The following is a 113,240-nucleotide window of genomic DNA, read 5'->3' as shown; positions in this document are numbered from 1 at the left end:
AACTGGTTGACGTAGTTGACCGGCGGCTGGTGCTGCTGGACCACGGTGCCGATGACCGAGGCGATGCAGATCAGGGTGAGCAGCGCGATGGCAAAGCGCATCGACGACAGCAGCTCGACCCCGTCCTGGACCCAGCGGGAGCCGGCGCGGACCTCGACACCGCCGGTGCGGTTCTGGGCGTTGGACATGGCGGAACTTCAGTGACGGACAGGCGGCCGGCGCCCGAGGCACCGGCAAGGACGCGAGCATAAGGGGCGCGAGCCCATGACAAAAGGCCGGTGCGAGACCGGCCTTTTGATATGCATCAATTCTGGGGCGTCAGGCCCCGGGCGCTCAGTGCAGGCCGGCGATGTAGTCGGCCACCGCCTTGATCTCGCGGTCGTTCAGCTTGGCGGCCACGCCGGTCATCACGGCGTTGTTCTTGCGAACGCCGTCGCGGAAGCCCTTGAGCTGCAACTCGGTGTAGTCCGAGTGCTGGCCCGCCAGGCGGGGGTACTGCGCCGGGATGCCGGCGCCGCTCGGGCTGTGGCAGCCGGCGCAGGCCGGGATGGAGCGATCGGCGATGCCACCGCGATAGATCTTCTCGCCCAGCAGCACCAGGTCCTTGGTCTTGGCGGCGCCGGCCGGCGCGGCCTTGCTGGCGAAGAAGGCGGCGACGTTCTTCATGTCCTCGTCGCTCAGCGGCGTGGCCATGCCCTTCATGATCGGGTTGTCACGCTTGCCAGACTTGAACTCGCCCAGCTGCTTGGCGAGGTAGTCGGCGTGCTGGCCCTGCAGGATCGGGTTGGCCGGCGCACCACGGGTGCCGTCCGAGGTGTGGCAGGCGGCACAGACCTGGGTGCCGATGGCCTGGCCCTTGGCGATGTCGGCCTTCGCGGCGGGCTTGGTCTCGGCCGCGGCCACGGAGGACGCCAGGGCGGCGGCTGCAAGCAGGGCAAGGAGCGACGGGGCGAATTTCATGGTGGAACGGCGCGGCACACGCGCAAAGGAGGCTTGAGGCTTGGAAGGCGCTTAACTTGTGGATTTTACAATGCCGGCCATGACATCTCATGCAACGGCGCCGCAAGGTGGCGCGCAAGCGACGCGCACGGCCCTCGCCTGGGCCCACACGGCCCGTTTCCTGACCACCGCGAGCCAGCTCGACCAGCTACCGGGCAACGACCTGCCGGAGATCGCCTTCGTCGGCCGCTCCAATGCCGGCAAGTCCACCGCGATCAACACCCTGGCACAGCAGCGGCAGCTGGCGTTCGCCTCCAAGACACCGGGGCGCACCCAGCACATCAACCTCTTCGAGGTTGGCCCGAAGGACGCCCCCGACGCGATCTGGGCCGACCTGCCCGGCTACGGCTACGCCGCGGTGGAGCGCGCCGCCAAGCTGCGCTGGCAGAAGGTCATGGCCGATTACCTGGCGCTGCGCCGCAACCTGAGCGGCGTGGTGCAGATGATCGACTCGCGCCACGGCTTCACCGCGCTGGACCGCCAGCTGCTCGAATGGGTCGCGCCCCGTGTGGGCAACGGCGAGGTGCGCCTGCTGGTGGTGCTGACCAAGGCCGACAAGCTCAACCGCAAGGAAGCGGCCGCCTCGCTGCGCGGCGCCCAGGAGGTGCTGGCGGAGATCGCCACCGACCACTCCGACGTCGGCATTGCCCTGTTCTCGGCCCTCAAGCGCCAGGGCGTCGAGGACGTCGCCGAGGTGCTGCGCGGCTGGTGCGTCGCACCCCCTGCCCCGGCTGAAGCAGCCAAAGCGGGTACACCCGAGCAGCCGGCCGGCTGATTTCGCGCCGGCACTCAGGGCCGGCCGAGCAGCAGGTACAGGCCGGCGCTGCCCAGCGGCGCCCAGGTGATGCCGAAGTACAGCGGCCCGACGCCGGTGTCCGCACCGAGGAACAGGCTGCCGCCCCAGCGCAGGTCGCTGCCGTGCACGCGGCCGGGGTCGTCCCAGGCGTTGCCGGCCTCCAGCGTCGCCCCGGCGAAGAAGCCGCGCGTCAGCACCGGCTGCTGGTTCAGCCGCAGCGTGTACATCAGCCGGCCGAGCAGCACCTGGTTGCCCGAGAGCTGGTCCGTCTTGTAGCCAGAGAGGTTGTGGAAGCCGCCCAGGCTGTACTGGGCCGGCCCCTGGGTCGATTGCTGGAAGGCCTGGCGCAGGCGCAGGCTGGCGTCCAGCGTGTGGCGATCCTGGCTGGTGACGAGGTGCGCATCGGCCTCGATGCGGTGGAAGCCCTGCGCCGAACCGGCCGCGCGCTCGGTCTCGACGCGGCGCTGGCCCACCAGTCCCTGCAGCCGCAGGCGCCAGCCCCGGCGCGGAAAGCTGGCGTGGTCGAGCTGGTCCACCACCAGCCCGGCGCGCAGGCCACGCTCGCGGCTGTGCATCGTCAGCAGGGCGTCGCCCGGGTCCTCGCTGCCGCCCAGCCCCGCGATGATCTCCGGATCGACGCGCAGCGCCTCGTACACCGCCCCGATGCGCCAGGCGCCCCAGCGGCCCCAGGGCTGGCCGAATTCGGCCGCCAGGGCCGCCTTGCCGCGCACGTAGCGGCCGGTCATCGGCAGGTCGCGCGCGCTCTCGCCGGGCTCCGGGCGGGCGTAGGCCGTCATGCGGCGGCGCTCCAGGTCCCCGGAGAGCGCGAAGAACCAGTCCGAGCGCAGCGAGCGCTGCGGGCCCAGCGGTTGGTACCACTCGCTGAACCAACGCGGCACCGAGCCGATCTGCAACCGGTTGCGCCACTCGCCGCCGCTGTCGTTGAGCCAGTGGCGGTTGTGCGCCAGCTTGATGTTGAACTCGCCCCGGCCGGCAAAGTCGCTCTGCAGGTCCAGCCCCAGGCCGAAGTAGTGCGGCCCCCAGGGCTTTTCCCGCAGCGCGAACACCAGCCCGGTGCCGGCCGGCAGGTCCTCGACGCGGTAGTCGGCGTGCAGGTAGTCGCCGGTGGAGGCCAGGGCGCGGCTGTCGCGCTCCGCGGCACCGATCTCGAAGGGCCGGCCCGGCTGGCTGATCAGGATGCCGGCGAAGTGCTCCGGCTGGCTGATCTCGCTGCCCTCGAAGCGCAGCGAGGTGATCGACCGCGGTGGCATCGGGTCGCGGCGCGCGGCGGCCAGCCGGGCCGTGTGCGTGGCCCAGGCCGGCTCGTCCAGCGCCAGGCGTTGCAGCGCGCGACTCAGGCTGGCGGCGTGGCGCTCGCCCAGGCCGATCAGCTCGCCGGCCCGGCCGAAGTCGCCCGAGCTGAGCCGCCCCAGGTCGGGCGCGATCAGCAGGTCGTGTTCGGGGCGCAGGCTGGCCAGCGAGCGCTGCACGTTCTGCTCGGTCAGGATGTTGATCATCTGGGCGGTGAGCCCGACCACCGTGCCCAGCGTGTCGCGCGCCGCCAGCGGGGTGCCGATGTTGACGGCGATCACCACGTCCGCGCCCATCGCGCGCGCCACGTCCACCGGCAGGTTGTCCACCAACCCACCGTCGCCCAGGATGTGCCCGTTCACCTCGCTGGGCGGGAAGACGCCCGGCACCGACATGCTGGCGCGCAGCGCCTGCGCCAGGTCGCCGTCGCGGAAGACCACCGCCTGGCCCGTTTCCATGTTGGTGGCCACGGCGCGGAAGGGGATCGGCAGCGCGTCGAAGTCCGGCGTGCGCCGCACCGGCAGCGTGTAGCGGCGTAGCAGCAGCTCCAGCCCGCGGCTGGACACCGAGCCCAGCGGCAGCATCGGCTCGCCGGTCTCGCGGCGCAGGCCCACTTCCACCGCGGGGGCGATCTCGAAATCCTCCTCCTTGCGGCGCTGGCTCAGGCTCTCGCGGCGGATGCGGCTGGCGAACAGTGCGTCCCAGTCCAGCCCGAGCAGCTCGCGCTCCAGGTCGGCAGCGCTCATCCCGCTGGCATAGAGGCCGCCGATGATGGCGCCCATCGACGTGCCGGCAATCACGTCCACCGGGATGCGCTCGCGCTCCAGCACCTTCAGCACGCCCACGTGCGCCAGCCCGCGCGCACCGCCGCCCGACAGCACCAGGCCGATGCGCGGGCGCCGGGCAGCAGGCAGGGGCCCCCCGGCGGTCGCCAGGGCGACTTCCGTCGCGACGTTGCTGGAAACCGGCATCGCCGGGGATGACAATGGTGCCGTCGCCGCGACCAGCATCGCCACGCAGGACACCCAGAAACACAACGGCCCTCTCATGAGGGCCGATTGTCGGGGTGCGCGTACGTCAGGCCAGCGCGGCGTGGCCGCGCCGTTGGGCGCTCACATCAGCGCATGCGGCACGCCCCCGCGGCGGCTCTCCTGGCTGCTCTCGCAGGCCACGCAGCGCAGCGCCTGGGGCTGCACCTTCAGCCGCGCCAGCGGAATTTCGCTGCCGCAGTCCGCACACATGCCGTAATCGTCGTCGTCCAGGCGCTTGAGGGCCGCGCCGATCTCGGCCAGCTCGTGGCGCTCGTGGTCGGTGAAGGCCAGGTCCACCTCGCGATCGGCGTCGCGCTGCGGGCCGTCGTCGCCGTCCTGCAGCAACAGGTCGCGGGCGTGCTGCACGCGCGAGGCGCCGTCCTGATGCAGGGCGAGCGTGCCCAGCAGGGCTTCACGGCGCTTCAGCAACTCGCTGCGCAGTGCGTCGCGCTGGGTGGTGTCCAGGGGCGCATTCATCCGGATCTCCTGTGGCGGTTGGGACGGGGGACTTGCTTGACCGCATCGTGACACCGTCGGACTCCCCCTGGATTGACAGGTGTCAACGCCCGGTCGCTGGCAGTGTGCTCCCTAGAATGCTCCGAGCCGCACCCTGCGGCGCCTTTTTTGCGGTGCCCCTGCCCATCCCATGAGTGCCACTCCGCCCCCCTCGACCACAGCACCGCTGGCCGACCCGACCGCCCCGGCGACCCCGGTGGCCCTGCCTGCGCGTTGTGAGGTGCTGGTGGTCGGCTCCGGCCCGGCCGGCAGCGCCTGTGCCACGGTGCTGGCCGAGGCCGGCGTGGACGTGTGGCTGATCGACCAGCAGGACTTCCCGCGCGAGAAGGTCTGTGGCGATGGCCTGATCCCGGACGCCCACCACGCCCTGGCCCGCCTGGGCCTGCTCGACCAGGTGATGGCGCAGGCCTGCCACGTCAGCCACGTGCGCTGCGTCGGCCCCAGCGGCGGGCAGGTGGACGTGCCCGGCCGCCTGGCGGTGCTGCCGCGCCGGCAGCTCGACTGGCTGCTGCAGCGCCACGCCATCGCCCGCGGCGCGCACTGCCTGACGCCGGTGAAGTTCGAGGGCCTGATCGAGGACGAGGCGCCTGCGACCCACGGGGGCGGCGCCCGGGTGGTCGGTGCGCGCCTGCGCCATGCCGGCGCGCTGCACGAGCTGCGTGCCGACTGGGTGGTGCTGGCCACCGGCGCGGCGATGCCGCCGATGCTCGCGGCCGGGCTGTGCACCCGGCGCACGCCCAGCGGCATCGCTCTGCGTGGCTACGTGCGCAACCCGGCCGTGGTGGCGAACCAGCGCACGATGGACGTGGTCTGGCACCGCGACCTGCGCCCGGGCTACGGCTGGATCTTCCCGGTAGGTGACGCCACGTTCAACATCGGCGTGGGCGCCTTCTTCGACACCCGGGGCGACGGCCGCAGCGTCGCGGCGGACGCCAACCTGCGCGAGGTCTTCGACGCCTTCACCCGTGTCTACGCCCCTGCGAAAGCCTTGATGGACGGCGGCGAGTTCGTCGGCGAACTCAAGGGCGCACCGCTGCGCTGCACGCTGGGCGGTGCCGAAACCGGGCGACCCGGCCTGCTGGCCACCGGCGAGGCCATCGGTTCGACCTACGACTTCACCGGCGAGGGCATCGGCAAGGCGCTGGAAACCGGCCTGCTGGCGGCTGATGCCCTGCTGCGCGGCCGCCGGGCCGGCGCGAACGACGCCGCGGTCTGTGCCGACTACGGGGCCGGCGTGCGTCGCCTGCAGCCGCGCTTTGCGCTCTACGAGCGCGCCAACGGCGTCAATCGCCACCCCTGGCTGGCTGATCTGGTGATCTGGCGCGCCCGGCGCAGCCCGCGCCTGCTGCGACGCATGAGCGGCGTGCTCGACGAGACCAGCAACCCCGGCCACCTGCTCTCGCTGCGCGGCCTTTTCAAGCTGTTCGCCGAATAGCCGCTGTCGGTTGCGGTTCAGTCCAGGCTGCTGATCGACTCGCCGATCACGAAGATCTCGGTGCGCCGGTTGGTGGCCCGGCCTTCCGGCGTGCCGTTGTCGGCAATGGGCTTGCTCATGCCCAGCCCGCGTGCGGACATGCGGCTGGCGGCGATGTTGCGGTCGATCAGCGCCTGGCGCACCGCCAGCGCACGGCGCTCGGACAGGCTGTCATTGAGCTGCGCCGAGCCGACGTTGTCGGTGTGCCCCTCGACCAGCACGTTCGCCTGCGGCTTGTCGCGCAGCGCCCGCGCCAGCTTGTCCAGGAACAGCAGGCCGCCGGGCTTGATGGTGGCCTTGCCGGTGTCGAACAGCAGGCTCTCGTCGCCGGTGATCTGCGTGCCGTTGTTGATCTGCTTGATGCGGATGCCGTTCTGGCTTTTCGGCTCTGGCACTGGTTCCGCGTTGGCCGCACGCCGCTTGCTGCCACAGCCGGGCAGGACCAGGGCGCCCACGCCACCCGCGCCGAGCCAGGTCAGCCACGCACGGCGGGTTGAGGGGGTGTTGGGCCGGGCTTGATTCGCGTGCATTCCAGAGTCCTCTCTCTCCAAGGGGTAAGGCAGCCAGTCTAGGCCCTCAAAGTGGAAAAAATGTGATGCACTGCACGCTGGAAAGTGATGCGGCATGGCCACTGGCGGGCCGGCGTGGAGCGTTACATTGCTCGTCTCACTGCCACCCGGTGTTGCCATGTCCACCTGCACCCGCCTGTCCACCCTGTCCGCTTGCGCCGGCCCAGGCGCGCTGGGGCTGCTGCTCGCCGCCGTGCTGCCCGGCGCGGCGCTGGCGCAGGAAAAGCTCAACATGCTGTGCACCGCCAACCAGGAGTGGTGCCAGGTGATCGCGGCGGACTTCCAGCGCAAGACGGGCGTGCAGATCGCCTTCACGCGCAAGGGCACCGGCGAGGCCTACGCCCAGCTCAAGGCCGAGGCCGACAACCCCAAGGTCGACCTCTGGTGGGGCGGCACCGGCGACCCGCACCTGCAGGCGGCCGAGGAAAAGCTGACGATGAAGATCGACAGCCCCATGCTGGCGCAGCTGCAGCCCTGGGCGGTGGAGCAGTACAAGCGCGCCGGCGGGCGCACGGTGGGCATCTACCTGGGCGTGATCGGGCTGGTCTACAACCAGGAGGTGCTGGCCAAGAAGGGCCTGAAGCCGCCGGCCTGCTGGGCCGACCTGCTCAAGCCCGAATACAAAGGCGAGATCCAGATGGCCAACCCGAACTCCTCGGGCACGGCCTACACGAGCCTGGCGACCTGGGTGCAGCTCTGGGGCGAGGACCGTGCCTTCGAGTTCATGAAGAAGCTGCACCCCAGCATCAACCAGTACACCAAGCAGGGCCCGGCGCCGGGCATGGCGGCGGCGCGGGGCGAGACGGGCATCGCGATCACCTTTCTGCACGACGGGGTGATGAACGCGCAGCGCGGCTTCCCGGTGGTGAACGTGGCGCCCTGCGAGGGCACGGGCTACGAGATCGGGTAGATGTCCATCGTCGACGGCGCGCGCAACCTGGCCGCGGCCAAGCGCTTCTACGACTTCGCGCTGTCGGTCGAAGGCCAGGCCACGGCGCTCAAGGGCGAGAGCTACCAGCTGCCGTCGAACAAGGGCGGCGCGATCCACCCGAAGTCGCCGGACGTGAAGAAGATCAAGCTGATCGCCTACGACTTCGGCAAGTACGGCGCCGCCGCCGAGCGCAAGCGCCTGCTGACGAAGTGGGACGCGGAGGTCTTCCGCGCCGGGGCGAAGTGAGCGGATCGCCAGAGCGCTCCGGCTCCCTCCCCTGGCAGGGGAGGGTTGGGGTGGAGTCGAGCCTGAGGGCACCGTTGCGGTCGGGGGCTCGACTCCCTCCCCGACCCTCCCCCTGCCAGGGGGAGGGAGGAACACCGCGGCGTTCTGTCCACCCATGACCCGCACCCCCTCGCCAATCGGCCCGGCGCCGGCCCTGTGTCTGGCCGCCGGCCTGCTGCTGCCCTGGCACGTCACCGAGGCGGGCTGGTGGCGCGCCGCGACCTGGGCCGCCTGGCCGGGTGAGGGCGCACAGCCGCTGCTGCTGGCGCTGTCGGGCGCGATGCCCTGGCTGCTGCCGGTGGCGCTGCTGCTGGTGATGACGGCGGGCTGGGCGGCGGCGACCGGCCGCCTGGCCGCGCGGGCTGCGGGCGGAGCGGGCTCCCGCTGGGCCGGCGCGGCGCTGATCGGGCTGATCGGGTTGACGCTGGCGCTGCTGGGGGCGCTGCTGGCGCAGGGCCTGGTGATCGGCCCGCGCGGCCTGCTGCCGGGCGCGCGCGCGCTGCTGGGCGGCTGGTTCGGGCCCGAGGTGGTGCAGGGCTGGCAGGACGCGATCCGCGAGGCCGGCTGGCGCCAGCACGGCCTGGGCGCCGGGGCGCTGGCCACGGTGCTGGGCGCGCTGCTGCTGCTGGCGCAGGCGCTGGCGGCGCGCGGGGCCTTCCGCGGGGACCGCTTTGCCGCCGCGCTGGCGCTGGTCGGCGGGGTGGCGGTGGCCACCTTCATCGCCTGGCCGGTGGGCGGCATGCTGGCCTCCGCCCTGCGCGAGGGCCAGGGCGCCGACGCGCACTGGGCGCCCGCCGCGCTGCTGCAGCGCCTGGCGAGTCCGGAGCTCTGGCACGGGCCGGGCGCCTCGCTGGGCGTGGTGGCCAACACGCTGCTGCTGGCACTGGCGGCGGCGGCCGCCTCGACGCTGCTGGGCTTTGGCCTGGCGCTGGCGGCCGAGCGCACCCGGCTGGGCCGCTGGAAGGCGGTGGGCCTGCTGGCGGTGCTGCCGGTGGTGACGCCGCCCTTCGTCGTCGGCCTGTCGATCATCCTGCTGTTCGGCCGGCACGGCGCCGTCACCCAGTTCCTGGACTGGGCCTTCGCGATTCCCGCGTCGCGCTGGGTCTATGGCTGGCCGGGGCTGCTGCTGGCGCAGACGATGGCTTTCACGCCGGTGGCCTTCCTGATGCTGCGCGGCACGCTGCAGGGCATCGCGCCGTCGATCGAGCAGGCCGCGGGCACGCTGCGCGCGCCGCCGGCGATGGTGTTCCGCCGCGTCACGCTGCCGCTGTGCGCGCCGGGGCTGGCCAACGCCTTCCTGCTGGCGATGGTGGAGAGCATGGCCGACTTCGGCAACCCGGCGCTGCTGGGCGGGCAGATCGAGGTGCTGTCCACGCAGATCTACTTCGCGCTGGTGGGCGCACAGCAGGACGCTGGCCGCGCCGCCGCACTCGGCCTGCTGCTGCTGGCGATGACGGCGACGGTCTTCATCCTCCAGACGGTGGGGCTGGCGCGGGCGCAGTACACGACGATCGCCGGCAAGGCCGATGGCGCGCTGACCACCGCGCTGCCCGCCGGGCTGGCGCGCGGCGTCACCGGGCTGACGCTGGGCTGGCTGGCGCTGACGGTGGCGGTCTACGGCACGGTGCTGGCCGCCGGCTTCGTCAAGCAGGTGGGGCTGGACCACACGCCCACGCTGCAGCACCTGCGCGAGGCCTTCGGCCTGGAGCGCGGCGAGCTGGGGCTGGTCTGGTCCGGCGCGGCCTGGAAGCCGCTGTTCACCACGCTCTGGGCGGCGGGGCTGGCGGCGCCCTTCACCGCACTCGGCGGGCTGGCGCTGGCCTGGCTGATCGAGCGGCGGCGCTTCGCCGGCCGGCGGCTGCTGGAGTTCACCGTGCTGCTGACCTTCGCGATCCCCGGCACGGTGGTGGGCCTGGCCTACATCGGCGCCTTCAACCTGCCGCCCATTGAGCTGACCGGCACGCTGGGCGTGCTGATCGCCTGCTTCATTTTCCGCGACCTGCCGGTGGCGATGCGCGCCGGCAGCGCCGCGCTGGCGCAGGTGGACGCCTCGCTGGAGGAGGCGGCCGCCACGCTGCGCCACGCGCCCTGGCCGGCGCTCAGGCGCGCGCTGCTGCCGCTGCTCAAGCCGGCGCTGGTGGTGGCACTGGTGGTGTCGCTGGTGCGTGCGGCCACCTCGCTGTCGCCGGTGGTCTTCCTGGCGACGCCGGAGTTCACGCCGGTGACGGTGTGGGTCATCGAGCGCGCCGAGAGCGCCCAGTACGGCCTGGCCATCATCGCCAGTGCGGCGCTGGTGGCGGCGATGGGGCTGTCCATCGCGCTGATCCAGCGCCTGGTCGGCGAGCGCCAGATCCGCCGCAGCGCGCAGGCCCTGTCCTCGTGACCTCCTGAGCCTCACCTCGAACCCCCCGCCATGCCCGCCCAGGACCTGACCCTCGACAACCTCACGCTGCGCTTCGGCACCTTCACCGCGGTGGACGGCTTCAGCCTGCAGGTGCCGGCCGGGCGCATGGTGACGCTGCTGGGCCCCTCGGGCTGCGGCAAGACCACCACGCTGCGCATGCTGGCCGGGCTGGAGCGGCCGACCAGCGGTCGCATCGTCGTCGGCGGGCGCGACATCACCGCCGCGCCGACGCACGAGCGCGACATCGGCATGGTGTTCCAGAGCTACGCGCTCTTCCCGCACCTGAGCGTGGCGGACAACGTCGCCTTCGGCCTGGTGGCCGAGCAGGTGCCGGCGCCCGAGCGCGCCAGCCGGGTGCAGGAGGCGCTGGGCCTGGTCGGCCTGGGTGAACTCGGCAGCCGCCGGCCGGCGGAACTCTCCGGCGGCCAGCAGCAGCGCGTGGCGCTGGCGCGGGCGCTGGTGCTCAAGCCGGCGCTGCTGCTGCTGGACGAGCCGCTGTCCAACCTGGACGCGGCGCTGCGCCACCGCATGCGCGCCGAGATCCGCGCGCTGCAGCAGCGCCTGGGGCTGACGGCGCTGTACGTGACGCACGATCAGGAAGAAGCGCTGGCGGTGTCCGACGAGATCGTGCTGATGCGCGCCGGGCGCATCGAGCAGCGCGGCAGCCCGCAGCAGATCGTGCGCGAGCCGGCCAATGCCTTCGTCGCCGGCTTCATCGGTCAATCGATGCTGCTGCCGGCGCAGGTGGCGGCGCTGCCGGGGGGCGAGGTGGCCGTCAGCTGTGGTCCGCTGCACCTGGCGCTGCCGGCGCCCGCTGCGCTGGTCTCAGGGGATGCGTCCGAATCCGCGGACGCTGCCTGGCAACTCGCGGTGCGCCCCTGGGCGCTGCGACTGGAGCTTGGCGACCTGGCCGAGGTGCTGGCGGTGCGCTACCTGGGCCACCAGCACGAGGTGGACCTGCGCCTGCCAGACCTTGGCGACTGCACCGCCGTGGTCCCCGAGCCGGCCGGCTTCGTGCCGGCCGCCGGTGCGCGCTGCGGGGTGGCATTGCACCCTCGCGGGTGTGCACTGGTGCGGGCCTGATCCTCGGTGGTCAGCTCGCCTCCGGCGCCGCCGACGGGCCCCGTGTCTTCCACAGCGATACCAGCACGCCGCCGGCGATCAGGCTGAACGTCACGCTCAGTGAGATCACCGCCGGGATCTTGCCGACGAGGCCGACCAGGAAGATCTTGCTGCCGATGAAGACCAGTACGAGGGCCAGCGCGTACTTCAGGTACTTGAAGCGGTGGATCATCGCCGCCAGCGCGAAGTACAGCGCGCGCAGGCCCAGGATGGCGAAGATGTTGCTCGTGTAGACGATGAAGGGGTCGGTGGTGATCGCGAAGATCGCCGGCACCGAGTCGACCGCGAAGACCAGGTCGACGAACTCCACCAGCACCAGGGCCAGCAGCAGCGGGGTCGCAAAGCGTTCCGGTTTGCCGGTGGCGGGGTCGTGCTCGCGCAGCCAGAAGGCATTGCCGCGCAGACCGTCGGTCACGCGCAGGTGCCGCTTCAAGAACCGCAGCAGCGGGTTGTTGGCGATGTCGGGCACGTGGTCGGCCATGACCCACATCTTGATGCCCGTGGCGATGAGGAAGGCGCCGAACAGGTAAAGCACCCAGCTGAACTGGCTGACCAGCGTGGCACCCAGGCCGATCATGATCGCGCGCAGCACGATGACGCCCAGGATGCCCCAGAACAGCACCCGGTGCTGGTACTGCCGCGGGATGGCGAAGAAGCTGAAGATCAGCGCGATCACGAAGACGTTGTCCATCGACAGCGACTTCTCGATCATGAAGCCGGTGTAGTAGTCCATGCCGCTCTGCGCGCCCAGGAACCACCAGACCCAGGCGCCGAAGAGCAGCGCCACGCTGATGTAGCCCGCCGACAGCAGCAGGCTTTCGCGCACGCCGATCTCGTGGTCGTCCCGGTGCAGCACGCCCAGGTCGAAGGCCAGCAGCGCGGCGACGATGCCGACGAAGACCAGCCAGATCCAGGCCGGCTTGCCCATGAAGTCGGCCGTGAAGAAGGGAAGCAGGTGTTCCATGGTGCAGGCTCAGACGATGTGGGTGGCGGCATGTGCCCATGCCGGTCAGGCCGGGGGATGCGGATCGGCCCGCTCAGCCAGCCGCCAGCACGCGGCTGCCGGGCTGCCCGGGGTCGCTGCGGCGTCGCCACAGGGCGATGAGCAGATGCAGGCCGCCACCGAGCAGGACGAGCAGCAGGCTGCCAAGGCCCCAGAGCACCCAGGTCGCCACGGTCAGGCCACCGGCCAGGGCGGGGGTGGCCTGGAGCAGGCCTTCGACGACAGGGCCCAGAGTCGACAGCAGCGCGGTCACTGAAGAAGCGAGCTCCGGCGGCACCCACGGTGCCAACCATGGCGGCAGGGCAAGCACGCCCACACCCGATGCGGTACCGGACAGCGCGCCTGCGGTGGAAACCGTCCAGACCGCGAGGGCGTGCAGTGCCCAGGCCGTCAGCGACCAGAGCGCCAGAAGCGCGACGATGACCAACCAGCTGATGGCGTAGAACATGGCATGAACTCCGATGACGATGAACCGCTGGACAGTGTGGGGATGTTCAGGCGCCGGAAAAATCAGGTTGAATCGCAGCTGGCGTTCGTACTTTCCGAACTGGAGGCTGCATGCTGAACTACCGCCATCTGCACTACTTCTGGGTGGTCACCAAGGAGGGCGGCTTTGCCCGTGCCGCCGAGCGGTTGGACATGGCGGTGCAGACCATCAGTGCCCAGGTGCGCGAATTGGAGAAGTCGCTCGGGCATCAGCTGCTCAAGCCGGCGGGACGCGGCGTGGCCCTCACCGAAGCCGGCCAAGCCGCCTTCGCGCGCGCCGAGGAGATCTTCCAGCTGGGCCAGTGCATCGCCGACGAAGTGCGCGAGGCGGCGAGCGGCAAGGTCGCGAAGCTGGCGGTGGGTTTGTCTGACGGTATTTCCAAGCTCGCCGCCCACGCGCTGCTGGCGCCGGTTCTGGCCACCCCCAACCTGCGGCTGGTCTGCCATGAAGGTGAGTTTGAGCAACTGCTTGCCGAGCTGGCGTTGCATCACCTTGACGTGGTGCTGGCCGGCCAGGCCGCGCCACGCAACCCGAACCTGCGCCTGAGCAGCGAGCGGCTCGTCGAGTCGCCGGTGGAGTGGTATGGCCCGGCCGGAATGGTCGGCAGGAGCGAGCGGGACGGTTTTCCGCACACCCTCAACGAGCTGCCGGTGCTGTTGCCCACGGGGCACTCGGCCCTGCGCTCGACGCTGGACCACTGGTTCGAGTCGATGGGTTTGCGCCCGCGTATCGTCGGCGAGTTCGAGGACAGCGCGCTGTTGGCGGTGTTTGCGGCGCGTGGGCTGGGCGTGTTCCCGGTCAGCCGCCTCGGGGCGGACGACGTGGGCCTGATGCAGGGCCTGCAACTGCTCGGCCGCAGCGACGGCGTGAAGGAAGAGATCCACGCCATCCGCTCACGGCGGGGACAGCACCACCCGCTGGTGCTGCAGATCATTGCCTCTGCAGGCAACTCTGCAGGCACCTGAGCGCCGGCGGTCGGGCCGGCGGTGGCGTTGCCGTCACCGCGTCATTGGGCGCCTGCCTGTGCGTGGCCGATGTGCCAGTGCCTGCGCGCCGCTGCCATCACCAGCTCCTCAGCCTCGGCCAGGTGCAGGTCTGCCGCGGCCGCGGCGCCGGCCAGACGCAGCACCGTGCGCTGCAGCGCGGGGGCGTCCACCTCGGCCATCAGCGACGCGAGCGTCGCCTCGGGGACGCTGCACATCACGCCGCCACTGCCATAGGCGCCCAGGAGCAGGTCCTCGCACAGGGTGTGCATCACCTGCGCAAAGCGGCCGGGCGCCAAGCCCAGTTCAGCTCCGATCTGGAGTTGGTGCAGGGTTTCGATCTCCGAGCGGCAGACATGGCCGTCGGAGATCAGGACCAGCGCAACGATGCGCGCGGCGGCTTCTGGGCTGTTTCGGGGGTAGCTGCGCACGAGGGAATCTCCGTTGGGCGTGAATGGCGGGGACAAAAGACAGGCTTCAATGTGCGCCCGTTGATACTTCGGTGAAAGCAGAAAGTCACTGAATAGAACGTAGAAAAATACGAACCATTGAGACGCAGTTTCCCGCTCGGCCGGGCGCCCGACCCGTCGCAACGGCCATCGGCGCATCAGGTTTCTTCGAAGCCGCTACCAGGAATTGCCTGCTGGGGTACCGGAAATCCGGCCCGACCTTGACGAGATCGCTCAACCCAGGAGAACCGCGATGCAAGTGCTCTTCAAGTCCCGTGATCCTCAGGCTGCCCAGATGAGGGGTGGCGTCGAGCGCCGCGTGCAGGTCGTCTTGCGGCGCATCAGCTGGCGGGTGCCACGCGCCGTGGTGCAGTTCTCGGACGTGAACGGTCCGCGTGGCGGCGTCGACAAGTGCTGCCGGATCGAGCTGCGCACCGATGGCGCCGGCTCCGTCGTCGTTTCGGCACTGGCAAAGGACTGGCGGACCGCGCTCGACGACGCACTGGCCCGGGCCAGTCGATTCGTTCGGCGCCTATGGCAGCGCATCGGCGCCGAACGTCGGCTGCGCCGCCGACCGATCGACTCGCAACGCATGAACCAGGCCCAGTGAGGATCAGCCGGTCGCGCTCCACTCCTGCCCCAACACCCCATACAGGCAGGTGTCGTACGTGTTCCCCTTCGCCGTCCAGCGCTGCCGCAGCCGCCCTTCCAGCTGAAAGCCGAGCCCCTCCAGCAGCCGGCAGGAAGCCACGTTGTCGGGGTTCACCTCGGCCTCGATGCGGCGCAGGCCGAGCGCCGTGAAGGCGTGGCTGCAGGCCGCGGCGACGGCCTCGCGCATCAGGCCCTGGTGCCAGTGGGCGCGGCCGAGCACGTAGCCGATTTCGGCGCGGCGGCTGGCGGCCTCGTAACGGTGGAAGAGCAGCGCGCCGATGACGCCACCGTGGTCGCGGTGCTGCAGCACCAGCTGCCGGGTGCTGCCGGCGGCGACCAGCGCCTCGACGCGCGCCAGCCAGGCGCGGGCGTCGTCCAGGGTCTGCCAGGTGGCGTAGGGCAGCCAGCGGGTGACGGTGTCGTCGCCGTTGACCACCAGCAGGTCGGCCAGGTGCCCGGCGCTGGCGGGCACGAGGGTCAGCCGCGGGCTGTCGATGCGGTCGATGGGTGGCAGGTCGGTCGGTACGGGCAGTGAGGCGGGCCCGGCCGGCAGGGCGCCTTGGTGGACCGTGACTGTCAGCGGGGAAGGCGACATGGCTGGGAGGGGTGGTCAACGGGCAACGGACCGCCGGGGCTGCGCAGGAGGTGGGCCGACGAAGCATAGCCCGCAACCAGGGGGCCGCCGCTTCAGTGCACCCTCAGGTGTGCCGCATAGGCTGGCTCAGGTTCCTTCACCCGGTGCCCTGCCGGGGCTGCTGCCGATGCCCTTTCCAAACCCACAACCGCTGCGCTACCGCGACTGGCCCCAGGTGGCGGCGCTGGCGCTGCGCAGCCTGCCGGACCTGCAGGCGCGCACGCTGCGCTACTACCTCTGCCACCACTCCAACGGCTTCCATGTGCTGCGTGAAGGGCGCCGCGTGCTGGGGTTGTCGTTCGTGCAGCGTGAACCCGGGTCAGGTGAGCTGTGGCTGACGATGATCGCGGTGGATGGCGACCAGCGGCGCCGCGGCCTGGGCTCGCTGCTCCTGCAGCAGGTGGAGGCGCGGGCCGCGGGAATGGGGCTGGCCCGAGTGGGGCTGCGTTGCCGGCAGGACAACGCGCAGGCACTGGCGATGTACCGGCGCTTCGGCTATGCCGTGACCGGGGAGAGCCGGCACCCGCGCACGGGCGATCCGGTGTTCGTGCTGCACAAGCGGCTGCCCACCGGTGCCCAGGGGACGCCACAGCTGCCCCTGTTGCGGCGGGAGGTGCCCCGGCTGCGTTGCTGGCTCAACCGGGCGGTCCACATCGGGCTGTTCGGCCTGCGGGTGTGAGGCAGGGGCCGGTCAGAGGGGCGCGTCAGCCGGCGGTTGCTGCTGCACTCACCACCCGGTGCACGAAGTGCAGCTTGCGCACCGCGGCGGCGCTGGGCGTGAAGGGGTAGAAGTCGCTCTGGCCCATGCTGCGCGAGAGTTCGTTGAGCAGCGCGGTGAGTTCGGCCCAGGCGTTCACGGCGGCGAGGAAGGCCGGGTCGGGGGCGGTGAGGGCGTCCTCGCCGTAGGGCTGGATTTCCATCTCGATGTCCTCGGCATCGAGGTCGAAGCGGCGCGCGGTTTCCAGCGTGTCGTGCAGATGCAGGTAGTGGGCCCAGGTTTCGGCCCAGTCCTCCCAGGGGTGGCTGGCGGCGTAGGCGCTGACGTGCCACTGCGCCCAATCGGGCCGGGGGCCCTCGGCATAGTGCTGCTGCAGGGCGCTGCGGTAGTCGGCGCGCTCATCGCCGAAGAGCTGCCGGAAGGGCTCCTGCCAGGCGCTGCCGGCCACCAGCCGGTCCCAGTAGTAGTGGCCGACCTCGTGGCGCAGGTGGCCGAGCAGGGTGCGGTAGGGCTCGTGCAGCTGGGCGCGCAGGCGTTCACGGGCAGCGTCGTCGGCCTCCTCCAGGTCGAGGGTGATGAGGCCGTTGGCGTGGCCGGTGAGCACCTCGGCGCCGCCCGGTGATTCAGCGAGGAAGTCGAAGGCGAGGCCGCGCTGGGGGTCTTCGCCGCCCGCGCCCGGCAGCCGGGAGGCCACGGGCAGCCCCAGTGCGAGCAGCTGGGCGATCAGGCGGCGCTTGGCGGCCTCGATGCGGGCCCAGGCGTCGGCCTGGCCGGCGCGGCCCAGGTCCGGGATGGTGCGGTTGAGCCGGCAGGCGCGGCAGTACAGCGGGCGCTGCCCGGCGTCATTGCGCTCGCTGGTGGGCACGAGCCAGTTGCAGGCCGCCGGGCTGGTGGCGTTGGCGCAGCGCAGGTAGGTGGCCGCGGCATGGTCGGGCCGGGCGTCGTGCCAGGTCGGGGCGGGCTCGCCGGGCAGCGGCTCGGCCGGCGCCAGGGCGAGCATGGCGCCGGCCAGCGGGTCGAAGCCCAGCGCCCGCCCGCAGGCCAGACAGCGGTCATTGCGGAAGTAGATCCGCCGCCCGCAGACGCAGCGCCAGGCCGGGAGGCTGGCTGGCACGGTGGCACGGGTGGCTCGGGTGGGGTGCACCGGGGTCTGCCAGGCCCGGGCGAGGTGTTCGCCGAGGCGGGTGAGGAGGGCCGTGGTGTCCATCGGGGGCAGGGGCGGGCAGGTGGTGTCGCGCTGGGCGCGCGGGCTGGCAGGCATGCAGGCAGGCCGCATTGTGGGCGAGGGCCCGACGGGCGGATGCGGCACACTCACGCCATGTGCCAGCTGCTCGGCCTCAATGCCAACACCCCCACCGACCTGGTGTTCAGCTTCACCGGCTTCGCCCACCGCGCCGAGGAGCACCGCGATGGCTTCGGCATCGCCTTCTTCGAAGGGCCGGGGGTGCGGTTGTTCGTGGATCACCAGAGCGCCACCACCTCGCCGGTGGCGGAGATGATCCGGCGCTACCCGATCCACAGCCGCCACATCATTGCCCACATCCGCAAGGCCACGCAGGGACGGGTGGCGCTGGAGAACACGCACCCCTTCATGCGCGAGCTGTGGGGGCGCTACTGGGTGTTCGCGCACAACGGCAACCTGGTGGACTTCCAGCCCAAGCTGCATGCGGCCTTCCGCCCAGTCGGCGACACCGACAGCGAACGCGCCTTCTGCTGGCTGATGCAGGAGATCTCGAAGTGCCATGCCGGCGTGCCCAGCGTGGCGCACCTGACGCAGACGCTGGCCGAACTGGTGCCGCCGGTGGCCAGGCACGGCACCTTCAACTTCCTGCTCAGCAACGGCGAGGCGCTGTGGGTGCACTGCAGCACCAAGCTGCATTACATCGAGCGAGCCCACCCCTTTGACACCGCGCAGCTGCAGGACGAGGACCTGACGGTGGACTTTGCCGCCCACACCACGCCGGACGATCGCGTGGCGGTGGTGGTGACTGAACCGCTGACCTGCAACGAGGCCTGGACGGCGATGGCGCCCGGCGAGCTGCTGGTCTTCGAGAACGGCCGGCGCTGCCCGTTGGCTGGAGCGGGACGCGCCGGCTGACTGGTGGGTTGGCCGGGCGGGGGGGCCGTTCCCCTGGATGGCGTGACAGGGTTCACGGTCGGGTGGGCGTGGCTGCCTGTACCCGTGACCCGGGCTGCCGATGTTCCTGCGGACGGCATGTGTCGCTCCGCCAGAGGCGGGGTGGCGAGGGCCGGCGTATCGGTACCTCCCATGAGCAGTAGCCAGCCCTCTTCACCGCCAATCGCTACCGTTGCGCCTCGACCCCTGGTCAGCGAGAGGCAGGCCATGATGGATGCCTACTACGGTGCGTCCACCGTCACCCTGCTGGCGGGCGCCTTTGGCGCTGCGCTGGTGGTGTTTGCACTGCTGCCGCACCTGCCGCCGTTGTACGTGAAGGTGTGGCTGCCGGCGGTCGAGCTGCTCTTTGCCCTTCGGCTGGCCGCGGTATGGGTGTATCGGCACGGCGCGCGGCAGCGCTTCGGTCTGCTGGCCTGGCAGCACCTGGCCTGGGGCGCCACGGCGGTCCAGGGCGCCGCCTGGGGCAGCTTCAGCGCGCTGGTCGGTGTGCTGCCCGAACCGATCCACCAGATGGCCGTGCTGGTCACGGCCTTGGTGATGGTGGCGGGCAGCGCGTCCCTGGTCGGTGCGTTGCCGGTGGTGGTCCCGGTGTTCGGCATCCTGACGTTGGCGCCGGCGATCGTCGGGCTGCTCAGCTGGGGGGATGGCCTGCATGCCTTCCTGGCGTTCTGCTGCCTGATGTTCATCGTGACGGTGAATTTCTCGCTGCCGCGCACGGTGCAGGGGCTGATCCGCAGCCTGCACAGCACGGCCCAGGAGCGCGAGCAGGTGCTGGCCCACCTGCAGGACGCCGAGCGGATGGCCCTGGTCGGGCACTTCGTGTGGGACGTGCAGGGCGGGCATGTCACGGTGTCGGCCCAGGCCTGTCGCATGCTGGGCGTGCCGGCGGGGAAAGTGGTTTCGCCGCGCGACATCACGCAGGCGCTGGCGGCGGAGGACCGCGAGCGGGTCACCGAGCTGATCCGCGACTCGCTCACGCAGCAGCAGGCCGAGCTGCGCTACGACGCCCGGGTGGTGTCGGTCCGTGGCGAGTTCCATGTGCAGGCGGTGCAGCGCGCCGAGTACAGCGATGACGGCCGCGCCGTGCGCGTGATGACGACGGTGCAGGACGTGACGAGGCAGGTGGCGGTGCAGCACGAGCTGCGCGATCTGGCCTACGGCGACCCGCTGACCGGGCTGGCCAACCGGGCGGCCTTCCAGGCGTCGCTGGCTTCGGCGGTGGCCACCTGCCAGGGCAGGCTGGCGCTGCTCGTGCTGGACCTGGACCATTTCAAGTCGGTCAACGACACGCTGGGCCACGACGCCGGCGACCGCCTGCTGGTGGAGGCCGCCACGCGGCTGAAGGCCGGCCTGCGCCAGGGCGACGGGCTGGCGCGCCTGGGCGGCGACGAGTTCGCCATCGTGCTGCCGGTGTTGGAGAGCAGTGCGATGGCCGCGACCGTCGCCGAGCGGCTGATCGCCGCGCTGGGCCGGCCCTTCCGGCTGGGCGAGCTGGAGCTGTACGTGTCCTGCAGCGTCGGCATCGCGATGTACCCGGGCGATGCCACCGATGCGGACTCGCTGATGCGCTGTGCCGATGTGGCCATGTTCGATGCCAAGTCGCGCGGGCGCTCGGGCTACCAGTTCCACAACGCCGAGCAGAGTGCCCGGGCGCGTGAGCGGGTGCGGCTGGACGGTGACCTGCGCCGCGCGATCGAGCGCAACGAGCTGGAACTGCACTACCAGCCCAAGGTGCGCGTGAGCGACGGCGGGGTGGTGGGCGCCGAAGCGCTGCTGCGCTGGCGGCGTGGCGGCGGTGCGCTGGTGCCGCCGGACCGTTTCATCCCGGTGGCCGAGGACACCGGCCTGATCGTGCCGATCGGCGAGTGGGTGCTGCGCACCGCCTGCGAGACCGCGGTGGCCTGGAACGCGCACCAGCCACCGGGTGCGGCTGCCCTGAAGATCGCGGTGAACCTGTCGCCGCGGCAGTTCTGGTCGCCGCACTTCGTCGGCATGGTGCGCGCCGTGCTGCACGACAGCGGCTGCCGGCCGGAGTGGATCGAGCTGGAGATGACCGAGAGCCTGCTGATCGACTCGCGCGGCCAGGTGGCGGCGATCCTGGCCGAGCTGCGCCAGCTGGGCTTCACGCTGGCGATCGATGACTTCGGTACCGGCTATTCGGCGCTGGGCTACCTGACCCGCTTCCCGATCACCACGCTGAAGATCGACCGCTCCTTCGTCAACGAGGTGGCGACGCAGCCCGCCCGTGCCGGCATCGTCCGTGCGGTGGTGGGCATGGGCCACAGCCTGGGCCTGGAGCTGGTGGCCGAGGGGGTGGAGGATGCCGACCAGGCCGCGGCGCTGCGCCAGATGGGCTGCCACCTGGCGCAGGGTTGGCTGTACGGCCGGCCCGTGCCGCGCGCGGAGTTCGAGCGCCTGCAGGCGGCCGTGCTGGGCCCATCGGTGCGGGGCGGTAACGTGGCCGGCGAAGCCCGCGAAGCCACCGCGCTGCCCGCCTGAGCCGGCTCCCCGGGCCGGCCAGGATGGCGCGGCCGGGCGGCCTCGCTAGACTCCCGGTCCATGCTCGCCTATTTGATCCGCCGCCTCTGGCAGATGGTGCCGACCCTGCTCGGGGTGGTGCTGCTGGTCTTCTTCCTCTTCAAGGCCTTCGGCGGGGACCCGGCCGAGATCCTCGGCGGCCTGAACGCCACCAGCCAGCAGATCGAGCAGATCCGTGAGCAGCTCGGCCTGAACCGGCCGGTCTGGGAGCAGCTGGGCATCTTCCTCAAGCAGATCGTCAGCTTCGACTGGGGCCGGTCCTGGGCCACGCAGGAGGCGGTGTCCAGCCTGTTCGGCAGCCGCCTGCCGGCCACGCTGACGGTGATGGTGCCCATCCTGATCCTGGATGCGCTGCTGGCCATCCCCTTTGCGCTGGCGGTGGCGGCGGTGCGCGGCTCGCTGACCGACCGGGCGATCATGGTGGTCACCACCGTGGCGCTGTCGATCAGCTTCCTGGTCTACGTCATCGTCGGCCAGTGGCTGTTCGCCTTCCAGCTCGGCTGGTTCCCGGTGCAGGGCTGGACGGCCAGCTTCTGGACCAACCTGACCACCTACGCGCCGCTGCCGATCCTGCTGGCGGTGATGGTGGGCGTGTCGCCGCAGACGCGCCTGTACCGCAGCTTCTTCCTGGACGAGATCGGCCAGGACTATGTGCGCACCGCCCGCGCCAAGGGGCTGACCGAGCGCGCCATCCTGCTCAAGCACGTGCTGCGCAATGCGCTGATCCCCATCCTCACCAACATCGGCGTGCAGCTGCCGGGCATCTTCGTGGGCAGCTTCCTGATCGAGGTGTTCTTCTCCATCCCCGGCATCGGCCGCGAGGTGCTGCTGGCGGTCAACCGCAGCGACTACCCGGTCATCCAGGCGGTGACCATCTACCTGGCGATGATCACGATGCTCGTCAATCTGCTCACCGACCTGCTCTACAAGCTGGTCGATCCGCGGGTGGTCCTCAAATGAGCGCCGCCATGACTGCTTCGAGCCCGGCTACGGGAATGTCCGCCCGCAGCCAGGGCGTCTGGCGGGCGGCCTGGGCGCGCTACCGGCGCGACCGCGTGGGCATGACCTGCCTGGCCATCGTGGCGCTGTACCTGGGGCTGATCCTGGCGGTGGCGGCCGGCGGCGTGGCGGCCGACTGGCAGGCCGAGAAGGGCCTGTCCTACGCGCCGCCGCACTTCGTCGGCGCGGCCGCGAAAACCGCCGGCCCCAGCGCGGCGGCCAGCACGGCGCAGGCGCCGATGGTCGACCTGAGCGATGTCGACCCGCTCGCCCCCCGCTACGCCGAGTGGGCTGCGCGCGCCGCCCAGCTGCAGACCACCGAGGCGCCACGCCTGGCCACGCTGCCCTTCGGCGCCGACCGGCTGGGCCGCGACGTGCTGGACAAGGCCATCCAGGGCTCGCAGGTGTCGATCCAGGTCGGCGTGCTGGGCGCCCTCTTCGCCACGCTGATCGGCACGGTGCTGGGCGCCTTCTCGGGCTTCTTCGGCGGCAAGGTGGGCGACGCGCTGGAGTGGCTCTACAACGTCTTCACCTCGATCCCGAGCATCCTGCTGATCTTCGCCTTCGCGGCGGTGACCGGCCGCGGCGTGGGCAGCGTGGTGCTGATCCTCGGGCTGACCGGCTGGACCGGGATCTACCGCCTGGTGCGCGCCGAGTTCATGAAGCACGCGGTGCGCGAGTACGTGCGCTCGGCCGAGGCGATCGGCGCCAGCGTGTGGTCGCGCATGTTCCGCCACATCCTGCCCAACGCCAGCCACGTGGTGCTGGTGCAGCTGTCCATCCACGTGGTCAGCTTCATCAAGTACGAGGTGATCCTGTCCTACCTGGGGCTGGGCGTGAGCGTCGACCAGGTCAGCTGGGGCACGATGCTGGCCGAGGCCCAGAGCGAACTCATCCTGGGGCATTGGTGGCAGCTGGTGGCGGCCACCGGCTTCATGGCGGTTTTCGTGACCGCCTTCTCGTTGATGACCGATGCGCTGCGCGATGCGCTCGACCCGAAGCTGAGGGGCCTGGAATGAGCGCCAACGTGCAAGCCCCGCTGCTGAGCGTCGAGAACCTGCAGGTGGCCTTCCGCATGGGCCGTGAGGCCGGCGTGCTGCAGCGCAGCCTGGCGGTGGGGCGAGATGGCACGGGCGTGAGCTTCGACGTGCCGGAGAACACCACCGTCGCGCTGGTGGGCGAATCCGGCTCGGGCAAGACCGTCACCGCGATGAGCATCCCGCGCCTGCTGCCAGACAACGCCGAGCCGAGCGGGCGCGTCGTCTTCCAGGGCCGCGACCTGCTGCAGGCGAGCGCGGCCGAGCTGCGTGCCCTGCGTGGGCGCGAGATCACCTGCGTGTTCCAGGACCCGATGGGCTCGCTCAACCCGGTGTTCCCGATCGGGGCACAGATCGCCGAGCCGCTGGTGCTGCACATGGGCCTGTCGCGCCGGGCGGCGCGTGCACGCACCGAGGCGTTGCTGGAGGAAGTCGGCCTGCCCGAGCCGCGCCGCCGGCTGGACGCCTACCCGCACGAGCTCTCCGGCGGCCAGCAGCAGCGCGTGATGATCGCAATGGCGCTGGCCTGCGAGCCCAAGCTGCTGATCGCCGACGAGCCCACGACGGCGCTGGACGTGACGATCCAGCGCCAGATCCTGGAGCTGCTGGCCGACCTGAAGCACCGGCGGCGCATGAGCATGCTCTTCATCAGCCACGACCTGGGCGTGGTGGGGGAGATCGCCGACCAGGTGGTGGTGATGCGCCACGGCCAGGTGCGCGAGCAGGGCCCGGTGGCGCAGATCTTCGCCGCGCCACAGGACGCCTACACCCGCGCGCTGCTGGCCTGCCGCCCGCGGCTGGACCACCACCCGCGTCGCCTGACGGTGATCGACGACCACATCGCCGCCGAGGCGGCTGCGGCTGCAGGCGAAGCGGCCGCCGACGCCACAGCGCCGGATGCGCGCGATGCCACCGCCCCGGTGGTGCTGGAGGTGCGGGGGCTGGCCAAGTCCTTCTTCCTGCGCCAGGGGCTGTTCGGCCGGCGCGAGTTCAAGGCGGTGCAGGACGTCAGCTTCCAGCTGCGGCGCGGCCACACGCTGGGCGTGGTGGGCGAATCGGGCTCGGGCAAGACGACCATGGGCCTGACGCTGCTGCGCCTGCAGGAGCCCACCGGCGGAGAGGTGATCTTCGACGGCCGCGACCTGCTGGCGCTGCAGGGCGCCGAACGCCAGGCGCTGCGCCGGCGCATCCAGATCGTCTTCCAGAACCCCTATGCCTCGTTGAACCCGCGCTTCACCATCGGCCAGACGCTGCTGGAGCCGATGCGCATCCACGCGGTGGGCGCCGACGACGCCGAGCGCGAGGCGCGTGCGCTGGCGCTGCTGCAGCGCGTCGGGCTGGACGCCACGGCCTTCGGCAAGTACCCGCACGAGTTTTCCGGCGGCCAGCGTCAGCGCATCGCCATCGCACGGGCGCTGACGCTGTCGCCGCAGGTGCTGATCCTGGACGAGGCGGTGTCGGCGCTGGACGTGTCGGTGCAGGCGCAGGTGCTCAACCTGCTGCGCGACCTGCAGGACGAGCTGGGCCTGGCCTACGTCTTCATCAGCCACGACCTGGCCGTGGTGCGCTTCATCTCCGACGAGGTGCTGGTGATGAAGGACGGCCGGGTGGTCGAGCGCGCAGGTGCGGCTGACCTGCTGGCCGCGCCGCGTGAGGAGTACACGCGCCGGCTGCTGGGCGCCGTGCCGCGCGGCTGGCAGGCCGCGGCCTGACGAGCCGGCCTCGACGGGTTTTGCCGGTTCTGGCAGGCCATGTCAGTTCGGGGGTGACCAATCCTGTCATCGCGTCTGACGGATCCTGTCAGCGTTGCAATGAGACTTTGCAGCGGTGGGCTGGGCTTGTGACGGCGTACACAGTTGCTTCATGGCACGGACGATGCCGCTGTCTCCGTCAGGAAGCCGCTGCAGCGCGTGTCACCGACCGCCCGGCCGGCCCAGGGGCAGAAGATGAAATTCCGTTGGTCCGACTGGTTGGCCGCCGTGGCGGTCGTGATGGCCCTCAGCGCCTTTGCCGCGGCTGAGGCGGTCGAGGATCTGCCTACCCAGGCCCTGGTACGGTGATGCCGCTTTGATGGTGCGTTGACCACGCAAGCATGAACCCAGGGGCCGTTCGCGCCCCCGGGATGGCATGGAAGATGCCATCCCGTGCACTGACCTTCTGCTGCTTGCCCTCATCCCCGCGATCCGGTCCCGGATCGAACGGCGCGGCGAAGGTGGCTGATCTTCTCGTGTGACTCCTCCTCAGAGAAGCCTTCGGGACTGGGTCAAGTCCCGAGGGGAGCGGGCGTTCCGGGTTTGAGAGAGCGAGCACCCGGTTTCTGCGTCCCGCTCCCCTTCCTTTTTTTTCAAGTTTCCTTGACGGTTGCTTACACTTCGCCGTGCGTTTTTTAACGCGCGCGCCAGGTGGTCGCGTGCAGCCAAGGAAACCCATGAATTCACTGTTCCCGCGTTGGCAGGAGAAGACCGAGGGCGTGATCGCGCCCGATGAGCGCCTGCCGTGGCCCCAGACCTTCGCGATGGGCGTCCAGCACGTCATCGCGATGTTTGGTGCGACGGTGCTGGCGCCGCTGCTGATGGGCTTTGACCCCAACGTCGCGATCCTGATGAGCGGCGTGGGCACGCTGATCTTCTTCTTCATCGTCGGCGGGCGGGTGCCGAGCTACCTGGGGTCGAGCTTCGCCTTCATCGGCGTGGTGATCGCGGCCACCGGCTACGCGGGCCAGGGCGCCAACGGCAACCTCGGCGTGGCGCTGGGCGGCATCATCGCCTGCGGTGCGGTGTACACGCTGATCGGCCTCATCGTGGCGGGCACCGGCGCGGGCTGGATCGAGCGCTTCATGCCGCCGGTGGTGACCGGCGCGGTGGTGGCGGTGATCGGCCTGAACCTGGCTGGCATCCCGATCAAGAACATGGCGCCCACCGCCTTCGACGCCTGGATGCAGGGGCTGACCTTCCTCTGCGTCGGCTTCGTCGCGGTGTACACGCGCGGCATGACGCAACGCCTGCTGATCCTGGTCGGGTTGATCCTGGCGTCGATCCTTTACGCCCTGCTCACCAACGGCCTGGGCCTGGGCAAGCCGATCGACTTCAGCCGTGTCGCCTCGGCCGCCTGGTTCGGCGCGCCCAACTTCGCCGCGCCGGTGTTCGATGCCAAGGCCATGCTGCTGATCGCACCGGTGGCGGTGATCCTGGTGGCCGAGAACCTGGGCCACCTCAAGGCCGTGAGCGCCATGACCGGCCGCAACATGGACGCCTACCTGGGTCGCGCCTTCATCGGCGACGGCGTGGCCACGATGGTGTCGGGCGCCGCGGGCGGCACCGGCGTGACCACCTACGCCGAGAACATCGGCGTGATGGCCGCCACCAAGATCTACTCGACCGCGATGTTCGTGGTCGCCGCACTGATCGCGGTGCTGCTGGGCTTCTCGCCCAAGTTCGGCGCGCTGATCCAGGCCATCCCGCTGGCGGTGATGGGCGGGGTGTCGATCGTCGTCTTCGGCCTGATCGCGGTGGCCGGCGCCAAGATCTGGGTCGACAACCGGGTGGACTTCTCCGACAACACCAACCTCATCGTCGCCGCCGTCACGCTGGTGCTGGGCACGGGCGACTACACGCTGAAGTTCGGCGCCTTCACGCTGGGTGGCATCGGAACCGCGACTTTCGGCGCAATCGCCCTGCACGCGCTGCTGCGGCGGCGCTGAGTCGGCCCGGGGGCAGGGCAGGGCGGCCGCACAATCGCGGCCAGTCCATCTTGGGCCTGGGCGGTGCGTCGCCGCCGGGCCCTTGCCGTTCCCTGTTTCCTGGAGCCCTCCCCATGTCCGCCCTCATCTGCGGTTCGCTCGCGTTCGACACGATCGCCACCTTCCCCGGCCGCTTCGCGCAGCAGATCCTGCCCGAGCAGATCCACATCCTGAACGTCTCCTTCCTGGTGCCCACGCTGCGCCGCGAATTCGGCGGCTGCGCCGGCAACATCGCCTACACGCTCAAGGCCCTGGGTGGCGAGCCGGTGGTGATGGCGGCCCTGGGCAGCGATGGCGCGGGCTACCTGGAGCGCATGAACGACCTGGGCATCGACACCCGCCATGTGCTGACGGTGGCCGAGAGCTACACCGCGCAGGCCAACATCATCACCGACGAGGACAACAACCAGATCACGGCCTTCCACCCCGGTGCGATGCAGTTTGCCGACCGCATCGAGATGCCGGTGCGCGACGACCTGAGGCTGGCGCTGATCGGGCCCGACGGGCGCGATGCCATGCTCAAGCGCGCGCGCGACTTCGCCGCCGCCGGCCTGCCCTTCATCTTCGATCCGGGCCAGGGCCTGCCGATGTTCAACGGCGAGGAGCTGCACGGCTTCGTCGCCCAGGCCACCTGGGTGACGGTGAACGACTACGAGGCCCGCATGTTGTGCGAGCGCATGGACACCGACCTGGCCACGCTGTCCCGCTCGCACCTGCGCGGCGTGGTGGTGACGCTGGGCCACGAGGGCTGCGACGTCTGGGTGCAGGGTGAAGTCACCCGCGTGCCGGGCGTGGTCGCCGAGGCGGTGCTGGATCCCACCGGCTGTGGCGACGCCTTCCGCGGCGCCCTGCTCTACGGCCTGGAGCGCGGCTGGGACCTGGTGCGCTGCGTCGAGCTGGGCAACCGCGTCGGCGCGATCAAGATCGCCTGCCACGGCCCGCAGAACCACACGCTGGACCGCGCCGCCCTCGGCGTGGCCTGATCGCAGCGGCTCGGGTGGTTCTCACTCCTGCTGCAGGGCCGCCAGCGCCACGCTCATGCGCGCCAGCCAGTCCTGCAACACCCGCCGCTCGGCCAGCAGCTTGACGCGCTTGCGTCGCCCGCTGGCGCCACGCAGCAGTTGCACCTGGGACTTCGGGACGCCCACCTCGTCGGCCAGCCAGCGCTGCAGCGCCTCGTTGGCCGCCCCGTCCACCGGCGGCGCCGCCAGGCGCACGCGCAGCGCCCCATCGTGCAGGCCGGCCAGCTGGCTGCGCTTGGCATTCGGGATGACGGCCAGGTCGAGCAGCGCGCCATCGTCCTGCCAGATCAGGTAGGACGGGGCCTCGGGCGCACTCGCGGGGGCTGGATGGCGCGGGGTCGCTTTCATGGTCGAGGTCTTCGTCGGGAGGGCTGGAAACAAAACGCCCGGCGCAGGGCCGGGCGTGGAGCGCTCATTCAGCCGGCACGCCGAGGCGGCCGGCCTGCGTCACTCAGGGCTTTTCGCCGGTCGGAAAGGGCCAGGCGGCCTGCGGGCTGAGCGTCGTCTTGGCCGACGCTGCGGCTGCGGCTGCGGCGGGTGCCGGCGCAGCGGCCTTCTTCGCCGCGGCCTTCTTGGCCGGTGCCGCGCTCTTCACGCTCGGCTTGGGGGCGGCCTTCTTGGCCGGCGCGGGTGCCTCGACCGGGGCGGGCGCCGGTGCAGCCGCTGCTGCCTGCTTGGCCGGGGCCTTCTTGGCTGCGGCCTTCTTGGCTGCGGGGGCCGATGCCGGGGCCGGCGGTACTGGCGCAGGAGCCGCCGCCGCCTTTTTGGCAGGTGCCGCGCGCTTCAGGCCCGGCTTGGGGGTGGCCTTCTTGGCGGGTGCGGGCGCCTCGACCGGAGCGGGAGCGGGCGCCGGTGCGGCGGCTGCAGCCTTCTTGGCCGGGGCTTTCTTGGCAGCGGCCTTCTTGGCGGGTGCCGGTGCTGCAGCAACCGGCGCTGGAACCGGTGCAGCCGGCGCGGCCACCACCTTCTTCGCGCCCGCCTTCTTGGCCGGTGCCTTCTTCACAGCGGCCTTGTCGGCTGCAGCAGGTGCTGCCACCGGTGCCACCGTGGCTTCAACCGCGACAGCGGTCTTCTTGGCGGCGGCCTTCTTGGCTGCCGGGGCCTTCTTGGCGGGCGCTGCCGCTTTCTTTGCAGTTGCCATCTCGTTCTCCTTGATCACGTGGACAAAAAACACACCAGGTTGCTCGCGCCCGCCCGGTGATTCGTGGTGCCGGACTGCCCAGGAGCGGCGCCGACTGCCGTGAATGTCTTGGTGCCGTGGCTTGTGGTCCGGGCCGGGACCGTCGGGCGGCACCTCAGGAAAAGGGGATGTTGCCGATGTGACGCAGGGTGGCCGCACCGCCCGTGGCGATGGCCGTCCTCGCCGCCCGCGGCGGGCGTGCACGGGTGGCTCGTCGGGATCCGACGTGCGGCGTGCAGGGGGGATGGCATCGGGGCCGAGACATCGCGCGGGACGTTCGGCAGGGCGGGATTCGCGGGGGCGTGCGACGGATGGGGCAAGTCTTCCCAGACCAGCATGTCTGACTTCCTATCAGAGCCGGATTATCTGAACGTCGCGTCGAATCACCAAGCGTTTCTTGACATCGCCCGGTCATGTCGAGCTGCTTGGTCCCCGGTGCGGGGTGCAGCTGCACTGCAGAGTCTGAAACTGCCTACATATTTGTGAATGCTGATGTAGTCAATCACGAAACTTGTCCAGATCCAGCCCTGTGTCCTTGGGCGCCCGTTCGCGGTGACCCTCAGCCGCCAGCGAGGGCGCGCAGTGCGGATGCGGTGGCGTGCGCCGGGGTTGGCTGCAGCGGTATGCCGCTCAGCCGCCTTGCCAGCCGCGGCCAGTGCCAGCCTGGACCAGGATCGCGTTTGCGCCCGGGGGCGATGTGCTCGTGCCCCACCACCTCGGTGACCGGCCAGGCGTCGCACAGGCGGCGCAGCAGCCAGGCGGCGCGGCGGTATTGGGCTGCGGTGAAGCGCCGCCCCTCCAGGCCTTCCAGCTCGATGCCCACCGAGTCGTCGTTGCGGTTGGCCACGCCGCGCCAACGCGAGAGGCCCGCATGCCAGGCCCGGTTGGCCACGCTGACGAACTGCAGCACCTGTCCGTCGCGCCGGATCAGGAAGTGGGCTGAGACCCGCAGCGCCGCGACCTCGGCAAACGAGGGGTGGCCGGCGGGATCAAGCCGATTGGTGAAGAGTTGCTCGACCGCCGGCCCACCGTAGTGGCCAGGTGGCAGGCTGATCGAGTGCAGCACCGCGAGGCAGACTTCGGCCCCGGCCGGGCGCGGGCCGTGGTTGGGGCTGGGCACCACCCGTGCCGTCGACAGCCAGCCCTGCCGCCAGCAAGCCACCTCAGGGGAATCGCGACGCGGGTGACGGCGGCGGCGCTGGCGGCATTTCATTCGCTGCCGCCTGAATCGCCAGCCTCGCTCGGCTCGCCGTCGTCGAGTGTCACCCCGTCTCCCGCCACGTGCACGCCCAGCCGGGCCATGCGGTAGCGCATCTGCCGCAGCGTCAGGCCCATCGCAGCGCCCGCGGCGGTGCGGTTGTAGCGGTGGCGTTCCAGCGCCCGCGCCAGCACCTCGCGCTCGACCTCGTCGAGGTAGGCCACCAGATCGGTTGGCAGCGGCGCGGCCGGCGCGGTCGATGGCGACGCGGCAGGGGCGGACGGATGGGGGCGTGGGGGCTCCCCTGCCCCTGCCCCTGCGCCCGCCGCAGTTCCGGCGTCCACGGGCGTGCCGGGCTCGGGAGAGCAGGCCGACAAGGTGGCCGGGGCCGCGTCGGGGGCGGTGCGTGCGCCGGGCAGGCCCAGATCCTCGACGTCGATCGTGGGCCCGCCCGACAGGGCCACCGCGCGGTGCAGCAGGTTCTCCAGCTCGCGCACGTTGCCCGGGAAGCGGTAGCGCCCCAGGTGCGCCAGTGCGGCGGGCGTGAGGCGGGGCGTGTTGGCCATGCCGGCGTCGCCCGCGATGCGCTCCAGCACGCGCGCGCAGAGCTCCGGCAGGTCGTCGCAGCGCTCGCGCAGGGCCGGCACGCGGATCTCGATGACGTTCAGCCGGTAGTACAGGTCCTGGCGGAAGCGCCCGCGCGGCACCTCTTCGGCTAGGTCCTTGTGGGTGGCGCTGATGACGCGCACGTCCAGCGGCACCTCGACCACGGCGCCGACCGGCCGCACGGCGCGCTCCTGGATCGCGCGCAGCAGCTTGCTCTGCATCGACAGCGGCAGGTCGCCAATCTCGTCGAGGAAGAGGGTACCGCCGCGTGCGGCCTGGAAGAAGCCGTCACGGTCCTCCGCCGCGCCGGTGAAGGCGCCCTTGCGGTAGCCGAAGAACTCGGCTTCGAGCAGCTGCTCGGGGATGGCGCCGCAGTTCACCGCGATGAAGGGCTGGGCACTGCGGGCGCTGACCTGGTGGATCGAGCGCGCCACCAGCTCCTTGCCGGTGCCGGATTCGCCCTGGATCAGCACCGGCGCCATGCTGCGCGCCACCTTCTCGACCAGCTGGCGCACCTGCTCCATCGCCGCGGAGTGGCCCGCCATGCGGCGCAGCGCGTTGTCCGGGCCGTCGACCGCGCGGCGCGGCGCCCGGCCCAGCGGGGCCGGTGCGCTGGTGGGGGTACCGGCCGGCTCGCCGGCGGCCGCCGCGCGGGGCGACATCGTGCGCCCGAGGGCCGCGGCCACGACGGCGCGGAACTGCTTCAGGTCGACCGGCTTGGTGAGGTAGTCGTAGGCGCCCGCCTTGAGGGCCTGCACGGCGTTCTCGGGCGAGCCATAGGCGGTGATGACGATGCTGCGCTCGCTGCGGCCGGCCTGCTCCAGGCGGCGCAGCAGGTCCAGCCCGGTGCCGTCGGGCAGCCGCATGTCGGTGATCACCGCCTGGTAGCGCCGGTCCTTGAGCAGGGCCCAGGCCTCCTCCACCGCCCCCGCAGTCTCGACGTCATAGCCCTCGCGCAGCAGGGAGAGTTCGTAGAGGGTGCGCAGGTCGGGCTCGTCGTCGACGACCAGGATGCTGGGGGGCGCGCTGACGTTCATGCGGGGCTACGCCGGAGGGCTGGAGCAGGTAGAGGCGGCATCAGCATTCGGCGTCAGATCAGGCGGGCGCGCGCGCTGGTGTCGGTGGTGGGCAGGCGGGGCAGCGTGACGATGAAGGCGTTGCGGTGGCGGGCCCCCGCGCCGCGCGGCTGGTATTCGATCGTGGCGCCATAGCGCTCGCACAGTTCGCGGCAAATATACAGGCCGAGACCGCTGCCACGGCTGCGCGTTGAGAAGAAGGGTTCGAACAGGTAGGGCTCGACGTCCGGGGCGATCGGCCGCCCGTCGCTGGACACCGACAGCGCCGCCTGCATCGGGCCGAGCGCCACTGTGCGCACCCACACCGCCTGGGGCTGGCCGCTGCCATGGCGCAGGGCGTTGTCGAGCAGGTTGATGAGCACACGGCGCAGGTGCTCGGGGTCGAAGCGCACGCTGATCGGCTCTTCGCCACAGTCCACGTACAGCGGGCTGGCGTCGCTGGTCGGCAGCCCGGCGGTGCGGGCCCACTCGGCGCACAGGGCTTCGACCTGCAGGCCGAGGTCGATCACCGGCGCCTCGCGTGGCGCGCCTGGGGCCACCTCCAGCATGTCGTCGACGATGCGCTGCAGGCGCTCCACGTTGTCGGCCACCATGCGCGCCAACCGGGCTTGGCTGGGCTGGGTCAGGTCCTCGGCCAGCAGGGCGTTGGCCTGGGCGATGGCGGCCAGCGGATTGCGGATCTCGTGCGCGATGCCGGCGGAGACCCGCCCCATCGCCGCGAGCTTTTCCTGCTGGGCGCGCGCGCGCAGGGTGCGCATGTCCTCCACGAAGAGCACGCCCAACTCCTCCTCACCGCTGGCGTGCTGGCGGCGGGTGAAGCGCATGCGCAGGCGCAGCTGGCGCTCCTCGGCCGGGGCGCCGGGGCTGGGCTCCAGGCGCAGGGCCAGTTCCTGGCCGCCCTGGGGCCAGGTGCCGGTGGCAAAGCCCTCCTGCAGCGCCGCGATCAGGGGCTGCCAGGGCGCCCGGCCAGCCAGGTCGAAGGGCAGGAAGCGGCGGGTGCGGGCCGCGCCGATCAGCGCCACCGCGGCGGGGTTGGCGGCGCGCACGCGGCCGTGGCGGTCCACCACCATGACGCCGTCGGGCATCTCCTCGATCATCAGCCGGTTCAGGCGGGCCTGCTGGCGTGCCAGCTCCAGGGTGTTGCGGGCGGCCAGCTCCTGGCGGGCCAGGCGCTGCGCGAGCTCGCTGGTCAGCGCGGCGATCGCCAGCATGCCGGCGCCGGTCAGCCCAGCCTGGGTGACTTGCGACGCGAACTCGCCGCCCGTCAAGCCGTTCCAGGCGGCATGGCCCAGCTGCACCAGCACCACCCCGGCGGCGACGGCCATGGCGGGCCGGCGCGCCATCAGCGTGGCGGCCATCAGCACGGGCAGCACGAACAGCGCTGCGACGTTCATGCCCGCACCGGCCAGGAACAACAGCAGGCTGAAGACGACCAGATCGACGCCGACGGTGCCGAGCCAGCCGCGCTGGCCGAGCTTGCCGGCGCGGCTCACCGGGGCGCTGCTGCGGGCGGTCCAGATCAGGGTGCCCACGCCCACGGCGGCATAGCCGCCGCACAGCAGCAGGGGCAGCAGGTTCGGCGCGCTGCTGGCCACCAGGGCCAGCAGGCCCTGGATCAGCAGCAGCAGCAGGCCCAGCAGCGCCCTTGCCACCGCGAAGGCGCGGAAGATCCGCGCGAAGGCCGGGGGCACCCCGACGATCGGGCTTGCCGCGGCCGTTGCGGCTTCTGCGGCTCCCTCGGGGCTGGGGGGGCCGGACGGTGCCGTGCCCGGCGCAGGCGGCCCGCCTGGAGCCGGGCGCGAGGAGGCGGGCGGTGTCGGGCTTGTCAGGGGGGCGGGCGCACGCAACGGGCGGGTTGGTGTGTCGGCGTGCGAGTCAGGCCGGGGCGCCGCCCCGGTGGGGAGCGCTGGCGCGGATGGGCGGGGCGTTGCCGGCGCAGTCGTCACCACCTGCGCCGCGGTGGCCGCCGGGCCGCTCAGGGGGGGAGCTGCGGCCGGGTCCAGGTCGGACGGCTGCGTCAGGCCGGTGCCGTCCCCCAGGTGATGAAACCAGCTGTCGCCGCGGGGCGGTACCGCGGACAGGTCCGGTTCGGCGCGCGACACGGGCGCTCAGCCCCCCGGCCGCGGGCCCGGGCCGGCGAGACGATGCGGCTCGCTGCAGTAGTGGCGCCCGTCGGGTGCCTGCAGCGCATCGGCTTCGGCCAGGTGCACGCCGCAGTGGGCACAGCGCACCATGGTCTGTGGCTGCACGGCCTTGCCGTGCGGTGCACGGTTGTGGGTGGGCGTTGGCGGCGTGTTGCGCCGGCGCAGGCCCCGCACCAGGGCGATCACGGCCAGCACCACCACCAGCAGCCAAACGAAGCGGGCCATCGAGTCGGTCTCCTCGCCGCCGCCTCAGCCGCCCGGGGGGCTGCGGTGCAGCAGCACCTCGAACACGAAGCGCGAGCCCACGTAGGCCAGCAACAGCAGCCCGGTGCCGATGTACAGCCAGCGCGTGGCACGCCGGCCGCGCCAGCCGAAGGCACGCCGGCCGGCCAGCAGCGCGGCGAAGACAACCCACCCCAGCAGTGAGAAGACCGTCTTGTGGTCCCAGTGCCAGGTGGCGGTGAAGCCCATGCCGAACACCAGCGCCAGCGTCAGCACGACGAAGCCGGCACCGACGAAGCGGAAGGTGAGCTTCTCCAGCGTCAGCAGCGGCAGCCCGCCGACGCTGGGGGGGCCCTGGCGCTGGCGCATGGCGCGTTCGCTGCGGTCCAGCAACGTGGCGTGCAGCACCGCGGCACCGAACAGGCCGTAGGAGGCCAGCCCGGCCAACCAGTGCAGCGGTGCCCAGGGTGAGCTGGGATGCAGCGTGCCCTCGCCAGGGAACAGCAGCGCCAGCAGCAGGCTGAGGCCACCCAGGGCCGCGAGCCAGCGGCGCACCCCGTCCAGCGGCACGAAGCGGCTTTCCACGGCGTGCACGCTCAGCACCAGCCAGGCCGTGGCCGACAGCGCCGGTGCGAAGCCGAAGCGCGCGCCGGTGCCCGGCAGCCCGATGCCGAACAGGTGCGCCAGCAGGGCCACGCCGTGCGCCGCCCAGGCCACCGGCAGGGCCCAGCGCTCGGCCCAGCGCAGCCCGCGTGGCGCGGCCAACGCATAGGCAACCAGCGCCAGCAGCGCCGGGGCCACGAACCAGGGCGACAGGGCCGCGACGGCGGTGGAGGGGGGGGTCGATAGAATCACGTGCACAGTGTACTTTCGGGCCGCCCGCGGCTCGCCTTTTGCGGGGCCGCCATGGCATCAGCGCTTTCAGAACGCCTGTCAAAGCTCGTCAAGACGATGCGCGGCCAGGCGCGCATCACCGAATCCAACGTCCAGGACATGCTGCGCGAGGTGCGCATGGCCCTGCTCGAAGCCGACGTGGCCCTGCCCGTCGTGCGCGACTTCGTCGCCCGCGTCAAGGAGAAGGCGCTCGGCCAGGAGGTCGCCGGTTCGCTCAACCCCGGTCAGGCCCTGGTGGGCATCGTCCACAAGGAGCTGGCCGCGACGATGGGCGAGGGCATCGCCGACATCAACCTGGCGGTGCAGCCGCCGGCTGTCATCCTGATGGCCGGTCTGCAGGGCGCGGGCAAGACCACCACGACGGCCAAGCTGGCCAAGCACCTGATCGAGCGGCGCAAGAAGAAGGTGCTGACCGTCTCGGCCGACGTGTACCGCCCGGCCGCCATCGAGCAGCTCAAGACGGTGACGAAGCAGGCCGGCGCCGAGTGGTTCCCGAGTGCGCCGGACCAGCGGCCGCGCGACATCGCGCTGGCTGCGCTGGACTACGCGAAGAAGCACTACTGCGACGTGCTGCTGGTCGACACCGCCGGCCGGCTCGCCATCGACGAAGCGCTGATGGCCGAGATCAAGGACCTGCACGCCACGCTGCACCCGGTCGAGACGCTCTTCGTCGTCGACGCGATGCAGGGCCAGGACGCAGTCAACACCGCGCGTGCGTTCAAGGAAGCGCTGCCGCTGACCGGCATCGTGCTGACCAAGCTCGACGGCGACTCGCGTGGCGGCGCGGCGCTGTCGGTGCGCTCGATCACCGGTGCGCCAATCAAGTTCGCCGGTGTGTCCGAGAAGATCGACGGCCTGGAGGTCTTCGACGCCGACCGCCATGCCGGGCGTGTGCTCGGCATGGGCGACATCGTCGCCCTGGTCGAGGAGGTGCAGAAGGGCGTGGACATCGAGGCCGCGCAGAAGCTGGCCGAGAAGGTCAAGAGCGGTGTCGGCTTCGACCTCAACGATTTCCTGTCCCAGATCAGCCAGATGAAGAAGATGGGCGGCCTGTCGGGCCTGCTGGACAAGCTGCCCACCGAACTGGCCGCCAAGGCCGGCCAGGCCGACATGGGCAAGGCCGAGAAGGACGTGCGCCGCATGGAGGGCATCATCCATTCGATGACGCCCGTTGAACGCGCCAAGCCCGAGCTCATCAAGGCCAGCCGCAAGCGCCGCATCGCCGCCGGGGCGGGGGTGCAGGTGCAGGACGTCAACCGCATGCTCAATCAGTTCGAGCAGATGCGCGACGTGATGAAGAAGATGAAGGGCGGCGGCCTGATGAAGATGATGAAGCGCATGGGCGGGCTCAAGAAGGGCGGCTTCCCGGGCATGGGGATGTGATTGAATGTGAAAGAATGTGAAGACCGGTTGCGGCCTTCACGCCCTGGGCGTTGCATCCAGGGACAGTGAGCAAGAGCCCACTGTTACATCTCAGACCGTTCAGCGGGATTGACGGGTTGACCAGACCCGTTTAATTTCGTGTGATGGATTTCTCATTTTTGGGGTCAGGTAACCTGCGCCTGCTGCTGGCCGGTGGCGTGATCGCGGCTGCGCTGCTATGGGTGTGGCGGCGCTGGACGCTGTCGCGTCCCGGAGGCACCTCGGCGGGGCGGCCGAGGGCGCTTGATGCGGTCGACACCCTGGTCGGCTGGCCGCCCGAGGCCACCCGCGTCCTGACAGTCAAGCACCAGCGTGCGCTGGACCTGCTGAGGCAGGCCCTGCCTCAGCACAATGTGCTGGCCCAGGTGCCGATTTCGCATTTCATCAAGGTGCCCACACGCTACTCCTATGTCGAGTGGCAGCGGCGCATCGGCCATGTCTGCGTGGACCTGATGGTCTGTGACAGCGCCTCCAACGTGGTGGCGGTGATCGAGCTGCGTCAGGCGGAGCGGGCCCTGTCCGAGCGGGCTCGCAAGCGCCATGCTCGTCTGGAGCGGGTGATGCGTGCCGCCGGTATCCCGGTGCACATCTGGAATGAGGCCATGCTTCCCGACCCGGTGGCGGTGCGCAAGGCCTTCGTGCCCGAACCCGTGTCGGCCGCACCGGACCTGGGGCCGGACACCAGTCCGCTGGTCCCGGCGCACTATGGACCAGGTCGCACGCGCGCTGCTGCGCCGGGCGAGGCGGCTGCGGCGTTGCACGGGTTCAGGGATCCTCCTCGCACCACCTGGTTCGATGAACTGAATGCCACCCGGCCGACGCAACTCGACAGTGTCGAGGTCATCACCCACGACGGCGGCCACCCCGCACTTCAAGCCGCAGGCCAGGCGCAGATCGCGCGGACGGAGCGCTGACCCGCCATGGGCCGTCGGGCGTCGCAGCCCAGTGGGGCTGGCCGTGCGCCCCAAGCCTCAGGTCCGTGAGATCGCCTGGGTTGGGCGTTGGGTCATTGGATGGCCGAGTCTTCTGTGCACGGCGGTGTGGGGTTCACCTGCGCCAGAGATTGGCATGGCGGTGAAGCCGGGATCCATGATGTTGCCATCGGCACATGACGGCGCGGCAAAAAAAAGAGCCCCAGCCATGCTGGCTGGGGCTGCAAAGCCTTAACGCTGTCAACACGGTAAGGCACCTGCTCAGGGAGGAAAAGCAGGGAATGACCGCCTTGCGACGTATCATTCACCCACAAGTTTAGCAGCAGTTTTGAACCTGTGGTGTTCGGGGTTGCTCCCTACGCTGCCGGCGCCCGGTGGAAGTTGTGATTCCGCGGCGACGGTGGGTGCGTTGTGGGGCGATCCGCATGATCATTGCGGGTCCGCGATGTCATGTCCTGCCTGCGGCTGACTCTCCCTGCACCCCCAACCATTGCCTGGACGCCTGTCGATGTTTCCTCCCGCCAGCCACCCCATGAGCCGTCCCCGTCGGCTGCGCCGCGATGCCTTCACCCGGGAGCTGGTGCGTGAGCACCGTCTGGCACCGGCCGACCTGATCTACCCGGTGTTCGTGCTCGAAGGCCAGGGGCTGGTGCAGGACGTGGCCTCGATGCCCGGCGTGCAGCGCCGCAGCCTGGACCAGTTGCTGCCGGTGGCCGAGCAGTGCGTGGCGCTGGGCATCCCGGTGATGGCGCTGTTCCCGGTGCTGGGCAGCGCCGGCAAGACGCCCGATGGCCGAGAAGCGGCCAACCCGGAGGGCCTCGTGCCGCAGGTGGTGCGCGAGCTGAAGAAGCGCTTCCCGGAACTGGGCGTGATGACCGACGTCGCACTCGACCCCTACACCTCGCACGGCCAGGATGGCCTGCTCGACGACACCGGCTACGTGCTCAACGACGAGACCATCGAGGTGCTGGTGCAACAGGCGCTGGTGCAGGCACAGGCCGGCGTGGACATCGTCGCGCCGAGCGACATGATGGATGGCCGCATCGGCGCGATCCGCCGTGCGCTGGAAGCGCAGCGCTTCATCCACACCCGCATCATGGCCTACAGCGCCAAGTACGCCAGCGCCTTCTACGGCCCGTTCCGCGACGCGGTGGGCTCGGCCGGCAACCTCGGCAAGAGCAACAAGAAGGTCTACCAGATGGACCCCGGCAACAGCGACGAGGCGCTGCGCGAGGTGGCGCTGGACATCGCCGAGGGCGCCGACATGGTCATGGTCAAGCCCGGCATGCCCTACCTGGACATCGTGCGCCGCGTGAAGGACGAGTTCCGCATGCCCACCTTCGCCTATCAGGTCAGCGGCGAGTACGCGATGCTCAAGGCGGCCGCCCAGAACGGCTGGCTGGACCACGACGCGGTGATGATGGAGTCGCTGCTGGCCTTCAAGCGCGCCGGGGCGGACGGCATCCTGACCTACTTCGCGCTGGATGCGGCGCGGCTGCTGCGCCAGGGCTGATCGGCGCGGCTGGGCGGGATGCGCATCTTTCTGATCGACGAGGGCTGCACCGAGCTGGCGGCGCTGCCGCAGGACCTGCCGCCGCAGGGCTATCTGTGGGTGGCGCCGTCGCGGCCGGAATTCGAGGACGAGGTCGCTCGGCTGCAGGTCGCGCTGCAGCGCTGGACGGGCGGCCAGTTGGTCGACCTGCACCTGTCCGACCTGCGTAACCAGCAACTGCCCTCGCGCTTCGACTACACCTCCTGGTACGACCTGCTGGTGTTTCGCCGCCTGGCCGCGGCGGCGGGCAGCGGGGATCTGTCGCTGGATGAGTTGACCGCTCCGGACGCGGCCGCTCGTGCGATGCCGGCGCTGCGCTCGATCGACACCAGTCCGGTCGGCTTCGCGGTCTTTGACCGCGTGCTGCTGACGGTGCATCCGAGCGATTGCCAGGCGCGCGATTTCTTTGCCCAGCGCCTGCTGCAGACCTCGGCCAACGGCCGGATGCCCGCCAGCCCGGCCGACCTGATGCTGCGCATCGTCAACCACCTGGTGGACGGCTACCTGGAGCTGCGCCGGCTGCTCACCCGACAGCTCGGCACGCTGCAGCAGGATCTGCTCGGTCCGCGCAGCCGCCGGGTCGACTGGCAGGCGCTGCTGGAGTCGCGCAACCTGCTGCACCAGTTGGAAGACGTCTGCGAGGACCAGCACAGCGCGGTGCAGGAGTGGATGGATGCACTCGATGAGTGGCCGGCAGAGACCGAGCCACAGGCCGTGCGCGAGCGCGAGCTGCTGCGCCTGCGCTCACGCGACGTGCAGGAGCACATCGAGCGAGTCCTTACGCACGTGCGACGCCTGCAGGCCTCGGCCGAATCGGCGGTGCAGATGCACTTCTCGGCGTTGGGGCAGCGCACCAACGACATCATGCGCACGCTGACGGTGCTGACGGCGATCTTCCTGCCGCTGAACCTGATCACCGGCTTCTTCGGCATGAACTTCGACAGCCTGCCGCTCATCCACACCACCACCGGCGTGTGGTTCGCCATCGGCACGATGGCGGTGCTGGGCATCGGGCTGTCGGTGTTCTTCTGGCGCAAGCGCTACCTGGGGACGCGCCACGCCTGAGGTGGCTGTCGCTGGCCGGTGTCAGGCCTGCGGGGGCGTGTCGCGTTCGGCGTTGACGCGTGCCAGCACCTCGGCGGCCAGGCAGAGGTCTTCCCAGCTGCGGGCCTTGTCGAGCGGGTTGCGCAGCAGGTAGGCCGGGTGGTAGGTCACCACCACCGGCACGCCGTGGTAGCGGTGCACCTTGCCGCGCAGCCGGCCGATCGGCTCCTGGCTGGCCAGCAGTGACTGCACCGCGAAGCGTCCCATCGCCAGGATCAGGCGCGGCGCGACCAGCTCCACCTGGCGCTTCAGGAAGGGCTCGCACTGCGCCACCTCGGGTGGCTCCGGGTTGCGGTTGGCCGGCGGGCGGCACTTGAGCACGTTGGCGATGTAGACCTGCCGGGCTGGCTCGGCCTCCTGGCGGGTCAGTCCGACGGCGCGCAGCATGTTGTCCAGCAGCTGCCCGGCCTTGCCGACGAAGGGCTCGCCCTGGCGGTCTTCCTGCTCGCCGGGCGCCTCGCCGATCAGCATCCAGTGCGCCTGCTCGTTGCCGACGCCGAACACCGTCTGGCGCCGGCTTTCACACAGGACACAGGCGCGGCAACCGGCCACGGCCTCGCGCAGGGCCGGCCAGTCCATCGATGCGACGCCGCCGGGCCGCAGCGCGCGGGTGGGGGGCGTGGCGGGCACGGCGGCCGTGACGGTCGGTTCTGCCCGGCGGCTCGCAGCAGGGGCGGGTGAGGGGAGCGGTGCGGGAACTGGCGCAGGAACTGGCGCAGGAATTGGCTTAGGAACCGGCGCAGGAAGCGGTGCGGAGGGCGCTGCCGACACCGTCGTCTGAGCGGCCCCCGAGGGGTGTGGCTCGTCCGTGGTGGTGTTGTTGGTGTCGGCCTCTGAGGCTGTCCCTGTTTCTGCGGGGGGCTCGGGCGGCAGCCACAGGTGCACGTCCATGGCCTCCAGCATGGACAGGCGGCGTTCCGGCCAGCGGGTACTCATCGCGAGCGCCCCCAGGCGGGGGTGGGCGGCTCGACGGCACGGCGCAGCACCAGCGCATCCTCGCGCCGCCCGCCAGCATCGGGGTAGTAGCCCTTGCGCAGCCCGACCTGCTCGAAGCCGAAGCGTTCGTACAGCGCACGGGCGCGCCCATTGCTCGGCCGCACCTCCAGCCAGAGCCAGTGGGCGTCTTCGCGGCGGGCGTGTTCCTCCAGCGCACGCAGCAGCAGCAGGGCGTGGCCCTGGCCCTGGTGATCGGGCGCGACGGTGAGGTTGAGCAGGTGCAGCTCGTCCAGCCCGGCCATCACGATCTGGTAGCCCAGCAGTTCGCCGCTGGCGCTGATCAGGCTGCAGCACCAGTAGCCGGAGGCGATCGAATCGATGAAGTTGCCGCGGCTCCAGGGGAAGGGGTAGGCCTGTACCTCGATGGCCATCACCGCGTCGAGGTGGCTGACCTCCATGGGCTGCAGCCGTGGGGTCGGTGCTGGCAGCGGCGCGCGGGCGTTCATGGCGCCGTCGTGCTGGGTTGAGCGGCCGGCCGTGCGGCCAGGCGTTCGGCGGTCGTCTGGGCCACCTTGTCGCGCACGTACAGCGGCAGTGCCAGCGCCGGGTCCAGCGTTTCGCCGCGTTGCCAGGCCGCTTGGGCCAAGGCGGCCAGGGCGGCGCCGTCGGGCGCGGCATCGGCGATCTGGACGAGTGCGGCATCGACCGACCCCAGCGCCTCCTGCAGGGCGGGCAGGGCCAGCGCATTGCCCGCCACGGCGACAGGATGCCGGGCCACTGCGGCCGCCAGGCTGGCAGGGCTGTAGAGCGCGGCCGATTGCCGCAGTTGCCAGTGGCCGGGGCCGAGTCGCTGCCAGCAGGCGGCGTAGACCTCGCCCATGCGGGCATCGGTGGCCGCCCAGACCTGGTCGACGCCGCAGCGCTGGTGGGCGCTTTCGGCCACCGCGGCCAGGGTGTCGAGCGCCAGCAGCGGCCGGCCACTGCCCAGCGCCAGCCCCTGCGCGACGGCGCAGGCGGTGCGCAGGCCGGTGAAGGCGCCGGGGCCGCGGCCGAAGCCGATGGCATCGAGCTGCGCCAGGGTGCAGCCGGCCTCGGCGAGCAGGCCTTGCACGGCCGGCAACAGCGTGGCGGAGGCCTGGGCGCCGGCGGGCAGGGCGCGCACACGCAGCGCGCCGCCGCACAGCAGCGCGAGGTGCACCGTCTCGGTGGCGGCGTCGATGGCAAGCAGGCGCGGATCGGTCATGGGCAGGCGCGGGATCAGCCCGGCAGTGTAGCGGTGGCGGCCGTGGCCACGGGCTGTGGCACATCGCACGCGCCGTCTCCCGCACGCTTGGCGCCCTCCCCTGCGCAGAGGGCCGGCCTGCACACAGGGCAGGCCGGGCTGCGTATCATGCTGCAGTGCAGCGAAAATGGCGTCCAGGCTTGGCCTGCGTCCCGGCCATCCCCTCTGAGCTGCGCCTCCCCCTGCCTTGTCGTCGTTGTCGATCCTGATGTCCTGTGCCTCCAAGCTGCTGTTGCGGGCCATTCCGTTCGGCCTGGGCCGGTGGCTGCTTGCCCTGAGCCTGCTGGCCGGTTGGGCGGCTGCGCATGCCGTGGTGCCCGAGCCGGTGCGTGCCGCACTGGCCCGCGCGCAGATCGATGCCGACAGCCTGTCCCTGTGGGTCGCCCCGGTGGGTACCGACACGCCGCGCCTGGCCCACCAGGCCGAACGGCTGGCCCACCCCGCCTCGGTGATGAAGCTGGTCACCTCGGCCGTGGCGCTGCAGCGGCTTGGGCCGTCGTGGCAGTGGAACACGGGGGTCTACTTCGACGGCCCGGTGCAGCGCGGCGTGCTGGAGGGCTCGCTGATCCTGCAGGGGCGCGGCGACCCGCGCCTGGTGACCGAGCGGCTGTGGCTGCTGCTGCAGCGCGTGCGGCAACTGGGCGTGCAGGAGATCCGTGGCGACATCCTGCTGGACCGCAGCCACTTCGCCCTGCCGCCGGGCGACCCCGGCGCCTTCGATGGCGAGCCCTACCGGCCCTACAACGTGCTGCCCGACGCGCTGATGCTCAACCAGAAGAGCTTCACGCTGTCGTTTCGGCCGGATGCGGCGCGCGGCCTGGCCTGGGTGAGCGCCGAGCCGGTGCTCACAGGGGTCGAGCTGCCGGCCAGCGTACCGCTGGACCGCCACCCCTGCGGCGAGTGGCGCGCCGCTCTGGCGGCGGACTTCAGCCAGGCCCGGCGCCTGAAGCTGGGCGGCAGTTACCCCGCCGCCTGTGGCGAAAAGACTTGGCCGATCGCCTACCAGGACCCGGGCAGCTACGACGCGCGCCTGATCGATGCGGCCTGGCGCGGCGTCGGCGGCCGCCTGCGTGGCGCGGTGCGCGAGGGCCGGGTGCCCGCCGGGCTGGCGCCGGCCTTCGAGTTCGCCTCCCCGTCGCTGGCCGAGGCGCTGCGCGACATGAACAAGTTCAGCAACAACATGGTGGCCCAGCACACCCTGCTGGCGCTGAGCCCGGTGCTGCCGGCGCGCTTCGAGCCGGCCCGGGCCGCGGCGCTGGAGACCCTGCTGCAGGGCCCCGGTTGCGCACCTGGCGAGATCGTGCTGGACAACGGCTCCGGCCGCTCGCGCGAGGAGCGCATCACCGCGCATTGCCTGGCGCGGGTGATGCAATGGTCCTGGGCCCAGCCCTGGATGCCCGAGCTGCTGGCCTCGCTGCCGGTGGCCGGCGTGGACGGCACCGCACGCCGCGCCGTGGCCGCCAGCGGGCGGGCCCATTTCAAGACCGGCTCGCTCGCCAACGTGGCGGCGCTGGCCGGCTGGATCCACCTGCCCAGCGGGCGCCGCGTCGTCGTGGTCGCCTTCATCAACCATCCCCTGGCGGCGCAGCGCGAGGCGCGCGCCGCCCTCGATGCCGTCGTGCAATGGGTGCTCGACGACAAGGAACTCAACGCCCCATGAACGAGATCACTTCCACCGTGGCCCTTTCTGGCCTGGCCGACCCGCAGACCCTGTCCGCGCTGCGTGACGCGATCGGCATCATCGCTGCCTGCCTGACCACGCTGTCCTTCGTGCCGCAGGCCTGGCACACGCTGCGCACCCGCGACGTCAGCGGCATTTCGCTGACGATGTATAGCGTCTTCACCCTCGGCGTGGCGCTGTGGCTGGTCTACGGTGTGATCCTGGGCGCCTGGCCGGTGATCATCGCCAACCTGGTCACGCTGGCGCTGGCCGCCACGATCCTGACGATGAAGCTGAGGTTCGGGCAGGCGCCGGTGGCCATCCGCGGCTGAGCGCAGGCTACCGGCAGCGGGAGCCGACGCTGCGGGTCAGAACGGGTTGGTGCGTGCCCGCGAGATGGCCGACGAGCCCAGCTGGGCCTGCCAGGCCGCACCGGGGCGGCGGCCATCGGCCCAGAGGTAGGTCGTGTTGCTGGCGGCGGCGCCGCTGGCCAGGGTCAGGTTGCTGCAGCCGATGACGCGGCGCTCGTCGCTCTCGTTGGGGTAGATGGTGTTGAACGGCGCGCTGTAGATGCCCGCCAGGTCGCTGTCCGCGCTGCCGTCGAACTGGACCTTGGTGGTGACGCAGGCCGCGCTGGTCCAGTCGGTGAAGCCGTAGGTGCCCGGGTTCTTGGCCATGAACTGCAGCAACTCGTCCGCCGTGACCAGGCCGACGTAGCGCCCGTCATTGATGACGGTCAGGCGCAGGCGTTCGTTGAAGCGCGCACTCAGGTCGGTGAGCAGCTGCTGGCGGTCGATGTCGGTGTGGGCCGCCTTTTCCGCGATGGCGTAGGGCGACAGGCCCAGGTCCGGCATCGTGGCGTAGACGATCCGCCCACCTGCGCCATTGTTGGCCATGCGGTTGACCAGGTTGCCCAGCGTCGTCCCCGCATCGCTCGCCTGGGCGAGCGCCTGGTCGCGGCTGAGGCTGCCGAGGTCGTAGGCGCTGTACGCATCCAGCACATCGTGCATGCCTGCCATCACCGTGACCAGCGTGGTCGGGTTGAGCACATCGGTGGCGTTGAACGCGGCAAACTGCGCTGCCACTTGGCTGACCCGGGCGCCATAGGCCGCCTTCATCACCGCGTTGGCACTCCCGGCTGTTCCACCGCACTCGGCGAAGGTCAGGCCGAAGCTGGCGGCCACGGACTGCACCCACAGCGGGGAGCTGCCGCACACCAGGGCGCCGGTGGTGGTGTCGACGGCGTTGTGGCCGTACTTGCTGCCCAGGGGCTCGCTGGCCAAGCCAGCGCCGAGTGCGCTCAGCTCGTCACCGAAGACGACCATGCGGGTCGGCGCGAAGTTCTCGACGCGCGAGGTGCTGCCCCCGCAGGCGGCCAGGCCCAGGGTCGCGGCCACGGCCAGCGTGGCTCCCAGGGTGCGGGCGGCGCGGGTCAGGGCGGTGGTCTTCAGCTTCATCGGCAATCCAGTCTGCGGCCGGTCCGGTGATGGCCGGGCCGTTCGGGGGAGGGGCGGGAGCGGCACAGGGCCGGTGACAAGGGATGACAGGGCAGGATCGGGGCGCCAGCCTCAGGCGGCGGCTGCGGCCCGCTGCAGGCGGTCGCGCACACCGTCCCAGGCCGGGTCGGCCGGCGGTGCTTCCACCCAGATCAGCGGGGCGCCGCCGTCATCGAATTCGCGCAGCGCCGCAAACAGTTCTTGCGCGGCGGCCGCAGCATCGGTGGGCATGCGGCGCAGCCTCACGCATCCCCGCAGCGCGGGCGAGGCGAGTGAGCGCTGCAGGTCGTCTGGTAACTCATCGTGACAATATACCGCCAGCGCTGGCCCGGCCGAGGCGGCCGACGCGCTGCCCTGCAGGCCGGGCAGCAGCACCTGCAGGCCGGCGCGCAGGGCCTGCCGGTCCATCAGGCGCAGCTTGGCGCGTGGCGCGTAATGCGCTTCGAGCGTCCCGGAGGCGCGCGGCGCGTCGTCACCGCGCTCGCCCAGCGGTTCGCCCGCAGCGGCGGCGATGGCGGCGGCCGTCAGCCCACCCGGGCGCAGCAGCACCGGGCGGCCGCGGCTGCAGTCCACGATGGCGGATTCGATGCCCACCGCGCAGGGGCCGCCGTCCAGCACGAGCAGGTCGGGCAACGCAGGAAACTCGCTCATGACGTGCTCAGCCCGCGTCGGGCTGACCTGGCCGAAGCGGTTGGCGCTCGGCGCTGCCACACCGGGCACGCCGGCTGCGGCCGCAGCCCGCAGCAGGGCCTGGGCCACCGGGTGGTCCGGGCAGCGCAGGCCAACCGACGCCTGGCCGCCAGCCGCCGCTGCCGCCACGTCAGGCCGACGCGGCACGATCACCGTCAACGGCCCGGGCCAGAAGGCCGCCATCAGGCGACTCGCCACGGGCGGCAGCTCGGCCGCGAAGGCCTCGGCGCCCGCGGCATCGGCCACGTGCACGATCAGCGGGTGGTCGCTGGGCCGGCCCTTGGCGGTGAAGATGCCAGCCACCGCAGCCGCATCGTCGGCACGGGCGCCCAGGCCGTAGACCGTCTCGGTCGGGAAGGCGACCAGCCGTCCGGCGGCAAGCGCCTGCACGGCGGCAGGCAGGGCGGCCAGCAGGTCGGGCTCGGTGCGGGCGCTCAGCAGTTGCGGCATGGGTTCACCCAGGTGGCGCGTCAGAACGCCGAGATGCCCAGCTGCGCGGCGGCCTGCAGCGCGGTGGCACGGGCGGCTTCGGCGCTTGCAGCGGTGATCGTCAGGTGGCCCATCTTGCGGCCGCGCCGCGCCTCGGCCTTGCCGTACAGGTGCAGGTGGGCGCCAGGCAGGGCCAGCACGCCGGCCCAGTCGGGCGTGCGCTCGCGGCCGACCGCATCGAACCACAGGTCGCCGAGCAGGTTGAGCATCACGCAGGGCGAGTGCAGCCGCGGCGCGACCAGCGGCAGGCCGGCCATCGCTCGCACCTGCAGCTCGAACTGCGAAGCGTCGCAGGCGTCAATGCTGTAGTGGCCGGAGTTGTGCGGGCGCGGCGCCATCTCGTTGGCCACCAGGGCGCCATCGGCCAGCACGAAGAACTCGACGCAGAGCACCCCGACATAGCCCAGGCTGGCGGCGATGCGCCCGGCACAGGCGGTGGCCTCGGCGGCCTGCGCCGGCGAAACGTCGGGCGCGGGCACCGTGGTGACGGCCAGGATGCCGTCGCGGTGCAGGTTGCCCTGTGGCGGGAAGTGCACCACCGTGCCGTCAGCCCCCCGCGCGACGATCACACTGACCTCGGCAGCCAGCGCCAGGCGCTGCTCCAGCACGCAGGGCACACGGCCGAGTTCGGCCCAGGCAGCGGCCAGCGCGGCGCGGTCGGCCACGCGCACCTGGCCCTTGCCGTCGTAGCCGAGGCGGGCGGTCTTGAGGATGCCGGGCAGCAGCGCGTCAGGCACGGCAGCAAGCTGGGCTTCGGTCTCGATCAGCGCATAGGGCGCGCAGGGCACGCCGCTGGCGGTGAAGTGCGCCTTTTCGGCGGCACGGTCCTGGCAGACCGCCACGGCGTCACCACCCGGGGCGACCGGGCGGCGCTCGGCCAGCCGGCGCAGGGCCTCGGCCGGCACGTTCTCGAACTCGGTGGTGATGGCATCGACGGCGTCGGCCAGCCGGGCCAGGCCGTCGGCGTCGAGGTAGGCGGTGTGCACGTGCGCGTGGGACACCAGGCCGGCCGGGCTGGTGGCGTCCGGGTCGAGCACCGCGGTGCGGTAGCCCAGTGCCTGCGCGGCGTGCACGAACATGCGGCCGAGCTGGCCCCCGCCCATCACGCCCAGCGTGACGGCGCGGCTCGGGTCGGTGGCGGAGCGCTCGCCCGGCAGCAGGGGCGTGGCGTGACGGATCTGGATGCGGTCGGCCATCGCGTCAGCTGTCCAGCGTCATGGCACGGGCGGCCTCGGTCTGGCGGGCGCGGAAGGCGTCGAGCCTGGCGGCCAGGTCGGCGTCGTGGTTGGCCAGCAGGGCCACCGCGAACAGCGCCGCGTTGGCCGCACCGGCCACGCCGATCGCGAAGGTGGCCACCGGCACGCCCTTGGGCATCTGCACGATGGAGTGCAGCGAGTCGACGCCCTGCAGGTGCCGGCTCGCCACCGGCACGCCCAGCACGGGCACGGGCGTCTTGGCCGCCAGCATGCCCGGCAGGTGGGCCGCGCCGCCGGCGCCGGCGATGATGGCCTGCAGGCCGCGCGGGCGGGCCGCTTCGGCGTAGGCGAACATGTCGTCGGGCATGCGGTGTGCCGAGACGACGCGCGCCTCGAAGGGCACCCCGAAGTCGGCGAGAATCTCGGCGGCGTTCTTCATGGTGTCCCAATCGCTGCTGGATCCCATGACGAGACCGACGAGGGGCTTGGCGCTGTTCAAGGCAGGCTCCGGTGCGGAAAAGACCGCGATTTTAGGTGGCCCGCGTCAAGGGGGCATGGAGGGCTTGTTTCACGGCCTTTCGCCCCGACGTCGGGTGGCTGATAGGTGCCCCGATGATCGATATCACCCTGCAGAATTTTGAATCCGAGCTGATCCAGGCGTCGCTGCAGCAGCCCGTGCTGCTCGACATCTGGGCGCCCTGGTGCGGCCCCTGCCGCCAGCTGGGCCCGGCGCTGGAAAAGCTGGAGACCGAGTACGCCGGGCGCTTCGTGCTCGCCAAGCTCAACAGCGACGAGGTGCCCGAGATCGCCGGCCAGCTCAGCCAGATGTTTGGCGTGCGCTCGATCCCGTTCTGCGTGATGTTCGCGCAGGGGCAGCCGGTGGACGGCTTCGTCGGCGCGATCCCGGAGGCCCAGATCCGCGAGTTCCTCGACAAGCACGTGCCCAGCGAGGCGGCCATGGAGGCCGCGGCCGATGCCGACGAGGCCCAGGCGCTGGTGCAGGAGGGCGATGCCGACGCCGCGCTGGCCAAGCTGGCCGAGGCGGTGGCGATCGACCCGGCCAACAACGCCGCGCGGGCCGACTACCTCAAGCTGCTGCTGCAAAGCGGCCACCTTGCCGAGGCACGCCGGGCCTACGACCCGGTGGCCGCCCAGGTGCTGCCGGACGCGCGCCTGAGCGCCCTGGGCACCTGGCTGACCGCCTGCGAGCGGGCGGCGGTGGCCCCGCCGCTGGCGCAGCTGGATGCCGCGATCGCGGCCAACCGGCGCGACTTCGCGGCGCGCTACGAACGGGCGCTGCTGCTGATGGCGCGGCAGGACTTCACCGCGGCGATGGACGAGCTGCTGGAGATCCTGATGCGCGACAAGGCCTGGGCCGACGAGAGCGCACGCAAGACCTACGTCGCCATCCTGGAGCTGATGACCAAGCCGGTCCCCAAGGCCGAGGCGGCGCAGGCCAAGGGCGCCCTGGAGCTGACGGGCAAGGCAGCGGTGCAGCCGGCCGACCCGGTGATCGACCAGTACCGCCGCAAGCTCAGCATGGTGCTGTTCTGATCCTGCTGCGCTGATCCTGCACCCGGGCGCGGGCCGCACCGGCCTGCTGAATGGGCGGGTCAGCGCGGCGCCGCGGACTGGCGCGCCTGGGTCGGTGCCGACGCCGGGCCGGTGGCGCCGCGCGCCAGGGCCCCCGGGATGGTTTCCAGCTGCGCGGCGGCGCACAGCGCCAGCAGCCGGGCCCAGCGCTCGCGCAGCTGCCGGTAGGTGGCGGTGGCATCCTGCTCGTGCCGGTTGCCCTGTTCGGCCAGGCCCAGGCGGCTGTAGACCTGGGCCAGCACGCCGTGGGCAACGGTCTGCTCTTCCAGTTCGGTGGCGCCGATGAAGGCGGAGTCGGCGGTGCGCGCCGCGGCCAGGGCCTCGTCGCTGCGGCCCAGCTCCAGCAGGCACCAGGCGCGATCGGCCTCGAACAGGCATTGCGAGCTGCCCAGGCCCTGCACCATCGCATCGGCCAGGTGCTTGTCGTAGAGCGCCAGGGCGGCGGCGAATTCGTGGTGCACCACCAAGATCTGCGCCTGCTGCATGGGCGAGTGGTGGTTGAGCGCCCGGTTGCGCACGCTCTGGTCCAGGAACATCGAGGACTCGGTGCCCAGCCGGGCCCGGCGCGCCGCCAGGTTGTCGTGCTCGCCGAACAGCGCCGTCAGCCGCACCGCGATGACCCGCAGGGCCGCCATGTTGTAGGCGATCGAGGTGAGCGAGGCGCTGTCGCCCTCCTTGGTGGCATGGATGCGCACCTGGTTGTACCAGGGCAGGGCGAGGTCCTCGCGCCCGGCGAACTGGTAGATGCCTGCCAGCAGGATGCAGGCCCGCGAGCGGGCGCTGTGGTGATCCGGGCTGGCGAGCAGCAGCGCCAGCCGGGCATGTTCGACCGCGGAGGCGTCATCCTGGGCGCGAAAGTCCAGGTGCGCCAGCCAGGCCGCCGCCAGCGCCTGGATGCGCGGGGCCCGGACCGAGCGCGCCAGCGCCAGCGAGCGGTGGACGCGATCGCGCGCCCGGGCGCCAAAGTTCTCGTGGAAGTCGATCAGCCCCTCGGCCAGCCACAGCCAGGCATGCAGCACGCCGTTGCCGTCGGCCTGGGGGATCGCGCGCAGCGCGGCAACCTCCTTGCGGGCCAGGTCCAGTTCACCCAGGCGGGCGAGCACCACCGAGCGCTCGGCGCGCAGGAAGGGGAGCTCGCGGGGGATGCGCCCCTGATGGATCGCCACGTCCAGCGTGCGCAGCAGTCGGTCGTTGGGGCTGGCGGCGGACGCCTCGGCGGGCGTGTTCATCTCGGCAGGTCTTCCATCGCGGGCCTCCCTCCAGGCCGGGCCGTTGCTGCGAGTCCCGCAGCAGCGGCTTCAGGTCTTCAGGCGGGTGAGCGCCTCGCGGTACTTCGCGGCGGTCTGGGCGATCACCTCGGCCGGCAGGGCCGGTGCCGGTGCGGTCTTGCCCCAGGGCTGGCCGTCGATGCGCACGGCCTCCAGCCAGTCGCGCACGAACTGCTTGTCGTAGCTGGGCGGGTTTTCGCCGCGTGTGCGCGCCGGCTCGTAGCCCTCGACCGGCCAGTAGCGCGAGGAGTCGGGCGTCAGCACCTCGTCCATCAGCGTCAGCGCGCCGTTCTCGTCCAGGCCGAACTCGAACTTGGTGTCGGCGATGATGATGCCCTTGGTCAGCGCGAAATTCGCGGCCGTCTGGTAAAGGCGGATCGACACGTCGCGGATCTTGGCGGCCAGCGGTGCACCGATGATCTCGGCCATGCGGTCGAAGGGGATGTTCTCGTCGTGCTCGCCCATCTCGGCCTTGGTGGCCGGGGTGAAGATGGGCTGCGGCAGCCGGTCGGCATTGCCCAGGCCGGCGGGCAACGCCTCGCCACAGACCGACTGCGACTGCTGGTACTCCTTCCAGCCGCTGCCGGCCAGGTAGCCGCGCACCACGGCCTCGACCGGAATGGGCTTCAGGCGCTTGACCAGCATCGAGCGGCCACGCACCTGGGCCACCTCGTCAGGGGCGACGACCGACTCGGGTGCCTCGCCGGTGAGGTGGTTCGGCACGATGTGGCTGAGCTGGTCGAACCAGAACAGCGCCACCTCGGTCAGGATCTCGCCCTTGCCCGGGATGGGCTCGCCCATGATCACGTCGAAGGCCGACAGCCGATCGCTGGCGATCATCAGCAGGCGGTCCTCGCCGACGGCGTAGTTGTCGCGGACCTTGCCGCGCGCGAGCAGGGGAAGGCTGTGGAGAGAGGATTCGAGCAGGGCAGAAGTCACGGCGCGTTCGACCATCGGTAACGAATGGCGCGATTGTAGGTGGCGCACCATGAAAAAAGCCCGCCAGGGGCGGGCCTTGCCAGGGCAGCTTGCGCCGCGTCAGAGCACCTTTTGCGCCAGGTCGCCAGCGACGTACTTCTCGGCCATCACCGACAGGCTGATCGGCTTGATCTTGCCGGCCTGGCCTTCGCAGCCGAACTCCAGGTAGCGCTGCTTGCACACCAGCATGGCGGCCTCGCGCGCGGGCTTGAGCCACTCGCGGGCGTCGAACTTGTCCGGGTTCTCGGCGTGGAACTTGCGCACCGCGCCGGTCATCGCCAGGCGGATGTCGGTGTCGATGTTGATCTTGCGCACGCCGTGCTTGATGGCTTCCTGGATCTCGCTGATCGGCACGCCGTAGGTTTCCTTCATCTTGCCGCCGTACTGGTTGATGATGGCCAGCAGCTCCTGCGGCACCGACGAGGAGCCGTGCATCACCAGGTGGGTGTTGGGGATGCGGGCGTGGATTTCCTTCACGCGCGAGATCGCCAGCACGTCGCCGGTGGGCGGGCGGGTGAACTTGTAGGCGCCATGGCTGGTGCCGATGGCGATCGCCAGCGCGTCCAGCTGGGTGGCCTTGACGAACTGGGCGGCCTCTTCCGGGTCGGTCAGCATCTGGCTGTGATCCAGCTTGCCGACGGCGCCGACGCCGTCTTCCTCACCGGCCTCGCCGGTTTCCAGCGAGCCCAGGCAGCCCAGCTCGCCCTCGACGGTGGCGCCGATCTTGTGGGCCATCGCAACGACCTGCTGCGTCACATCGACGTTGTAGGCGAAGTCGGCCGGGGTCTTGCCGTCCTCGCGCAGCGAGCCGTCCATCATCACCGAGCCGAAGCCGAGATCGAGTGCGCCGGCGCAGATCTTCGGGCTGGTGCCGTGGTCCTGGTGCATCACCAGCGGGATGTGCGGATAGGCCTCGGCGGCGGCCAGGATCAGGTGCTTGATGAAGGCTTCGCCGGCGTACTTGCGTGCACCCGCGGAGGCCTGCAGGATGACCGGAGCCCCCACGGCGTCGGCTGCGGCCATCACGGCCTGGACCTGTTCGAGGTTGTTGACGTTGAAAGCCGGGATGCCGTAGCCGTTTTCGGCGGCGTGGTCCAGCAGCTGGCGCATGGAAACGAGTGCCATGGGGTGATCCTCAGGGAGTGACGAAGAATCCGCAGCCGGCTCCACCCCCCTCCCGGATCGGTGAAACCGTGCTGTAACCCGCAGATTCTAGGCGCCCGGGTCTGCACAGGGGCTGGCCAGGATCAAGCCCGGGCCCCTGTGCGTGACAAGCTGGGCGCGCCGGAGGCACCGGCTGCCGCGCGCTGGATTCAGCCGACGCGGCAGACCTTGAGCATGTTCGTGCCGCCGGGGTAGCCCATCGGCTCGCCGCAGGTGATCGCGTAGGTGTCGCCGGGCTTGAGCACGCCGCGCGCCACCAGCAGGGCTTCGGCTTCCTTCAGCGCCACATCGCGGTCGTCGTGCTTGGGCATCAGGATGGAGCGCACGTTGCGGTACAGCGCCATCTTGCGCTGCGACAGCGGCTGGCTGGTCAGGCCGTAAATCGGCACGTCGATGCGGTAGCGGCTCATCCACAGCGTGGTGGAGCCCGACTCGGTCAGTGCCAGGATCGCCTTGCAGCCCAGGTGGTGGGCAGTGAACAGCGCACCCATCGCGATGGCCTGGTCGATGCGCGCCACCTGCTTGAGGGTGAAGTCGGTGTCCGGGTGGGTCTCCTCAGCGCGCTCGGCGGCAATGGCGATGGCCGCCATCTGCTCGATCGTCTCGACCGGGTACTTGCCGGCGGCGGTTTCGGCGCTGAGCATCACCGCATCGGTGCCGTCGAGCACCGCATTGGCGACGTCCGAGACCTCGGCGCGGGTGGGCACCGGGTTCTGGATCATCGACTCCATCATCTGCGTGGCGGTGATGGCCACCTTGTCCATCTCGCGGGCCATGCGGATCATCTTCTTCTGCAGCGCCGGCACCGCGGCGTTGCCGACCTCGACGGCCAGGTCGCCGCGCGCCACCATGATGCCGTCGCTGGCCTTCAGGATGGCTTCGAGCTGCGGAATCGCCTCGGTGCGCTCGATCTTGGCGATCATGCCCGGCTTGTGGCGCCAGGGCTCGCCGGCCACGTTGGCCAGCTGGCGCGCCATCTCCATGTCGGTGGCGCTCTTGGGGAAGCTGACGGCCACGTACTCGCACTGGAAGCTCATCGCGGTGCGGATGTCCTCCATGTCCTTGGCGGTCAGCGCCGGGGCGGTCAGGCCGCCGCCCTGCTTGTTGATACCCTTGTTGTTGGACAGTTCGCCGCCCACCTTCACGGTGGTGTGCACCGCGTCGCCGCGCACGGCGTCCACCGTCATCACGATCAGGCCGTCGTTGAGCAGCAGGGTGTCGCCGGGCTTCACATCGCGCGGCAGTTCCTTGTAGTCCAGGCCGACGCCGTGGAGGTCGCCCAGCTCGGTGCGCCCGCCGTCGAGCACGAAGGGCTGGCCGTTCTCCAGCATCACCCGGCCCTCGGCGAACTTGCCGACGCGGATCTTCGGGCCCTGCAGGTCGGCCATGATGGCCACCGGCTTGCCCACGCGCTCGGCCACCTCGCGCACCAGCGCGGCGCGGTCGATGTGGTCCTGCGCCTTGCCGTGGCTGAAGTTCAGCCGCACGACGTCGACCCCGGCGCGGATCATGCGCTCCAGCACCGCCGGGTCGGACGAGGCGGGGCCCAGGGTGGCAACGATCTTGGTGTGGCGGGTCATCTCAGCGTCTCCGAAGTCAGGATGCGCCGCCGATGCTGCTGGGCCGTCGGTGGCGGGGCGCGATTATCGAGCCCGCCGAGCGACAAGCGGGTTACAACGTGCGGCGCTGGCCGGCCGCAGCGGCGTCCGCCACCACCAGCGCGGTCATGTTGACCACCCGCCGCATCGAGGCCGAGGGCGACAGGATGTGCACCGGCTTGGCCGCGCCCAGCAGCATCGGGCCGACCGTGACGCCCTTGCCCGAGGTCATCTTCAGCACGTTGAAGAGGATGTTGGCCGCGTCGATGTTGGGCATCACCAGCAGGTTGGCTTCGCCGGTCAGGCGACTGTCGGGCAGGATGTTGCGCCGGATGTCCTCCGACAGGGCAGCGTCGCCGTGCATTTCGCCGTCGCATTCGATCTCGGGCGCGCGCGCCACGAACAGGTCGCGCGCAGCGCGCACCCGCTTGGCCGACGGCCGGCGCGAGGTGCCGAACATCGAGTGCGACAGGAAGGCCACCTTGGGCGGCAGGCCGAAGCGGCGGATCTCCTCGGCCGCCATCAGCGCGATCTCCGCCAGCTCCTCGGCGGAGGGCTGCTCGTTGATGAAGGTGTCGGTGATGAAGAGGTTGCGGTCCTCCAGCATCAGGGCGTTCATCGTCGCGTAGACCTTGGCGCCCGGGCGCTGGCCGATCACGGTGGAGACGTGGTCGAAGTGCGTGTCGTAGCGGCCATGCAGGCCGCAGAGCATCGCGTCGGCCTCGCCCAGCTGCAGCAGCAGTGCCGAGATCAGCGTGGTGGAGCGCCGCACCGCCGCCTTGGCGGCTTCGGGCGACACGCCGTCACGCCCCATCAGGCGGTGGTAGTGCTCCCAGCAGGCGCGAAAGCGGTGGTCGTCGTCCTGGTTGATGACCTCGAAGTCCACGCCCGGCTTGAGTTTCAGGCCGGCGCGCTCGATGCGCATCTCGATCACCGAGGGTCGGCCCACCAGCAGCGGCTTGACCATGCCCTCGGCCAGCGTGGCCTGCACCGCGCGCAGCACGCGCTCGTCCTCGCCCTCGGCGTAGACCACCCGCGCCGGGTGGCGCTTGGCCGCGGCAAAGACCGGGCGCATGAACATGCCGGTCTGGTAGACGTAGCGGGTCAGCGACTCGCGGTAGGCGCCCAGGTCGGCGATCGGCCGCTCGGCCACGCCGGATTCCTCGGCCGCCTTGGCCACCGCCGGGGCAATGCGCAGGATCAATCGCGCATCGAAGGGCTTGGGGATCAGGTACTCGGGGCCGAACTGCAGCTCCTGGCCGGCGTAGGCGGCGGCCACCTCGTCACTGGTCTCCTCCTTGGCCAGCGCGGCGATCTCGCGCACGCAGGCCAGCTTCATCGCCTCGGTGATCTTGGTGGCGCCGCAGTCCAGCGCGCCGCGGAAGATGTAGGGAAAGCACAGGACGTTGTTGACCTGGTTCGGGTAGTCCGAGCGGCCGGTGGCGATGATGCAGTCCGGCCGGGCCTCCTTGGCAAGCTCCGGGCGGATCTCCGGCTCCGGGTTGGCCAGCGCCAGGATGATGGGCTGGCTGGCCATCGTGCGCACCATGTCGGCGCTCAGCACGCCGGCGGCCGAGCAGCCCAGGAACACGTCGGCCCCCTGGACCGCATCGGCCAGCGTGCGGGCCGCCGTCTTCTGGCAGTAGCGCTGCTTGGACTCGTCGAGCTTGCCGGCCACGGCGTCGGCGCGCTCGCTCTGGATCACGCCCTTGGAGTCGCAGACGTAGATGTTCTCGATCTTCACGCCCAGCCCGACCATCAGGTCCAGGCAGGCGATGGCCGCTGCGCCCGCGCCAGACACCGCCAGCTTGACCTCGCCGATCGGCTTGCCCACCAGCTCCAGGCCACTGAGCAGCGCGGCGCCGGAGATGATCGCGGTGCCATGCTGGTCGTCGTGGAAGACGGGGATCTTCATGCGCTCGCGCAGCTTCTTCTCGATGTAGAAGCACTCGGGCGCCTTGATGTCCTCCAGGTTCACGCCGCCGAGCGTGGGCTCCAGCGCGGCGATGATCTCAACCAGCTTGTCCGGATCGCGTTCGGCCAGCTCGATGTCGAACACGTCGATGCCGGCGAACTTCTTGAACAGGCAGCCCTTGCCCTCCATCACCGGCTTGCCCGCCAGCGGACCGATGTCGCCCAGCCCCAGCACCGCCGTGCCGTTGGTCACCACGCCGACCAGGTTGCCGCGCGAGGTGTACTCGGCCGCCTTGCTCGGGTCGTCCACGATGTCCAGGCAGGCATAGGCCACGCCCGGCGAGTAGGCCAGCGACAGGTCGCGCTGGTTCATCAGCGGCTTGAGCGGGGTGACGGCGATCTTGCCGCGCACCGGGGCGCGGTGGTATTCCAGCGCCGCTTCGCGCAGGGCCTGTTCGGCGGGAGTCAGGTGGGTGCTCATGGGAGAGGCTCCGGAAGGGGGCGCAAAAGAAACGCGGGGCGGCGAGATTAACGCCGCCCCGCGGTTTTGCACCTTCGGGTTCATGCCCGTGCCGGCTGCCGCCATGCGCGCCGCGCATGAAGCGGGCCGGCTGGGCCGACCCGCTCGCCCCGATCAGGCTTGCGCGCGCTTGCTGAGGATCTCGAAGGCCGGCAGGGTCTTGCCTTCCAGCACTTCCAGGAAGGCGCCGCCGCCGGTGGAGATGTAGCCGACGTCCTTCTCGATGCCGTACTTGGCAATCGCGGCCAGGGTGTCGCCACCACCGGCGATGGAGAAGGCCTCGGATTCGGCGATGGCGCGCGCCAGCGTCTCGGTGCCCTTGGCGAAGGCGTCGAACTCGAACACGCCGACCGGGCCGTTCCAGACGATGGTGCCGGCGGCCTTGAGCTGGGCGGCCAGGATCTCGGCGGTTTTGGGGCCGATGTCCAGGATCAGGTCGTCGTCGGCCACGTCGGTGGCGGCCTTGACGGTGGCCGGGGCGTCGGCGGCGAAGGTCTTGGCGCAGACCACGTCCACCGGGATGGGCACGGCGGCGGCGCGCGCGCTCATCGCCTCGATCACGGCCTTGGCCTCACCGACCAGGTCCGGCTCGGCCAGCGACTTGCCGATCTTCAGGCCGGCGGCCAGCATGAAGGTGTTGGCGATGCCGCCGCCGACGATCAGGCCGTCCACGTTGGCCGACAGCGCCTTCAGGATGGTCAGCTTGGTCGAGACCTTCGAGCCGGCGACGATGGCCACCAGCGGGCGCTTCGGGTTGGCCAGGGCCTTGGAGATGGCGTCTATCTCGGCGGCCAGCAGCGGGCCGGCGCAGGCGATCTTGGCGAACTGGGCGATGCCGTAGGTGGACGCTTCGGCCCGGTGCGCGGTGCCGAAGGCGTCGTGCACGAAGATGTCGCAGAGCGCGGCCATCTTCTGTGCCAGCGCTTCGTTGTTCTTCTTCTCGCCCTTGTTGAGGCGGCAGTTCTCCAGCATCACGACCTGGCCGGGGGCTACGTCCACACCGTCCACCCAGTTCGACACCAGCTTCACCTCGCGGCCCAGCAGCTCGCTCATGCGCGCGGCGACCGGCGCCAGGCTGTCCTCGGGCTTGAACTCGCCCTCGGTCGGGCGGCCCAGGTGGCTGGTGACCATCACGGCGGCGCCGGCGTCCAGCGCCATCTTCACGCAGGGCACCGAGGCGCGGATGCGGGTGTCCTCGGTGATGGCGCCGTTGTCGTCCTGTGGCACGTTCAGATCGGCGCGGATGAACACGCGCTGGCCGGCAACCTGGCCGGCGGCGATGAGGTCGGAGAGGCGGAGGATCTTCATGGTCGATTCCCAGGGGGTGGTTGAAGGCAGTCAGCGGCGTAGAGGCAAGAAAGGGCAATCTGTTCGGGGCGGGCCGGGGCGCACTCACCAGCCCAGGCCCAGGCGCAGCGGCAGGAACACCAGCATGCCCACCGCGATGGTGCCGAGGATGCCGCGCCGCCAGGCGAACCAGCCGGCGGCGGCCAGGGCGGCGATCAGGCGGGCGTCGGCCCAGGTGGGGATCAGTGCGCCGCGGGTCATCACCACCTCCGGCACGATGATCGCCACCAGCGCGGCCAGCGGGGCGTACTTGAGCGCGCGCCGCACGATCGGTGGCAGGGGCAGCTCACGCTGTGGCAGCAGGAAAAAGGAGCGGGCGAGCAGCGTGATCACGCCGAGGCCCAGGATGGTGACGATGGCTTCGGTGCTGTCCATGACCAGGGCAGGGGCGAAATCAGCGGGAGACGCGCTGGACGCGCGCCGCGCTGCGCAGCGGGCGACCCAGGTGGCTGCCGGGGCCCTCCATCAGCAGGCCGGCCGCGACGGCCGCCGCCACCGCGACGACGATGTGCAGCTTGTAGGGCAACGCAAAGGCAGCCACTGCGGCGGCGGCGGCCACCCCGGCGCTGACCCAGGTGGCGCGGTCGCCGAGCAGGGAGCCGCTGAGGCCGATCAGCGCCAGCGTGCCGGCAAAGCCCAGGCCCCAGTGCACCGGGACGACGTCGGCAAGCAGGATGCCCAGTACGGAGGCGGCCTGCCAGCCGGTCCACATCACCACGATGCCGCCCGCCAGCCAGGGCATCTGGCCCGGCTCGGGCTTCATGTCCGGCCAGTGCCTGCTGAACATGGCGTAGTTGACGTCACCGGTCACGTAGCCGATGAGGGAGCGCTGCAGGCGGGGCAGGTGGCCGAAGATGAAGCGCCACTGGGCGCTGTAGATGACAAACCGCAGGTTCACCACGAAGGCCGTGAGCCACACCACCCACATCGGTGCGCCAGCGGCGATCAGCGGCAGCGCCGCGAGCTGGGCCGAGCCGGCGTAGACCACGAAGGTCATCAGCAGCGCGGTGCCGACGCCCAGGCCACTCTTGACCATCGCCACGCCGGTAACCAGGCCCCAGGCAGCCATGCCCGGCAGCACCGGCAGCAACTCGCGCACACCGCGGCGGAACTGCGGGTGGCGGCTGAGCTCCCGCAGGGCGGCGATGCTCTCGGCGAGGGGGCGCGTGACCATGGCGGGATTGTCCCACCGCGCCGGCCGGTTCGAGCCCGGGCGGCGGTGGAAACCGCCCGGTCACCACGTCAATGCGTGGTGGCGGCCCGCTTCGCGCGGGAGGAGCGCTCGGCGGCGCCCGGCGGTGTGTCGTGGGCGTTCGTACCCGAGCCTGGCTTGTCGCCGTGGCCGGCGCCCTCGTCGGCGGCAGAAGCGGAAGAGGCGGAGGCGCCGTCGGCGGGATCGGGGGCCGAGGCCGGCTTGGCCGGCTTGCGCGGAATCACCGGGACGATGCCCTCGCTCTTGGTCTCACGCAGGTACTCGTCCATCTCGCGCCAGCCGGCGTAGACGGCGGACTTCTGCGCTTTCGGGTTGAGTGTGTAGCAGTCCTCGATGGCGCGCAGCCCGTGGCGGCAGGCACCGCCGATGGCCTTGCCTTCGGCCTCCTTCTTGGCCGCGATGACCGGGCCGGTCTCGATGCCCAGCATGTCGCAGCCGGCCAGCAGGCTGGCCAGGGGGAGCAGGAGGAGGGCGGTTCGGCGGAGCATGGCGGGTGCGTTGGCGGCGGGCTGATGGGTTATCGGCGCCGCTGTCGCCCCACTTGAGAATGGAAAAACGCCCCGCTTCGAGGTCAGTTCAGAGCGCGTTGCCGCCGAGCCGCTCGCCGACCGGCACCGGCCAGGCAGCGATCAGCTCTCGCACCGCCACCCGCTTGCCGCCGGGGCGCTGCAGCTGGGTCAGGCGCAGGGCGCCTTCGCCGCAGGCCACCGTGAGCCCCTCAGGACCGGCGGCCAGCACCTCGCCGGGCGCCCCCCGGCCCTCGGTCACGGCCGCCTGCCAGACCTTGACCGTCTCGCTGCCGCGCACGAAGTTGGCGCCCGGGAAGGGGTCGAAGGCGCGCACGCGGCGCTCGATCGTCGCGGCGGGCAGTGTCCAGTCGACGGCCGCCTCGGCCTTCTCGATCTTGTGGGCGTAGGTCACGCCCTCGGCCGGCTGCCGGGTGGCTTGGAGCGTGCCGGCGGCGGCCTGGTCGAGCGCCTCGACGATCAGACGGCCACCCAGCGCAGCGAGCCGGTCGTGCAGGACGGCGGTGCTGTCGGCGCCGGTGATCGGGGTGCGCTCGACGAGCAGCATGTCGCCGGTGTCCAGCCCCTCGTCCATCTGCATGAGGGTGATGCCGGTCTCGGGGTCGCCGGCCTCGATGGCGCGGTGGATTGGCGCGGCGCCGCGCCAGCGCGGCAGCAGCGAGGCGTGGATGTTCAGGCAGCCCAGGCGGGGCAGTTCCAGAACCCACTTTGGCAGGATCAGGCCATAGGCGGCCACCACCAGCAGGTCCGGCGCAGCCGCTTGCAGGGCCTCACGTGCGGCGGCGGCCTCGGCAGGGTACTTACCGTCCAGCCGCAGGCTGGTGGGCTGGGCCACGGGCATCCCCTGGGCCAGCGCGAACTGCTTGACCGGCGAGGGCTGCAGCTTCATGCCACGCCCGGCGGGGCGGTCCGGCTGGGTCAGCACCAGCGGCACGGTGAAACCCGCCGCGTGGATTGCGTCCAGCGCGACGCGGGCGAACTCCGGCGTGCCCGCAAAGGCCACGCGCAGCGATCGGGCCGGCGCGCCGGTGGCAATGGGGTGGGTCGTGGGGCGGCTCACAGTGCCGGCCCGTGCGGGCTGCGGTCGTCGTCGCGCTGCTTCTTCAGCAGCTTGCTGCGGATGCGGTTGCGCTTGAGCGCGGACAGGAGGTCCACGAAGACGCGCCCGCGCAGGTGATCCATCTCGTGCTGCACGCACACGGCCAGGATCTCGTCCGCCTCCAGCTCCCGGCTCTGGCCCCTGCGGTCGAGCGCACGTACCCGCACGCGGGCGTGGCGCTGCACCTTGTCATAGATCGCGGGGACCGACAGGCAGCCCTCCTCGCCGGTGAGCAGCTCCTCGCTGGTCCAGGTCAGCACGGGGTTGATCAGCACCAGCGGCTCGTTGCGGTCCTCGGACACGTCGATCACGATCACCTGCTCGTGCACGTCCACCTGCGTCGCTGCCAGGCCGATGCCACGGGCGTCGTACATCGTCTCGAACATGTCGTCGACAAGGCGGCGGATGCGCTCGTCCACGCTGGCGACCGGTTTTGCAACCGTTTGCAAGCGAGGGTCGGGGTAGCGGAGGATCGGCAGCAAGCTCATGGGGTCGGCGTTTTCGGGTGTTCTGGGCGGTTTGGGGTGGGGCGGGCCGTGTCGTCCTGGGGGCCGGGGCCTGTAGACCGGGTACAACGGGGCCGGTCGCCGACGCATCGCGCCGACGTGGCTGCCGCGGCAGATTTCATTGCGGCATCAAGGGTTTAGGGGCAGAATTTATGAAAATGATTGAAGATTTTCGCGCAGTCCGCGCCGGCCTGTCCGGTACCTGTGCATCAACCCCAGGCTCCGTGCACGTTGGCAAGAACGTCCGGCCGGTGCCTCTGGAGACCTGCTCCATGATCCTGCGCCACCGCCGAGCCGCCCTGGCCCTGGGGGCCGCTGCCCTGACCGTGCTGGGCGGCTGGGCCAGTACCGCCGCGGCATTTCCGAATTATCCGATCACCGAAGGTCAGCGGCGCACCGCCAATGAGGTGGCCCAGGCGGGCGTGCCATTGTCGGAGCTGGCGCCGGATGCCCCCGACGCCTACGTCGTCAAGCGCGGCGACACGCTCTGGGACATCTCCAAGCTCTTCCTGCGCCGTCCGTGGCGCTGGCCGGAGCTCTGGGGCATGAACATGGCGCAGATCCGCAACCCGCACCTGATCTACCCGGGCCAGCGCCTGGTGCTGGTGCGCAAGGACGGCCGCGCCTACCTGCAGTTCGACGACCAGCCGGGCGTGGTCAAGCTCTCGCCGCGGGCGCGTGCCAGCGACGTGGACGGTGGCGCGATCGCCGCGATCCCGCTGCACCTGATCCAGCCCTTCCTGAACGATGCGGTGGTGCTGGACGGCAACGAGTTCGAAACGGCACCGCGCATCGTCGCCGGCCGTGAGGGCCGGGTGCTGCTGGGCCGGGGTGACAGCGCCTACGTGCGCGGAGAGCTGACGCCGCGGCGCGACTGGCGGGTGTTCCGCAACGCCAAGCCGCTGAAGGATCCGGTGACCGCCGAGGTGCTGGGCTACGAGGCCGCCTACGTGGGCAGCGCGGAGTACGTGCGGGCCGGGTCGACGGTCACTGCGGCGGATGGCCAGACCGAGATCGTGCCGGCCACCTTCACGCTGACCACGCTGCGCCAGGAGGCGGGGGCGGGCGACCGGCTTGCGCCAACCGGCCCGCGCGACGAACCGAACTTCGTGCCGCATGCCCCGGCCCAGCCGGTGCAGGGAGCGGTGGTGTCGATCTACGGCGACGGCCTGTCGGCCGGGCAGAACCAGATCGTCGCGATCAACCGCGGCCGGCGCGACGGTATGGAGGCCGGCCATGTGCTGGCGGTGCTGCGCACCGGCGAGCGGGTGACGGACCGCGAGGATCCTGCGCGCGCCCAGCTCAAGCTGCCCGACGAGGCGCATGGCCAGCTGTTCGTGTTCCGCGTGTTCGAGCGCGTGTCCTACGCGCTCATCCTCACCGCGCAGACCGCGGTGCGCGTCGGCGACCGCTGCACCCAGCCCTGACACCGCGCGCCCATGGACCGCGGGAGCGCTGACCCGGTCGCCACTCCACCCGTGTCGGCGCTCGGCCCTGACGAGTTGCACGACTGGCTGCGCCTGCTCGAAACCCCGGGCGTGGGTCGCACCTCGGCGCGGCGGCTGCTGGCGGCTTTTGGCAGCCCGGCCGGGGTGTTCGATGCATCGCCCGCGTCCTGGCGCGAGGTGGCCGGTGCCGCGGCAGCCCAGGCACTGGCCAAGGTGCCGGCCTCGCTGGGCGAGTTGAACGCGCGAACCCAGGCCTGGCTGCAGGTTGCGCCGAACCGGCAGGTGCTCACGCTGGGCGATGCCGACTACCCGGCCAGCCTGCTGGAACTGGCCGATCCGCCACTGCTGCTCTACGCCGAGGGCCGTCTCGACCGCTTGGCCGAGCCGGCGCTGGCCATCGTCGGCAGCCGCAACCCGAGCGCCCAGGGGCTGGCGAATGCGCGTGCCTTCGCGTCATCGCTCAGCGCCGCCGGGGTGGTCGTGGTGTCCGGGCTGGCGCTGGGCATCGACGGGGCGGCGCACGAGGGCGCGCTGGAGGCAGTCGGGGCGGGTGGGGCTGGCACCATCGCGGTGCTCGGCACCGGACTGGATGCGGTCTACCCGCGCCGCCACGTTGCGCTGGCCCAGCGTGTGGCGGGGCAGGGCCTGTTGCTGAGTGAGTACAGCCTCGGCACGCCGCCGATCGCCGCGCACTTCCCGCTGCGCAACCGGCTGATCGCCGGCCTGAGCCTGGGCACCCTGGTGGTGGAGGCCGCGCTGCAGTCCGGCTCGCTGATCACGGCCCGGTTGGCGGTGGAGGCCGGGCGGGAGGTCTTTGCGATTCCCGGCTCGATCCACAGCCCGCAGGTCAAGGGCTGCCATGCACTCATCAAGCAGGGTGCCAAGCTGGTCGAGCAGACGCAGGACATCCTGGACGAACTGCAGCAGCTGCGCAGCGGCCGGGCCGGTCTGGCCGCTGCCCGCTATCTGAAAGTGAATGGGAACGGGAATGGGCGGGCGACAGAGCCCCGTGAGGGCGAGGCGCCGGCCGGTGCGCCGGGTCCGTCCTCTCAGGCTTTGCAGGCGCCGCAGGGCATGCTTGACCTCCGGCCGGCGGCGGGCGCCGGGGTGGATGGCGAGGATCCGGTGCTGGCTGCACTGGGCTGGAGCCCCGCCACGCTGGAGGTGCTGCAGGTGCGCTGCGGCCTGTCGGCCACCGAACTGAGCGTGCGCCTGCTGGAGCTCGAACTGCTCGGCGAGGTGGCCCGCCTGCCCGGGCAACTGTTCCAGCGCCAGGCCCAAAGCTGACACTGCCCGGGCGCCGGGCGTGATCCCATACACGGGTGGGATGCCCCGCTTATCCCGGCGATGCCGGCCGGTGGGGCTCGGTTATAGTGGGTTCATGTTCGACGTTCTCGTATTTCTCTACGAAAACTACTGGCGCCCGGATGCGTGCCCGGACCACGACCAGCTGTCGAAAAAGCTCACGGCCGTCGGGTTCGAGAGCGAGGAGATCGAGGACGCGCTGAGCTGGCTCGACGGCTTGGCCGACGTGGCCGAGTCCCATACCGGGGCGCAGAGCGAGCGCGCGATGCGCGTGTACTCGCCCGCTGAACAGGACCACCTGGGGGTGGGGTCGATCGCCTTCATCAGCTTCCTCGAATCCGCTGGCGTGCTGCCGCCTGCGATGCGCGAGATCGTGGTCGACCGCGCGATGGCCACGCCCGGCGCACCGCTGCCGCTCGAAGACCTGAAGATCATCGTGCTGATGGTGTTCTGGAGCCTGGGCGAGGAACCCGATGCGCTCATCCTCGATGAGCTCTTCGTGGACGCCGAGGACCGGCTGATCCACTGACTCGGTTCGCGACGCTGGCGAGGCCGCATCGCCGCTGCCCGGCTTGGCGGGCTGGCACGCGCTCAGTGCAGCAGGCGATCCGGGTCCGCGTCCAGCTTGGCCAGCGCGTCGCGCGTGGCGCGCACCGTCAGCGATTCCTCTTCCACCGGCACCAGCAACCCGGCCTGCAGGAACGAGGCCAGGCGGTGGCGCTGGAACATGATGCCGCGGCCCTGCGGCGTCACGAACAGGCACATCTGCTTGCGCAGTCCCTGCCAGGCCAGCTGCACCGGGTCGATCCGGTTGCGCCAGTCCAGCTTGAACCAGGCGCCCACCTGCATCTCGCCGGCCCAGGCCAGCATCGCCGGGGTGGGCATCGAGCCGCCTTCGGACACCACCTCCAGCTCCTGGCTGTCGTGGCCGGACAGGTCGCGGATCATCGACTCGTCGATTTCCACCGTGCCGATGTCGGGCAGCATGTCTTCCAGCGTCTCCAGCTGCATCATCAACTCGTCGAGCCGCTCGGTCGGGATCGTCGCGGTGCGGGCCGAGAAGGCAGCCTGAAGGGAGTTATTGAGCGCCTGGATGTACTCGTCCTGCTTGCTGTTGGGCACGCCGGCCACGCCCATGCCCTCGCGCAACTTCTTCAGCAGCGGCGGCAGGCGGCGGATGGCCTCCGAGCGCTCCTCGCGCGACACCTTGGCGCTGGCCAGCCAGATCAGATCGGCTGCGGCGCGTTGCATCTGCTTGGTGGACTCGCTGGACTGGCCCGCCTTGACGGCAGTGGTGGCCAGCACATCGGCCCAGATGTGAAAGAGGAATTCGCGCACGCCTTCGTGCACCGGCACTTCGTTGAGCATCTTGCGCAGCTCAATGGTGTACTGGATTGCCAGCGTCTCGCGCTGCTCGATCTGCTGCGCCAGGCTGACGCCCTTGGTCGCCGCGGCGTGGGTGGTCTTGAAGTAGTTTTCCAGGAAGCGCTCGAACTCGGTCAGCACGGTCTGGAAGACGCGCCGGCCGGTGTCCGGATAGGCCTCGACCACCTGCACGATGCGCTTGATTTCCTTTTCCAGCGGTTCGCTGACACCGGCGTTGCCGGCCTCGAAGCCCATCACGCAGGCGCCCATGCGGTCGATCAGCTTGCGGGCCGGGTGGTCGATCGAGCCGAAGAAGTCCGGCTCGGCGATCGCCACCCGCAGCACCGGCATCTGCAGTCGGGCAAACCAGACCCGCACCGTGGCCGGGATGCGTTCCTCGGTCAGCAGGCTCTGGAACATCAGCGCGACGATCTCGATCGTGGCGCGCTCGACCGGAGTGGTGGCTGCCTGCTTGAGGGCCTGCTTGCGGGCCTGCAGCTCCTGCAGCAGGGTGGGCGTCGAGGCCGCCGCACCTGCAGCAGCCCCACCAGCAGCGCCGGACTGGCTGGGCGTACCCCCGGCGGCCGCGCCGGCTCCGGAGACGTCGAAGCGTCGCCGCACCGCCTGTTCGGCTTCGTGGATGGCCGCACGCAGGCCCGGTGAAGCGGAGTGCGGCAGGGCGATCGTCGAGCCGCTGAACTCGGGTACCTGGCGCGACACCAGGCGGTTGAGCCGCCCCAGCACCGCCTCGGCCTGCTCGATGCTGCGCAGCAACCCCGGCGAGCGCGTCATCAGGCGCGTTTCCTCGTGCACGTCACCGCGCAGGCTGCGTGGGGATGAGCCGCTGTCCCCGAAAGCCGCTGCCGCCCCGCGCGGGAAGGCGCCCGGCGGCAGGCCGGCCACCTGGGTAGGGGCGAACTGGTGTGCCGTCTCGGGCGTCGGGCCGATGCGGTCCCGGTTCAGCCCGCTCGGCGTCGGGTAGCGTGGTGCCGGCTCGGCCATGCCCGGCGCAGATCCCGATCCCTGGGCCGAGGCCGCTCCCCGCGAGCCCGCCGTGCCGCCACTGCGGCTGGTCGCACCGCCCGCGCCGGACCCGCTGCCAGTACCCCCGCTGCCGCCACCTTGGGCCGCAGAGGCGCCCACGCCGGTGTCCCGGCTGCGGCGGATGAAGGGCCGCAGGTTGACCTCAGGGCACACGCCCTGGCCGATCAGCCAGCGGTTGGTCTCGTGGTAGCCCTCCTGGATCAGGCCGGCGAATTCCTCGTGCAGCAGGGCCTGGGCCGTGCGCCAGTGGTCGATGCTCAGGCCGGCGCTGCGCCAGCCGTCCACTGCGGCACGCGCCAGTACCAGCGGGCGCAGCAGGTCCTGGGGCTCCATCTCCTCGCGGCGCTCCAGCGAGGACATGCGGTAGCGCAGGTCGGAGAACTCCCAGGACGCCTTGTCCATCATGCCCAGCGCAAGGCACGAGGCGATGATCTCCAGTTCGATCGTGTCGTCGTCAACGAGCGACAGTTCGGACGCCCGGGTGGGCTGGCGTGCCGGGGCGTGGCTGCGCGCACCATGGGATCCGGGGGTCGCCGCAAGGCCGAGGGCGCCGCCCATGGCCTGCTGCCAGCGTGGCGCCTGCCGCGGCAGGTCCATCACCAGATCCCGCCGCCTGGCCACCTGGTCGGGGTTGCTGACCTGCGTCATCAGCTCGCGGGCCCCGTTGACCACCGCCTTGACGCAGCGCGGCAGCTCGCGCATCAGCACGTCGTAATAGAAACGCCGGGCCTGGGCAGCAAGAACGGGTGACGGGGGGACAGGGGCCATCGGCGACGGGGTGGCAGGCGATCGGGCAAAGAACTGCAAATACTCTACACCACGGCCGTCACACCACCGCCCCTGCATTCGGGTCATTCGGGTCGTGGTCCTTGCGTCCGGTGCCGGAGACGAGGTCCTCGCGCTTGACGCCCAGCCACATCGCGATGGCCGCGGCCACGAACACCGATGAGTAGATGCCGAACAAGATGCCGATCGTCAGTGCCAGCGCGAACTCGTGCAGCGTCGGGCCGCCGAACAGCAGCATCGACAGCACCATCATCTGCGTCGAACCGTGGGTGATGATGGTGCGGCTCATCGTGCTGGTGATCGCGTGGTCGATCACTTCGCGCGTGGTCATCTTGCGGTACTTGCGGAAGGCCTCGCGGATCCGGTCGAAGATCACCACCGACTCGTTGACCGAGTAGCCCAGCACCGCCAGCACCGCCGCCAGCACGGAGAGCGAGAACTCCCACTGGAAGAAGGCGAAGAAGCCCAGGATGATGATCACGTCGTGCAGGTTGGCGATGATGGCCGCCACGGCGAACTTCCATTCGAAACGGAAGGCCAGGTAGACCACGATGCCGACGACGACGAAGGCCAGTGCCTTCAGGCCGTCCTCGGCCAATTCCTTGCCCACCTGCGGGCCGACGAACTCGCTGCGCGAGAGCTTCACCGGCTCGGCGCCCGCGGCCTCGCAGACCTGGCGGGTGGTGACCTCGCCCTTGTCGCTGGTGGTCTGGCGCTGCGACACCGTGCCCTTCTCGGTGCTGCACAGCTGCGCGAAGACGCGGCTCACCACCTCGGTCTGCTTGACGTCGGCGCGCAGCGGCAGGCGGATCAGCACGTCGCGCGAGGTGCCGAACTTCTGCACCTGCACCTCGCCGAGCTTGAGCGCCTGCACCGTCTCGCGCACCCGGCCCATGTCAGCGGCCTGGGCGTACTCGACCTCCATCACCGTGCCACCGGTGAACTCCACCGACAGGTGCAGGCCACGGGTGAACAGGAAGAACACCGCGGCGAGGAAGGTGAGGAACGAGATGACGTTGAACACCAGCGCATGCCGCATGAACGGGATGTCGCGCCGGATCCGGAAAAATTCCATGGCTGTGCTTTCTGGGCGCTGGGGATCAGGACTTCGGGGTGGCCACGGCCGAGCCCGGTTCCGGGGCGGGTCGCCAGACCTGGCCGATCGAGACCTTCTGCAGGCGTTTCTGGCGGCCGTACCAGAGGTTGACCAGGCCGCGCGAGAAGAACACCGCCGAGAACATCGAGGTCAGGATGCCCAGGCAGTGCACCACCGCGAAGCCGCGCACCGGGCCGGAGCCGAAGGCCAGCAGCGCCACACCGGCGATCAGCGTGGTGACGTTGGAGTCCAGGATGGTGGCCCAGGCGCGCTCGTAGCCCAGGTGGATGGCCATCTGCGGCGAGGTGCCGTTGCGCAGCTCCTCGCGCACGCGCTCGTTGATCAGCACGTTCGAGTCGATCGCCATGCCCAGCACCAGCGCGATGGCCGCCATGCCCGGCAGGCTCAGCGTGGCCTGCAGCATCGACAGCACCGCCACCAGCAGCAGCAGGTTGACCGCCAACGCCAGGGTCGAGAACACGCCGAACAGCAGGTAGTAGGCGCACATGAAGGCACCCACCGCCAGGAAGCCGTACAGCACGCTGTCAAAGCCCTTGGCGATGTTCTCGGCGCCCAGGCTCGGGCCGACCAGCTTCTCCTCGATGATCTCCATTGGCGCGGCCAGCGAGCCCGCGCGCAGCAGCAGCGCGGTGTCGGCGGCCTCCACCGGCGTCATCGCGCCGGAGATCTGCACCCGTCCGCCACCGATCTCGGTGCGGATCACCGGGGCCGTGACGACCTCGCCCTTGCCCTTCTCGAACAGCAGGATGGCCATGCGCTTGCCGACGTTCTCGCGCGTCACGTCGCGGAAGATGCGCGCGCCGCGGGCGTCCAGCGTCAGGTGCACGGCCGGCTGGTGGTTGTCGTCGAAGCCCGGCTGGGCGTCGGTGAGGTTCTCGCCGGTCAGCAGCACCTGGCGCTTGACGATGATCTGCCGCTCGCCGCGCTCGGCGTACTTCTCGGTGCCGAAGGGCACCGGGCCGGAGCCGGACAGCGCCGCCTGTGCCTCGGTGCTGTCATCGACCAGGCGCACTTCCAATGTGGCGGTGCGGCCGATGATGTCCTTGGCCTTGGCCACGTCCTGCACGCCGGGCAGCTGCACCACGACCCGGTCCAGGCCCTGCTGCTGGATCACCGGCTCGGCCACGCCCAGCTCGTTGATCCGGTTGTGCAGGGTGTTGATGTTCTGTGTGAGCGCCTGCTCCTGCACCCTGCGCTCGGCGGCGGGCTTGAGCGCGCCCACCAGCTTCTGGTCGCTGCCTTCGGTGGTCGGGGTCCACTGCAGGTCGGGCAGCTGGTCGTTGAGCAGTTCGAGGATCTTCGGCTGGCTCTCGGCGTCGCGCAGGCGCACCTCGACGGTGTTGCCGACGCGGGCGATGCCGGCGTGGCGCAGGTTCTTGTCGCGCAGCAGGGTGCGGATGTCGCCGGTGAGCGACTCGGCCTTCTTGGTCAGCGCCGACTTCATTTCGACCTGCATCAGGAAGTGCACGCCCCCGCGCAGGTCCAGGCCGAGGTACATCGGCAGCGCGCGCATCGAAGTCAGCCACTGCGGTGAGCGCGACACCAGGTTCAGCGCGACGATGTAGCTCGGGTTGCCCGCATCGGGATTGAGCGCCTTGGCCAGCGCGTCGCGGGCCTTGAGCTGGGCGTCGGTGTCGGTGAAGCGGGCGCGCACCGAGGTGCCTTCCTGCTGCACGAAGTCCGGTTTCAGGCCGGCCGTCGCCAGGGTCTGGCGCACCTGCTCGGTCACCGCGGCATCGACCTTCACGGTGGCCTTGCCGCTGGAGACCTGCACGGCCGGTGCCTCGCCGAAGAAGTTCGGCAGCGTGTAGAGCAGGCCCACCGCCACCGCGATGGCCAGGATCAGGTACTTCCACCAGGGAAAGCGGTTCATCGTCTCGTCCTCGGGGAAGCAGCCCCGCGATATCAGACCGGCCGCAGGGTGCGGCCGGTGCACTCAAGTCACTTCAGCGTGCCCTTGGGCAGCACCTGCACCACCGAGCTGCGCTGGCACTGCACTTCCACGCCGGCGGCGATTTCCAGGCCGATCTGGTTCTCGGCCACCTTGGTGACCTTGCCCATCAGGCCGCCACCGGTGACCACCTCGTCGCCCTTGCCGATCGCCTCGATCATGGCCTTGTGCTCCTTCTGGCGCTTCATCTGCGGGCGGATCATGATGAAGTACAGCACCACGAACATCAGCACCAGCGGCAGCAGGCTGGTCAGGGACGAACCGCCTGCGGCGGCAGCGGGGGCCGCTTGTGCGTACGCGTTGGAAATGAACACCTGGAGACTCCTGGATAGGTGGGCAAAAGCCGCTGATTGTAGGCTGGCCGGTCCGATCGCACGGGGGGACGCCCCGCTGCGGCGCCCCCTGGCCAGGCTGTGACCGGCCGGCCAGCCGCCGGCCTGCCCCGCCGGTGGGGCACCGTCTGTCCTTTGCCGTTGCCACTGGTGACCGCGAAGCGGCGTTTGGTCGCCGCCCACTGGGCAGCCGGGCGGGGCGGGCCGTACAGTGCCGGCCATGTCCAGCCCGATCCCTCCGTCCCCCCCTATCCCGGCGACTCCGGCGACCCCGGGGGCCCCGACCTCCCCGCCGCCTGCCGGGCGCTGGCAGCGCTTTTCGGCAGGATTCCTGCGCGCCTTCCATGCCTATGCCGGCTGGCTGGTGTCGATCAGCTGGAAGCGCTTCGCCGTGCTGGCGGTGCTTCTGCTGGTCGTGACGGCGCTCCTCGAAGACCTGCCGCCGTTCAGCTGGACCATCACCGAGACCATCGAGCACGAGGGCCCGTCGGTGAAGACCCCGGTGCCGCCCGCTTCCCCCGTTGCGTCGGGCGCCCAGCGGCGCGAGCCGGTGATCAGGATCGAGAAGGCACGCCCGGCCAGCGACAGCGACGAGGGGGTCTCGATCGTCATCGGTGGCCAGGGCATCCGGATCGTGCCGCATCCGAAGGCGGCGCCCAGCGCTTCTGCACCTTCCGAACCTTCCGCACCTGGTTCGGGCGCGGCCGCCGCGGAGCCGGCCGTCAGCATCCAGGTGCCGCAGGGTGCGGACAGCGAGCAGGTGCGCGAGGCCGTTCAGGAGGCCCGCGAAGCCATCGTCGAGGCGATCCGCGAAGCCCGGGAGGCCGAGGCGTCCGGTGCCGACGCGCGAGCGCAGGCGCGCGCGTCAGCGCCGGACACCGCCGGCCACGCAGCGCCGTCCACCCGCAAGCGCACGGTCAAGCTCGGCAGCCGGCTGCCCGACATGGCACTGCTGTGGATCTTCGCTTCCATCATCATCAAGATCACCTACAAGGGCCAGTTGCGCGCCGAGGCCAAGGCCGCCGTGGCCTCCGAGACGGCCGAGGCCGAGCAGCTCAAGCGCCAGCTCGCCGAGGCGCGCATGGCAGCGATGCAGGCGCAGGTGGAGCCGCACTTCCTGTTCAACACGCTGGCGTCGATCGACCACCTGATCGAGACCGATCCGCCCCGCGCCAGCCAGATGCAGAAGAACCTGATCGCCCTGCTGCGCGCCAGCATGCCCACGCTGCGTGAATCCAACCCCAGTGGCGTGCGCGAGTTGGGGCAGGAAATGGCAGTGATCCGGCCCTACCTGGAGATCCTGAAGGTGCGCATGGAGGACCGCCTGCAAACCGAGCTGGACGTGCCCGAGGGCCTGCTCAGCGCCGAGTTCCCGCCGATGATGCTGCAGTCGCTGGTCGAGAACGCCATCAAGCACGGCCTGGAGCCCAAGGCCGAAGGCGGTACGCTGCGCGTGCACGCCGAGATCCGCCATGGCAAGCTCGTGGTCAGCGTGGCCGACACGGGGCTGGGTTGGGGGCGGGCGGCCACCGCCGGCACCGGTACCGGGCTGGGCAACATCCGCGAGCGTTTGCAGCTGCTCTATGGCGCCCGGGCCGCCCTGCAGACGGTCGAGAACCAGCCCAGCGGCAGCATCGTCAGCATCACCGTGCCCTACCGAGCCGCCCATGTGGATGAGCCCGCGGCGGCATGATCGGCCCCGCCCCGCCCCGCCCCGCCCCGCCCCGCCCCGCCCCGCCCCGCCCCGCCCCGCCCCGCCCCGCCCCGCCCCGCCCCGCCCCTCCCGTCTTCCGGAGCCTGATCGGATGAACCCGCCCCCTGCCCCCGTGCGAGCCCTCATCGCCGACGACGAGCGGCTGATGCGCGACCAGCTGCGCAGCCGCCTGGCGCAGGTCTGGCCCGAGCTGCAGATCGTCGCCGAGGCGCGCAACGGCGACGAGGCAGTGGCCCAGGTGGCCGAACTGCGGCCCGATCTGGTCTTCCTCGACATCCGCATGCCGGGGCGTAGCGGCATCGAGGCCGCCCGCGAGATCGCCCGCATGGACCCGACCGACACCTGGCCGGGCTGCGAGGTGGTGTTCATCACCGCCTACGACCAGTACGCGGTCGAGGCCTTCGAGCAGGGCGTGGTCGACTACGTGCTCAAGCCGGCCGAGCCCGAGCGCCTGCGCCTGACCGTGGAGCGGCTGCGGCAGCGCCTGGCCCGGCGTGCCGAGCAGGGCGCGGCCGGCACCGCCGATGCCCTGCAGAGCCAGATGCAGCGCCTGCTTGCCCAGCTGGCGGGGCAGCTGCCGGCCGCGAGCCAGGGCGGCGCGGTGCCGCCGCAGCGCCTGCAGTGGATCCAGGCCAGCGTGGGCAGCCAGATCCAGCTCATCGCGGTGGAGGACGTGTTGTTCTTCATCTCCGACGAGAAGTACACCCGTGTGCAGACCGCGCAGACCGAGGCGCTGATCCGCAAGCCGATCAAGGAACTGGTCGAGGAGGTGGATCCGGCGCTGTTCTGGCAGATCCACCGCTCCACGCTGGTCAACGCGCGGGCGATTGCCGGTGTGCTCCGCGACGAGCGCGGCCGCCAGCTGGTGCAGGTGCGCGGCTGCGCCGAGCGGCTGGAGGTCAGCCGCAGCTACACGCAGCTCTTCAAGGGCATGTGAGCTGAGCGCCTCTCCGGCACCCCGGCACGCCCAAAGAAAAGGCCGCCCGAAGGCGGCTCGCTTGCGAGGAGGCGGGGGCGTCGCTTACTGAGACAGGCCCAGCGTGTACTTGCCGGCGGTCGTGCCACTCACGCCGCTGTAGTACTTCACCTGCACGTAGACCGTGGAGGCGGTGGTCGTGCTGAGGTTGGTCACGGTGACGCTGTCCACCAGGCCGGTGAGCTTGCGGCTGCTGGCGACCTGCGTGCCGGCAGCGTTGTACGCGTACAGGTCGTAGTCACCGGTGGCCGGCGGCGTCAGGGTGGCGGTGAGGGTCTTGCCGGCCGCCAGCGTCACCTTGAAGTAGTCGGTGTCGGTCTTGCTGGAGATCGAGCCGTTGACCAGCGCGGGATTCGGCGTGATTGCCTGGGCCGCGGTGCGCGAGTTGTTGTTCGCCGTCGTCTCGGCCACCGTGGTGGTGGTCGGCGGCGGGGGCGTCACCACGGTGCCCATCGCCGCATCGACCGCCGCGCGGGCGTTGACGATGCCGGCACCGCACTGCGAGCAGGTGGCCGGGAAGGCCCGGGCGGTGGACTTCAGCATCGTGTCCACCTGGTCGGGCGTCAGTGCCGAGTTCTTCGCCAGCATCAGCGCCACCACGCCGGCCACGTGCGGCGTGGCCATCGAGGTGCCCTGGTAGTAGGCGTAACTGTCGGCGCCCGGCGCCGAGGTGCCGGTGTTCAGCGTGGACAGCACGCCGTTCGTGCTGCCGGTGCTCATGTCGCCACCGGGGGCGGCCACCTCGACGCTGGCGCCGTAGTTGGAGTAATACGCCCGACCGCCCGTGCGCCCGACCGCGGCGACGGTGATGACGCCCGAGCAACTGGCCGGCGAGTAGTTGGCCGCATCGGCGTTGGAGTTGCCCGCCGCCACGACCACCACGGTGCCGCGGCTGCGTGCGCCGTTGATGGCCGTCTGGGTGGTGGTGTCGCAGGCGCCGCTGCCGCCCAGGGACAGGTTGAGCACCCGCGCCGGGGTGGCCGTGGCGGTCACGCCGCTGACGGCGCCGCCCGACGCCCAGGTGATGGCATCGGCGATGTCGGAGGTGTAGCCGCCGCACTTGCCCAGCACGCGCACCGGCATCACCTTGGCGCCGTAGGCGACACCGGCGACGCCCACGGCGTTGTTGGTCACCGCGGCAATCGTGCCGGCCACGTGGGTGCCGTGCCAGCTCGAACTTTGCGCCGCGTGGGTGCCACCGCATTCGTTGGCGGCCACGGCGTCGCCGGGATCGAGGGCATCGGCGTCACGGCCGTTGCCATCGTTGGAGACGAAGGTGTCGCCGATGAAGTCATAGCCCGGCACGATGTTGGCAACCAGGTCCGCATGCGGGCGGTAGCCGGTGTCGATGACCGCGACGGTGATGCCTGCACCGGTGGACTTGTCCCAGGCCGTCGGGGCGGTCAGGCCGCCCGCGGTTTCGTAGTAGTGCCACTGCGAGGCGTAGCTCGGGTCGTTCGGCACGAGCTGGATGCGCATGATGCGGTCGGGCTCGGCGTACTCGACGTTGCTGTCGCCGGACTGGATCGCCTGCGCCAGCGTGCGGGCCTGGTCGACCGTCAGGCGCTTGTCCATGCGCAGCACATGGTTGCCGTCACCGCGGGCGCGCTGGTGGCTGAGCCGCACGCCGGAGCGGTTGCCTGCCATCTGCGCCTTGGCCAGCGTAGCGGGATCCACCTGGCTGGCATTGGCGGCATTGCGGTACTTGACGATCACCCGGTCGGTCAGCTCGGGCATCTCCGATGCCGCGGCCGTGGCCGCGTTGCCCGCGGCGGGGGGCGGCTGAACGGCCCAGGCCGCGCTGCCCAGGCCCAGGCTCATGGCAAGGGTCAGCAGGCGCAGGGTGGGGCGGGCGAGCGACGGGTACGGTTGTGCGGTCATGGGTTCCTCTCGTGAATGGCGTTCGTTCCAGCAGGGATTGTCGGATCACAATCCCTTGATCAGGGGGTCCATTCTTCGGGAGAACCATTTCTGCTGCGCAACAGGGCGTGGCTGGTTGCTTGCAACTCAGGTGGACGCAAGGGCAAAAACACACAAACTTCACGTTTTGTTGGCGTTGCCTGAGCGAGGTCAGTCGCCCTGTTCCGGATCGACCCGCCGGAGGTCGTCTCAGCGTGCCGGCTTGGCCTGCGCCGCCTTGGCCGCAAATTCCGCACGCAATGCCTTGAGCCGCTCGCGCGGATCCTCCTTGGCGGTGCGCTCGTCCAGCTTCATCTCGGCGATGAAGCGGCTGGGAATCGCCTTGCGCACCTCGCGCCCGCGCTTCTGGCGCAGCAGGGTGCTGACCAGCAGGGTGCGGCGGGCGCGGGTGATGCCCACGTACATCAGCCGGCGCTCTTCTTCCAGGCGGTCGGCGGTCATCTCTTCTTCTTCGCGCCGGAAGGGCAGGGTGCCCTCGTTGACGCCGACCAGCACCACGTGCGGCCACTCCAGGCCCTTGCTGGCGTGCAGGGTGGACAGGGTCACCATGTCCTGGTCCTCACTGCGCTCGGCCAGGCTGAGGATCACGCTGATGGTCTGGGCCACGTCGAGCACGCTCTTCTTCTCGGTCTCGCCCTGAGTCCCTTGCGCATCGGCGCCGTCGTTGTCAATCTCGCCGCCGCAGCGCCTGGCGATCCAGTCGATGAAGTCGATCACGTTGCCCCAGCGGGCGGTGGCCAGCTTCTCGCTCTCTTCGCCCTCGTGCAGGTGCTTCTCGTAGCCGATGTCGGTCAGCCATTCCAGCAGCATCGGCCGGGCCGCCTCGGCGCCCACCGTGTGGCGGGCCCGGTATTCGAGGTCGTTGACGTAGCGGCCGAACTCGTGCAGCGAGCCGATCGCCTTCTTGCTCATCACCGTGCCCAGCGAGGCCTGGAACAGCGCTTCGAACAGGCTGACCTTCCACTTGCCCGAGAACTCGCCCAGCGCCGCCAGCGTGGTGTGACCGATGCCGCGCTTGGGCGTGGTGATGGCGCGCAGAAAGGCCGGGTCGTCGTCCTGGTTGACCAGCAAGCGCAGCCAGGCGCACAGGTCCTTGATCTCGGCGCGGTCGAAGAAGCTCTGCCCGCCCGACACCTTGTAGGGGATCTGCGCCTTTCGCAGCGCCTCCTCCAGCTTGCGGCTCTGGTGGTTGGCGCGGTAGAGGATGGCGAAGTCCTTCCAGTCCGTCGCCCCGGCATGTGCGCCCGTGGCATTGGCGCGGATGCCCTGGATGCGCGCCACGGCCCGCTCGGCCTCGTGCTCCTCGTTGTCGCACTCCACCACCCGCACCGGCTCGCCCTCGCCGAACTCGCTCCACAGTTTCTTCTGGAAGATCTTCGGGTTCAACGCGATGACGTTATTGGCGGCCGCCAGGATGGCGCCGGTGGAGCGGTAGTTCTGCTCCAGCGGAATCACCTTCAGATTCGGGTAGTCCAGCGGCAGGCGCTTGAGGTTGTCGATGGTCGCGCCGCGCCAGCCGTAGATGCTCTGGTCGTCGTCGCCCACCGCGGTGAACACGCCGTCCGCCCCCACCAGCGCCTTGAGCAGTTCGTACTGGGTCGCGTTGGTGTCCTGGTACTCGTCCACCAGCACGTGGCGCAGCTGCTTCTGCCACTTCAGGCGGGTTTCCTCGTCGCGCTGCAGCAGGGTCAGCGGCAGGCTGATCAGGTCGTCAAAGTCCACCGCCTGGTAGGCCGTCAGCCGCTCCTGGTACAGCCGCATCACCCGTGCGGCCACCACCTCGTCGGGCGTCTTGGCGGCAGCCTCGGCCTGCTCGGGCGTCAGGCCGTTGTTCTTCCACAGGCTGATGGTCCACTGCCAGCCGCGCGCGATCTTGGGGTCGGTCGTGCCGCCGGCCTCGCGCATCACGCCGAGCACGTCGTCGCTGTCGAGGATGGAAAACTTGGGCTTCAGGCCCAGGCGCTCACCGTCCTCGCGCAGCAGCCTCACCCCCAGCGAGTGGAAGGTGGAGATCACCAGGTGCTTGGACGCCTTGGCCCCCACCAGCGCCTTGGCCCGCTCGCGCATCTCCTGCGCCGCCTTGTTGGTGAAGGTGATGGCGCCGATGTGGGCCGGATGCAGCCCCGCCTGTAGCAGCCGCGCGATCTTCTGCGTGATCACCCGCGTTTTGCCCGACCCTGCGCCTGCCAGCACCAGGCAGGGCGACGACAGGTGGTTCACCGCCTCCATCTGGGCGGGGTTGAGGGTGGAGGGGGCTTCGGCCATGGGGGCGGGCTGGGGTTGGGCGGGAGATGGGTGCGAGATGGGTGGAAGATGGGAGGGAGGAGGCTGGGGGGCGGATCATAAAGAACCGGCTGCGGGCCTGCCGAGGTGGCGTGCCCGGTCGCCGTTGCGTCTCCGGTGGTTGCCGATACGATCCGACTTTCGCACCTGCCGCCGAGAACGGAGCCACCCCGCCATGGGCCTGCCTGCCAAAGCCGTCGCCTACATCGAGATGGAGGACTACCTTGTGCTGGAAAACGCCAGCCGCCACAAGCACGAGTACCTGGACGGGGTGATCTACGCCATCCAGGGCGAGCCGGTGCGCGGCATGGCGGGTGGGAGCGCGATCCACGCGGACCTGATCCGCAATGTCGGCTTTGCGCTGCACCAGAAGCTGCGTGGCAGCGCCTGCAGCGTCAAGATGACCGAGATGCGCTTGCGCATCGACGCGGCCAGTGCGGTGTTCTACCCCGACGTGCTGGTGCACTGCAGCCAGCCAGGCAGCCCGGCCACCACCTACGAGCTGACCGAGGCGCGGCTGGTGATCGAGGTGCTGTCGCCCACTACGCAGCACTTCGACCGCGGTGACAAGCTGGCCGCGTACCGCCAGCTGCCGGGGCTGCAGCACATCGTGCTGATTTCCAGCCTGGAGCCTGCTGCCTGGCACTGCCAGCGGGTGCCGGCCGAGGGCGAGTGGACCGAGCTGGCGCCCTGGCCGTGCGGCAGCCGGCTGGCAGTGCCAGGGCTGGGCGTGGCGCTGGACTGGGACGAGGTCTACGCTGGCGTGGGCCTGGGGTGAGACGAGCCAGCGCCCGCCCGGCTGAGCAGGCTGGCCGCCCATGACCCCGCCCCACGGCAAGCCGCTGGCCCGCCAGGTCGACCTGAACCTGCTGGAGCTGTTCGACACCGTCTACCGCACCCGCAACCTGACCGAGGCGGGGCAGCGGCTGGGGCTGTCGCAGTCGGCGGTGAGCCACAACCTGGGGCGGCTGCGGCGGTCCTATGGCGACGAGTTGTTCGTGCGCATGCCGCGCGGGGTGCAGCCCACGCCCTTTGCCGATGGGCTGGCCGAGCCGGTGCGCGCGGCGCTGGACATCGTGCGCGACACACTAGGGCGCGCCGCCTTCGTGCCCGAGCGCAGCGAGCGGCTGTTCCACATCGCCATGTCGGACATCGGCGAGCGCCTGTTCCTGCCGCGGCTGCTGGAGCAGCTGGCGCAGGTGGCGCCGGGGGTGGCGATCCGCACCTCGTCGCCGGATCTGGCGCTGCTGGCCGATGGGTTGGCCGGCGGCGCGATCGACCTGGCGGTGGGCTACCTGCCGGGGCTGGGCAAGCGCTTCCGGCAGCAGCGGCTGTTTTCCGAGCGGTTCGTCTACGTGGCCGATGCGAACCACCCGCACATGGCCGAGCCGCCCACGCTGGCGCGCATGCGCAGCCTGCGGCATGTGGTGGCCGCCCCGCCCGGCACGCACCACGCGGCGGCGGTGGAGGAGGTGCTGACCAGCGAGCGGGTGCGCGCGCCGATCGCCCTGCGGGTGGGCAGCTTCCTGAGCGTGGCGCCGATCCTGGAGGGCTCGGAGCTGGTGGCGCTGCTGCCGTCGAACCTGGCGCGGGTGGTCGGGCCGCGCCTGGGGCTGCGGGCGCAGGAGCCGCGCGTGGCGTTTCCGGGCTTCGAGGTGTCGATGTACTGGCACCCGCGCTATCACCGCGAGCCGGGCAACGCCTGGCTGCGCGAGCTGCTGCACGGGCAGTTCTTCGAGCGGGCGCTGTAGCGCACCGCCATCCCATCGAGCGAGGTGATGGCTGGGTGCCGTCATCGATGGCATCGATGACTTGCAGCGCCGAATGTCATGACGTGATTCGCGAGGCCGGGCCTACAGTGGCGGCAGCGCGCAGTCACCCCGGAGGACGACGAGGATGGAGACAGCAACCGGCCCGGACGAGGCCACCCAACGCCGCGTGCGGCAGATGGCCCGAGCGCTGGGCCGCGGCGGCCTCTCCGGCCCGTTCGGCCATTGCAGCGTCCGGCTCGATGGGCGCTGCTGCCTAGTCTGCGCGCCCAAGCCGATGCTGGCGGTCGGGCCGGGCGACGCGGGCAGCGTGGTGCCCTTTGAGGGGCCGCTGCCTGCCGGTGTACTGGGCGAGGTGCGCATCCACCAGCAGATCTACCAGCGCCGCCCGGAGGCGGGGGCGATCTGCCGCTTCATCTCGCCGCAGGTCACGGCGCTGGCCGCGCTGGGGCGCACGCCGCGGGCGCGGCATGGATTTGGCAGCTACTTTGCGCCCGCGGTGCCGTTCTGGCCGCAGGCGGCGCTGGTGCGCGACGATGTGGCCGCGGCCGGCGTGGCCGAGCTCATCGGTGCCGGCCCGGCCATCGTGCTGAATGTGAACGGTGCCGTCACCGTGGGGCGCAGCGCCGAGCAGGCATTGGCACTGGCCTGGTTCCTGGAGGACGCCGCCCGGGTCGAACTCGCCGCGCTGGCCGCGGGGCTGGCCGAGCAGGCGCCGCTGCTGCAAGGCGAGGTGGCCGCGCAGCGCGCCACCTGGGAAGGGCGCATCGCCGAGCGGATCTGGGATTTCCTGACGCTGAACGACCCTGAATGAGCGCTGCGCCGCGCAACGATGTTCCTGCCGCCTGCGGGCCGGGCTTTGACGACCACGACACAACGGAGACAACACCCATGCAAACCGCAACCCTGAAGCGGCTGGCGCTGCTGGCCGCTTCGCTCGCACTCGGCGCCGGCGGCACGGCCGCCCAGGCCCAGGAAACGATCCTGAAGGTCCACCACTTCCTGGCGCCCACCTCCAACATCCACGAGAACCTGATCCAGCCCTGGTGCGCCAAGGTGCAGAAGGAGTCGGCCGGCAAGCTCAAGTGCCAGCTCTACCCGGCCATGCAACTGGGTGGCACGCCGCCGCAACTCTTCGACCAGGCGCGTGACGGGACGGTGGACATCGTCTGGACGGTGCCGACCTACCAGGCCGGGCGCTTCATGAAGACAGAGGTCTTCGAGATGCCCTTCATCACCGAGCACGCCGAAAAGGCCAGCCCGGCGCTGTGGGAGTACGTGCAGAAGAACGCACTGGACGAGTACCGCGGCGTCAAGCCGCTGCTGCTGCACGTCAACGACGGCAACCTGCTGCACATGGGCAAGGTGGCGGTGCGCCGGCTGGAGGACCTCAAGGGCCTGAAGGTGCGCGCGCCCACCCGGCTGGGCACGCGCATCCTCACCGCGCTGGGCGCCACGCCGATCCAGATGCCGGTGCCGGCGGTGCCCGAGGCCATCGCCAAGGGCGTGGTCGACGGCGCGATGCTGCCCTGGGAGGTGGCCACCTCGCTGAAGATGCAGGAGATCGCCAAGGTGCACGTCGAGACGCCCGCCGGCCACCCGAAGGTCTCCACCATCGTCTTCGGCCTGCTGATGAATCAGGCGAAGTACGACAGCCTGCCGCCCGATCTGAAGAAGGTGATCGACGCCAACAGCGGCCTGGAGGCCTCGCGCTGGGCCGGCAAGGTGGCCGACGCCGCCCTGCCGCCGGCCCGCAAGATCGCCCAGGACCGTGGCAACACCTTCGTCACCCTGAGCGCGGAGGAAACGAAGCGCTGGGTCGATGCCACCGCGCAGGTGGACGACGAGTGGGTCAAGGAAGTGGGCGCCAAGGGCTTGAACGGCCGGGCGCTGCTTGACGAGGCCCGCGCGGCGATCCGCCGTTACCAGTGACCGCAACCGCCACGAGGAGACCGACATGGCAGACATCCTGGGGCTGGGGCTGTCCCACTACCCGCCACTGAGCGGCTTCGACGAGAACATGGCCGGCATCCTGCGCGGCCGGCTGGCCGACCCGGATATCCCGGCCCACGCCAAGGATCCGGCGAACTGGCCGGCGGCGATGCGCGCCGAGTGGGGCGACGATCAGGGCCGCGCGGCCGCAGCCCGCCACCGCGAGGCCATGCTGGTGGGCTGCCGCAAGGTGCGCCAGGCGCTGGACGAGTTCAATCCGGACTTCGTGCTGATCTGGGGCGACGACCAGTACGAGAACTTCAAGGAAGACATCATCCCGGCCTTCTGCGTGCAGGCCTATGACGACATGACGGTTCACCCCTGGCGCCATGCCAGCGCCTCGGCGATGTTCGACGCCAAGACGAAAGACGCCTACGGCGGCGGCAAGCCCAACGTCTGGCAGGAGACGGCCGACACCTCGATGCTGCTGCGCGGCCACCCGCAGGCCGCGCGCCACCTGGCCGAGGAGCTGCTGCTCAACGAGTTCGACATCGCCTACTCCTACAAGCCGCTGCACCACCCGGGGCTGGCGCACGCCTTCCTGAACGCGGTGCTGTACCTGGACTACGACCGCCGTGGTTTCCCCTACCCGGTAGTGCCCGTGCAGGTCAACTGCTACGGCCGCGCGGTGGTGAGCTACAAGGGCTTCGCCAGCCCCTGGGCCGACCGGGGCCGCCCGCTCGACCCGCCGTCGCCCACGCCGCGGCGCTGCATGCGCTTCGGCGCGGAGATCGCCCGCATCCTGCGCGCCAGCCCGTGGCGGGTGGCGGTGGTGGCGTCGTCGAGCTGGTCGCACGCCTTCCTGGTCGACAAGACCTTCCGCATCCAGCCCGACGTGGCGGCCGACCGGCGGCTCTACGAAGCCCTGGTAGCCGGCGACTACGCCTTCTGGGAGAACTACACCCTGCCGCAGCTGGAAGATTCGGCGCAGCAGGAGGTGCTCAACTGGTTCGCCCTGGTGGGTGCCATGAAGGCGCTGGGGCTGAAGCTGGAGTGGTCCGATTTCGTCGAGACCTGGGTGTTCAACTCCAGCAAGGTGGCGGCGATCGCGCGCTGAGCCGGCGTGAACGGGGGAGGGCGACTCTCCAGGGTCTACCCGCCGCTCAGTGCCTGCACGATGTGCAGTTCTTCCCCCGCCGCCAGCACGCGCCTCAGGTCGTGCACCGCCCGCCCGGCCACGAAGCAGCGCATGTGCGGCCTGAGCTGGCCGCGCTCATCGACCATGCGAAAGCGCATGCCGGGGAAGCGCGTCTCCAGCGCGTCGAGCACCGTGCCGACGCTGGGCGGCGGCGCGGCGGGCAGGTCGAGCTCGACCCACATCGCGCCGGTGTAGGAGCGCAGCGCGCTCGGGATCAGCACGCGCATGGCGCCGCTCCGTCAATCCGCCGCCGGAGCGGCCGCCTCGATGGCATAGATCTCCGGCAGGTGGCGGGCGATGTTGCGCCAGCGCTGGGTGGCGTCCTGGCTGGCGTCATCGCGCAGCATCCAGATCTCACCACCCGTGTTGCCGACGTACAGCCCCACCGCCTCGCGCTGGTCGGCGCACATCGCCTGGCGCTTGACGGTCCACCAGGCCTGCTCGGTGGGCAGGCCGGCGTCCAGGCGCTGCCAGCTGCGCCCGGCGTTGCGGGTGACGTAGGCGGCGGGGCGGCCGTCCGGGCTGGTGCGCGGCCACACGCCCGAGCCGTCCATCGGGAACACCCAGGCGGTGTCGGCGTCGCGCGGGTGCACCACCATCGGGAAGCCGATGTCGCCCACCTTCTTGGGCATCTTGCGGCCGATGCGCTGCCAGATGTCGGATGGCCGGTCCAGCCGGTAGATGCCGCAGTGGTTCTGCATGTACAGCCGCGTCGGCTGGCTCGGGCAGGCGCGGATGCAATGCGGGTCGTGGAAGGTGGGCTGGCTGGCGTCGAAGCCCTCCACCACCTCCAGCCCGCCAATCAGCGTGTGCCAGGTGGCGCCGCGGTCGAAGGACTCATGCACGCCGCCGCCGGACATGCCGAACAGCAGGTGCGCCGGGTCGGCCGGGTCGATGACGATGGAGTGCAGCTTGGGGCCATCGGGCGTGCCGTCCTGCACCGTGCCCATCCACTCGCGCATCACCAGGTTGTCGTTCACGCCGGGCAGCGGCATCCAGGTGTCGCCGCCGTCGTCGCTGCGAAACAGCCCCTGCGGCGAGGTGCCGGCGTACCAGCTGCCGGGCTCGTTGGCGTGGCAGGGGGTGAGCCAGAAGGTGTGGTCGACGCTGCGGGCGGGGCTGCCGTCCTTCGGCTGCGCGAAGGCGGGCGGCCGGGAGGCTTCCTTCCAGGTGCGGCCGAGGTCGGTGGAGCGGAAGATCGTCGGGCCGAGGTGGCCGGTTTTCGCCGCGGCGAGCAGGGTGCGGCCGTCGCGCGGGTCCAGCACCAGGTGGCTGATGCTGTGACCATGGAAGTGCGGGCCGTCCAGGCGCCAGCTGCGCCGCGTGGCGTCGCCGTGCAGCAGCCAGGCGCCCTTTCGGGTGGCGATGAGCAGGACGATGGCGCCCCGGGTGGGCGCGGTGCGGGGGCCGGAACGGGGCATGGCGTTCTCCTGTGCCTTGATGGATGTCATGGCCGGCAGCCAGTGTGCAGCGCCCGGGAGGCCCTGCACATCGGAGCGACCCTGACGCGCGCCCGCGCTGGCCGGCCGCTCAGCGCCGCCGTTCCGCGTCCCAGGCCGGTAGCTGCCAGTCCCACCACATGCCGGCCACGCGCAGCACGATCGCCACCAGCGCCCCGGCGGCCAGTGCCGCGCTGGCGCCCCACTCGGCGCGCTGCACCGCCACCAGCACCCAGCCGCCGGCAAAGGCGCACAGCGCGTAGGGGCGGTGGTCGCTGAAGGCGGTGGGAATCTGGTTGCAGACGATGTCGCGCAGCACGCCGCCGAACACCGAGGTGATCACCCCCATCAGCACCGCGACCAGCGCCGGCATGCCGGCGGTCAGCGCGATCTGCGTGCCGCTGGCGGCGAACAGCCCCAGGCCGAGTGCATCGGGCCACTGCATCGCGCGCTCGGTGGGGTGGAAGTGACGTGCGCGCATCGTCAGCATCGCCGCAGCGCACAGGCCGAACACCACCCAGATGTACCAGGCGTGCTCGACCCAGAAGAAGGGTCGGCGGTCCAACAGCACGTCGCGCAGCGTGCCGCCGCCGAAAGCGGTGAGGCAGGCCACCACCGCGACGCCCACCGCGTCGAGCCGCTTGCGCGCACCCTCGATCGCGCCCGACAGCGCGAAGGCCGCGATGGCGGCGATCTCGATGCCGGTCTGCGTGTGGGTGAGCGTGACGCTCAGCGTGCGGCTGAGCGTCTGGCCAAGGGCTTGGGGCGCAATGGAAAGGTCCATGCGCTCAGCGTACACGGCCTGTGCGGTCAGCCCCAGGATGGGGCGTCTTTCTGAGGCCCGGCGGGCCGTCACTCCGGCCGCAGGAGTGGAATCACTTTGCGGCCATGCCGGCGGTAGATGTGGAAGTCGGAGTCCAGCGTGAACACCCTGCAGGGCTCGTACAGCTCGCTCATGCGCACCAGGCAGGCATCGGCCAGGGACGCCGGCACGTTGTCGTAGCGCTCGAAAAGGGCCTGCACCGAGGTGGCCTCGTCCCCCAGCGCCATCCCGACCTTGACCACGCCGCGGCCGAGCAAGTTCAGCGCCTTGGCTGGATCGTGGCCATTGCGGGCGAGCAGGAAGCAGGTTTCGGCCACCACCGCCTCACAGGTCAGCAACGGGCCAGTGATCCGGGCGAACTGATCGCATACCCATCCGTGGAAGTGGTCGTCGCGACAGTGCAGCGCCACCCAGGGCCCGGTGTCGAGCAGGATCGTGGCCGCACCGGTCACGGTCGACCGAAATCGTCGAGGTGGCGCGGATTCGAAGACAAGTCGGCCGGCCCGCCGCCGAAGCAGCCGACGAGGTCGCCCGCGAGTTCCAGTGCGCTGGGCTGGTCACTGCGTGCCTTCGCCCCGGCCAGATAGGCCGAGATGGCACGCCGCACCAGCTCCGACTTCGTCACCTGCGCGGCGGCGCTGGCGTCGGCCAAGGCAGCGTCGAGCGGCGGCGGGATCTTGATCGTGAGCGTGTTCATGGCCGGTGGGTAGGACCTGATGGCGGTCGATATTACCGGTGCCGGGCAGGACTCTGCAATCGAAGTTCGTCATCCCGACGGCCTGCCGTGTGACAGCACCGCTATGTTGAGTCGATCGACGCTAGCCAGGGAATCTGATAAGACAGGCTTGGCGGCAGAGTGCCAACACCGTCGCGCGCCCGTACCGCAGCGAGCGGCATTGAGCGGCATCGCCGCTCAATGGGGTGAAGCAGGGCGACGGATCCTCAGCCCTCGCGGCGCAGCGCCGGGAACAGCACCACGTCGCGGATGCTGGGGCTGTCGGTGATCAGCATGATCAGGCGGTCGATGCCGATGCCGCAGCCGCCCGTCGGGGGCAGGCCGTATTCCAGCGCGCGGATGAAGTCGGCGTCGTAGTACATCGCCTCCTCGTCGCCGGCGTCCTTGTTCTTGGCCTGGGCCAGGAAGCGGGCGGCCTGGTCCTCGGCGTCGTTCAGCTCGGAGAAGCCGTTGGCGTACTCGCGCCCGGTGATGAAGAGCTCGAAGCGCTCGGTGATCGCCGGATTCGTGTCGGAGGCGCGGGCCAGCGGGCTGACCTCCACCGGGTAGTCGATGATGAAGGTCGGCTGCCAGAGCTTCTCTTCCACCGCGGCCTCGAACAAGCCGAACTGCAGCTCGGGCAGCGTCCAGTGCGCCGGGGGCTCTTCGCCAAGGTGCTTCAGGCGCTCGTGCAGGAAGGCGGCATCGCCGGCCTGCTCGTGGGTCAGCCCGGCGTGCACCACCAGCGACTCGCGCACCGACAGGCGGGCGAAGGGCTCGTCCAGGTGGACCTCCTTGCCGGCGTAGGTCACGCGTGCCGAGCCGGTGGCGGCCGTGGCGGCGTGGCGGAACACCTGCTCGGTGAAGTCCATCAGGTCGTGGTGGTTCCAGTAGGCCGCGTAGAACTCCATCATCGTGAATTCGGGGTTGTGCCGAACCGAGATGCCTTCGTTGCGGAAGTTGCGGTTGATCTCGAACACGCGCTCGAAGCCGCCCACCACCAGCCGCTTGAGGTACAGCTCCGGCGCGATGCGCAGGAACATCTCCTGGTCCAGCGCGTTGTGGTGGGTGATGAAGGGCTTGGCGTTGGCGCCGCCCGGGATCGGGTGCAGCATCGGCGTCTCGACTTCCAGGAAGTCGTGGCCGATCATGAACTCGCGGATGCTGGAGACGGCCTTGCTGCGGGCGCGGAAGCGCTCGCGTGCGGCGTCGTCGGTGATCAGATCGACGTAGCGCTGGCGGTACTTCTGCTCCTGGTCGGTCATGCCGTGGAACTTGTCCGGCAGCGGGCGCAGGCTCTTGGTCAGCAGGCGGATCGAGGTGACCTTGATCGACAGCTCACCCGTCTTGGTGCGGAACAGCGTGCCCTCGGCACCCAGGATGTCGCCCAGGTCCCAGCGCTTGAAGGCGGCCAGCGTCTCGGCGCCCACCGCGTCCTGCGTGATGTAGAGCTGGATGCGCGGGTTGCCGGCGGCCGAGCCGTCCTGCAGCGTGGCGAAGCAGGCCTTGCCCATCACGCGCTTGAGCATCATCCGCCCGCCCACGCTGGCGGCGACCGGGGTGGCTTCCAGTTCTTCGCCGGTCCGGCTCTCGTAGGTACGGTGCAGGTCGGCGGCGTGGTCGCGCGGCTTGAAGTCGTTCGGGAAGGCGGCCGTGCCCTGCGCGCGGGCCTGTTCGCGGATGGCGGCGAGCTTCTCGCGGCGTTCGGCGATGAGCTGGTTGTCGTCGACCACGACGGTCACGGTCGTGGCGGGCGTGGGCGCGTTCTGGGCTTGGCTCATGGGGCTGGATTTCAACTCGTTGAATTTGCTGCAATTTTAGGCTGCCCTCAGGGTCGACCCCTAAAATCCTCGGTTTGCCCGGCCGTTGACCCCGTGTCCTCCTGGGCATCGTCCCGCCCGTTGTGGGGGACTGCTGCGCTGCAGCAATCCAAGAAGGACCCGAGATGACCGCCGCCGCCCCGCTGCCCGCACCCCTCCCTGCATACCCGATCACCGACCGCAAGATCAAGTTCGCCCTGGTCGGCTGCGGGCGCATCGCCAAGAACCACTTCGGCTCGCTGGAGAAGCATGCCGACCGCGCCGAGCTGGTGGCGGTCTGTGACGTGGTCCCCGAGCGTGCCGAGGCCGCTGCGGCGCAGACCGGTGCCCAGGCCTTCCACTCGCTGGATGCACTGCTGGCAGGATCGGACGCTGACATCGTCGTGCTCACCACCCCCAGCGGCCTGCACCCGCAGCAGGCCATCCGCGTCGCGAAGGCCGGCCGCCACGTGCTGAGCGAAAAGCCGATGGCCACCAAGTGGGAGGAGGGCGTGGCGATGGTGCAGGCCTGCCGTGATGCGGGCGTCAAGCTCTTCGTCGTCAAGCAGAACCGCCTGAACGCGACGATGCAGCTGCTGAAGAGGGCAATCGACCAGAAGCGCTTCGGCCGCATCCACATGGTGACGGTCAACGTCTTCTGGACGCGCCCGCAGAGCTACTACGACGAGGCCCCCTGGCGCGGCCGCTGGGACATGGACGGCGGTGCCTTCATGAACCAGGCCAGCCACTACGTCGACATGGTCGACTGGCTGGTCGGCCCGGTCGACAACGTGCACGCCTACACCGCCACCCAGGCGCGCGACATCGAGGCCGAGGACAGCGGCGTGATGAGCCTGCGCCTGCGCGCCGGCGGCCTGGCCAGCATCAGCGTGACGATGCTGACCTACCCGAAGAACCTGGAAGGCTCCATCACCGTGCTCGGCGAGCGCGGCACGGTGCGCGTCGGCGGCGTGGCGGTCAACGAAGTGCAGCACTGGGAATTCGACGAAAAGCGGCCCGAGGACGACGAGATCCGCGCCGCCAGCTACGCAACCACCTCGGTCTACGGCTTCGGCCACCCGCTGTACTACGACAACGTCATCCAGACCCTGCGCGGCGAGGCCCACGCCGAGGTGGACGGCTACTCCGGCCTGCGCTCGCTCGAAGTGCTGATCGCCGGCTACCGCAGCGCCCGCGACGGCGTGCGGGTGGGGTTGCCGCTGGTGTTCTGATTCCGAGCTTGATGGGTCGATCGGAATTGGTGATCAGCGTAGGATTGTGTTTCGTTGATCGGAGTGGCTCCATGCAAGTCGTTGTCAGTGACAAAGGTCAGATCACGCTGCCGCAGGCGCTGCGGCGGCAGCTGGGCATCGAGCCGGGCAGCCGGCTGGAAATCGACCTCATGAGCGACGGCAGTCTGCGGGTACGGGCACTGACCCGCGGTGCCGAGGGTCTGGCTGGCCTGCTGCACCGGCCTGGAGCGCCCGCGATGTCCCTGGAGGCCATGGACGAGGGTATCGCAGCCGCGGTGGCCGAGCGAGATGCGCGCTCCCGTCAGGTGGCGGGCGAATGATCGCGGTCGACACCAATGTGCTTGTGCGCCTGCTGGTGCGCGACGATGAGGCGCAATTCGCCAAGGTGCTGCAACTCTTCGACGACCATGCGGACGAGCCGGAGTCGCTGTGGGTGAGCGATGTGGTGCTGTCCGAGGTGACCTGGGTGTTGAGCCGGACCTATGGATTCGACCGGGCGTCCGTGGCCCTGGCGCTGCGGGCGATGACGGTCAACGCCACTCTGGCGTTGGAATCCGCGGACGAGGTGCGCCAGGCGCTCGTGCTGTACGAGCAGGGTCCGGCTGATTTCCCGGACTGCCTGTTGGCCGTGCAGGCTGCGGCGCGTGGCGCGGGCAGTGTCGCTACCTTCGATCGCCGCATGCGCAACCTGCCGGGCGTCCAATTGCTGTGAATGACATCCTGGAGAAAACGACTGTGACCACCGCTGCCTGGTACCACGACACCGCCATCATCGACGAGGGCGCGCGCATTGGCGCCGGTACCAAGGTCTGGCACTTCAGCCACGTCTGCGGCGGTGCGCAGATCGGTGACGGCTGCTCGCTGGGCCAGAACGTCTTCGTCGGCAACGACGTCGTGATCGGCCACCGCGCCAAGATCCAGAACAACGTGTCGATCTACGACGCGGTGCGGCTGGAGGATGACGTGTTCTGCGGCCCGAGCATGGTCTTCACCAACGTCTACAACCCGCGTGCCGCGGTGGCGCGCAAGACCGAGTACAAGCCGACGGTCATCCGCCAGGGCGCCACGCTGGGAGCCAACTGCACCATCGTCTGCGGCAGCACGGTGGGCCGCTACGCCTTCATCGGCGCGGGCTCGGTGGTCAACCGCGACGTGCCGGACTACGCGCTGATGGTCGGCGTCCCGGCCCGGCGCATCGGCTGGATGAGCGAGCACGGCGAGCGCCTGGAGCTGCCTGCCCGCGGCGAAGGGGTCGCCGCCTGCCCCGTGACCGGGCAGAAGTACCGGCTGCACGGGCAGATCGTGCAGCGCATCGATTGAACTGAACCGGGCCCACCGGGACCACGACCGCCATGCAATTCATCGACCTCAAGGCCCAGTACACGGCCCTCAAGCCGCAGATCGACGCGGGCATCCAGCGCGTGCTCGACCACGGCCAGTACATCATGGGCCCGGAGGTGCGGCAGCTCGAAGAGCGGCTGGCCGCGCGCACCGGCGTGGCGCACTGCGTCACCGTTTCCAGCGGCACCGAGGCGCTGCTGATCTCGCTGATGGCGCTGGGCGTCGGGCCGGGCGACGAGGTGATCACCTCGCCCTTCACCTTCGCGGCCACCGCCGAGGTGATCGTGCTGGTCGGCGCGCGCCCGGTGTTCGTGGACATCGAGCCGGACAGCTGCAACCTCGATGCGCGCCTGATCGAGGCGGCCATCACCCCGCGGACCAAGGCCATCATGCCGGTGAGCCTGTACGGCCAGGTGGCGGACATGGCCGAGATCAACGCCGTGGCCGCGAAGCACGGCCTGCCGGTGATCGAGGACGCGGCGCAGAGCTTCGGCTCCCGCTACCAAGGCCGGGAAAGCTGCGGCCTGTCCACCTTCGGCTGCACCAGCTTCTTCCCCAGCAAGCCGCTGGGCTGCTACGGCGACGGCGGCGCGCTGTTCACCGACGACGCGGCGCTGGCGCAGGCGGCGCGCGAGATCCGCGTGCACGGCCAGAGCGCGCGCTATACCCACACCCGCGTGGGCGTGGGCGGGCGCATGGACACGCTGCAGTGCGCGGTGGTGCTGGCCAAGCTGGAGCGCTTCGACTGGGAGCTGCAGCGCCGCCGCGAGATCGGCGACCGCTACGGCCGCCTGCTCGCGCCGCTGCAGGCCCAGGGCCTCGGCCTGCTGGCCGTGCGGCCGGACCGCGACTGCGTCTGGGCCCAGTACACCGTCTTCGTGCCGCAGCGCGCGCGCGTGCAGGCGGCGCTTCAGGCCGCCGGCGTGCCCACCGCGATCCACTACCCGAAGCCGGCGCACCACCAGGGCGCCTACGCGGCCTACGCCCCGGTCGACGCCTGCCCGGCGAGCATCGCCGCGGCGCAGCGGGTGATGAGCCTGCCGATGAGCGCCGACCTGAGCGAGGCCGACCAGGACCGCGTCGTCGCGGCGCTGGCCGACGCGCTGGCGGCGCTCTGACGACGGGTTCAAAGACAAGACCTGACCCCAAACATGAGTGCCGGTACCCGTGGCCTGTGGAAGGCCACGCTGACGTTGCTGGCCGGTGGCGCCTTCGCGCAGGCGCTGCCGCTGCTGCTCGGCCCGCTGCTGACGCGGCTGTACTCGCCGGAGGAGTTCGGCGCTTACCACCTGTTCGCCGCGGTGGCGATCAACCTCGCGGTGGTGGCCTGCGCGCGCTACGAGTTTGCGCTGCCGCTGGCGCTGGACGATGGCGAGGCGCGCGCGCTGTGGCGGCTGTGCCGGCGCATCCTGGCAGTGGTCGGCGCGCTGGCGCTGCTGGGCGGTGCCGGCTGGGCGCTGGTCGCGGGGCACGGCTGGGCGCTCTGGCTGGGGCCGGCGGTGGCGGTGGGCGGGGTGCTGTCGCTCGCCAGCATGGCGGCCACGCGGGCGCAGCGCTTTCGGGCGTTGGCCGTGGCGCGGGTGATCCAGTACAGCGGCGCGAGCGTTGCCCAGTTCGCGGCGGGCTGGCTGCACGCCGGGGTGCAGGGGCTGATCCTGGCGCCGGTGCTGGCGCAGGCGGGCGCCGCCTGGCTGCTCGGGCGCGGCGCGACGCCGAAGCTGGCCCCTGGCGCCGCGCAGCCCGGCCTGGGCGAGACGGCCCGCCGGCACCGCGATTTCCCCTTGTTGAACACGCCGCACGCCTTCCTGGGCGCGCTGCAGGACAGCCTCTCGCTGGCGCTGATCGCGGCCGCTCTCGGCCCGGCGGCCGCGGGGTTCTGGGGGCTGGCGCTGCGCTACCTGAAGGCGCCGGCCTCGCTGGTGGGCTCGGCGGTATCGCAGGCGCTGTATCCCAAGCTGGTGGTGGCTGGCGGTTCTGCCGGGGTGCCCACGGCGGCAGGCCGGACTGCGGTGCGGCAGGTGATGGGCCTGCTCGCGCTGCTGGCGCTGCCGCTGGTGGGCGGGCTGTGGTGGCTGGGGCCCTGGGCTTTCGAGCTGGCCTTTGGCGCGGGCTGGCGGGATGCCGGGCTGCTGGCGCGGGCGCTGGCGCTCTACGTGGGCGCGCACTTCGTCGCCGCGCCGCTGGCGGTGGTGACGATGGCCTGGGGCGCGCAGGCCTGGGCGCTGCGTCTGGCGCTGTGGGGGCAGGCGGCGTTCGTCGGCGCGCTGGCGCTGGGGCTGCACCTGGGGGGGCTGGCGGGTGCCGGGTGGGCGGTGTCGCTGGCGATGCTCGGCTACTTCGGCTGGTACTTCTGGCGCCTGGCGACTTGGCCGCTGCCCGAACCCGTCGCCGCTGCGGCCCCGCCTGCTGGTGCATGATCGTCGGTTGCAACTGCCCCACCGAGAGCCTGAAACCTTGTCACCGACTCGATCGACCGCCTTGCGCGCCATGCTGAACCGCTGGCGTCGCCGCTGGCTGCGTGCGCTGAAGTTCCGGCCGCTGTTCGGCGAGCGCTCGCAGGGGCGGCTGCTGCCGCACACGCGCATCTCGCCGTCGACCTGCATCGAGCACGAGGATCAACTCACGTTGGCCGACCATGTCTTCATTGGCCACTTCAACTTCATCGAGGCCAGCGGCGGGGTGACGATCGACGAGGGCGTGCAGGTCACCAGCCACGTCGCCATCGTCACGCACAGCTCGCACCGCGCGCAGCGACTGCTCGGCCGGGCCTATGCCGACTGGCCGGCCGCGCTGCCGGACTGGTCGCCCGAGGGCGCCGAGCCGCCGCAGCCGGACTGGATCTCCGGCAAGCCGCTGCCGAAGAAGGCGCACGTCACGCCGCCGCGCCCGGGCTGGATCGCCGGGCCGGTGCACATCGGCGCCTATTCCTTCATCGGCCCGCACAGCCTGATCGAGGCCAACACCCGGCTCGGGCGTGGCTGCATCGTCTGCGCCGGCGCGCAGGTGCGGGGCGAGTTCACCGACTTTTCGGTCATCGAGGGCGTGCCCGGGCGGGTGGTGGGTGACAGCCGCCGCGGCGACGAGGCCTGGCTGGTACGCCACCCTGAGCTGCTGCCCTTTTACGAGGCCTGGGCCGGCGAGGCGCCCAGCGCGGGCCGGCGCCGGCCGCGGGGGCGCTGAGCGATGGCGCGGCGCAACCTGCCTCCCCCCCGGCCGCGGCCTGTGGCGGCCCCGTCGCCCTTCCAGTCGGCGCCCACCGTCGGGGCCTCCCGCGACAAGCGCTGGCGCCATGTGCTGATCGGTGATGCCGAGAGCCCGCACCTGCTGAAATGGGCGCGGGCGCTGGCGCCCGAGGTGGAGCTGTGGGTGGCGTCGAGCCGCGGCTTCGCGCCCGGCTTCGACGGCCTGGTGCCAAGCTGGCGCCGCCTGGCGCTGGGCGCCGAGGTGGCGCATGGCGGCGGCAATGTGGGCGTGCTGCGCCACCTGCCCGAGCTGGCACGCTGGCTGCGGCAGGTGGATGCCGACTGGATCCACCCGCACTACCTGACCTCGCACGGCGCGCTGGCCTGGGCCGCGAAGCTGGGCTGGCGGCTGCGCGGCCGGCTGGTCGGCTCGGCCTGGGGCAGCGACATCCTGGTCACACCACGGCGCAGTGCCGCGCTGCGCTGGCTGACGCGGCGCATCCTGCGCGCCTGCACGCTGACCACCAGCGACTCCGAGCACATGGCCGCCGAGATGCGTGCGCTGGGCGCCCGCGAGGTGCGCGTCTTCCCCTTCGGCCTGGAGCGCATGCCGCCGCCCTCGGCGGGCAAGGAGCCCTGGCGCTGCTTTGCCAACCGCGGGCTGGAGCCGATCTACCGGCCCGAGCGGGTGCTGGAGGCCTTTGCCGCGATCGCCACCGTGCAGCCCGAGGCGCACCTGGTGGTGGCCAACGACGGCTCGCTGCGCGCGGCGCTGGTGTCGCGTGCCCAGCGCCCGGACCTGGCGGGCAAGGTCGAGTTCGTCGGCCGGCTCGACGCCGCCGCGCAGGATCGCCAGTACGCCCGCGCCACCTGGTACCTCAGCCTGCCGGAAAGTGATTCGGTGGCCGTCTCCGTGCTGGAGGCGATGGGGCACGGCTGCATCCCGATCCTCTCCGACCTGCCGGCCAACCACGAGCTGGTGCGCCCCGGCGAGAACGGCCTGATCCTGGCCGATGGCCAGTGGCCAACCAGCGGCCGGCTGCAGCCGCTGGCTGAGCGGGCCGGCGAGATCGCCCGCGCCAACCGCGGCTGGGTGCAGGCGCACGGCCTGTTCGCGCCGGCCGTGGCCGGGCTGCTCGACCGCCTTGGGCAGCTGATGCCCGCGTCCCGTTCATGAACATCCTCTACCTGAACCACTACGCCGGCTCGCCCGCCCTGGGCATGGAGTACCGGCCCTACTACCTGGCGCGCGAGTGGGTGCGTGCCGGCCATGCGGTGACGATGGTCGCCGCCGGCTTTTCGCACGTGCGCGCGCGCCAGCCGCAGGTGAACGGCGCGCCGCTCGCGGCGCCACACCGCGAGGTGGTCGACGGCATCACCTACCGCTGGTTTCCCGCGCCGGCCTACCAGGGCAACGGCCTGGGGCGGATCCGGAACATCTGGGCCTTCCTGCGCCAGGTCTGGGCCGCCACCGCTGCGCTGATCGCCGAGGTCCGGCCGGACGTGGTGATCGCCTCGTCCACCTACCCGATGGACATCTGGGTGGCGCGGCGCCTCGCCCGCCGTGCGGGCGCCAAGCTGGTCTTCGAGGTGCACGACCTCTGGCCGCTGTCGCCGATCGAGCTGTCGGGCATGTCGCGCCGGCACCCCTTCATCATGATGGTGCAAAAGGCCGAGGACGACGCCTACCGGGATGCCGACGTCGTCATCTCGATGCTGCCCAAGGTGCACGACTACATGGCCAGCCGCGGGCTGGACCTGAAGAAGCTCACCATCGTGCCCAACGGCATCACGCTCGACGAGTGGAGCGGCAGCGCGCCGCCGCTGCGCGACGACGTGGCCCAGGCGATCGCCGCGGCGCGCGCGGCCGGTTCCACGGTGGTGGGCTACGCCGGCTCGATGGGCCGGCCGAATGCGCTCGACACGCTGCTCGACGCCGCAAAGCGCCTGCAGGGCGAGCCGCTGCAGATCGTGATGGTGGGTGACGGCCACGAGCGCGAGCAGCTGGCCGCCCGCGTGGCCGCCGAGGGACTGGCCAACGTGACGATGTGTCCGCCGATCCCGAAGGCGCAGATCCCGAGCTTCCTGGCCGCCATCGACATCGCCTACATCGGCTGGCAGCGCGTGCCGATCTACCGCTTCGGCATCGCCCCCAACAAGTTGATGGACTACCTGATGGCCGGCTGCGTGGTGCTGCACAGCGTGGACGCCGGCAACGACCCGGTGGCCGAGGCGGGCTGCGGCCTGACCGTGCCGCCGGACGATGCGGCGGCGGTGGCCGACGGCCTGCGCCGCCTGGCTGCCCTGCCGGCCGATGAGCGCCGGGCGATGGGCGAGCGCGGCCGGGCCTTCGTGCTGGCCAATCACACCTACCCGGTGCTGGCCCGGCGCTTCCTGAGCGCCTGCGGCACTGTCGCTGGCGCGTGACAGCCAACGCTGCGCCGCGCCGGTCGTCGCCAGGATCGCGGGATCTTCCCGCTGCGCAGGTCACGCTGCGCAGGTAGTCTGCCGCCATGAGCAGCCTGCCCCGTGACGAAACCGATGCCGTTGCCGAGCGCTACGCCCGCCGCGAGGTGGTCGCCCAGGCGCTGGCCGCGGCGGCGGGAGGCGTCGGGGTGGGGCCGGACCGCTACAGCCTCCTCCAGCCCGACGTCTGGCAGACCGTGCAGGAGCGCCAGCGCGCGATGCTGCGGCTGTTCGCCGCGCAGGGCTGGTTCGACCTGGCGCCGCGCCGGTTGATCGAGGTGGGCTGTGGCGCGGGCGGCAACCTGCTCGAATTCCTCCGCTTCGGCTTTCGCCCCGAGCACCTGGCCGGCCTGGAGCTGCTGCCCGAGCGCTATGCCCAGGCGCGTGCGATGCTGCCCGAGCGCACCGCCCTCTACCTGGGCGACGCCACCACGGCACCCATCGCGCCGGCCAGCTGCGACTTGGTGTTCCAGGCTACGGTGTTCTCCTCCCTGCTCGACGATGCCTTCCAGCAGCACCTGGCCGAGGCCATGTGGCGCTGGGTGAAGCCGGGGGGCGCGGTGCTCTGGTACGACTTCGCCGTCGACAACCCGCGCAACCCGGATGTGCGCGGCGTGCCGCTGGCGCGGGTGCGCACGCTCTTCCCGCAGGCGACGATGCGCGCGCAGCGCGTGACGCTGGCCCCGCCCATCGCCCGGCGCGTGTGCGCCCTGCACCCGGCGCTCTATTCGCTATGCAATGCGCTGCCGCTGCTGCGCACCCACCGCCTGGTCTGGCTGAGCAAGCCGGCCTGATCCGCCTCGCGGTGCAAGCCGCTGTTGCTGGCAGGGTCGGGCCAGAGGGCGCATGCTCGCTCCTGCCCTTGTGGAGAACGACATGAGCGCCCTGCCCGAAGTCCTTCCGCCCGCTTTGCCCTCCCGTGTGCAGCGAATGTCGTGCCCGCTGGTGTTGCTGGGCGCCGCTGTGCTGGCCGGCTGCGTGGCCTACGCGCCGGGCGAGCTGGCTCTCGGCAGCCCGGTCGATGCCCTGCGCCAGCGCATGGGCGAGCCCACCGCCCGCCACGCGCTGCCGGACGGCACGACACGGCTGGAGTACGCCCGCGGCCCGGCCGGGCTGCACACCTTCATGGTGGACGTGGACGCTGCCGGCCGGGTGCAGAGCTGGACCCAGGTGCTTGAAGGACCGAGTTTTGCGCGCGTGCAGCCGGGCTGGTCGCTGGCGCAGGTGCGGCGCGAGTTCGGTACGCCCACGCAGGACCACGCCTACGCGCGCCTGGCGCAGCGCGTCTGGAGCTACCGATGGAACAGCTGGGACTGCACCTGGTTCCAGGTCACCTTCAGCTTGCCGCAGGAGGAGGTCAGCGCCACCGGCTCGGGGCCTGATCCGCGCTGCGAGGTGGACAACGATCGCACCGACTGACGGGCGGGTCGTCCCATCGGGCAGGCGCCTGGATGGGGTGGGCCGCGCCGGCCCTCCGGGTCTACCCGAGGGCGACTGGTTTAGTATGTGCGGTTCGCCGCCGTCCAAACTGTTGCGCGCCCGCATCACTGCCATGTCCGCCACCGAACCTTCCGACCCGAACAAGCTGCCCTTCCTGCCCTTCGCGCTGCCGGAGATCGGCGAGGCCGAGATCGCCGAGGTGGTCGACACCCTGCGCTCCGGCTGGGTCACCACCGGGCCGAAGGCACGGCGCTTCGAGCAGGACTTCGTCGCCTTCCTGGGCGACCCGTCGCTGGAGGCGATCGCGGTCAACTCCGCCACCGCCGGCCTGCACCTGGCGCTGGAGGCGCTGGGCATTGGCCCGGGCGACGAGGTGATCACCACCACCCACACCTTCACCGCCACCGCCGAGGTGGTGCGCTACCTCGGTGCGGACGTGAAGCTGGTTGACGTGGACCCCGCCACGCTGTGCATCGACGTGGACGCCTTCGAGGCCGCGATCACGCCGCGCACCAAGGCCGTGATGCCGGTGCACTACGCCGGCCGCGCGGCCGACATGGGCCGCATCGCGGCCATCGCCCGGCGCCATGGCCTGAAGGTGGTCGAGGACGCCGCGCACGCGCTGCCCACCACCTGCGACGGCCAGCTCATCGGCACGCTCGACAGCGACGTGACGGTGTTCAGCTTCTACGCCAACAAGACCATCACCACCGGCGAGGGCGGCATGCTGGTCACGCGCGATGCGGCCATCGCCGCGCGCGCCAAGGTGATGCGCCTGCATGGCATCAACCGCGACGCCTTCGACCGCTTCACCGCCAAGGTGCCGAGCTGGTACTACGAGATCGTCGCGCCCGGCTTCAAGTACAACCTGACCGACATCGCCGCCGCGCTGGGCATCCACCAGCTGCAGCGCGCGCACGCCTTCCAGCAGCGCCGCGCCGCGCTGGCGGCACGCTACGACGCCCTGCTGGCCGACCTGCCGCTGATCCTGCCGCCCCAGCCGGCGGCGGGCGACACGCACGCCTGGCACCTCTATGTGATCCGGCTGGCCGAGGACGCACCGATCGGCCGCGATGCGCTGATCGAGGCGCTCTATGCCGCCGGCATTGGCTGCAGCGTGCACTACATCCCGCTGCACCTGCACCCCTACTGGCGCGAGCGCTACGACCTGCAGGCCGAAGACTTCCCGAAGAGCCAGCACGCCTACGAGCGCATGCTCAGCATCCCGCTGTACTCGCGCATGACCGAGGCGGACGTGGACCGCGTTGCCACCGCGCTGCGCCAGGCGCTGCGGGGTTGAGCGCGCCGGTGCGACGGGAAGGTTGACCGGGCCGATGGCCAAGCGACTGCTGGACCTGCTCGGCGCGGGCCTGGGCCTGCTGCTGCTGGCGCCGCTGCTGGCGCTGGTCGCGCTGGCGATCCGGCTCGATTCGCCCGGGCCGGTGTTCTACCGCCAGGTGCGCGTGGGCCGGGGCGGGCGTGAGTTCCGCATCCACAAGTTCCGCACGATGACGCACAACCCGGGCGACCGCGGGCCGCAGATCACCGTCGGTGGTGATGCGCGCATCACCCGCGTGGGCGCCTGGCTGCGCCGCAGCAAGCTCGACGAACTGGCGCAGCTCTTCGATGTGCTGCTGGGCGACATGAGCCTGGTCGGCCCGCGCCCCGAGGTGCCGCGCTACGTGGCGCTCTACCCGGCGGCGCTGCGCGAGAAGATCCTTTCGGTGCGCCCGGGCATCACCGATTTCGCCTCGATCGAGTTCCGCGACGAGAACGATCTGCTGGCCGGCAGCGCCGACCCGGACCGCGCCTACCGCGAGGAGGTGCTGCCGCGCAAGCTGGCGCTGCAGGCACGTTACGTCGATGCAGCGGGCGTGGCCACCGACCTGACCCTGATCGCGCGTACGCTGGCGGCGCTGCTCAAGCGTTGAAGAGACCCATGAACTGGCAACACCTCGACAGCCTGCTCACCCGCGTGCGGCCGCACCGGGAGGGCTTCGCGCTGCTGATCGACGCGGGGGTGATCGCCGCCTGCTGGCACATCACCTATCTGTTCCGGCTCGGTTTCGAGCGCTGGCACTCGGCCCGCCCGCCCTATGACCACTGGGTCATGCTGGGTCTGGTGATGCTCTACCTGGTGGTGTTCGTGGCGCTGCACGTGCCCAAGGGCATGTGGCGTTTCTCGGGCTTTGGCGAGGTGCAGCGCCTCACGCTGGCCTGCGCGATCGCCGGGCTGGTCGGCGCGGTGGGCGTGCTGATGGCGCAGCTGGCGCAGGTGCCGCGCGCGGTGCTGGCGCTGCACCCGGTGGTCAGCCTGATGGGGCTGGCGATGGTGCGCATCAGCTACCGCATGCTCTACGAGCACATGCGCGGGCGCATCTCCGGCAGCTCGGTCGAGACCCGCCGGGCGCTGGTGATGGGCGCGGGCGACGCCGCCAAGCTGCTGATTGCCGGCATCCAGCACCACGGCTGGGTGGTGGTCGGCCTGCTGGACGACAACCGGCGCAAGCACGGCCAGCGCATCGGCAACGTGCCGGTGCTCGGCCCTCTGGACAGTGCGCCGCGCTGGGCCTCGCTGCATGGCATCAGCCACATCATCGTTGCGCTACCGTCGGCCACGCCGACCGAGCGCCGCCGCGCGCTGGACCTGGCCGCAGCCACCCACCTGCCGGTGGTGACGGTGCCCACCGCGGCCGAGCTGAGCGAGGGCCAGCCGCTGGCCCGGGTGCGCGACATCGAGCCCGAGGACCTGCTGGGCCGCGAGCCGGTGCAGCTCGACGAGGGCGGCATCAGCGAGTGCCTGTCCGGCAAGGTGGTGCTCATCACCGGCGCGGGCGGCTCGATCGGCTCCGAGCTGTGCCGCCAGGTGGCGCGCTACGGCCCGTTGAGGCTGGTGCTCTACGAGCTGAGCGAGTTCGCGCTGTACCGCATCGAGCAGGAGCTGAGCGAGCAGTTTCCGCACATCCCGCTGCTGCGGCTGGTGGGCGACGTGCGGGACTTTGCGCTGCTGCAGGCCACCTTTGGCCAGGTGCGCCCGCAGGTGGTCTTCCACGCCGCGGCCTACAAGCACGTGCCGCTGATGGAGGAGGAGAACGCCTTCGCGGCGCTGCGCAACAACACCGTGGGCACCTGGAACGCCGCCCGGGCCGCGGCCGGGGCGGGTGCCGAGCGCTTCGTGCTGATCTCCACCGACAAGGCGGTCAACCCGACCAACGTGATGGGGGCGACCAAGCGCGCCGCCGAGATGGTGATCTCGCGTCTGGCGGCCCAGGCGGCCAGCCAGGGCTGGCGCACGCGCTTCATGGCGGTGCGCTTTGGCAACGTGCTGGGCTCGTCGGGCAGCGTGATCCCGAAGTTCAAGGAGCAGATCGCCCGCGGCGGCCCGGTGACGGTGACGCACCCGGAGATCACGCGCTACTTCATGACCATTCCCGAGGCGGCGCGGCTGGTGGTGCAGGCTGGCGCCATCGGCGAGAGCGGCCAGGTCTTCGTGCTCGACATGGGCGAGCCGGTGAAGATCGTCGACCTCGCGCGCGACCTGATCCGCATGAGTGGCCACACGCCCGAGGAGATCCCGATCACCTTCAGCGGCCTGCGCCCGGGCGAGAAGCTCTACGAGGAGCTGCTCGCCGACGCCGATGCGACGCTGCCCACGCGCTTCGCCCGCCTGCGCATCGCCCGGCTGGCGCCCAGCGAGGACGCCGTGGATGTGCAGACCCTGCTCGACTGGGTGGGCGCACGCCACGCCGTGGCCGACGCCGAGGTGCGCAGCCGGCTCGCCGAGGTGGTGCCCGAATACCGGCCGGCGCGGCACTGAACCGCGCCGCGCACGCGCCCTTTCATTCCTTTTCCCTTTCCGAGTCGATCCGCCATGCAACGCCGTTCCCTGCTCCTGGCTGCCCTGCCGACCTTGCTCACCGCCTGCGTTTCCGCTCCGACGGCCCCTGGGCCGATGCCGCGCATCGGCCTCGCGCTGGGCGGCGGCGCGGCCAAGGGCTTTGCCCACGTCGGCGTCATCAAGGTGCTGGAGGCCTCGGGCCTGACGCCCGCGGTGGTGGCCGGCACCAGCGCGGGCAGCGTGGTGGGCGCGCTCTACGCCTCCGGGCTGAGCGGCTTCGCGCTGCAGGAGCAGTCCTTTGCGCTGGACGAGGGCCGCATCCGCGACCTGACGCTGTTCGGCGTCGGCGGCTTGGTCAAGGGCGAGAAGCTGCAGGAGTACGTCAACGAGCTGGTCAAGAAGCGCACGCTGGAGCAGATGGCCAAGCCCTTCGCGGCGGTGGCCACCGACCTGGACAGCGGCGCGCGGGTGATCTTCAACCGTGGCAACACCGGCCAGGCGGTGCGCGCCTCCTGCAGCATCCCAGGGGTGTTCCAGCCGGCGGTGATCGCCGGCAAGCGCTATGTCGATGGCGGCCTGGTCAGCCCCGTGCCGGTGGATGCGGCGCGCCAGCTGGGCGCGGACATCGTCATTGCAGTCGATATCTCCTCCAAGGCCAAGGACGGCAAGGCCGAAGGCATCCTCAGCAACCTGAACCAGACCATCACGATCATGGGCCAGAAGCTGGGCGAGCAGGAGATGACACGCGCCGACGTGATCATCCGCCCGCGCGTCGGCCAGATCGGTGCGGCCGATCTGGACCAGAAGCACGTCGCAGTGCTGGAAGGTGAGAAGGCCGCCCAGGAGGCGCTGCCCGCGATCCGCGCGGCGATCGAGCGCTGGCAACAGGCGCAGGCCAAGCGCTGAGTCACCCTCCCGGCGGAGCCCGCCCCCGGCCCTTGCAGGCGCCGTTGCTTGTTGGCGACGATGCTGCACTGGAGTGCCACACGAGGTGCCCCACGTTGGTGCAAGCCCGGAGGCTCTGGCCGGGCCGCGTGCGGCAATGCCGGCTTGGCCCCTGCATGGCGGGCTTTGATGGTGCTGGGAGGCTTACCATGCCACTCCCCGAGGCGGTGCCAACAGGTCGCCCGGGCAGCTCTACCGATCACAGCCGGCAGCAATCCAAGACCGGTTCCAGGGATGCTCCACCAGTGCCGCGCCGGGCCAGACCGCCCGCGGGCACGATCGATGTCGGGATCCATGGCGAAGTACGAGCACAGCATCGAGCGCAGCACCGAGTACCTGCGGATGGCGTTGCCCTTGATGTCGAAACAGGCCGCGGCCCTGCATCCTGTCAGCTACTCGGTCTGGTACGAGTACGTGGCGGGCGAGAACACCCGTCTGCGTGCTGCGGTGGACCGCCAGCTCGCACAGGAAGGTCAGCTCGACGAGGCCAGCATCCACACCCTGTACCGCCGCCATGTGGCCGATGTCGATCCGCAAACGGCGCAGCGCGTGGCCGATGGCTTCCAGCGCGTGCTCACCGGCATGGCCGAATCGGCCGCGCTGGCGGGAGATCAGACGGCGCGCTTTGGCTCGTCGCTTTCGCGCCTGACAGCCGAGTTGGGCGAGACCGAGGCCACGCCCGCGCTGCAGGAGGTGATGAGCAGCACGCGCGACATGCAGCAGGCCGTGGCGCGGCTGCAGCAGCGCCTGGACGAGAGCCGCCAGGAGATCTCGATGCTGCGCGACGAGGTGCGGCGGGCGCGCCATGACTCGCTCATCGACGGCCTCACGGGCCTGGCGAACCGGCGCGCCTTCGACCAGCGCCTGGCGGTGTGCCTGGCCACGTCGGATGCGGCCGGGGCGCACGAGCAGCGCCAGCCCTGCCTGCTGCTGACCGATATCGATCACTTCAAGCGCATCAACGACAGCTATGGGCACGTGTTTGGCGATCAGGTGATCCGCGCCGTGGCCCAGGTGCTCCAGCGCCATGTGCCGCAAGCCGGGCTGGCGGCGCGCATCGGCGGCGAGGAGTTTGCGCTGCTGCTGCCGCCCACCTCGCTCGAAGAGGCGCAGGCGCTGGCCGAAAAGGTGCGCGCGACGATCGCGGCCAGCCGCATCCGCCGCCAGGGCGCCAACGAGGCGCTGGAGCGCGTCACCGTCTCGCTCGGCGTGGCCCCCTACTGCCGAGGCGAGAGTGCCCGCGAGTTCCTCGACCGGGCCGACCAGGCGCTGTATGCGTCCAAGTCGGCCGGCCGGGATCGGGTGACGGTGCTGGCCGCCTGAGCCTGGCGCCGCCCGCGGCCCCCCAGCCGCACACCGGCGTCAGCGCGCCAGCAGCGGCTTCAGGAAGCGCCCGGTGTGGCTGCCCGCGCAGGCGGCCACCTCTTCTGGCGTGCCGGCCACCAGCAGCCGGCCGCCACCGGCGCCCCCTTCGGGGCCCATATCGATCAGCCAGTCGGCCGTCTTGATCACATCCAGGTTGTGCTCGATGACGACGATCGTGTTGCCCGCATCGCGCAGCTGGTGCAGCACCTTGAGCAGCAGCTGGATGTCCTGGAAGTGCAGGCCGGTGGTCGGCTCGTCGAGGATGTAGAGCGTGCGGCCGGTGTCGCGCTTGGAGAGTTCGAGCGCCAGCTTGACGCGCTGCGCCTCGCCGCCCGACAGCGTGGTCGCACTCTGGCCCAGGGTGATGTAGCCCAGGCCCACGTCCAGCAGGGTCTGCAGCTTGCGTGCCAGGGCGGGCACGGCGTTGAAGTAGGCGTGCGCGTCCTCCACCGTCAGGGACAGCACCTCGGAGATGTTGCGGCCCTTGTAGAGCACCTCCAGCGTCTCGCGGTTGTAGCGACGGCCGTGGCAGACGTCGCAGGGCACGTAGACGTCGGGCAGGAAGTGCATCTCGACCTTCAGCACGCCGTCGCCCTGGCAGGACTCGCAGCGCCCGCCCGCCACGTTGAAGCTGAAGCGCCCCGGGCCGTAGCCGCGCTCGCGGGCGGCCGGCACCTCGGCGAACAGCTCGCGGATCGGCGTGAACAGGCCGGTGTAGGTGGCCGGGTTGCTGCGCGGGGTGCGGCCGATGGGGCTCTGGTCGACGTTGATGACCTTGTCGAAGGCGTCCAGCCCCTCGATCTCGTCGTGTGGCGCCGGCTCCAGGTGGCTCTGGTAGAGCTTCTTGGCCACCGCCGCGTACAGCGTGTCGTTGACCAGCGTGCTCTTGCCGGAGCCGGACACGCCGGTCACGCAGGTGAACAGGCCCACCGGGATCTCGGCGGTGACGCCCTTGAGGTTGTTGCCGCTGGCATTGACGATGCGCAGCACGCGCGGGTCGGTCTGGTCCTCCAACCGGCCGCGCCGGGTGGGCACGGCGATCTTCAGCACCTGGGCCAGGTAGCGCCCGGTGATCGAATCGGGGTGGGCGGCCACCTCGTCCGGCGTGCCCTGGGCCAGCACGCGCCCGCCGTGCGTGCCGGCGCCCGGGCCCATGTCGACCACGTGGTCGGCGGCGCGGATCATGTCCTCGTCGTGCTCGACCACCAGCACGCTGTTGCCCAGGTCGCGCAGGTGACGCAGTGTGCCGATCAGGCGCTCGTTGTCGCGCTGGTGCAGGCCGATGCTGGGTTCGTCGAGCACGTACATCACGCCCGACAGGCCCGAGCCGATCTGGCTGGCCAGGCGGATGCGCTGGGCCTCGCCGCCGGAGAGGGTGTCGGCGCTGCGGTCCAGGCTGAGGTAGTTCAGCCCGACGTCGTTGAGGAACTTCAACCGCGCGCGGATCTCGCGCACCACCTTGTCGGCGATCTCGGCCTTTGCGCCCTTGAGGTGCAGCCGCTCGAAGTAGCCCAGGCAATCGGCCAGCGTGGCGTGCTCGACCTCGTAGATCGGCCGCGGCGGCAGCTCGCCCGCGTCGATCAGCAGCACATGGCGTGCCTCGCGTCGCAGCCGGGCGCCACCGCAGGCGGGGCAGGGCTTGTGGCTCTGGTAGCGCGCCAGGTCCTCGCGCACGGTGGCGGAGTCGGTTTCGCGATAGCGCCGCTCGAAGTTCGGCAGGATGCCCTCGAAGGGGTGCCAGCGCTTGACGCTGCGCTTGCGCCCCGCGGCGCCCTCGGCGTGGTAGACGAAGGCGATGTCCTCGCTGCCGGAGCCCTGCAGCAGCACCTGCTGGTGTTCGGGCGCGAGGCTCTCCCAGGGCTCGTCCAGCCCGAAGCCGTAGTGGGCGGCCACGCTCTCCAGCATCGAGAAGGTGTAGGCGTTGCGCCGGTCCCAGCCCTTGATCGCGCCGCTGGCCACGCTCAGCGACGGGAAGGCGACCACGCGGTCGGGGTCGAACACGACCACCTCGCCCAGGCCGTCGCAGCTGGGGCAGGCGCCCACGGGCGAGTTGAAGGAGAACAGCCGCGGCTCCAGCTCGCTGAGCCCGTAGCTGCAGACCGGGCAGGCGAACTTGCTGGAATAGAGGTGCTCGCGTCCGCCGTCCGGCGCATCCAGGTCGAGCGCGATGGCGCGCCCCTCGGCAATGCGCAGGGCGGCCTCGAAGCTTTCGGCCAGGCGCTGCGCCATGTCGGGGCGCACGCGCAGGCGGTCGATCACCACGTCGATGTCGTGCTTCTCTGCCTTCTTCAGCGGCTGCAGGTCGGCGGCATCCACCACCCGACCATCGACGCGAAAGCGCACGTAGCCCTGCGCCTGCATCTGCTCGAACAGTTCGACGAACTCGCCCTTGCGGTCGCGCGCCACCGGGGCCAGCACCATCAGGCGGGTCTCGGGGGGCCAGGCCATCACCGCGTCGACCATCTGGCTGACGCTCATGGCATCCAGCGGCAAGCCGTGATCGGGGCAGTGCGGCGTGCCGGCGCGGGCGTAGAGCAGGCGCAGGTAGTCGTGGATCTCGGTGATCGTGCCGACGGTCGAGCGCGGGTTGTGGCTGGTGGCCTTCTGCTCGATCGAGATCGCTGGGGACAGGCCCTCGATCACGTCGACATCGGGCTTGTCCATCAGCTGCAGGAACTGGCGGGCGTAGGCCGACAGGCTTTCGACGTAGCGCCGCTGCCCCTCGGCGTAGAGCGTGTCGAAGGCCAGGCTGGACTTGCCCGAGCCGCTCAGCCCGGTGATCACCACCAGGGCCTGCTTGGGCAGGTCCAGGTCGATGTTCTTCAGGTTGTGCGTGCGGGCGCCACGCACCCGGATCGCGGCAGGCTCGGCCCCTGCGTTCGCGGCTCTGGCCGGCGCGGCGGAATCAACGGGGGAAGGGGCGGAGCTGCGGCGCGACGGCATGGGAGGCCAAGCATTCAGGGCAATCCAACATGATAGTTTGCCCAGCCTGTGCGAGCGCCCCGGGTGGAGTGGCCCGTCTGCATCCCCTTGACCGCAGGGGAGATTACCGGGTGGGGTGTCGGGCGGCAGCGATACTTCCTGCATCCCGAGGATGGCGGCCTTTGCCCGCCCAGGGAGTCTCCGCCATGGCCAGCACCGCTCCCGTGATCCCCTTGCGCCCCAGCAAGGATCCCCAGTCGCCTTACGACCCGCAGGCGCTGGTCTGCTCGGAATGCAGCATTCGGCAGTTCGCGTTATTCGGCGCACTGACCGAGGCCGGGCTGGAGCGCATCCACTATCACATCGCCAGCCTGCACCTGGAGCCGGGTCAGCGCTTGTTTGCGGCGGAAGAGTCGGGCTCGGCGGTCTTCACCGTGCGTCGGGGCGTGCTGCGACTGGAGCGCAGCAGCCGTGCCGGGGAGCGGCGCATCCTGCGCCTGGCCGGGCGAACGGACCTCGTGGGGCTGGAGGCCGTCCTTGGCCAGACCTATGCTGCCGATGCCGTGGCCTGTACGGAGGTCGAGGCCTGCCGCATCCCCCGGGTGCTGATCGATGAACTGCTGCCTTTTCATCCGGGCGTGGCGCGCGACCTGATGAAGCGATGGCAGCGCGCCCTCGATGACTCCGAAGAGTGGCTCACTGAACTCACCCGCGGCAGCGCCCGCCACCGCATGCTGAGGCTGCTGCTCAAGTTGAGCGAGTATGGCGAGCCAAACGGCCTGATCTGGCTGCCCACCCGCCAGGAGATGGGGGCGATGCTCGCCCTGACTTTCGAGACGGCCAGTCGACTGGTCTCGGCCCTGCGCAGGGAGGCCATGCTGCTGCCACTCGACGCACGCAGCGCCAGAGTCGACATGGCCAAGTTGCTGGCTGCCTTGAATGCAGAGCAGAAGCTCAACCCGTGATGGTGAGCTCGCTCCATATATATACATGGAGGCAATGGCACAGCGGGCGAGTCGAGCGCACTTGGCAGCAGTCCATTCGAAGCCTGCTGGAGAGTGATGCCGACGTCTTTTGACTTTTTTCTCGAACCCACTTGCAAAGCAAGGAGGGTTGTTGTTATAGTAGAAGGCTTCGCTGCTCACTGACTTGTTGGTGATTGGCGGGGCGGCTGGAGGCGGTTTGCGAGGTTTGCAGATTGCTTGTCGAGGCGGTGAATCCTGAGAGGGGTTGGTTGCTGAGGCGGTTGTGGGGCGCGAAGCGAACGGCGACGCGAACGCAATAACCAGACGGTTGACAGGGTTTTGTTTTTAAAGCATAATTTCTGTCTTCGCTGCTGATTGCTGACGCAAACAACAGCAAGCAAGTCGAAAGACGCTTGTTGAATTGTTCGGTGATTGGTGGTTCCGGTTGATGCCGGATTGCTCTTCGGGGCGTGTTCTTTAAAAATCTACAGCCGATAAGCGTGGGCGTTTGAAGGCCTTGTGCCGAACCGAGGTAACTCGGTATTCAAACGCTCACGGAAATGAAGTGTAGCTACGGACTTTGGTCCGTTGTGAGTCTTCGATTCCGTTGAGTAAATCAAGATCGAACTGAAGAGTTTGATCCTGGCTCAGATTGAACGCTGGCGGTATGCCTTACACATGCAAGTCGAACGGTAGGGGGAGCAATCCCCTGAGAGTGGCGAACGGGTGAGTAATACATCGGAACGTGCCCAGTCGTGGGGGATAACGTAGCGAAAGCTACGCTAATACCGCATACGACCTGAGGGTGAAAGCGGGGGACCGAAAGGCCTCGCGCGATTGGAGCGGCCGATGGCAGATTAGGTAGTTGGTGGGGTAAAGGCCCACCAAGCCTGCGATCTGTAGCTGGTCTGAGAGGACGACCAGCCACACTGGGACTGAGACACGGCCCAGACTCCTACGGGAGGCAGCAGTGGGGAATTTTGGACAATGGGCGCAAGCCTGATCCAGCCATACCGCGTGCGGGAAGAAGGCCTTCGGGTTGTAAACCGCTTTTGTCAGGGAAGAAATCTTCTGGGTTAATACCTCGGGAGGATGACGGTACCTGAAGAATAAGCACCGGCTAACTACGTGCCAGCAGCCGCGGTAATACGTAGGGTGCAAGCGTTAATCGGAATTACTGGGCGTAAAGCGTGCGCAGGCGGTTGTGTAAGACAGATGTGAAATCCCCGGGCTCAACCTGGGAACTGCATTTGTGACTGCACAGCTGGAGTACGGTAGAGGGGGATGGAATTCCGCGTGTAGCAGTGAAATGCGTAGATATGCGGAGGAACACCGATGGCGAAGGCAGTCCCCTGGACCTGTACTGACGCTCATGCACGAAAGCGTGGGGAGCAAACAGGATTAGATACCCTGGTAGTCCACGCCCTAAACGATGTCAACTGGTTGTTGGGTGGGTTTCTACTCAGTAACGAAGCTAACGCGTGAAGTTGACCGCCTGGGGAGTACGGCCGCAAGGTTGAAACTCAAAGGAATTGACGGGGACCCGCACAAGCGGTGGATGATGTGGTTTAATTCGATGCAACGCGAAAAACCTTACCTACCCTTGACATGGCAAGAATCCTGGAGAGATCTGGGAGTGCTCGAAAGAGAACTTGCACACAGGTGCTGCATGGCCGTCGTCAGCTCGTGTCGTGAGATGTTGGGTTAAGTCCCGCAACGAGCGCAACCCTTGTCATCAGTTGCTACGTAAGGGCACTCTGATGAGACTGCCGGTGACAAACCGGAGGAAGGTGGGGATGACGTCAGGTCCTCATGGCCCTTATGGGTAGGGCTACACACGTCATACAATGGCCGGTACAGAGGGCTGCCAACCCGCGAGGGGGAGCCAATCCCAGAAAACCGGTCGTAGTCCGGATCGCAGTCTGCAACTCGACTGCGTGAAGTCGGAATCGCTAGTAATCGCGGATCAGCTTGCCGCGGTGAATACGTTCCCGGGTCTTGTACACACCGCCCGTCACACCATGGGAGCGGGTTCTGCCAGAAGTAGTTAGCCTAACCGCAAGGGGGGCGATTACCACGGCAGGGTTCGTGACTGGGGTGAAGTCGTAACAAGGTAGCCGTATCGGAAGGTGCGGCTGGATCACCTCCTTTCTGGAAAATGACCGAGCCGGAATCGTGGTTGAGCAATCAACAATGATTCGAGAGCAAAGTCCAAGGCCTTGGCCTTCAACGCGCCCACACTTATCGGCTGTAAAAACGACAGTGACAGAAGAGATTGGGGTCTGTAGCTCAGTCGGTTAGAGCACCGTCTTGATAAGGCGGGGGTCGTTGGTTCGAATCCAACCAGACCCACCACGGATACCTGAAGGTCGATGACCTGAGGGGAATCGAGGGGGATTAGCTCAGCTGGGAGAGCACCTGCTTTGCAAGCAGGGGGTCGTCGGTTCGATCCCGTCATCCTCCACCAAACTTCTGAACAAGTCGATGCTAACCAAAGGCACGAGGCGCTTGAGCGTGTGGTGATTTTGGTTAGCCATCGAGAGTTGGCTGTTGTTCTTTAACAATTTGTAGAGTCGAATCAGCGTTGTTGGCGGAAAGCCGACCAGGGGTAAAGGCCTGGAAGGCACCGTGCCGCCAATGACAATTGATTGCGTCACCAGACTTCAATGGCTGGATTGCGAGAGCGATCTGGCGAGTTGAAAGTACGGCAAACGTGAATACTCAAACACTGGCACCGGCTTAGTCGCTGGGTGCTGGTGAGTCCTTGACGACATCGATGGAGTCGATGTCAAAGTTATAGGGTCAAGTGACTAAGTGCATGTGGTGGATGCCTTGGCGATTACAGGCGATGAAGGACGTGATAGCCTGCGAAAAGCTTCGGGGAGCTGGCAAATTAGCTTTGATCCGGAGATATCCGAATGGGGAAACCCACCCGCAAGGGTATTGCATGCTGAATACATAGGCATGCAAGGCGAACCCGGCGAACTGAAACATCTCAGTAGCTGGAGGAAAAGACATCAACCGAGATTCCGAGAGTAGTGGCGAGCGAAATTGGAAGAGCCTGCTAGTGATAGCGCGGGACTTAACAGAACGGTCTGGAAAGGCCGGCCACAGTGGGTGATAGCCCCGTATGTGAAAAGATCCGTGTGGTACTGAGCTAGCGACAAGTAGGGCGGGACACGTGAAATCCTGTCTGAAGATGGGGGGACCATCCTCCAAGGCTAAATACTCGTAATCGACCGATAGTGAACAAGTACCGTGAGGGAAAGGCGAAAAGAACCCCGGGAGGGGAGTGAAATAGATCCTGAAACCGCATGCATACAAAAAGTCGGAGCCTCGAAAGGGGTGACGGCGTACCTTTTGTATAATGGGTCAGCGACTTACATTCAGTGGCGAGGTTAACCGAATAGGGAAGCCGAAGAGAAATCGAGTCCGAATAGGGCGTTCAGTCGCTGGGTGTAGACCCGAAACCAGGTGATCTATCCATGGCCAGGATGAAGGTGCGGTAACACGCACTGGAGGTCCGAACCGACTAGTGTTGCAAAACTAGCGGATGAGCTGTGGATAGGGGTGAAAGGCTAAACAAACCTGGAGATAGCTGGTTCTCTCCGAAAACTATTTAGGTAGTGCCTCAAGTATTACCATCGGGGGTAGAGCACTGTTATGGCTAGGGGGTCATGGCGACTTACCAAACCATTGCAAACTCCGAATACCGATGAGTACAGCTTGGGAGACAGTGCACCGGGTGCTAACGTCCGGACACAAGAGGGAAACAACCCAGACCGCCAGCTAAGGTCCCTAAAATTGGCTAAGTGGGAAACGAAGTGGGAAGGCTAAAACAGTCAGGATGTTGGCTTAGAAGCAGCCATCATTTAAAGAAAGCGTAATAGCTCACTGATCGAGTCGTCCTGCGCGGAAGATGTAACGGGGCTCAAGCCAGTTACCGAAGCTGCGGATCGCAGAAATGCGATGGTAGGAGAGCGTTCTGTAAGCCTGCGAAGGTGTCTTGTAAAGGATGCTGGAGGTATCAGAAGTGCGAATGCTGACATGAGTAGCGTTAAAGGGGGTGAAAAGCCCCCTCGCCGTAAGCGCAAGGTTTCCTACGCAACGTTCATCGGCGTAGGGTGAGTCGGCCCCTAAGGCGAGGCAGAGATGCGTAGCTGATGGGAAACAGGTCAATATTCCTGTACCGATGTGTAGTGCGATGTGGGGACGGAGAAGGTTAGCTCAGCCAACTGTTGGATATGTTGGTTCAAGCCTGTAGTCGTGGTCCTTAGGCAAATCCGGGGATCTAAGATGAGGGGTGATAACGAGTCTGCTTGCAGACGAAGTGAGTGATACCCTGCTTCCAGGAAAAGCCACTAAGCTTCAGCTACACACGACCGTACCGCAAACCGACACTGGTGCGCGAGATGAGTATTCTCAGGCGCTTGAGAGAACTCTGGAGAAGGAACTCGGCAAATTGACACCGTAACTTCGGAAGAAGGTGTGCCTTTAGTAGGTGAAGTTGTACAAACGGAGCCCAATGAGGCCGCAGAGAATCGGTGGCTGCGACTGTTTAATAAAAACACAGCACTCTGCAAAGACGAAAGTCGACGTATAGGGTGTGACGCCTGCCCGGTGCTGGAAGATTAAATGATGGGGTGCAAGCTCTTGACTGAAGTCCCAGTAAACGGCGGCCGTAACTATAACGGTCCTAAGGTAGCGAAATTCCTTGTCGGGTAAGTTCCGACCTGCACGAATGGCGTAACGATGGCCACACTGTCTCCTCCAGAGACTCAGCGAAGTTGAAATGTTTGTGATGATGCAATCTCCCCGCGGAAAGACGGAAAGACCCCATGAACCTTTACTGTAGCTTTACATTGGACTTTGAACAGATCTGTGTAGGATAGGTGGGAGGCTTTGAAGTGAGGATGCTAGTTCTCATGGAGCCAACGTTGAAATACCACCCTGGTGTGTTTGAGGTTCTAACCTTGGCCCGTGATCCGGGTTGGGGACAGTGTATGGTGGGCAGTTTGACTGGGGCGGTCTCCTCCCAAAGTGTAACGGAGGAGTTCGAAGGTACGCTAAATACGGTCGGAAATCGTGTTGATAGTGCATTGGCATAAGCGTGCTTGACTGCGAGACTGACAAGTCGAGCAGGTACGAAAGTAGGACAAAGTGATCCGGTGGTTCTGTATGGAAGGGCCATCGCTCAACGGATAAAAGGTACTCTGGGGATAACAGGCTGATACCGCCCAAGAGTTCATATCGACGGCGGTGTTTGGCACCTCGATGTCGGCTCATCTCATCCTGGGGCTGTAGCCGGTCCCAAGGGTATGGCTGTTCGCCATTTAAAGAGGTACGTGAGCTGGGTTTAAAACGTCGTGAGACAGTTTGGTCCCTATCTTCCGTGGGCGCTGCAGATTTGAGGAAGCCTGCTCCTAGTACGAGAGGACCGGAGTGGACGCACCTCTGGTGTACCGGTTGTCACGCCAGTGGCATCGCCGGGTAGCTATGTGCGGAAGAGATAACCGCTGAAAGCATCTAAGCGGGAAACTCGTTCCAAGATAAGATCTGCCGGGGCCTTGAGCCCCCTGAAGAGTCGTCCAAGACCAGGACGTTGATAGGCTGGGTGTGGAAGCGCAGTAATGCGTTAAGCTAACCAGTACTAATTGCTCGTGCGGCTTGACCCTATAACTTTGTCATCCGATCATCGATCTGGACAAAGCAGTGTTCACTGACCCCAAAGTCACCGTACACTGGCAACGCAATCAATAGCTGATTCAAACTCTACAAATTGGTTGAAGTCCCATCGACTTCAACAACAAGTTATGCCTGACGACCATAGCGAGGTGGTCCCACTCCTTCCCATCCCGAACAGGACAGTGAAACACCTCAGCGCCGATGATAGTGCGCATTCGCGTGTGAAAGTAGGTCATCGTCAGGCTTCTACACCCCCCAGCCCCCTCAGCTACAACGCTGCA

General features: G+C 69.8%; 96 protein-coding genes, 2 tRNA genes, 3 rRNA genes and 1 pseudogene (1 of these 102 running past the window's edge). 54 read left to right on the top strand and 48 right to left on the bottom strand.

The genetic code is table 11. From position 1 onward, the window contains the following. Nucleotides 1-188, bottom strand: partial view of a cytochrome c biogenesis protein ResB gene (locus tag NGK70_RS00515; protein ID WP_251971448.1) — the beginning only. Its footprint begins 1,996 nt before the window's first position; only the first 188 of its 2,184 coding nucleotides appear in the window; its start codon is at nt 186-188; its stop codon lies beyond the left edge, outside the window. A gap of 145 nt (nt 189-333) precedes the next feature. Beyond that, on the bottom strand, nt 334-960 hold the full coding sequence (locus NGK70_RS00510) for a c-type cytochrome (RefSeq protein WP_251971447.1): 627 nt from the start codon (nt 958-960) through the stop codon (nt 334-336). 79 nt (nt 961-1,039) lie between these two features. Between NGK70_RS00510 and yihA the strand changes: the two genes are divergently transcribed. Further along, the gene (gene yihA, locus NGK70_RS00505; protein WP_251971446.1) at nt 1,040-1,774 is read left to right on the top strand and encodes a ribosome biogenesis GTP-binding protein YihA/YsxC; all 735 of its coding nucleotides are present in this window, start codon (nt 1,040-1,042) and stop codon (nt 1,772-1,774) included. A 14-nt stretch (nt 1,775-1,788) separates the two neighbouring features. Here yihA and NGK70_RS00500 read toward each other — a convergent pair whose 3' ends face one another. Both NGK70_RS00500 and NGK70_RS00495 read right to left on the bottom strand, forming a co-directional pair. Continuing rightward, on the bottom strand, nt 1,789-4,077 hold the full coding sequence (locus NGK70_RS00500; protein ID WP_251971445.1) for a patatin-like phospholipase family protein: 2,289 nt from the start codon (nt 4,075-4,077) through the stop codon (nt 1,789-1,791). A 141-nt stretch (nt 4,078-4,218) separates the two neighbouring features. After that, entirely contained in the window at nt 4,219-4,614 is a 396-nt protein-coding gene (locus tag NGK70_RS00495; RefSeq protein WP_251971444.1) for a TraR/DksA family transcriptional regulator, read from the bottom strand. Between the two features lie 169 nt (nt 4,615-4,783). Between NGK70_RS00495 and NGK70_RS00490 the strand changes: the two genes are divergently transcribed. Further along, nucleotides 4,784-6,088: an NAD(P)/FAD-dependent oxidoreductase gene (locus tag NGK70_RS00490; protein WP_251971443.1), complete on the top strand. Its 1,305-nt coding sequence runs from the start codon at nt 4,784-4,786 to the stop codon at nt 6,086-6,088. Between the two features lie 17 nt (nt 6,089-6,105). Here the strand turns inward: NGK70_RS00490 and NGK70_RS00485 are convergent, their stop codons facing one another. Further along, nucleotides 6,106-6,657, bottom strand: a complete 552-nt coding sequence (locus tag NGK70_RS00485; protein ID WP_251971442.1) for an OmpA family protein — start codon at nt 6,655-6,657, stop codon at nt 6,106-6,108. A gap of 157 nt (nt 6,658-6,814) precedes the next feature. On the opposite strand from NGK70_RS00485, the pseudogene NGK70_RS00480 reads away from it, so the two are divergent. The 3 genes and pseudogenes from NGK70_RS00480 to NGK70_RS00465 all read left to right on the top strand — a co-directional run bounded on the left by NGK70_RS00480 (nt 6,815) and on the right by NGK70_RS00465 (nt 11,399). Further along, nucleotides 6,815-7,873: pseudogene (locus tag NGK70_RS00480) on the top strand (ABC transporter substrate-binding protein). Nucleotides 7,874-8,027: 154 nt separating this feature from the next. Continuing rightward, a complete protein-coding gene (locus NGK70_RS00470) occupies nt 8,028-10,295 on the top strand; it encodes an ABC transporter permease (RefSeq protein ID WP_251971439.1) in 2,268 nt (755 codons plus the stop codon). Nucleotides 10,296-10,325: 30 nt separating this feature from the next. Continuing rightward, nucleotides 10,326-11,399 (top strand): ABC transporter ATP-binding protein, encoded by a 1,074-nt coding sequence (locus NGK70_RS00465; RefSeq protein ID WP_251971438.1) that lies wholly within the window; start codon nt 10,326-10,328, stop codon nt 11,397-11,399. A 10-nt stretch (nt 11,400-11,409) separates the two neighbouring features. Here the strand turns inward: NGK70_RS00465 and NGK70_RS00460 are convergent, their stop codons facing one another. Then, a complete protein-coding gene (locus tag NGK70_RS00460; protein WP_251971437.1) occupies nt 11,410-12,402 on the bottom strand; it encodes a TerC family protein in 993 nt (330 codons plus the stop codon). 73 nt (nt 12,403-12,475) lie between these two features. Beyond that, complete coding sequence (locus NGK70_RS00455) at nt 12,476-12,889, bottom strand: hypothetical protein (RefSeq protein WP_251971436.1); 414 nt, start codon at nt 12,887-12,889, stop codon at nt 12,476-12,478. A 110-nt stretch (nt 12,890-12,999) separates the two neighbouring features. Here NGK70_RS00455 and NGK70_RS00450 point away from each other — a divergent pair, with 110 nt between their 5' ends. Beyond that, nucleotides 13,000-13,893 carry a LysR family transcriptional regulator gene (locus tag NGK70_RS00450; RefSeq protein ID WP_251971435.1) on the top strand — a complete coding sequence of 298 codons (894 nt, stop codon included), beginning with the start codon at nt 13,000-13,002 and terminating at the stop codon, nt 13,891-13,893. A 41-nt stretch (nt 13,894-13,934) separates the two neighbouring features. Here NGK70_RS00450 and NGK70_RS00445 read toward each other — a convergent pair whose 3' ends face one another. Further along, nucleotides 13,935-14,342 (bottom strand): TerB family tellurite resistance protein, encoded by a 408-nt coding sequence (locus tag NGK70_RS00445; RefSeq protein WP_251971434.1) that lies wholly within the window; start codon nt 14,340-14,342, stop codon nt 13,935-13,937. Between the two features lie 271 nt (nt 14,343-14,613). On the opposite strand from NGK70_RS00445, the gene NGK70_RS00440 reads away from it, so the two are divergent. Beyond that, a complete protein-coding gene (locus tag NGK70_RS00440) occupies nt 14,614-14,970 on the top strand; it encodes an HPF/RaiA family ribosome-associated protein (RefSeq protein WP_251971433.1) in 357 nt (118 codons plus the stop codon). Between the two features lie 3 nt (nt 14,971-14,973). On the opposite strand, the gene NGK70_RS00435 is transcribed toward NGK70_RS00440, so the two are convergent. Beyond that, the gene (locus NGK70_RS00435; RefSeq protein ID WP_251971432.1) at nt 14,974-15,606 is read right to left on the bottom strand and encodes a GNAT family N-acetyltransferase; all 633 of its coding nucleotides are present in this window, start codon (nt 15,604-15,606) and stop codon (nt 14,974-14,976) included. A 166-nt stretch (nt 15,607-15,772) separates the two neighbouring features. Here NGK70_RS00435 and NGK70_RS00430 point away from each other — a divergent pair, with 166 nt between their 5' ends. After that, entirely contained in the window at nt 15,773-16,324 is a 552-nt protein-coding gene (locus NGK70_RS00430; protein WP_251971431.1) for a GNAT family N-acetyltransferase, read from the top strand. 25 nt (nt 16,325-16,349) lie between these two features. Here the strand turns inward: NGK70_RS00430 and NGK70_RS00425 are convergent, their stop codons facing one another. Continuing rightward, nucleotides 16,350-17,624, bottom strand: a complete 1,275-nt coding sequence (locus tag NGK70_RS00425; protein WP_251971430.1) for a zinc-binding metallopeptidase family protein — start codon at nt 17,622-17,624, stop codon at nt 16,350-16,352. A 57-nt stretch (nt 17,625-17,681) separates the two neighbouring features. Between NGK70_RS00425 and NGK70_RS00420 the strand changes: the two genes are divergently transcribed. From NGK70_RS00420 to NGK70_RS00390, 7 genes are all read left to right on the top strand, one after another. Next, nucleotides 17,682-18,461, top strand: coding sequence for a class II glutamine amidotransferase (locus NGK70_RS00420; protein ID WP_251973633.1), 780 nt, complete (start codon nt 17,682-17,684; stop codon nt 18,459-18,461). Nucleotides 18,462-18,707: 246 nt separating this feature from the next. Continuing rightward, nucleotides 18,708-20,999, top strand: a complete 2,292-nt coding sequence (locus tag NGK70_RS00415; protein WP_251971429.1) for a putative bifunctional diguanylate cyclase/phosphodiesterase — start codon at nt 18,708-18,710, stop codon at nt 20,997-20,999. Nucleotides 21,000-21,059: 60 nt separating this feature from the next. Continuing rightward, on the top strand, nt 21,060-21,998 hold the full coding sequence (locus NGK70_RS00410; protein WP_251971428.1) for an ABC transporter permease: 939 nt from the start codon (nt 21,060-21,062) through the stop codon (nt 21,996-21,998). An 8-nt stretch (nt 21,999-22,006) separates the two neighbouring features. After that, nucleotides 22,007-23,056 carry an ABC transporter permease gene (locus NGK70_RS00405; RefSeq protein ID WP_251971427.1) on the top strand — a complete coding sequence of 350 codons (1,050 nt, stop codon included), beginning with the start codon at nt 22,007-22,009 and terminating at the stop codon, nt 23,054-23,056. Then, the gene (locus tag NGK70_RS00400; RefSeq protein WP_251971426.1) at nt 23,053-24,786 is read left to right on the top strand and encodes an ABC transporter ATP-binding protein; all 1,734 of its coding nucleotides are present in this window, start codon (nt 23,053-23,055) and stop codon (nt 24,784-24,786) included. The genes NGK70_RS00405 and NGK70_RS00400 overlap by 4 nt, the downstream gene beginning before the upstream one ends. Before the next feature lie 716 nt (nt 24,787-25,502). Beyond that, on the top strand, nt 25,503-26,774 hold the full coding sequence (locus NGK70_RS00395; RefSeq protein WP_251971425.1) for a solute carrier family 23 protein: 1,272 nt from the start codon (nt 25,503-25,505) through the stop codon (nt 26,772-26,774). Between the two features lie 113 nt (nt 26,775-26,887). Further along, nucleotides 26,888-27,796 (top strand): carbohydrate kinase family protein, encoded by a 909-nt coding sequence (locus tag NGK70_RS00390; RefSeq protein WP_251971424.1) that lies wholly within the window; start codon nt 26,888-26,890, stop codon nt 27,794-27,796. 21 nt (nt 27,797-27,817) lie between these two features. Here NGK70_RS00390 and NGK70_RS00385 read toward each other — a convergent pair whose 3' ends face one another. The 7 genes from NGK70_RS00385 to NGK70_RS00355 all read right to left on the bottom strand — a co-directional run bounded on the left by NGK70_RS00385 (nt 27,818) and on the right by NGK70_RS00355 (nt 35,116). Continuing rightward, nucleotides 27,818-28,183, bottom strand: coding sequence for a DUF167 domain-containing protein (locus NGK70_RS00385; protein ID WP_251971423.1), 366 nt, complete (start codon nt 28,181-28,183; stop codon nt 27,818-27,820). 103 nt (nt 28,184-28,286) lie between these two features. After that, a complete protein-coding gene (locus NGK70_RS00380) occupies nt 28,287-28,976 on the bottom strand; it encodes a histone (protein WP_251971422.1) in 690 nt (229 codons plus the stop codon). Nucleotides 28,977-29,574: 598 nt separating this feature from the next. Beyond that, entirely contained in the window at nt 29,575-30,228 is a 654-nt protein-coding gene (gene ampD, locus NGK70_RS00375) for a 1,6-anhydro-N-acetylmuramyl-L-alanine amidase AmpD (RefSeq protein WP_251971421.1), read from the bottom strand. Further along, nucleotides 30,225-31,856, bottom strand: coding sequence for a sigma-54-dependent transcriptional regulator (locus tag NGK70_RS00370; protein ID WP_251971420.1), 1,632 nt, complete (start codon nt 31,854-31,856; stop codon nt 30,225-30,227). The genes ampD and NGK70_RS00370 overlap by 4 nt, the downstream gene beginning before the upstream one ends. 53 nt (nt 31,857-31,909) lie before the next feature. After that, on the bottom strand, nt 31,910-33,586 hold the full coding sequence (locus tag NGK70_RS00365) for a sensor histidine kinase (RefSeq protein ID WP_251971419.1): 1,677 nt from the start codon (nt 33,584-33,586) through the stop codon (nt 31,910-31,912). Nucleotides 33,587-34,003: 417 nt separating this feature from the next. After that, the gene (locus tag NGK70_RS00360; protein ID WP_251971418.1) at nt 34,004-34,264 is read right to left on the bottom strand and encodes a PP0621 family protein; all 261 of its coding nucleotides are present in this window, start codon (nt 34,262-34,264) and stop codon (nt 34,004-34,006) included. A gap of 24 nt (nt 34,265-34,288) precedes the next feature. Then, nucleotides 34,289-35,116 (bottom strand): cytochrome C assembly family protein, encoded by an 828-nt coding sequence (locus NGK70_RS00355; RefSeq protein ID WP_251971417.1) that lies wholly within the window; start codon nt 35,114-35,116, stop codon nt 34,289-34,291. Nucleotides 35,117-35,167: 51 nt separating this feature from the next. Here NGK70_RS00355 and ffh point away from each other — a divergent pair, with 51 nt between their 5' ends. The 4 genes from ffh (at nt 35,168) to NGK70_RS00335 (ending at nt 40,126) form a co-directional block, all read left to right on the top strand. Further along, entirely contained in the window at nt 35,168-36,538 is a 1,371-nt protein-coding gene (gene ffh, locus NGK70_RS00350) for a signal recognition particle protein (RefSeq protein WP_251971416.1), read from the top strand. Nucleotides 36,539-36,681: 143 nt separating this feature from the next. After that, nucleotides 36,682-37,491, top strand: a complete 810-nt coding sequence (locus NGK70_RS00345; RefSeq protein ID WP_251971415.1) for a DUF2726 domain-containing protein — start codon at nt 36,682-36,684, stop codon at nt 37,489-37,491. Between the two features lie 526 nt (nt 37,492-38,017). After that, complete coding sequence (gene hemB / locus NGK70_RS00340) at nt 38,018-39,022, top strand: porphobilinogen synthase (protein ID WP_251971414.1); 1,005 nt, start codon at nt 38,018-38,020, stop codon at nt 39,020-39,022. An 18-nt stretch (nt 39,023-39,040) separates the two neighbouring features. Further along, nucleotides 39,041-40,126 carry a magnesium transporter CorA family protein gene (locus NGK70_RS00335; protein WP_251971413.1) on the top strand — a complete coding sequence of 362 codons (1,086 nt, stop codon included), beginning with the start codon at nt 39,041-39,043 and terminating at the stop codon, nt 40,124-40,126. Nucleotides 40,127-40,147: 21 nt separating this feature from the next. Here NGK70_RS00335 and NGK70_RS00330 read toward each other — a convergent pair whose 3' ends face one another. The 3 genes from NGK70_RS00330 to tsaB are packed head-to-tail and all read right to left on the bottom strand — an operon-like array spanning nt 40,148 to nt 42,344. Continuing rightward, the gene (locus tag NGK70_RS00330) at nt 40,148-41,101 is read right to left on the bottom strand and encodes a uracil-DNA glycosylase (RefSeq protein WP_251971412.1); all 954 of its coding nucleotides are present in this window, start codon (nt 41,099-41,101) and stop codon (nt 40,148-40,150) included. Further along, nucleotides 41,098-41,607: a ribosomal protein S18-alanine N-acetyltransferase gene (rimI, locus tag NGK70_RS00325; RefSeq protein ID WP_251971411.1), complete on the bottom strand. Its 510-nt coding sequence runs from the start codon at nt 41,605-41,607 to the stop codon at nt 41,098-41,100. The genes NGK70_RS00330 and rimI overlap by 4 nt, the downstream gene beginning before the upstream one ends. Next, entirely contained in the window at nt 41,604-42,344 is a 741-nt protein-coding gene (tsaB, locus tag NGK70_RS00320) for a tRNA (adenosine(37)-N6)-threonylcarbamoyltransferase complex dimerization subunit type 1 TsaB (protein ID WP_251971410.1), read from the bottom strand. Before tsaB ends, rimI begins: the two co-directional genes overlap by 4 nt. A gap of 247 nt (nt 42,345-42,591) precedes the next feature. Here tsaB and dacB point away from each other — a divergent pair, with 247 nt between their 5' ends. After that, nucleotides 42,592-44,043, top strand: coding sequence for a D-alanyl-D-alanine carboxypeptidase/D-alanyl-D-alanine endopeptidase (dacB, locus tag NGK70_RS00315; RefSeq protein ID WP_251971409.1), 1,452 nt, complete (start codon nt 42,592-42,594; stop codon nt 44,041-44,043). Further along, nucleotides 44,040-44,375 (top strand): SemiSWEET transporter, encoded by a 336-nt coding sequence (locus NGK70_RS00310; protein WP_428985558.1) that lies wholly within the window; start codon nt 44,040-44,042, stop codon nt 44,373-44,375. Before dacB ends, NGK70_RS00310 begins: the two co-directional genes overlap by 4 nt. A 36-nt stretch (nt 44,376-44,411) precedes the next feature. Here NGK70_RS00310 and NGK70_RS00305 read toward each other — a convergent pair whose 3' ends face one another. From NGK70_RS00305 to purE, 4 genes are all read right to left on the bottom strand, one after another. Beyond that, nucleotides 44,412-45,500: an SGNH/GDSL hydrolase family protein gene (locus NGK70_RS00305; RefSeq protein WP_251971408.1), complete on the bottom strand. Its 1,089-nt coding sequence runs from the start codon at nt 45,498-45,500 to the stop codon at nt 44,412-44,414. 111 nt (nt 45,501-45,611) lie between these two features. Beyond that, entirely contained in the window at nt 45,612-46,679 is a 1,068-nt protein-coding gene (locus tag NGK70_RS00300; protein WP_251971407.1) for an L-threonylcarbamoyladenylate synthase, read from the bottom strand. 20 nt (nt 46,680-46,699) lie between these two features. After that, the gene (locus tag NGK70_RS00295; RefSeq protein WP_256490730.1) at nt 46,700-47,914 is read right to left on the bottom strand and encodes a 5-(carboxyamino)imidazole ribonucleotide synthase; all 1,215 of its coding nucleotides are present in this window, start codon (nt 47,912-47,914) and stop codon (nt 46,700-46,702) included. 4 nt (nt 47,915-47,918) lie between these two features. Then, nucleotides 47,919-48,380, bottom strand: a complete 462-nt coding sequence (gene purE, locus NGK70_RS00290; RefSeq protein ID WP_251973630.1) for a 5-(carboxyamino)imidazole ribonucleotide mutase — start codon at nt 48,378-48,380, stop codon at nt 47,919-47,921. Nucleotides 48,381-48,526: 146 nt separating this feature from the next. Here purE and NGK70_RS00285 point away from each other — a divergent pair, with 146 nt between their 5' ends. Further along, nucleotides 48,527-49,468 (top strand): tetratricopeptide repeat protein, encoded by a 942-nt coding sequence (locus NGK70_RS00285; RefSeq protein ID WP_251971406.1) that lies wholly within the window; start codon nt 48,527-48,529, stop codon nt 49,466-49,468. A 59-nt stretch (nt 49,469-49,527) separates the two neighbouring features. Here NGK70_RS00285 and NGK70_RS00280 read toward each other — a convergent pair whose 3' ends face one another. From NGK70_RS00280 to def, 11 genes are all read right to left on the bottom strand, one after another. Next, nucleotides 49,528-50,736, bottom strand: coding sequence for a hypothetical protein (locus NGK70_RS00280; RefSeq protein ID WP_251971405.1), 1,209 nt, complete (start codon nt 50,734-50,736; stop codon nt 49,528-49,530). A 69-nt stretch (nt 50,737-50,805) separates the two neighbouring features. After that, nucleotides 50,806-51,729 (bottom strand): phosphoribosylaminoimidazolesuccinocarboxamide synthase, encoded by a 924-nt coding sequence (locus NGK70_RS00275; protein WP_251971404.1) that lies wholly within the window; start codon nt 51,727-51,729, stop codon nt 50,806-50,808. Between the two features lie 84 nt (nt 51,730-51,813). Further along, nucleotides 51,814-52,878, bottom strand: a complete 1,065-nt coding sequence (fba, locus tag NGK70_RS00270) for a class II fructose-bisphosphate aldolase (RefSeq protein WP_251971403.1) — start codon at nt 52,876-52,878, stop codon at nt 51,814-51,816. A gap of 188 nt (nt 52,879-53,066) precedes the next feature. Beyond that, nucleotides 53,067-54,497 carry a pyruvate kinase gene (gene pyk, locus NGK70_RS00265; RefSeq protein ID WP_251971402.1) on the bottom strand — a complete coding sequence of 477 codons (1,431 nt, stop codon included), beginning with the start codon at nt 54,495-54,497 and terminating at the stop codon, nt 53,067-53,069. Nucleotides 54,498-54,588: 91 nt separating this feature from the next. Beyond that, on the bottom strand, nt 54,589-56,910 hold the full coding sequence (locus NGK70_RS00260) for an NADP-dependent malic enzyme (RefSeq protein WP_251971401.1): 2,322 nt from the start codon (nt 56,908-56,910) through the stop codon (nt 54,589-54,591). A 153-nt stretch (nt 56,911-57,063) separates the two neighbouring features. Next, on the bottom strand, nt 57,064-58,257 hold the full coding sequence (locus tag NGK70_RS00255; RefSeq protein WP_251971400.1) for a phosphoglycerate kinase: 1,194 nt from the start codon (nt 58,255-58,257) through the stop codon (nt 57,064-57,066). An 84-nt stretch (nt 58,258-58,341) separates the two neighbouring features. Beyond that, nucleotides 58,342-58,671, bottom strand: coding sequence for an AzlD domain-containing protein (locus tag NGK70_RS00250; RefSeq protein ID WP_251971399.1), 330 nt, complete (start codon nt 58,669-58,671; stop codon nt 58,342-58,344). Between the two features lie 19 nt (nt 58,672-58,690). Continuing rightward, nucleotides 58,691-59,470 (bottom strand): AzlC family ABC transporter permease, encoded by a 780-nt coding sequence (locus NGK70_RS00245; RefSeq protein ID WP_251971398.1) that lies wholly within the window; start codon nt 59,468-59,470, stop codon nt 58,691-58,693. A 68-nt stretch (nt 59,471-59,538) separates the two neighbouring features. Then, the gene (locus NGK70_RS26410) at nt 59,539-59,997 is read right to left on the bottom strand and encodes a hypothetical protein (protein WP_310742566.1); all 459 of its coding nucleotides are present in this window, start codon (nt 59,995-59,997) and stop codon (nt 59,539-59,541) included. An 88-nt stretch (nt 59,998-60,085) separates the two neighbouring features. Further along, complete coding sequence (gene fmt, locus NGK70_RS00235; protein WP_251973629.1) at nt 60,086-61,045, bottom strand: methionyl-tRNA formyltransferase; 960 nt, start codon at nt 61,043-61,045, stop codon at nt 60,086-60,088. Between the two features lie 47 nt (nt 61,046-61,092). Next, nucleotides 61,093-61,623 (bottom strand): peptide deformylase, encoded by a 531-nt coding sequence (def, locus tag NGK70_RS00230; RefSeq protein WP_251971397.1) that lies wholly within the window; start codon nt 61,621-61,623, stop codon nt 61,093-61,095. Nucleotides 61,624-61,913: 290 nt separating this feature from the next. On the opposite strand from def, the gene NGK70_RS00225 reads away from it, so the two are divergent. The 3 genes from NGK70_RS00225 to NGK70_RS00215 all read left to right on the top strand — a co-directional run bounded on the left by NGK70_RS00225 (nt 61,914) and on the right by NGK70_RS00215 (nt 64,923). Beyond that, nucleotides 61,914-63,068 (top strand): LysM peptidoglycan-binding domain-containing protein, encoded by a 1,155-nt coding sequence (locus tag NGK70_RS00225; RefSeq protein WP_251971396.1) that lies wholly within the window; start codon nt 61,914-61,916, stop codon nt 63,066-63,068. Nucleotides 63,069-63,080: 12 nt separating this feature from the next. After that, on the top strand, nt 63,081-64,376 hold the full coding sequence (dprA, locus tag NGK70_RS00220; protein ID WP_251971395.1) for a DNA-processing protein DprA: 1,296 nt from the start codon (nt 63,081-63,083) through the stop codon (nt 64,374-64,376). 94 nt (nt 64,377-64,470) lie between these two features. Further along, nucleotides 64,471-64,923, top strand: a complete 453-nt coding sequence (locus tag NGK70_RS00215) for a Smg family protein (RefSeq protein ID WP_251971394.1) — start codon at nt 64,471-64,473, stop codon at nt 64,921-64,923. A 62-nt stretch (nt 64,924-64,985) separates the two neighbouring features. Here the strand turns inward: NGK70_RS00215 and NGK70_RS00210 are convergent, their stop codons facing one another. The 4 genes from NGK70_RS00210 to yajC all read right to left on the bottom strand — a co-directional run bounded on the left by NGK70_RS00210 (nt 64,986) and on the right by yajC (nt 70,971). Next, complete coding sequence (locus NGK70_RS00210) at nt 64,986-67,571, bottom strand: DUF1631 family protein (RefSeq protein ID WP_251971393.1); 2,586 nt, start codon at nt 67,569-67,571, stop codon at nt 64,986-64,988. Between the two features lie 58 nt (nt 67,572-67,629). Beyond that, nucleotides 67,630-68,664, bottom strand: a complete 1,035-nt coding sequence (secF, locus tag NGK70_RS00205; protein ID WP_251971392.1) for a protein translocase subunit SecF — start codon at nt 68,662-68,664, stop codon at nt 67,630-67,632. 25 nt (nt 68,665-68,689) lie between these two features. Then, nucleotides 68,690-70,579 carry a protein translocase subunit SecD gene (gene secD / locus NGK70_RS00200; protein WP_251971391.1) on the bottom strand — a complete coding sequence of 630 codons (1,890 nt, stop codon included), beginning with the start codon at nt 70,577-70,579 and terminating at the stop codon, nt 68,690-68,692. A gap of 68 nt (nt 70,580-70,647) precedes the next feature. Continuing rightward, nucleotides 70,648-70,971, bottom strand: coding sequence for a preprotein translocase subunit YajC (gene yajC / locus NGK70_RS00195; RefSeq protein ID WP_251971390.1), 324 nt, complete (start codon nt 70,969-70,971; stop codon nt 70,648-70,650). Nucleotides 70,972-71,209: 238 nt separating this feature from the next. On the opposite strand from yajC, the gene NGK70_RS00190 reads away from it, so the two are divergent. Further along, complete coding sequence (locus tag NGK70_RS00190) at nt 71,210-72,682, top strand: sensor histidine kinase (protein WP_251971389.1); 1,473 nt, start codon at nt 71,210-71,212, stop codon at nt 72,680-72,682. A 112-nt stretch (nt 72,683-72,794) separates the two neighbouring features. Then, complete coding sequence (locus tag NGK70_RS00185; protein WP_251971388.1) at nt 72,795-73,640, top strand: LytR/AlgR family response regulator transcription factor; 846 nt, start codon at nt 72,795-72,797, stop codon at nt 73,638-73,640. 84 nt (nt 73,641-73,724) lie between these two features. Here the strand turns inward: NGK70_RS00185 and NGK70_RS00180 are convergent, their stop codons facing one another. Together NGK70_RS00180 and NGK70_RS00175 are read right to left on the bottom strand one after the other, a co-directional pair. Next, nucleotides 73,725-75,560: a S8 family peptidase gene (locus tag NGK70_RS00180; protein ID WP_251971387.1), complete on the bottom strand. Its 1,836-nt coding sequence runs from the start codon at nt 75,558-75,560 to the stop codon at nt 73,725-73,727. A 228-nt stretch (nt 75,561-75,788) separates the two neighbouring features. Then, on the bottom strand, nt 75,789-77,864 hold the full coding sequence (locus tag NGK70_RS00175; RefSeq protein ID WP_251971386.1) for an ATP-dependent helicase: 2,076 nt from the start codon (nt 77,862-77,864) through the stop codon (nt 75,789-75,791). A gap of 193 nt (nt 77,865-78,057) precedes the next feature. Here NGK70_RS00175 and NGK70_RS00170 point away from each other — a divergent pair, with 193 nt between their 5' ends. From NGK70_RS00170 to NGK70_RS00150, 5 genes are all read left to right on the top strand, one after another. After that, complete coding sequence (locus NGK70_RS00170) at nt 78,058-78,660, top strand: Uma2 family endonuclease (RefSeq protein ID WP_251971385.1); 603 nt, start codon at nt 78,058-78,060, stop codon at nt 78,658-78,660. Between the two features lie 40 nt (nt 78,661-78,700). Continuing rightward, on the top strand, nt 78,701-79,633 hold the full coding sequence (locus NGK70_RS00165) for a LysR family transcriptional regulator (protein WP_251971384.1): 933 nt from the start codon (nt 78,701-78,703) through the stop codon (nt 79,631-79,633). A 145-nt stretch (nt 79,634-79,778) separates the two neighbouring features. Continuing rightward, a complete protein-coding gene (locus NGK70_RS00160) occupies nt 79,779-80,465 on the top strand; it encodes a class II aldolase/adducin family protein (protein ID WP_251971383.1) in 687 nt (228 codons plus the stop codon). Between the two features lie 77 nt (nt 80,466-80,542). Further along, nucleotides 80,543-81,583: a TRAP transporter substrate-binding protein gene (locus NGK70_RS00155; protein ID WP_251971382.1), complete on the top strand. Its 1,041-nt coding sequence runs from the start codon at nt 80,543-80,545 to the stop codon at nt 81,581-81,583. 25 nt (nt 81,584-81,608) lie between these two features. Then, the gene (locus tag NGK70_RS00150; RefSeq protein WP_251971381.1) at nt 81,609-82,700 is read left to right on the top strand and encodes a class III extradiol ring-cleavage dioxygenase family protein; all 1,092 of its coding nucleotides are present in this window, start codon (nt 81,609-81,611) and stop codon (nt 82,698-82,700) included. Nucleotides 82,701-82,735: 35 nt separating this feature from the next. Here the strand turns inward: NGK70_RS00150 and NGK70_RS00145 are convergent, their stop codons facing one another. The 6 genes from NGK70_RS00145 to lysS form a co-directional block, all read right to left on the bottom strand. Beyond that, entirely contained in the window at nt 82,736-83,008 is a 273-nt protein-coding gene (locus tag NGK70_RS00145; protein ID WP_251971380.1) for a MoaD/ThiS family protein, read from the bottom strand. 12 nt (nt 83,009-83,020) lie between these two features. Next, complete coding sequence (locus NGK70_RS00140) at nt 83,021-84,202, bottom strand: glycosyl hydrolase (protein WP_251971379.1); 1,182 nt, start codon at nt 84,200-84,202, stop codon at nt 83,021-83,023. Nucleotides 84,203-84,311: 109 nt separating this feature from the next. Continuing rightward, nucleotides 84,312-85,004, bottom strand: coding sequence for a trimeric intracellular cation channel family protein (locus NGK70_RS00135; protein ID WP_251971378.1), 693 nt, complete (start codon nt 85,002-85,004; stop codon nt 84,312-84,314). A 68-nt stretch (nt 85,005-85,072) separates the two neighbouring features. Next, nucleotides 85,073-85,495 carry a type II toxin-antitoxin system VapC family toxin gene (locus NGK70_RS00130; RefSeq protein ID WP_251971377.1) on the bottom strand — a complete coding sequence of 141 codons (423 nt, stop codon included), beginning with the start codon at nt 85,493-85,495 and terminating at the stop codon, nt 85,073-85,075. Further along, nucleotides 85,492-85,740 carry a ribbon-helix-helix protein, CopG family gene (locus NGK70_RS00125; protein ID WP_251971376.1) on the bottom strand — a complete coding sequence of 83 codons (249 nt, stop codon included), beginning with the start codon at nt 85,738-85,740 and terminating at the stop codon, nt 85,492-85,494. The genes NGK70_RS00130 and NGK70_RS00125 overlap by 4 nt, the downstream gene beginning before the upstream one ends. Nucleotides 85,741-85,985: 245 nt before the next feature. After that, complete coding sequence (gene lysS, locus NGK70_RS00120) at nt 85,986-87,539, bottom strand: lysine--tRNA ligase (RefSeq protein WP_251971375.1); 1,554 nt, start codon at nt 87,537-87,539, stop codon at nt 85,986-85,988. Nucleotides 87,540-87,703: 164 nt separating this feature from the next. Between lysS and NGK70_RS00115 the strand changes: the two genes are divergently transcribed. The 16 genes from NGK70_RS00115 (at nt 87,704) to NGK70_RS00040 (ending at nt 103,345) form a co-directional block, all read left to right on the top strand. Next, nucleotides 87,704-88,789 carry a Gfo/Idh/MocA family protein gene (locus tag NGK70_RS00115; RefSeq protein ID WP_251971374.1) on the top strand — a complete coding sequence of 362 codons (1,086 nt, stop codon included), beginning with the start codon at nt 87,704-87,706 and terminating at the stop codon, nt 88,787-88,789. A gap of 71 nt (nt 88,790-88,860) precedes the next feature. Then, entirely contained in the window at nt 88,861-89,130 is a 270-nt protein-coding gene (locus tag NGK70_RS00110; protein ID WP_251971373.1) for an AbrB/MazE/SpoVT family DNA-binding domain-containing protein, read from the top strand. Next, nucleotides 89,127-89,522, top strand: coding sequence for a type II toxin-antitoxin system VapC family toxin (locus NGK70_RS00105; protein ID WP_251971372.1), 396 nt, complete (start codon nt 89,127-89,129; stop codon nt 89,520-89,522). Before NGK70_RS00110 ends, NGK70_RS00105 begins: the two co-directional genes overlap by 4 nt. Nucleotides 89,523-89,545: 23 nt before the next feature. Continuing rightward, complete coding sequence (locus NGK70_RS00100) at nt 89,546-90,130, top strand: acyltransferase (protein ID WP_251971371.1); 585 nt, start codon at nt 89,546-89,548, stop codon at nt 90,128-90,130. A gap of 32 nt (nt 90,131-90,162) precedes the next feature. Beyond that, the gene (locus NGK70_RS00095) at nt 90,163-91,269 is read left to right on the top strand and encodes a DegT/DnrJ/EryC1/StrS family aminotransferase (protein ID WP_251971370.1); all 1,107 of its coding nucleotides are present in this window, start codon (nt 90,163-90,165) and stop codon (nt 91,267-91,269) included. 33 nt (nt 91,270-91,302) lie between these two features. Continuing rightward, nucleotides 91,303-92,568 (top strand): oligosaccharide flippase family protein, encoded by a 1,266-nt coding sequence (locus NGK70_RS00090; RefSeq protein ID WP_251971369.1) that lies wholly within the window; start codon nt 91,303-91,305, stop codon nt 92,566-92,568. A 61-nt stretch (nt 92,569-92,629) separates the two neighbouring features. Then, nucleotides 92,630-93,331 carry an LbetaH domain-containing protein gene (locus tag NGK70_RS00085; protein ID WP_251971368.1) on the top strand — a complete coding sequence of 234 codons (702 nt, stop codon included), beginning with the start codon at nt 92,630-92,632 and terminating at the stop codon, nt 93,329-93,331. Nucleotides 93,332-93,334: 3 nt separating this feature from the next. Further along, nucleotides 93,335-94,510, top strand: coding sequence for a glycosyltransferase (locus NGK70_RS00080; RefSeq protein WP_251971367.1), 1,176 nt, complete (start codon nt 93,335-93,337; stop codon nt 94,508-94,510). Continuing rightward, complete coding sequence (locus NGK70_RS00075) at nt 94,507-95,760, top strand: glycosyltransferase family 4 protein (RefSeq protein WP_251971366.1); 1,254 nt, start codon at nt 94,507-94,509, stop codon at nt 95,758-95,760. The genes NGK70_RS00080 and NGK70_RS00075 overlap by 4 nt, the downstream gene beginning before the upstream one ends. A gap of 86 nt (nt 95,761-95,846) precedes the next feature. Beyond that, nucleotides 95,847-96,593, top strand: a complete 747-nt coding sequence (locus tag NGK70_RS00070; RefSeq protein WP_251971365.1) for a class I SAM-dependent methyltransferase — start codon at nt 95,847-95,849, stop codon at nt 96,591-96,593. A gap of 82 nt (nt 96,594-96,675) precedes the next feature. Next, the gene (locus NGK70_RS00065; protein WP_251971364.1) at nt 96,676-97,218 is read left to right on the top strand and encodes a hypothetical protein; all 543 of its coding nucleotides are present in this window, start codon (nt 96,676-96,678) and stop codon (nt 97,216-97,218) included. 133 nt (nt 97,219-97,351) lie between these two features. Continuing rightward, on the top strand, nt 97,352-98,539 hold the full coding sequence (locus NGK70_RS00060; RefSeq protein ID WP_251971363.1) for a DegT/DnrJ/EryC1/StrS family aminotransferase: 1,188 nt from the start codon (nt 97,352-97,354) through the stop codon (nt 98,537-98,539). A 34-nt stretch (nt 98,540-98,573) separates the two neighbouring features. Continuing rightward, complete coding sequence (locus NGK70_RS00055) at nt 98,574-99,170, top strand: sugar transferase (RefSeq protein WP_251971362.1); 597 nt, start codon at nt 98,574-98,576, stop codon at nt 99,168-99,170. An 8-nt stretch (nt 99,171-99,178) separates the two neighbouring features. Continuing rightward, entirely contained in the window at nt 99,179-101,056 is a 1,878-nt protein-coding gene (locus NGK70_RS00050; protein WP_251971361.1) for a polysaccharide biosynthesis protein, read from the top strand. Nucleotides 101,057-101,110: 54 nt separating this feature from the next. Next, a complete protein-coding gene (locus tag NGK70_RS00045) occupies nt 101,111-101,983 on the top strand; it encodes a patatin-like phospholipase family protein (RefSeq protein ID WP_251971360.1) in 873 nt (290 codons plus the stop codon). A gap of 333 nt (nt 101,984-102,316) precedes the next feature. Beyond that, a complete protein-coding gene (locus NGK70_RS00040; RefSeq protein ID WP_251971359.1) occupies nt 102,317-103,345 on the top strand; it encodes a GGDEF domain-containing protein in 1,029 nt (342 codons plus the stop codon). Between the two features lie 39 nt (nt 103,346-103,384). On the opposite strand, the gene uvrA is transcribed toward NGK70_RS00040, so the two are convergent. Then, nucleotides 103,385-106,330 (bottom strand): excinuclease ABC subunit UvrA, encoded by a 2,946-nt coding sequence (gene uvrA, locus NGK70_RS00035; RefSeq protein WP_251971358.1) that lies wholly within the window; start codon nt 106,328-106,330, stop codon nt 103,385-103,387. A gap of 185 nt (nt 106,331-106,515) precedes the next feature. Between uvrA and NGK70_RS00030 the strand changes: the two genes are divergently transcribed. The 6 genes from NGK70_RS00030 (at nt 106,516) to rrf (ending at nt 113,203) form a co-directional block, all read left to right on the top strand. After that, on the top strand, nt 106,516-107,274 hold the full coding sequence (locus tag NGK70_RS00030; protein ID WP_251971357.1) for a Crp/Fnr family transcriptional regulator: 759 nt from the start codon (nt 106,516-106,518) through the stop codon (nt 107,272-107,274). A gap of 624 nt (nt 107,275-107,898) precedes the next feature. Then, nucleotides 107,899-109,425 (top strand): 16S ribosomal RNA (locus NGK70_RS00025). Between the two features lie 127 nt (nt 109,426-109,552). Continuing rightward, nucleotides 109,553-109,629 (top strand) — tRNA-Ile (locus NGK70_RS00020). Nucleotides 109,630-109,665: 36 nt separating this feature from the next. Continuing rightward, nucleotides 109,666-109,741, top strand: a tRNA-Ala gene (locus NGK70_RS00015). Nucleotides 109,742-110,074: 333 nt separating this feature from the next. Continuing rightward, nucleotides 110,075-112,949 (top strand): 23S ribosomal RNA (locus tag NGK70_RS00010). Nucleotides 112,950-113,090: 141 nt separating this feature from the next. Then, a 5S ribosomal RNA gene (gene rrf / locus NGK70_RS00005) occupies nt 113,091-113,203 on the top strand. Together the 16S, 23S and 5S rRNA genes with 2 tRNA genes alongside form the textbook arrangement of a ribosomal RNA operon. Nucleotides 113,204-113,240 lie beyond the last annotated feature (37 nt).

It is taken from the genome of Sphaerotilus microaerophilus (genome assembly GCF_023734135.1).
Lineage (GTDB): Bacteria > Pseudomonadota > Gammaproteobacteria > Burkholderiales > Burkholderiaceae_C > Sphaerotilus > Sphaerotilus microaerophilus.
This window is presented reverse-complemented; position numbering and strand designations above follow the sequence as displayed.

Bases quoted from the DNA above. Each gene is read 5' to 3' on its own strand.
- NGK70_RS00510 (WP_251971447.1), bottom strand. From the start codon at position 960: ATGAAATTCGCCCCGTCGCTCCTTGCCCTGCTTGCAGCCGCCGCCCTG.
- yihA (WP_251971446.1), top strand. From the start codon at position 1,040: ATGACATCTCATGCAACGGCGCCGCAAGGTGGCGCGCAAGCGACGCGC.
- NGK70_RS00500 (WP_251971445.1), bottom strand. From the start codon at position 4,077: ATGCCGGTTTCCAGCAACGTCGCGACGGAAGTCGCCCTGGCGACCGCC.
- NGK70_RS00495 (WP_251971444.1), bottom strand. From the start codon at position 4,614: ATGAATGCGCCCCTGGACACCACCCAGCGCGACGCACTGCGCAGCGAG.
- NGK70_RS00490 (WP_251971443.1), top strand. From the start codon at position 4,784: ATGAGTGCCACTCCGCCCCCCTCGACCACAGCACCGCTGGCCGACCCG.
- NGK70_RS00485 (WP_251971442.1), bottom strand. From the start codon at position 6,657: ATGCACGCGAATCAAGCCCGGCCCAACACCCCCTCAACCCGCCGTGCG.
- NGK70_RS00470 (WP_251971439.1), top strand. From the start codon at position 8,028: ATGACCCGCACCCCCTCGCCAATCGGCCCGGCGCCGGCCCTGTGTCTG.
- NGK70_RS00465 (WP_251971438.1), top strand. From the start codon at position 10,326: ATGCCCGCCCAGGACCTGACCCTCGACAACCTCACGCTGCGCTTCGGC.
- NGK70_RS00460 (WP_251971437.1), bottom strand. From the start codon at position 12,402: ATGGAACACCTGCTTCCCTTCTTCACGGCCGACTTCATGGGCAAGCCG.
- NGK70_RS00455 (WP_251971436.1), bottom strand. From the start codon at position 12,889: ATGTTCTACGCCATCAGCTGGTTGGTCATCGTCGCGCTTCTGGCGCTC.
- NGK70_RS00450 (WP_251971435.1), top strand. From the start codon at position 13,000: ATGCTGAACTACCGCCATCTGCACTACTTCTGGGTGGTCACCAAGGAG.
- NGK70_RS00440 (WP_251971433.1), top strand. From the start codon at position 14,614: ATGCAAGTGCTCTTCAAGTCCCGTGATCCTCAGGCTGCCCAGATGAGG.
- NGK70_RS00435 (WP_251971432.1), bottom strand. From the start codon at position 15,606: ATGTCGCCTTCCCCGCTGACAGTCACGGTCCACCAAGGCGCCCTGCCG.
- NGK70_RS00430 (WP_251971431.1), top strand. From the start codon at position 15,773: ATGCCCTTTCCAAACCCACAACCGCTGCGCTACCGCGACTGGCCCCAG.
- NGK70_RS00425 (WP_251971430.1), bottom strand. From the start codon at position 17,624: ATGCCTGCCAGCCCGCGCGCCCAGCGCGACACCACCTGCCCGCCCCTG.
- NGK70_RS00420 (WP_251973633.1), top strand. From the start codon at position 17,682: ATGTGCCAGCTGCTCGGCCTCAATGCCAACACCCCCACCGACCTGGTG.
- NGK70_RS00415 (WP_251971429.1), top strand. From the start codon at position 18,708: ATGATGGATGCCTACTACGGTGCGTCCACCGTCACCCTGCTGGCGGGC.
- NGK70_RS00410 (WP_251971428.1), top strand. From the start codon at position 21,060: ATGCTCGCCTATTTGATCCGCCGCCTCTGGCAGATGGTGCCGACCCTG.
- NGK70_RS00405 (WP_251971427.1), top strand. From the start codon at position 22,007: ATGACTGCTTCGAGCCCGGCTACGGGAATGTCCGCCCGCAGCCAGGGC.
- NGK70_RS00400 (WP_251971426.1), top strand. From the start codon at position 23,053: ATGAGCGCCAACGTGCAAGCCCCGCTGCTGAGCGTCGAGAACCTGCAG.
- NGK70_RS00395 (WP_251971425.1), top strand. From the start codon at position 25,503: ATGAATTCACTGTTCCCGCGTTGGCAGGAGAAGACCGAGGGCGTGATC.
- NGK70_RS00390 (WP_251971424.1), top strand. From the start codon at position 26,888: ATGTCCGCCCTCATCTGCGGTTCGCTCGCGTTCGACACGATCGCCACC.
- NGK70_RS00385 (WP_251971423.1), bottom strand. From the start codon at position 28,183: ATGAAAGCGACCCCGCGCCATCCAGCCCCCGCGAGTGCGCCCGAGGCC.
- NGK70_RS00380 (WP_251971422.1), bottom strand. From the start codon at position 28,976: ATGGCAACTGCAAAGAAAGCGGCAGCGCCCGCCAAGAAGGCCCCGGCA.
- ampD (WP_251971421.1), bottom strand. From the start codon at position 30,228: ATGAAATGCCGCCAGCGCCGCCGCCGTCACCCGCGTCGCGATTCCCCT.
- NGK70_RS00370 (WP_251971420.1), bottom strand. From the start codon at position 31,856: ATGAACGTCAGCGCGCCCCCCAGCATCCTGGTCGTCGACGACGAGCCC.
- NGK70_RS00360 (WP_251971418.1), bottom strand. From the start codon at position 34,264: ATGGCCCGCTTCGTTTGGCTGCTGGTGGTGGTGCTGGCCGTGATCGCC.
- ffh (WP_251971416.1), top strand. From the start codon at position 35,168: ATGGCATCAGCGCTTTCAGAACGCCTGTCAAAGCTCGTCAAGACGATG.
- NGK70_RS00345 (WP_251971415.1), top strand. From the start codon at position 36,682: ATGGATTTCTCATTTTTGGGGTCAGGTAACCTGCGCCTGCTGCTGGCC.
- hemB (WP_251971414.1), top strand. From the start codon at position 38,018: ATGTTTCCTCCCGCCAGCCACCCCATGAGCCGTCCCCGTCGGCTGCGC.
- NGK70_RS00335 (WP_251971413.1), top strand. From the start codon at position 39,041: ATGCGCATCTTTCTGATCGACGAGGGCTGCACCGAGCTGGCGGCGCTG.
- NGK70_RS00330 (WP_251971412.1), bottom strand. From the start codon at position 41,101: ATGAGTACCCGCTGGCCGGAACGCCGCCTGTCCATGCTGGAGGCCATG.
- rimI (WP_251971411.1), bottom strand. From the start codon at position 41,607: ATGAACGCCCGCGCGCCGCTGCCAGCACCGACCCCACGGCTGCAGCCC.
- tsaB (WP_251971410.1), bottom strand. From the start codon at position 42,344: ATGACCGATCCGCGCCTGCTTGCCATCGACGCCGCCACCGAGACGGTG.
- dacB (WP_251971409.1), top strand. From the start codon at position 42,592: ATGTCCTGTGCCTCCAAGCTGCTGTTGCGGGCCATTCCGTTCGGCCTG.
- NGK70_RS00310 (WP_428985558.1), top strand. From the start codon at position 44,040: ATGAACGAGATCACTTCCACCGTGGCCCTTTCTGGCCTGGCCGACCCG.
- NGK70_RS00305 (WP_251971408.1), bottom strand. From the start codon at position 45,500: ATGAAGCTGAAGACCACCGCCCTGACCCGCGCCGCCCGCACCCTGGGA.
- NGK70_RS00300 (WP_251971407.1), bottom strand. From the start codon at position 46,679: ATGCCGCAACTGCTGAGCGCCCGCACCGAGCCCGACCTGCTGGCCGCC.
- NGK70_RS00295 (WP_256490730.1), bottom strand. From the start codon at position 47,914: ATGGCCGACCGCATCCAGATCCGTCACGCCACGCCCCTGCTGCCGGGC.
- purE (WP_251973630.1), bottom strand. From the start codon at position 48,380: ATGGGATCCAGCAGCGATTGGGACACCATGAAGAACGCCGCCGAGATT.
- NGK70_RS00285 (WP_251971406.1), top strand. From the start codon at position 48,527: ATGATCGATATCACCCTGCAGAATTTTGAATCCGAGCTGATCCAGGCG.
- NGK70_RS00280 (WP_251971405.1), bottom strand. From the start codon at position 50,736: ATGAACACGCCCGCCGAGGCGTCCGCCGCCAGCCCCAACGACCGACTG.
- NGK70_RS00275 (WP_251971404.1), bottom strand. From the start codon at position 51,729: ATGGTCGAACGCGCCGTGACTTCTGCCCTGCTCGAATCCTCTCTCCAC.
- fba (WP_251971403.1), bottom strand. From the start codon at position 52,878: ATGGCACTCGTTTCCATGCGCCAGCTGCTGGACCACGCCGCCGAAAAC.
- pyk (WP_251971402.1), bottom strand. From the start codon at position 54,497: ATGACCCGCCACACCAAGATCGTTGCCACCCTGGGCCCCGCCTCGTCC.
- NGK70_RS00260 (WP_251971401.1), bottom strand. From the start codon at position 56,910: ATGAGCACCCACCTGACTCCCGCCGAACAGGCCCTGCGCGAAGCGGCG.
- NGK70_RS00255 (WP_251971400.1), bottom strand. From the start codon at position 58,257: ATGAAGATCCTCCGCCTCTCCGACCTCATCGCCGCCGGCCAGGTTGCC.
- NGK70_RS00250 (WP_251971399.1), bottom strand. From the start codon at position 58,671: ATGGACAGCACCGAAGCCATCGTCACCATCCTGGGCCTCGGCGTGATC.
- NGK70_RS00245 (WP_251971398.1), bottom strand. From the start codon at position 59,470: ATGGTCACGCGCCCCCTCGCCGAGAGCATCGCCGCCCTGCGGGAGCTC.
- NGK70_RS26410 (WP_310742566.1), bottom strand. From the start codon at position 59,997: ATGCTCCGCCGAACCGCCCTCCTCCTGCTCCCCCTGGCCAGCCTGCTG.
- def (WP_251971397.1), bottom strand. From the start codon at position 61,623: ATGAGCTTGCTGCCGATCCTCCGCTACCCCGACCCTCGCTTGCAAACG.
- NGK70_RS00225 (WP_251971396.1), top strand. From the start codon at position 61,914: ATGATCCTGCGCCACCGCCGAGCCGCCCTGGCCCTGGGGGCCGCTGCC.
- dprA (WP_251971395.1), top strand. From the start codon at position 63,081: ATGGACCGCGGGAGCGCTGACCCGGTCGCCACTCCACCCGTGTCGGCG.
- NGK70_RS00215 (WP_251971394.1), top strand. From the start codon at position 64,471: ATGTTCGACGTTCTCGTATTTCTCTACGAAAACTACTGGCGCCCGGAT.
- NGK70_RS00210 (WP_251971393.1), bottom strand. From the start codon at position 67,571: ATGGCCCCTGTCCCCCCGTCACCCGTTCTTGCTGCCCAGGCCCGGCGT.
- secF (WP_251971392.1), bottom strand. From the start codon at position 68,664: ATGGAATTTTTCCGGATCCGGCGCGACATCCCGTTCATGCGGCATGCG.
- secD (WP_251971391.1), bottom strand. From the start codon at position 70,579: ATGAACCGCTTTCCCTGGTGGAAGTACCTGATCCTGGCCATCGCGGTG.
- NGK70_RS00190 (WP_251971389.1), top strand. From the start codon at position 71,210: ATGTCCAGCCCGATCCCTCCGTCCCCCCCTATCCCGGCGACTCCGGCG.
- NGK70_RS00185 (WP_251971388.1), top strand. From the start codon at position 72,795: ATGAACCCGCCCCCTGCCCCCGTGCGAGCCCTCATCGCCGACGACGAG.
- NGK70_RS00180 (WP_251971387.1), bottom strand. From the start codon at position 75,560: ATGACCGCACAACCGTACCCGTCGCTCGCCCGCCCCACCCTGCGCCTG.
- NGK70_RS00175 (WP_251971386.1), bottom strand. From the start codon at position 77,864: ATGGCCGAAGCCCCCTCCACCCTCAACCCCGCCCAGATGGAGGCGGTG.
- NGK70_RS00170 (WP_251971385.1), top strand. From the start codon at position 78,058: ATGGGCCTGCCTGCCAAAGCCGTCGCCTACATCGAGATGGAGGACTAC.
- NGK70_RS00165 (WP_251971384.1), top strand. From the start codon at position 78,701: ATGACCCCGCCCCACGGCAAGCCGCTGGCCCGCCAGGTCGACCTGAAC.
- NGK70_RS00160 (WP_251971383.1), top strand. From the start codon at position 79,779: ATGGAGACAGCAACCGGCCCGGACGAGGCCACCCAACGCCGCGTGCGG.
- NGK70_RS00155 (WP_251971382.1), top strand. From the start codon at position 80,543: ATGCAAACCGCAACCCTGAAGCGGCTGGCGCTGCTGGCCGCTTCGCTC.
- NGK70_RS00150 (WP_251971381.1), top strand. From the start codon at position 81,609: ATGGCAGACATCCTGGGGCTGGGGCTGTCCCACTACCCGCCACTGAGC.
- NGK70_RS00145 (WP_251971380.1), bottom strand. From the start codon at position 83,008: ATGCGCGTGCTGATCCCGAGCGCGCTGCGCTCCTACACCGGCGCGATG.
- NGK70_RS00140 (WP_251971379.1), bottom strand. From the start codon at position 84,202: ATGCCCCGTTCCGGCCCCCGCACCGCGCCCACCCGGGGCGCCATCGTC.
- NGK70_RS00135 (WP_251971378.1), bottom strand. From the start codon at position 85,004: ATGGACCTTTCCATTGCGCCCCAAGCCCTTGGCCAGACGCTCAGCCGC.
- NGK70_RS00125 (WP_251971376.1), bottom strand. From the start codon at position 85,740: ATGAACACGCTCACGATCAAGATCCCGCCGCCGCTCGACGCTGCCTTG.
- lysS (WP_251971375.1), bottom strand. From the start codon at position 87,539: ATGAGCCAAGCCCAGAACGCGCCCACGCCCGCCACGACCGTGACCGTC.
- NGK70_RS00115 (WP_251971374.1), top strand. From the start codon at position 87,704: ATGACCGCCGCCGCCCCGCTGCCCGCACCCCTCCCTGCATACCCGATC.
- NGK70_RS00110 (WP_251971373.1), top strand. From the start codon at position 88,861: ATGCAAGTCGTTGTCAGTGACAAAGGTCAGATCACGCTGCCGCAGGCG.
- NGK70_RS00105 (WP_251971372.1), top strand. From the start codon at position 89,127: ATGATCGCGGTCGACACCAATGTGCTTGTGCGCCTGCTGGTGCGCGAC.
- NGK70_RS00095 (WP_251971370.1), top strand. From the start codon at position 90,163: ATGCAATTCATCGACCTCAAGGCCCAGTACACGGCCCTCAAGCCGCAG.
- NGK70_RS00090 (WP_251971369.1), top strand. From the start codon at position 91,303: ATGAGTGCCGGTACCCGTGGCCTGTGGAAGGCCACGCTGACGTTGCTG.
- NGK70_RS00080 (WP_251971367.1), top strand. From the start codon at position 93,335: ATGGCGCGGCGCAACCTGCCTCCCCCCCGGCCGCGGCCTGTGGCGGCC.
- NGK70_RS00075 (WP_251971366.1), top strand. From the start codon at position 94,507: ATGAACATCCTCTACCTGAACCACTACGCCGGCTCGCCCGCCCTGGGC.
- NGK70_RS00070 (WP_251971365.1), top strand. From the start codon at position 95,847: ATGAGCAGCCTGCCCCGTGACGAAACCGATGCCGTTGCCGAGCGCTAC.
- NGK70_RS00065 (WP_251971364.1), top strand. From the start codon at position 96,676: ATGAGCGCCCTGCCCGAAGTCCTTCCGCCCGCTTTGCCCTCCCGTGTG.
- NGK70_RS00060 (WP_251971363.1), top strand. From the start codon at position 97,352: ATGTCCGCCACCGAACCTTCCGACCCGAACAAGCTGCCCTTCCTGCCC.
- NGK70_RS00055 (WP_251971362.1), top strand. From the start codon at position 98,574: ATGGCCAAGCGACTGCTGGACCTGCTCGGCGCGGGCCTGGGCCTGCTG.
- NGK70_RS00050 (WP_251971361.1), top strand. From the start codon at position 99,179: ATGAACTGGCAACACCTCGACAGCCTGCTCACCCGCGTGCGGCCGCAC.
- NGK70_RS00045 (WP_251971360.1), top strand. From the start codon at position 101,111: ATGCAACGCCGTTCCCTGCTCCTGGCTGCCCTGCCGACCTTGCTCACC.
- NGK70_RS00040 (WP_251971359.1), top strand. From the start codon at position 102,317: ATGGCGAAGTACGAGCACAGCATCGAGCGCAGCACCGAGTACCTGCGG.
- uvrA (WP_251971358.1), bottom strand. From the start codon at position 106,330: ATGCCGTCGCGCCGCAGCTCCGCCCCTTCCCCCGTTGATTCCGCCGCG.
- NGK70_RS00030 (WP_251971357.1), top strand. From the start codon at position 106,516: ATGGCCAGCACCGCTCCCGTGATCCCCTTGCGCCCCAGCAAGGATCCC.